General features: G+C 70.1%; 108 protein-coding genes (1 of these 108 cut by a window edge). 42 read left to right on the top strand and 66 right to left on the bottom strand.

The annotated features are described in order from the left end of the window. Window positions 1-30 precede the first annotated feature (30 nt). The 3 genes from FD678_RS02855 (at window position 31) to FD678_RS02845 (ending at window position 10841) form a co-directional block, all read left to right on the top strand. A complete protein-coding gene (locus tag FD678_RS02855; protein ID WP_140719084.1) occupies window positions 31-3594 on the top strand; it encodes a hybrid sensor histidine kinase/response regulator in 3564 nt (1187 codons plus the stop codon). Window positions 3595-3678: 84 nt separating this feature from the next. Further along, window positions 3679-7257 carry an ATP-binding protein gene (locus FD678_RS02850; protein WP_140719083.1) on the top strand — a complete coding sequence of 1193 codons (3579 nt, stop codon included), beginning with the start codon at window positions 3679-3681 and terminating at the stop codon, window positions 7255-7257. An 83-nt stretch (window positions 7258-7340) separates the two neighbouring features. Next, entirely contained in the window at window positions 7341-10841 is a 3501-nt protein-coding gene (locus FD678_RS02845; protein ID WP_218569455.1) for a sensor histidine kinase, read from the top strand. A gap of 13 nt (window positions 10842-10854) precedes the next feature. On the opposite strand, the gene mdtD is transcribed toward FD678_RS02845, so the two are convergent. The 5 genes from mdtD to FD678_RS02820 form a co-directional block, all read right to left on the bottom strand. Next, window positions 10855-12276, bottom strand: a complete 1422-nt coding sequence (gene mdtD / locus FD678_RS02840; protein ID WP_140719082.1) for a multidrug transporter subunit MdtD — start codon at window positions 12274-12276, stop codon at window positions 10855-10857. Between the two features lie 507 nt (window positions 12277-12783). After that, window positions 12784-13848: a uroporphyrinogen decarboxylase gene (gene hemE / locus FD678_RS02835; protein WP_140719081.1), complete on the bottom strand. Its 1065-nt coding sequence runs from the start codon at window positions 13846-13848 to the stop codon at window positions 12784-12786. 9 nt (window positions 13849-13857) lie between these two features. After that, window positions 13858-14112: a WGR domain-containing protein gene (locus tag FD678_RS02830; protein ID WP_140719080.1), complete on the bottom strand. Its 255-nt coding sequence runs from the start codon at window positions 14110-14112 to the stop codon at window positions 13858-13860. A 59-nt stretch (window positions 14113-14171) separates the two neighbouring features. Further along, a complete protein-coding gene (gene aroB, locus FD678_RS02825) occupies window positions 14172-15287 on the bottom strand; it encodes a 3-dehydroquinate synthase (protein WP_140719079.1) in 1116 nt (371 codons plus the stop codon). Further along, window positions 15284-15826 carry a shikimate kinase gene (locus tag FD678_RS02820; protein ID WP_140719078.1) on the bottom strand — a complete coding sequence of 181 codons (543 nt, stop codon included), beginning with the start codon at window positions 15824-15826 and terminating at the stop codon, window positions 15284-15286. Before FD678_RS02820 ends, aroB begins: the two co-directional genes overlap by 4 nt. A gap of 177 nt (window positions 15827-16003) precedes the next feature. Between FD678_RS02820 and pdxH the strand changes: the two genes are divergently transcribed. Further along, window positions 16004-16603 (top strand): pyridoxamine 5'-phosphate oxidase, encoded by a 600-nt coding sequence (gene pdxH, locus FD678_RS02815; protein ID WP_140719077.1) that lies wholly within the window; start codon window positions 16004-16006, stop codon window positions 16601-16603. A 10-nt stretch (window positions 16604-16613) separates the two neighbouring features. On the opposite strand, the gene FD678_RS02810 is transcribed toward pdxH, so the two are convergent. Further along, on the bottom strand, window positions 16614-17987 hold the full coding sequence (locus FD678_RS02810) for an MFS transporter (RefSeq protein WP_140719076.1): 1374 nt from the start codon (window positions 17985-17987) through the stop codon (window positions 16614-16616). A gap of 79 nt (window positions 17988-18066) precedes the next feature. Here FD678_RS02810 and soxR point away from each other — a divergent pair, with 79 nt between their 5' ends. Next, the gene (gene soxR / locus FD678_RS02805; RefSeq protein ID WP_140719075.1) at window positions 18067-18501 is read left to right on the top strand and encodes a redox-sensitive transcriptional activator SoxR; all 435 of its coding nucleotides are present in this window, start codon (window positions 18067-18069) and stop codon (window positions 18499-18501) included. 222 nt (window positions 18502-18723) lie between these two features. On the opposite strand, the gene proC is transcribed toward soxR, so the two are convergent. Then, entirely contained in the window at window positions 18724-19575 is an 852-nt protein-coding gene (gene proC, locus FD678_RS02800) for a pyrroline-5-carboxylate reductase (RefSeq protein WP_140719074.1), read from the bottom strand. A 52-nt stretch (window positions 19576-19627) separates the two neighbouring features. Next, complete coding sequence (locus FD678_RS02795; RefSeq protein WP_140719073.1) at window positions 19628-20314, bottom strand: YggS family pyridoxal phosphate-dependent enzyme; 687 nt, start codon at window positions 20312-20314, stop codon at window positions 19628-19630. 87 nt (window positions 20315-20401) lie between these two features. Between FD678_RS02795 and FD678_RS02790 the strand changes: the two genes are divergently transcribed. From FD678_RS02790 to FD678_RS02780, 3 genes are all read left to right on the top strand, one after another. Continuing rightward, window positions 20402-21439: a type IV pilus twitching motility protein PilT gene (locus FD678_RS02790; protein ID WP_140719072.1), complete on the top strand. Its 1038-nt coding sequence runs from the start codon at window positions 20402-20404 to the stop codon at window positions 21437-21439. Between the two features lie 150 nt (window positions 21440-21589). After that, the gene (locus FD678_RS02785) at window positions 21590-22711 is read left to right on the top strand and encodes a PilT/PilU family type 4a pilus ATPase (RefSeq protein WP_256661863.1); all 1122 of its coding nucleotides are present in this window, start codon (window positions 21590-21592) and stop codon (window positions 22709-22711) included. 135 nt (window positions 22712-22846) lie between these two features. Next, window positions 22847-23563 (top strand): YitT family protein, encoded by a 717-nt coding sequence (locus FD678_RS02780; protein ID WP_218569453.1) that lies wholly within the window; start codon window positions 22847-22849, stop codon window positions 23561-23563. Window positions 23564-23578: 15 nt separating this feature from the next. Here the strand turns inward: FD678_RS02780 and FD678_RS02775 are convergent, their stop codons facing one another. Together FD678_RS02775 and FD678_RS02770 are read right to left on the bottom strand one after the other, a co-directional pair. Beyond that, a complete protein-coding gene (locus tag FD678_RS02775) occupies window positions 23579-24469 on the bottom strand; it encodes a DUF72 domain-containing protein (RefSeq protein ID WP_140719070.1) in 891 nt (296 codons plus the stop codon). Window positions 24470-24548: 79 nt separating this feature from the next. Then, a complete protein-coding gene (locus tag FD678_RS02770) occupies window positions 24549-25097 on the bottom strand; it encodes a DNA-3-methyladenine glycosylase I (protein ID WP_140719069.1) in 549 nt (182 codons plus the stop codon). Window positions 25098-25177: 80 nt separating this feature from the next. On the opposite strand from FD678_RS02770, the gene FD678_RS02765 reads away from it, so the two are divergent. The 5 genes from FD678_RS02765 to FD678_RS02745 all read left to right on the top strand — a co-directional run bounded on the left by FD678_RS02765 (window position 25178) and on the right by FD678_RS02745 (window position 30173). After that, a complete protein-coding gene (locus FD678_RS02765; RefSeq protein WP_140719068.1) occupies window positions 25178-25744 on the top strand; it encodes a YqgE/AlgH family protein in 567 nt (188 codons plus the stop codon). Beyond that, complete coding sequence (ruvX, locus tag FD678_RS02760; protein WP_140719067.1) at window positions 25737-26213, top strand: Holliday junction resolvase RuvX; 477 nt, start codon at window positions 25737-25739, stop codon at window positions 26211-26213. The genes FD678_RS02765 and ruvX overlap by 8 nt, the downstream gene beginning before the upstream one ends. A gap of 25 nt (window positions 26214-26238) precedes the next feature. Then, window positions 26239-27177, top strand: a complete 939-nt coding sequence (locus FD678_RS02755) for an aspartate carbamoyltransferase catalytic subunit (RefSeq protein WP_256661833.1) — start codon at window positions 26239-26241, stop codon at window positions 27175-27177. A 196-nt stretch (window positions 27178-27373) separates the two neighbouring features. Then, the gene (locus FD678_RS02750; RefSeq protein ID WP_140719065.1) at window positions 27374-28066 is read left to right on the top strand and encodes a hypothetical protein; all 693 of its coding nucleotides are present in this window, start codon (window positions 27374-27376) and stop codon (window positions 28064-28066) included. 112 nt (window positions 28067-28178) lie between these two features. Next, a complete protein-coding gene (locus FD678_RS02745; RefSeq protein ID WP_140719064.1) occupies window positions 28179-30173 on the top strand; it encodes a M1 family metallopeptidase in 1995 nt (664 codons plus the stop codon). Between the two features lie 48 nt (window positions 30174-30221). Here FD678_RS02745 and FD678_RS20145 read toward each other — a convergent pair whose 3' ends face one another. Beyond that, entirely contained in the window at window positions 30222-30392 is a 171-nt protein-coding gene (locus FD678_RS20145) for a hypothetical protein (RefSeq protein WP_177497525.1), read from the bottom strand. Window positions 30393-30613: 221 nt separating this feature from the next. On the opposite strand from FD678_RS20145, the gene FD678_RS02740 reads away from it, so the two are divergent. From FD678_RS02740 to FD678_RS02730, 3 genes are all read left to right on the top strand, one after another. Then, window positions 30614-31243, top strand: a complete 630-nt coding sequence (locus FD678_RS02740) for a LysE family translocator (protein ID WP_140719063.1) — start codon at window positions 30614-30616, stop codon at window positions 31241-31243. A 501-nt stretch (window positions 31244-31744) separates the two neighbouring features. Beyond that, complete coding sequence (locus FD678_RS02735; protein ID WP_140719062.1) at window positions 31745-32980, top strand: MFS transporter; 1236 nt, start codon at window positions 31745-31747, stop codon at window positions 32978-32980. Between the two features lie 73 nt (window positions 32981-33053). Continuing rightward, complete coding sequence (locus FD678_RS02730) at window positions 33054-34436, top strand: amino acid permease (RefSeq protein ID WP_140719061.1); 1383 nt, start codon at window positions 33054-33056, stop codon at window positions 34434-34436. Between the two features lie 301 nt (window positions 34437-34737). Here the strand turns inward: FD678_RS02730 and FD678_RS02725 are convergent, their stop codons facing one another. The 15 genes from FD678_RS02725 to FD678_RS02655 form a co-directional block, all read right to left on the bottom strand. Then, complete coding sequence (locus FD678_RS02725) at window positions 34738-35538, bottom strand: prolyl oligopeptidase family serine peptidase (RefSeq protein ID WP_140719060.1); 801 nt, start codon at window positions 35536-35538, stop codon at window positions 34738-34740. Between the two features lie 133 nt (window positions 35539-35671). Continuing rightward, window positions 35672-37024, bottom strand: coding sequence for a magnesium transporter (gene mgtE, locus FD678_RS02720; RefSeq protein WP_140719059.1), 1353 nt, complete (start codon window positions 37022-37024; stop codon window positions 35672-35674). A 496-nt stretch (window positions 37025-37520) separates the two neighbouring features. Continuing rightward, a complete protein-coding gene (gene ptsP / locus FD678_RS02715; RefSeq protein ID WP_140719058.1) occupies window positions 37521-39251 on the bottom strand; it encodes a phosphoenolpyruvate--protein phosphotransferase in 1731 nt (576 codons plus the stop codon). Between the two features lie 64 nt (window positions 39252-39315). Then, complete coding sequence (locus FD678_RS02710) at window positions 39316-39585, bottom strand: HPr family phosphocarrier protein (RefSeq protein ID WP_140719057.1); 270 nt, start codon at window positions 39583-39585, stop codon at window positions 39316-39318. Next, window positions 39578-39970, bottom strand: a complete 393-nt coding sequence (locus FD678_RS02705; RefSeq protein WP_140719056.1) for a PTS sugar transporter subunit IIA — start codon at window positions 39968-39970, stop codon at window positions 39578-39580. Before FD678_RS02705 ends, FD678_RS02710 begins: the two co-directional genes overlap by 8 nt. A 121-nt stretch (window positions 39971-40091) precedes the next feature. Further along, a complete protein-coding gene (gene rapZ, locus FD678_RS02700) occupies window positions 40092-40967 on the bottom strand; it encodes an RNase adapter RapZ (RefSeq protein ID WP_140719055.1) in 876 nt (291 codons plus the stop codon). Further along, window positions 40964-41914, bottom strand: a complete 951-nt coding sequence (gene hprK / locus FD678_RS02695; protein WP_140719054.1) for an HPr(Ser) kinase/phosphatase — start codon at window positions 41912-41914, stop codon at window positions 40964-40966. Before hprK ends, rapZ begins: the two co-directional genes overlap by 4 nt. Before the next feature lie 135 nt (window positions 41915-42049). Beyond that, complete coding sequence (locus FD678_RS02690) at window positions 42050-42499, bottom strand: PTS sugar transporter subunit IIA (RefSeq protein WP_140719053.1); 450 nt, start codon at window positions 42497-42499, stop codon at window positions 42050-42052. 20 nt (window positions 42500-42519) lie between these two features. After that, entirely contained in the window at window positions 42520-42837 is a 318-nt protein-coding gene (gene hpf, locus FD678_RS02685; protein ID WP_140719052.1) for a ribosome hibernation-promoting factor, HPF/YfiA family, read from the bottom strand. Window positions 42838-42890: 53 nt separating this feature from the next. After that, window positions 42891-44312, bottom strand: a complete 1422-nt coding sequence (locus FD678_RS02680) for an RNA polymerase factor sigma-54 (protein ID WP_140719051.1) — start codon at window positions 44310-44312, stop codon at window positions 42891-42893. Between the two features lie 40 nt (window positions 44313-44352). Beyond that, window positions 44353-45072: an LPS export ABC transporter ATP-binding protein gene (lptB, locus tag FD678_RS02675; protein ID WP_140719050.1), complete on the bottom strand. Its 720-nt coding sequence runs from the start codon at window positions 45070-45072 to the stop codon at window positions 44353-44355. Beyond that, window positions 45072-45599, bottom strand: a complete 528-nt coding sequence (lptA, locus tag FD678_RS02670; RefSeq protein ID WP_218569452.1) for a lipopolysaccharide transport periplasmic protein LptA — start codon at window positions 45597-45599, stop codon at window positions 45072-45074. The genes lptB and lptA overlap by 1 nt, the downstream gene beginning before the upstream one ends. Next, window positions 45586-46155 carry an LPS export ABC transporter periplasmic protein LptC gene (gene lptC / locus FD678_RS02665; RefSeq protein ID WP_140719048.1) on the bottom strand — a complete coding sequence of 190 codons (570 nt, stop codon included), beginning with the start codon at window positions 46153-46155 and terminating at the stop codon, window positions 45586-45588. The genes lptA and lptC overlap by 14 nt, the downstream gene beginning before the upstream one ends. Next, a complete protein-coding gene (locus FD678_RS02660; RefSeq protein WP_218569451.1) occupies window positions 46152-46733 on the bottom strand; it encodes a KdsC family phosphatase in 582 nt (193 codons plus the stop codon). The genes lptC and FD678_RS02660 overlap by 4 nt, the downstream gene beginning before the upstream one ends. 16 nt (window positions 46734-46749) lie before the next feature. Next, window positions 46750-47682: a KpsF/GutQ family sugar-phosphate isomerase gene (locus FD678_RS02655; protein WP_256661861.1), complete on the bottom strand. Its 933-nt coding sequence runs from the start codon at window positions 47680-47682 to the stop codon at window positions 46750-46752. Between the two features lie 121 nt (window positions 47683-47803). Between FD678_RS02655 and FD678_RS02650 the strand changes: the two genes are divergently transcribed. From FD678_RS02650 to FD678_RS02640, 3 genes are all read left to right on the top strand, one after another. Beyond that, window positions 47804-48034: a BolA family protein gene (locus tag FD678_RS02650; RefSeq protein ID WP_140719046.1), complete on the top strand. Its 231-nt coding sequence runs from the start codon at window positions 47804-47806 to the stop codon at window positions 48032-48034. 110 nt (window positions 48035-48144) lie between these two features. Continuing rightward, window positions 48145-49419: a UDP-N-acetylglucosamine 1-carboxyvinyltransferase gene (gene murA, locus FD678_RS02645; RefSeq protein WP_140719045.1), complete on the top strand. Its 1275-nt coding sequence runs from the start codon at window positions 48145-48147 to the stop codon at window positions 49417-49419. Continuing rightward, window positions 49416-49733 (top strand): EF-hand domain-containing protein, encoded by a 318-nt coding sequence (locus FD678_RS02640; protein WP_140719044.1) that lies wholly within the window; start codon window positions 49416-49418, stop codon window positions 49731-49733. The genes murA and FD678_RS02640 overlap by 4 nt, the downstream gene beginning before the upstream one ends. A gap of 55 nt (window positions 49734-49788) precedes the next feature. Here FD678_RS02640 and FD678_RS02635 read toward each other — a convergent pair whose 3' ends face one another. From FD678_RS02635 to purM, 5 genes are all read right to left on the bottom strand, one after another. Then, a complete protein-coding gene (locus FD678_RS02635) occupies window positions 49789-50472 on the bottom strand; it encodes a DUF3108 domain-containing protein (protein WP_140719043.1) in 684 nt (227 codons plus the stop codon). Window positions 50473-50476: 4 nt separating this feature from the next. Then, the gene (locus tag FD678_RS02630) at window positions 50477-51259 is read right to left on the bottom strand and encodes a DUF3108 domain-containing protein (RefSeq protein WP_140719934.1); all 783 of its coding nucleotides are present in this window, start codon (window positions 51257-51259) and stop codon (window positions 50477-50479) included. Between the two features lie 66 nt (window positions 51260-51325). After that, window positions 51326-51979 (bottom strand): phosphoribosylglycinamide formyltransferase, encoded by a 654-nt coding sequence (gene purN, locus FD678_RS02625; protein WP_140719042.1) that lies wholly within the window; start codon window positions 51977-51979, stop codon window positions 51326-51328. A 34-nt stretch (window positions 51980-52013) separates the two neighbouring features. Then, window positions 52014-52463 (bottom strand): hypothetical protein, encoded by a 450-nt coding sequence (locus tag FD678_RS02620; protein ID WP_140719041.1) that lies wholly within the window; start codon window positions 52461-52463, stop codon window positions 52014-52016. Between the two features lie 15 nt (window positions 52464-52478). Then, on the bottom strand, window positions 52479-53534 hold the full coding sequence (gene purM / locus FD678_RS02615; protein WP_140719040.1) for a phosphoribosylformylglycinamidine cyclo-ligase: 1056 nt from the start codon (window positions 53532-53534) through the stop codon (window positions 52479-52481). Window positions 53535-53793: 259 nt separating this feature from the next. Here purM and FD678_RS02610 point away from each other — a divergent pair, with 259 nt between their 5' ends. From FD678_RS02610 to hda, 3 genes are read left to right on the top strand one after another with little or no spacing between them, the layout of a single operon-like run. Further along, on the top strand, window positions 53794-54900 hold the full coding sequence (locus FD678_RS02610; protein ID WP_140719932.1) for a DUF2066 domain-containing protein: 1107 nt from the start codon (window positions 53794-53796) through the stop codon (window positions 54898-54900). Beyond that, a complete protein-coding gene (locus FD678_RS02605; RefSeq protein WP_140719039.1) occupies window positions 54897-56063 on the top strand; it encodes an AI-2E family transporter in 1167 nt (388 codons plus the stop codon). Before FD678_RS02610 ends, FD678_RS02605 begins: the two co-directional genes overlap by 4 nt. Next, window positions 56060-56800: a DnaA regulatory inactivator Hda gene (gene hda, locus FD678_RS02600; RefSeq protein WP_140719038.1), complete on the top strand. Its 741-nt coding sequence runs from the start codon at window positions 56060-56062 to the stop codon at window positions 56798-56800. The genes FD678_RS02605 and hda overlap by 4 nt, the downstream gene beginning before the upstream one ends. A 100-nt stretch (window positions 56801-56900) precedes the next feature. Here hda and murU read toward each other — a convergent pair whose 3' ends face one another. From murU to FD678_RS02580, 4 genes are all read right to left on the bottom strand, one after another. Then, complete coding sequence (gene murU, locus FD678_RS02595) at window positions 56901-57626, bottom strand: N-acetylmuramate alpha-1-phosphate uridylyltransferase MurU (RefSeq protein ID WP_140719037.1); 726 nt, start codon at window positions 57624-57626, stop codon at window positions 56901-56903. After that, window positions 57623-58648 (bottom strand): aminoglycoside phosphotransferase family protein, encoded by a 1026-nt coding sequence (locus FD678_RS02590; RefSeq protein ID WP_140719036.1) that lies wholly within the window; start codon window positions 58646-58648, stop codon window positions 57623-57625. The genes murU and FD678_RS02590 overlap by 4 nt, the downstream gene beginning before the upstream one ends. Window positions 58649-58710: 62 nt before the next feature. Beyond that, entirely contained in the window at window positions 58711-58980 is a 270-nt protein-coding gene (locus tag FD678_RS02585; RefSeq protein ID WP_140719035.1) for a GlsB/YeaQ/YmgE family stress response membrane protein, read from the bottom strand. A 408-nt stretch (window positions 58981-59388) separates the two neighbouring features. Then, a complete protein-coding gene (locus FD678_RS02580; protein ID WP_140719034.1) occupies window positions 59389-60882 on the bottom strand; it encodes a M20 family metallopeptidase in 1494 nt (497 codons plus the stop codon). Between the two features lie 202 nt (window positions 60883-61084). Between FD678_RS02580 and FD678_RS02575 the strand changes: the two genes are divergently transcribed. Together FD678_RS02575 and FD678_RS02570 are read left to right on the top strand one after the other, a co-directional pair. Further along, window positions 61085-61417: a ComEA family DNA-binding protein gene (locus FD678_RS02575; protein WP_140719033.1), complete on the top strand. Its 333-nt coding sequence runs from the start codon at window positions 61085-61087 to the stop codon at window positions 61415-61417. A 237-nt stretch (window positions 61418-61654) separates the two neighbouring features. Further along, on the top strand, window positions 61655-62245 hold the full coding sequence (locus FD678_RS02570; protein WP_140719032.1) for a HutD/Ves family protein: 591 nt from the start codon (window positions 61655-61657) through the stop codon (window positions 62243-62245). Between the two features lie 10 nt (window positions 62246-62255). Here FD678_RS02570 and FD678_RS02565 read toward each other — a convergent pair whose 3' ends face one another. The 14 genes from FD678_RS02565 to FD678_RS02500 form a co-directional block, all read right to left on the bottom strand. After that, complete coding sequence (locus FD678_RS02565) at window positions 62256-63854, bottom strand: sulfite reductase subunit alpha (RefSeq protein ID WP_140719031.1); 1599 nt, start codon at window positions 63852-63854, stop codon at window positions 62256-62258. After that, entirely contained in the window at window positions 63851-64825 is a 975-nt protein-coding gene (locus FD678_RS02560) for an FAD:protein FMN transferase (protein ID WP_140719030.1), read from the bottom strand. The genes FD678_RS02565 and FD678_RS02560 overlap by 4 nt, the downstream gene beginning before the upstream one ends. A 64-nt stretch (window positions 64826-64889) precedes the next feature. Further along, window positions 64890-65693, bottom strand: a complete 804-nt coding sequence (locus FD678_RS02555; RefSeq protein ID WP_140719029.1) for a DUF4198 domain-containing protein — start codon at window positions 65691-65693, stop codon at window positions 64890-64892. A 37-nt stretch (window positions 65694-65730) separates the two neighbouring features. Continuing rightward, window positions 65731-66252 (bottom strand): DUF2271 domain-containing protein, encoded by a 522-nt coding sequence (locus tag FD678_RS02550; RefSeq protein ID WP_140719028.1) that lies wholly within the window; start codon window positions 66250-66252, stop codon window positions 65731-65733. 19 nt (window positions 66253-66271) lie between these two features. Then, a complete protein-coding gene (locus tag FD678_RS02545; RefSeq protein WP_140719027.1) occupies window positions 66272-66913 on the bottom strand; it encodes a PepSY-associated TM helix domain-containing protein in 642 nt (213 codons plus the stop codon). A gap of 257 nt (window positions 66914-67170) precedes the next feature. Further along, window positions 67171-67863 carry a Fe2+-dependent dioxygenase gene (locus tag FD678_RS02540; protein ID WP_140719026.1) on the bottom strand — a complete coding sequence of 231 codons (693 nt, stop codon included), beginning with the start codon at window positions 67861-67863 and terminating at the stop codon, window positions 67171-67173. Window positions 67864-68011: 148 nt separating this feature from the next. Then, window positions 68012-70309 carry a catecholate siderophore receptor Fiu gene (locus FD678_RS02535; protein ID WP_140719025.1) on the bottom strand — a complete coding sequence of 766 codons (2298 nt, stop codon included), beginning with the start codon at window positions 70307-70309 and terminating at the stop codon, window positions 68012-68014. Between the two features lie 290 nt (window positions 70310-70599). After that, window positions 70600-70938, bottom strand: a complete 339-nt coding sequence (locus FD678_RS02530) for a non-heme iron oxygenase ferredoxin subunit (protein ID WP_218569450.1) — start codon at window positions 70936-70938, stop codon at window positions 70600-70602. Beyond that, on the bottom strand, window positions 70935-71471 hold the full coding sequence (locus FD678_RS02525) for a GNAT family N-acetyltransferase (protein ID WP_140719024.1): 537 nt from the start codon (window positions 71469-71471) through the stop codon (window positions 70935-70937). Before FD678_RS02525 ends, FD678_RS02530 begins: the two co-directional genes overlap by 4 nt. Before the next feature lie 101 nt (window positions 71472-71572). Beyond that, entirely contained in the window at window positions 71573-72829 is a 1257-nt protein-coding gene (locus FD678_RS02520; protein ID WP_140719023.1) for a cysteine desulfurase, read from the bottom strand. Next, entirely contained in the window at window positions 72826-74130 is a 1305-nt protein-coding gene (gene sufD / locus FD678_RS02515; RefSeq protein WP_140719022.1) for a Fe-S cluster assembly protein SufD, read from the bottom strand. Before sufD ends, FD678_RS02520 begins: the two co-directional genes overlap by 4 nt. Further along, entirely contained in the window at window positions 74130-74891 is a 762-nt protein-coding gene (sufC, locus tag FD678_RS02510) for a Fe-S cluster assembly ATPase SufC (RefSeq protein ID WP_140719021.1), read from the bottom strand. The genes sufD and sufC overlap by 1 nt, the downstream gene beginning before the upstream one ends. Before the next feature lie 127 nt (window positions 74892-75018). Beyond that, window positions 75019-76476, bottom strand: a complete 1458-nt coding sequence (gene sufB, locus FD678_RS02505; RefSeq protein WP_140719020.1) for a Fe-S cluster assembly protein SufB — start codon at window positions 76474-76476, stop codon at window positions 75019-75021. 17 nt (window positions 76477-76493) lie between these two features. Then, on the bottom strand, window positions 76494-76949 hold the full coding sequence (locus tag FD678_RS02500) for an SUF system Fe-S cluster assembly regulator (protein ID WP_140719019.1): 456 nt from the start codon (window positions 76947-76949) through the stop codon (window positions 76494-76496). Between the two features lie 177 nt (window positions 76950-77126). On the opposite strand from FD678_RS02500, the gene FD678_RS02495 reads away from it, so the two are divergent. Both FD678_RS02495 and FD678_RS02490 read left to right on the top strand, forming a co-directional pair. Beyond that, window positions 77127-77591, top strand: coding sequence for an SET domain-containing protein (locus tag FD678_RS02495; RefSeq protein WP_140719018.1), 465 nt, complete (start codon window positions 77127-77129; stop codon window positions 77589-77591). A gap of 131 nt (window positions 77592-77722) precedes the next feature. Beyond that, the gene (locus FD678_RS02490; protein ID WP_140719017.1) at window positions 77723-78265 is read left to right on the top strand and encodes a type 1 glutamine amidotransferase domain-containing protein; all 543 of its coding nucleotides are present in this window, start codon (window positions 77723-77725) and stop codon (window positions 78263-78265) included. 14 nt (window positions 78266-78279) lie between these two features. Here the strand turns inward: FD678_RS02490 and FD678_RS02485 are convergent, their stop codons facing one another. The 5 genes from FD678_RS02485 to fusA all read right to left on the bottom strand — a co-directional run bounded on the left by FD678_RS02485 (window position 78280) and on the right by fusA (window position 82733). Continuing rightward, window positions 78280-78873 carry a DUF1439 domain-containing protein gene (locus tag FD678_RS02485; protein ID WP_140719016.1) on the bottom strand — a complete coding sequence of 198 codons (594 nt, stop codon included), beginning with the start codon at window positions 78871-78873 and terminating at the stop codon, window positions 78280-78282. Between the two features lie 172 nt (window positions 78874-79045). Further along, window positions 79046-79564 carry a hypothetical protein gene (locus FD678_RS02480; protein ID WP_140719015.1) on the bottom strand — a complete coding sequence of 173 codons (519 nt, stop codon included), beginning with the start codon at window positions 79562-79564 and terminating at the stop codon, window positions 79046-79048. A 60-nt stretch (window positions 79565-79624) separates the two neighbouring features. Then, the gene (locus FD678_RS02475) at window positions 79625-79921 is read right to left on the bottom strand and encodes a DUF3861 family protein (RefSeq protein WP_140719014.1); all 297 of its coding nucleotides are present in this window, start codon (window positions 79919-79921) and stop codon (window positions 79625-79627) included. A 202-nt stretch (window positions 79922-80123) separates the two neighbouring features. Next, window positions 80124-80522, bottom strand: coding sequence for an HU family DNA-binding protein (locus tag FD678_RS02470; RefSeq protein ID WP_140719013.1), 399 nt, complete (start codon window positions 80520-80522; stop codon window positions 80124-80126). A gap of 177 nt (window positions 80523-80699) precedes the next feature. Beyond that, window positions 80700-82733 carry an elongation factor G gene (gene fusA / locus FD678_RS02465; protein ID WP_140719012.1) on the bottom strand — a complete coding sequence of 678 codons (2034 nt, stop codon included), beginning with the start codon at window positions 82731-82733 and terminating at the stop codon, window positions 80700-80702. A 190-nt stretch (window positions 82734-82923) separates the two neighbouring features. Between fusA and FD678_RS02460 the strand changes: the two genes are divergently transcribed. Continuing rightward, entirely contained in the window at window positions 82924-83358 is a 435-nt protein-coding gene (locus tag FD678_RS02460; RefSeq protein ID WP_140719011.1) for an OsmC family protein, read from the top strand. A gap of 163 nt (window positions 83359-83521) precedes the next feature. Further along, window positions 83522-84106 (top strand): glycine zipper 2TM domain-containing protein, encoded by a 585-nt coding sequence (locus FD678_RS02455; protein ID WP_140719010.1) that lies wholly within the window; start codon window positions 83522-83524, stop codon window positions 84104-84106. A 25-nt stretch (window positions 84107-84131) separates the two neighbouring features. On the opposite strand, the gene FD678_RS02450 is transcribed toward FD678_RS02455, so the two are convergent. Together FD678_RS02450 and FD678_RS02445 are read right to left on the bottom strand one after the other, a co-directional pair. After that, the gene (locus FD678_RS02450) at window positions 84132-85025 is read right to left on the bottom strand and encodes a PhzF family phenazine biosynthesis protein (protein ID WP_140719009.1); all 894 of its coding nucleotides are present in this window, start codon (window positions 85023-85025) and stop codon (window positions 84132-84134) included. A gap of 34 nt (window positions 85026-85059) precedes the next feature. Continuing rightward, window positions 85060-85917 (bottom strand): PhzF family phenazine biosynthesis protein, encoded by an 858-nt coding sequence (locus tag FD678_RS02445; protein WP_140719008.1) that lies wholly within the window; start codon window positions 85915-85917, stop codon window positions 85060-85062. 81 nt (window positions 85918-85998) lie between these two features. On the opposite strand from FD678_RS02445, the gene FD678_RS02440 reads away from it, so the two are divergent. From FD678_RS02440 to FD678_RS02425, 4 genes are all read left to right on the top strand, one after another. Continuing rightward, window positions 85999-88602, top strand: a complete 2604-nt coding sequence (locus tag FD678_RS02440; RefSeq protein WP_140719007.1) for a bifunctional aspartate kinase/diaminopimelate decarboxylase — start codon at window positions 85999-86001, stop codon at window positions 88600-88602. Window positions 88603-88874: 272 nt separating this feature from the next. Beyond that, window positions 88875-90233 (top strand): UDP-N-acetyl-alpha-D-muramoyl-L-alanyl-L-glutamate epimerase, encoded by a 1359-nt coding sequence (gene murL / locus FD678_RS02435; RefSeq protein WP_140719006.1) that lies wholly within the window; start codon window positions 88875-88877, stop codon window positions 90231-90233. Next, window positions 90214-91617: a UDP-N-acetylmuramoyl-L-alanine--D-glutamate ligase gene (murD, locus tag FD678_RS02430; RefSeq protein ID WP_140719005.1), complete on the top strand. Its 1404-nt coding sequence runs from the start codon at window positions 90214-90216 to the stop codon at window positions 91615-91617. The genes murL and murD overlap by 20 nt, the downstream gene beginning before the upstream one ends. Before the next feature lie 325 nt (window positions 91618-91942). Then, a complete protein-coding gene (locus FD678_RS02425) occupies window positions 91943-92749 on the top strand; it encodes a dienelactone hydrolase family protein (protein ID WP_140719004.1) in 807 nt (268 codons plus the stop codon). Between the two features lie 138 nt (window positions 92750-92887). On the opposite strand, the gene FD678_RS02420 is transcribed toward FD678_RS02425, so the two are convergent. Together FD678_RS02420 and FD678_RS02415 are read right to left on the bottom strand one after the other, a co-directional pair. Beyond that, window positions 92888-93886, bottom strand: a complete 999-nt coding sequence (locus tag FD678_RS02420) for a polyprenyl synthetase family protein (protein WP_140719003.1) — start codon at window positions 93884-93886, stop codon at window positions 92888-92890. A gap of 74 nt (window positions 93887-93960) precedes the next feature. Then, window positions 93961-94530, bottom strand: a complete 570-nt coding sequence (locus tag FD678_RS02415) for an NADPH-dependent FMN reductase (protein WP_140719002.1) — start codon at window positions 94528-94530, stop codon at window positions 93961-93963. Window positions 94531-94741: 211 nt separating this feature from the next. Here FD678_RS02415 and FD678_RS02410 point away from each other — a divergent pair, with 211 nt between their 5' ends. Continuing rightward, window positions 94742-95233 (top strand): single-stranded DNA-binding protein, encoded by a 492-nt coding sequence (locus FD678_RS02410; RefSeq protein ID WP_140719001.1) that lies wholly within the window; start codon window positions 94742-94744, stop codon window positions 95231-95233. A gap of 151 nt (window positions 95234-95384) precedes the next feature. On the opposite strand, the gene FD678_RS20525 is transcribed toward FD678_RS02410, so the two are convergent. Beyond that, window positions 95385-95513: a hypothetical protein gene (locus FD678_RS20525; RefSeq protein ID WP_256661831.1), complete on the bottom strand. Its 129-nt coding sequence runs from the start codon at window positions 95511-95513 to the stop codon at window positions 95385-95387. A 109-nt stretch (window positions 95514-95622) separates the two neighbouring features. Here FD678_RS20525 and FD678_RS02405 point away from each other — a divergent pair, with 109 nt between their 5' ends. Together FD678_RS02405 and FD678_RS02400 are read left to right on the top strand one after the other, a co-directional pair. After that, window positions 95623-96114: a MarR family winged helix-turn-helix transcriptional regulator gene (locus FD678_RS02405; RefSeq protein ID WP_140719000.1), complete on the top strand. Its 492-nt coding sequence runs from the start codon at window positions 95623-95625 to the stop codon at window positions 96112-96114. Then, window positions 96092-97234, top strand: coding sequence for a S41 family peptidase (locus FD678_RS02400; protein ID WP_177497523.1), 1143 nt, complete (start codon window positions 96092-96094; stop codon window positions 97232-97234). Before FD678_RS02405 ends, FD678_RS02400 begins: the two co-directional genes overlap by 23 nt. Window positions 97235-97464: 230 nt before the next feature. On the opposite strand, the gene FD678_RS02395 is transcribed toward FD678_RS02400, so the two are convergent. After that, entirely contained in the window at window positions 97465-98004 is a 540-nt protein-coding gene (locus FD678_RS02395) for a Rap1a/Tai family immunity protein (protein WP_140718998.1), read from the bottom strand. Window positions 98005-98152: 148 nt separating this feature from the next. Continuing rightward, complete coding sequence (locus FD678_RS02390; protein WP_372237518.1) at window positions 98153-98416, bottom strand: metal/formaldehyde-sensitive transcriptional repressor; 264 nt, start codon at window positions 98414-98416, stop codon at window positions 98153-98155. 59 nt (window positions 98417-98475) lie between these two features. Between FD678_RS02390 and dmeF the strand changes: the two genes are divergently transcribed. From dmeF to FD678_RS02370, 4 genes are all read left to right on the top strand, one after another. Beyond that, complete coding sequence (dmeF, locus tag FD678_RS02385; RefSeq protein ID WP_140718996.1) at window positions 98476-99471, top strand: CDF family Co(II)/Ni(II) efflux transporter DmeF; 996 nt, start codon at window positions 98476-98478, stop codon at window positions 99469-99471. A 682-nt stretch (window positions 99472-100153) separates the two neighbouring features. Next, the gene (locus FD678_RS02380; RefSeq protein WP_140718995.1) at window positions 100154-100372 is read left to right on the top strand and encodes a hypothetical protein; all 219 of its coding nucleotides are present in this window, start codon (window positions 100154-100156) and stop codon (window positions 100370-100372) included. A gap of 126 nt (window positions 100373-100498) precedes the next feature. After that, complete coding sequence (locus tag FD678_RS02375; RefSeq protein WP_140719928.1) at window positions 100499-101725, top strand: DUF819 family protein; 1227 nt, start codon at window positions 100499-100501, stop codon at window positions 101723-101725. A 74-nt stretch (window positions 101726-101799) separates the two neighbouring features. After that, entirely contained in the window at window positions 101800-102537 is a 738-nt protein-coding gene (locus tag FD678_RS02370; RefSeq protein ID WP_140718994.1) for a ThuA domain-containing protein, read from the top strand. A 206-nt stretch (window positions 102538-102743) separates the two neighbouring features. On the opposite strand, the gene FD678_RS02365 is transcribed toward FD678_RS02370, so the two are convergent. The 3 genes from FD678_RS02365 to FD678_RS20140 form a co-directional block, all read right to left on the bottom strand. Beyond that, entirely contained in the window at window positions 102744-103169 is a 426-nt protein-coding gene (locus FD678_RS02365) for a hypothetical protein (protein WP_140718993.1), read from the bottom strand. Window positions 103170-103227: 58 nt separating this feature from the next. Continuing rightward, window positions 103228-104769 carry an LGFP repeat-containing protein gene (locus FD678_RS02360; protein WP_177497519.1) on the bottom strand — a complete coding sequence of 514 codons (1542 nt, stop codon included), beginning with the start codon at window positions 104767-104769 and terminating at the stop codon, window positions 103228-103230. 92 nt (window positions 104770-104861) lie between these two features. Continuing rightward, window positions 104862-105347 (bottom strand): hypothetical protein, encoded by a 486-nt coding sequence (locus FD678_RS20140; protein WP_177497517.1) that lies wholly within the window; start codon window positions 105345-105347, stop codon window positions 104862-104864. A 118-nt stretch (window positions 105348-105465) separates the two neighbouring features. On the opposite strand from FD678_RS20140, the gene FD678_RS02355 reads away from it, so the two are divergent. Then, complete coding sequence (locus FD678_RS02355) at window positions 105466-106383, top strand: LysR family transcriptional regulator (protein ID WP_140718991.1); 918 nt, start codon at window positions 105466-105468, stop codon at window positions 106381-106383. A 49-nt stretch (window positions 106384-106432) separates the two neighbouring features. On the opposite strand, the gene FD678_RS02350 is transcribed toward FD678_RS02355, so the two are convergent. Continuing rightward, on the bottom strand, window positions 106433-106657 hold the full coding sequence (locus tag FD678_RS02350) for a YbdD/YjiX family protein (RefSeq protein ID WP_140718990.1): 225 nt from the start codon (window positions 106655-106657) through the stop codon (window positions 106433-106435). Then, on the bottom strand, window positions 106657-108738 hold the full coding sequence (locus FD678_RS02345) for a carbon starvation CstA family protein (RefSeq protein ID WP_140718989.1): 2082 nt from the start codon (window positions 108736-108738) through the stop codon (window positions 106657-106659). Before FD678_RS02345 ends, FD678_RS02350 begins: the two co-directional genes overlap by 1 nt. 225 nt (window positions 108739-108963) lie before the next feature. Between FD678_RS02345 and FD678_RS02340 the strand changes: the two genes are divergently transcribed. Together FD678_RS02340 and FD678_RS02335 are read left to right on the top strand one after the other, a co-directional pair. Beyond that, the gene (locus tag FD678_RS02340; protein WP_140718988.1) at window positions 108964-109824 is read left to right on the top strand and encodes a pirin family protein; all 861 of its coding nucleotides are present in this window, start codon (window positions 108964-108966) and stop codon (window positions 109822-109824) included. Window positions 109825-109868: 44 nt separating this feature from the next. After that, window positions 109869-109966 carry the 5' portion of an OsmC family protein gene (locus tag FD678_RS02335; protein ID WP_140718987.1) on the top strand. Its footprint extends 307 nt past the window's final position, so only the first 98 of its 405 coding nucleotides appear in the window; its start codon is at window positions 109869-109871; its stop codon lies beyond the right edge, outside the window.

The raw sequence follows: 109966 nt of genomic DNA, 5'->3' as shown, positions 1-109966 counted from the left end.
CATCTCGGGTTCGACGGTGAAGGAACGCCCATGCGTGCGCTGAAAATCCTGCTGGCGGTGGCGCTGCTGCTGCACCTGCCCGCGCTGGCGGCGGTGCCGCAGATGCCGCGCTTCCGCCTGATCGACGCGACCTCGGGCCTGCCGTCCAGCTCGATCACCGCGATGGCGCAGGACCGGGCGGGCTACCTGTGGCTGGCGACCGGCGACGGCCTGGCGCGCTACGACGGTACCGGCTTCCAGGTCTGGCGCCACGACCCGGCCGACCCGCGTTCGCTGGCCGGCAATTCGGTGCAGACGCTGTACATCGACGCGCAGGACCAGATCTGGGTGAGCTCGGAAAGCGCGGGCATCAGCGTGCTCGATGCCGCCCGCACCGGTTTCCGCCGGTTCAACCACGCCAACCAACCGCGGATGAGCAACGACGACGTGTTCGTGCTCACCGGCCGGGGCAGCGAGATCTGGTTCGGGAACTACGGCGGCGACGTGCATCGCATCGATGCGGAGGGGCACGTCACCCGCTTCGACCTGGACCGGATGGAGGACCCATTGCCGCGCAGCCACGTGATGGCATTGGCGGTGGATGGCGACGGCCGGCTCTGGGTGGGGACGCCGGAAGGGCTGGCCTGGTTCGACGGGGAGCGCATGCACCGCGAGTACCTGCCGGATCCCGGAGCCGGCGTGTATTCGCTGGCGTGGACCGGCGGCATGCTGTGGGCAGGCAGCTCCAAGGGCATCTACCGGCGCGGCGCGGACGGGCATTGGCGGGCGCCGGCGTGGGCGCCGATGTTCGCCGGCGGCAACCTGCTGTGGTCGGTGGTGGATGCCGGCGACGGCGAGTTCTGGCTGGGCACGGAGAAGGGCTTGTGGCGCACGCGCGGCGAGCAGGCGCCGATACCGGTGTTCGACGGCGAGGCGCCGCTGGTGAGCGGCCGCAACGTGCAGGCGCTGCTGCGCGGCGGCGATGGCGGGCTGTGGGTGCCGATCCACGGCCGCGGCCTGGCCTACCTGCGCGAGGACTGGAAGCGCACCGCGGTCTTCCACCCGCCGCACGACCTGGGCGATGGCATCTATTGCAGCCTGATGCCGGCGGCGCACTCGGGCGGGTTGTGGCAGATCGATCCGCAGGGACGGCTGCAGCGCTTCGACATCCAGACCGGCGAGGCGACGCTGACCGGCTGGCAGCACGACAAGCTGCGCTCGATGCAGGTGACCGCCGCGCACGAGGACCGGCACGGCCGCCTGTGGCTGGGCAATCTCGACAGCGGCCTGGCGCGGCTGGACCTGCGCACCGGCGCGTTCCGGGAGTGGCCGCCGAGCGGTCCCGATCCCAGCCCCCAGTACGGCGCGCCGGACTGGGTGGTGGAGGCCGAGGACGGCAGCATCTGGGTGTCCACGCTCGGCGTACTGCAGCACCGCGACGGCGAGACCGGCAAGCTGCTCGACGAGATCCCCGGCGGGCATGGGCCGACCGAGAGCAACGTCGAGCAGCTCGGGCTGGGGCCCGACGGCGGGATCTGGGTGGCCGGCGGCGGTGGCGTGGCGGCATGGCAGCCGCGGACGCGGCGCTTCGAGCCGGTGCCGGGCCTGGAAGGCGCGCGCGTCTACGGCTTCGCCTTCAACGATCCACGGCATGTCTGGCTGCATCGCATGGCCGGATTGGAGCGCTGGCGCCGCGACGGCGCGCGCTGGGTGCGCGAGACCGCGATCGGCCCGGCCCAGGGACTGCCGGCCCTGGAGTCGATGGGCATGCAGCTGGATGCGGCGGGACGGATCTGGCTGGCGACCCAGCGCGGGCTGTGGCGGGTGGATGCCACGCAGGACCGGCCGCACCTGCGCGGCTTCGGCTTGCGCGACGGGCTCACCAGCCAGGAGTTCATCGATGGCTGCCTGCTGATGGCGCAGGACGGCGTGCTGGTCGGCGGCACCGCCGACGGCTACGTGGTGCTGCTGGACACGACGATGCCGGACCCGGCGCCGTTCACGCCGGAAATGATGCTGGAGGGAGCCAGCGTGCTGCGCGAGGGCCGGCGCGTGGACCTGGCCGGCGACGGTTTCGTCCTGCATGCCGACGACCGGCAACTGCAGGTGGGCATGCGCCTGCTCTCGTTCGGCGACCCCACCGCCAACCGCTATCGTTCCTGGCTGCATGGCCTGGACACCGGTTGGGTGGAACAGGGCACGACCGGCATGCGCGAGTTCTCCGCGCTGCCGGCTGGCGACTACACGCTGGACTTGCAGGGCGTGGATGCGGCGGGCAATGCCTCGAAGGTGCGCACCCTGCGCTTCTCGGTGGCGCCGCCATGGTGGCGCAGCGGGTGGGGCATGGCGACGCTGGCGGCGGTGGTGGCCGTGTCCGCCGTGTTGCTGGCGGCGCTGTACCGGCGGCGGGTGCGGGTGCGCAGCGAGCGCCAGCTGGAACAGCACAAGCGCGAGCTGGCCGAGCATGCTTCCGAGGCCAAGAGCCGGTTCCTGGCGACGCTCGGCCACGAGGTGCGCACGCCGATGACCGGGGTGCTCGGCATGGCGGAACTGCTGCTGGCCACACCGCTGGATGCGCGCCAGCACGGCTACGCGGCTTCGATCCAGTCGGCCGGCAAGCACCTGCTGCGCTTGGTCAACGATGCGCTGGACCTGGCGCGCATCGAGGCCGGCAAGCTGCCGCTGGACGCGCGCAACTTCGACCTGCGGGAAATGCTCGACCAGGTCTGCGCGCTGGTGCGGCCGATGGCCGAGGCCAAGGGCCTGCGCTTCGAGTTCCGCAGCGAGCCGAACCTGCCGCGCGCGCTGCACGGCGACAGCAACCGCGTGCAGCAGATCCTGCTCAACCTGCTGGTCAACGCGATCAAGTTCACCGAGCGCGGCCATGTCTCGCTGCATGCGGCACGGCCGCCGGGCGGCGGCGTCGGCAGCGGCATCTGGTTCGAGATCCGCGATACCGGCCCCGGCATCGGCGTCGAGCAGCGCGAGCGGTTGTTCCGCCGCTTCGAACAGGCCGACGGCGCGCGTACCGCGGCGCGCTACGGGGGCAGCGGCCTGGGCCTGGCGATCTGCCGCGAACTGGCGATCGCGATGGGAGGCCGCATCGATGTCGACAGCGCGCTCGGGCAGGGCACGCGCTTCGAGGTGGAATTGCCGCTGCGCTGGTCGGCGGGCGCGGCCCCGGCCGCGGCAGGGATGGCGCCCCGTTCGCCGGCGCGTTCGTTGCGGCTGTTGCTGGTGGAGGACGACCCGACCGTCGCTGAGGTGATCGGCGGGCTGCTGCGCGCGCGCGGACACGAGGTGATACACGCCGTGCACGGGCTGGCGGCGCTGGCGGAGGTGGCGTCGGGCGCGTTCGACGCCGGTTTCTGCGATCTCGATCTGCCGGGGCTCGATGGCCTGGCGCTGGTTCGGCAGTTGCGCGCGATGGGCCATGCGTTCCCGCTGGTGGCGATCACCGCCCGTTCCGATGCCGATGCCGAGCCCGATGCGTTGGACGCCGGTTTCGACGGTTTCCTGCGCAAGCCGTTGACCGGCGACCTGCTGGAGGAGGCGTTGGCCGGCATACTGGACGGGGCGGGCTCGCCGATGGTGGATCGCTACCGCCATGAGTGAACGGATGCGGCGGCCCGCGAACAGGGACACCAGGAAAACGATCATGCGTGGATGGTTCGACACCACCAGGGGGACGCGCGGCCGATGAAGACCGCCATCGCATGTTGGCTGGCCATGCTGCTTGCGTGGGCGGCCGTCGACGCATCCGCAGCCGGCGTGGAGACCCCGCGCATGCGTCGGCTCGGCGTGGCCGAGGGCTTGCCCTCGCGGATGGTGCTGGCGTTGGCGCAGGATCGCCAGGGCTACATCTGGGTGGCCACCGACGACGGTCTCGCGCGCTACGACGGCCTGCAGTTCCGGACCTGGCGGCACGTGCCGGACGATCCGGCCTCGCTGCCGGCCAACAGCGTGGAGACGCTGCTGGTGGATCCGCTCGATCGCGTCTGGGTCGGCACCAACGGCGGCGGCCTGGGCATGCTGGACGCCGGGCGGGATGCGGTACGGCAGTTTCCGGACGTGGACGCGGCCTGCCGTTCGCAGCCGTGGGCGCTGGCCTATGCCGAACAGGCGCTGTGGGTCGGCACCAGCGAGGCGGGGATATGCCGGCGCGACGAACGGGGCCAGGTCACCGTCTATCGCGCCGACCCCGGCAACCCCGAGGCGCTGCCCAGCGACACCGTCTACAGAATGGCGACCGACGGGCGCGGCCGGCTCTGGATCGGCACCGGCGCCGGATTGGTGCGGATGGAGCGCGGCCGCTTCACCCGCATCGCGGTGCCGCAGCTGGGCGAACGTTCGATCATGAAGGTCAGCATCGAGGCCGACGGGACGGTGTGGGCCGGCAGCGGCAGCGGCCTGTTCCGGATCTCGGCCGACGACCGGGCGGTGCCGGCGCCGTGGCCCAAGGGCGGCGAGCTGCGTGCCGGTGCGGTCGTGCACGATCGCAACGGCGGTTACTGGATCGGCTCCGCCGACGGCCTGTTCCGCGACGGCGACGGCCAGTTGCGGCTGATGGCGGGCGATCGCGGCAGCGGTTTCCTCACGGGCAACAGCGGCGTGCTGGACATCCTGCAGGACCACGAGGGCGGGGTCTGGTTCGGGTTGATCAACCAGGGGCTGGCCTACCTGCCTCCGGGATGGCAGCGCTTCTCCACCTTCCTGGAAGCGGAAGGGCAGTCGCTGGAAAGCCTGTTCATGGTCAACGCGGCGGCGCAGGGCCGCGATTTCCTCGTCGCGACCTCGCAGGGCGTGTATCGCCTGCAGGCCGATGGCGGCATCCGCCGGGTCGTCGGCCTCGACGCGATCGGCAAGGGCACGGTGCGCTCGGTGCTGCCGATGCCGGATGGCCGGTTGTGGCTGGGCCGCCCGGGGCGGCTGACGATCTACGACCCTGCCAGCGGGCGCAGCCAGGACCTGCTCACAGGCTTCGGCGAGGAAGGCTTCAAGCTGGTCGACCTGCTGCGCGCCGCGCCCGACGGCAGCGTGTGGATGTCGGTGTCCGGCGGTGGCGTGCAGCACCGCGCCGCGGATGGCCGGGTACTGGACAGCATCGCCTTCGAGGATGGGCGCGGGCTGCCGGAAGGCCAGGTCGAGCAATTGCGCCACGGGCCGGACGGCCGGCTATGGGTGGCGAGCGCCGAAGCCTTGCGCGCCTGGACGGGCGAGCGCTTCGAGCCGGTGCCGGGCTTGGCCGCGGGCCTGGTCTACGACTTCGTCTTCGTCGCGCCGGATACGCTGTGGGTGGCGCGCGCCGGCGCCATCGAGCGCTACCGATGGGATGGCCGCGCGCTGGAGCGCCAGCAGCGCATCGATGCCGCGCAGGGCATGCCCGCCACCGAGATCGGGGGAATCGTGGCCGGCGCGGACGGCTCGGTATGGGCGACTACGCCGCGCGGCATGGTGCAGTACCTGCCGGGCCAGCCGCGGGTGCGCGTGTTCACCGCCGACGACGGCCTGCCGGATGCCGAGTTCTCGATCCGGCCGCCCGCGGCCAACGCCTACGGGCAAGTGCTGGCATGGACGGCGAGCGGGCTGGTGGAGTTCGAGCCCGCGCGCCGGTTCCCGCCGCTGCCGCCATCGCCGCTGGTGATCGAGTCGATGGACGTGCGCCGCGGCGATGCCGAACATGCCGCGCCGCTGTCCCCGGCCGCGCTGCCGGTGCTGAAAGCCGAGGACCGCGACCTGCGCATCGCCGCGCGATTGTTGTCGTACGTCAATCCCCGGCGCACCCGCTACCGCTACCGGGTGGAAGGCTACGACCAGAACTGGGTGGAACAGGACCACCAAGGCGTGCGCGTGCTGTCGCGATTGCCGGCCGGGCATTACCGGATCGAAGTACAGGCGCGCGGCGTGGAGAACGATTGGACGCCGGCGCAGGCGCTGGACGTGAAGGTGCTGCCGCCGTGGTGGCGCAGCTGGCCGGCGCTGGCCGCCCTGGCCCTGCTGCTGGCCTTGCTGGGCTGGTGGGCGGTGCGCGCGTCGCGGCGGCGCCAGCGTTCGCGCCAGGAGATGGCCTTGTCGAAGCAGCGCCAGGAACTGGCGGAGAAGGCCTCGCTGGCCAAGACCCGCTTCCTGGCCACGCTCGGCCACGAGGTGCGCACACCGATGACTGGCGTGCTCGGCATGAGCGAGCTGTTGCTCGATACCCCGCTGCAACCGCGCCAGCGCGCGCACGTCGAATCGATCCGCCTGGCCGGCCTGCACCTGCTGCGGCTGGTCAACGACGCGCTCGACCTGGCGCGCATCGAGGCCGGCAAGCTGGAGCTGGAGCACAAGCCGTTCGCGTTGCGCCAGGTGCTGGAGGAGCTGGCCGATTTCATGGAGCCGATCGCGCAGTCGCGCGGCCTGGCGTTCGAGCGCGCGCTCGACGTACCGGCGGACCTCGTCGTCGAAGGCGACGCCACCCGGCTGCGCCAGGTGCTGATGAACCTGCTCGGCAACGCGATCAAGTTCACCGAGCGCGGCAGCGTCGGGCTGGCAGCGGCGCAGGACGATGCCCGCGGCACGCTGCGCTTCGCGGTCAGCGATACCGGCCCCGGCATCAACGCCGAGCAGCAGGCGCGGATCTTCCAGCGCTTCGAGCAGGGCGAGGGCGCGCGCACCGCGTCGCGCTACGGCGGCAGCGGCCTGGGCCTGGCGATCTGCCAGGAACTGGCCGTGGCGATGCAGGGCAGCATCCACATCGACAGCCAGCTCGGCCGCGGCACCCGCTTCACCGTCGAACTGCCGCTGCCGTGGCGCCTCGATGCGGCGATGTCGGAGTCCGCGCCCGCCGGCGCGGCCGCGTCGGGCGCGCCGCTGCGCGTGTTGCTGGTGGAGGACGACGCCACCGTCGCCGAGGTCATCGTCGGCCTGCTCGCCTCGCGCGGCCATGCCGTGGTGCATGCCGCGCATGGATTGGCGGCGCTGGCCGAAACCGCGCAGGGGAGTTTCGACGTCGGCCTGCTCGACCTCGACCTGCCCGGGCTGGATGGCTTCGCCCTGGCCGCGCAGTTGCGCGCGCTGGGCCATGAGTTCCCGCTGGTCGCCGTCACCGCGCGTTCCGATGCCGACGCCGAGCAGCAGGCGCAGGCGGCGGGATTCGAGGCGTTCGTGCGCAAGCCGGTGACCGCGGAAATGCTGTTGGCCGCGATCGCCGACGCGCACGCGCAGCAGGCGCGGCAGCGTACCCTGGCGGAACTCGACGGGGCGTTGCAGGCGCAGCAACTGGTGGCGGGGAGCTGACCATGGCGTCGATGGAGCAAGCGGGGCCTGCGCGCCGCCCATGCCGGGCGGCACGCGGATGGCTCGGCGCCTGGCTGGCGTGCGTGCTGCTCCTGTCCGTGCCGGGCTGGGCCAGGACGGTGTTGCCCGCCACGCCGCAGCCGCGCCAGCTCACCGTCGCTGACGGACTGCCGTCCAACTCGATCAACGATTTCGCCGAGGACGCGTACGGCTACCTGTGGCTGGCCACGGACGACGGCCTGGCCCGATACGACGGGCGCAGCTACCGGATCTGGCGCATCGAGGACGGTCTGCGCGACAACCGCATCTGGGCCGTGCACGTCGACGAGCGCAACCGGGTCTGGATCGGCACCGAGAACGCCGGGATGGTGATGCTGGACGCCGCGCGCCAGCGCTTCCATTTCTACGACCATCGCGGCTATCCGCAGATGCTCGGCGGCGCGGTCTGGTGCATCACCTCCACGCCCGACGGCAGCATCTGGTTCGGCACGTCCGCGTCCGGGCTGTACCGATTGCCGCCGGACGGGAAGATGCAGCGCTTCCAGCCGGAGCCGGGCAATCCGCGCAGCCTGCCGGACATGGCGGTCAACTTCCTCGCCAACACCCCGGACGGCACTTTGTGGATCTCCACGTCGAATGCCGTGGCGCGCTGGACCGGGCGCGATTTCGAACGCCTGGCCTTGCCGCCCGGCCGGATCAACAACGGGATCACCACCGAGGCCGACGGCAGCCTGTGGCTGGCCGATTCCTTCGGGCGGATGCTGGTGCGGCGGCCGGACGGCACGCTGGAGGAGCAGCCCTGGGCGCATGCCGGTTCCGGCACCACGGTGCTGAAGATGCTGCTGCGCGATCGCAGCGGCGCCTATTGGCTGGACACGCTCGACGGCCTCGGCCGCGCCGCCGATGGCCAGTTGCGCAACGTGCCGCTGTACAGCGTCTCCGCGCATGGCCTGGTCAAGCCCAACTGGACCAGCGCCTACCAGGACCGCGAAGGCGGCCTGTGGTTCGCCAGCCCCAATACCGGACTGTGGCACCTGCCTCCGAACTGGCAGCAGTTCGCGGTGCTGGCCAACCGCCGCGAGGATCCGTCCACGCCCGCCAATCCTTACGCGCTGGCGGCGGCGAATTCCGCCGACGGCCGGTTCTGGCTGGTCGGTACCCGCGGCGCGCTGGACCGGCTGGATCCTTCCACCGGTGCGGTGGAGCACCACATCGCGCCGATCGACGGCCTGAAGTGGCCCAGCACCGTCACCGAGGACGGCAACGGCCGGGTATGGATCGGCCTGCGCGGCTCGCTGGTGCGCTACGACCCTCGCGATGGCGCGGTGCGGCGCTGGCACGACGACGACCCCGTCGACCCCGCGCCCATCGAAGCGCCGGACCTGATGCGCCAGGTAGGCGACCGCTTGTGGCTGTACTCGGCCAACGGCGGTTTCCAGGTGCGCGACCTGGAGGGGCGCGTACGGCGCCTGTTGCCGCTGGGCAGCCACGGGTTGTCCCAGGGCATGATCGTCAACGACATGCGCACGGGGCCGGACGGCACGCTGTGGCTGGGGAGTTCGCGCGGGTTGCTGGCGTGGAACGAGGCGCGGGACCGCTTCCTGGCCGTGCCCGGTACGCCCGGCACGCCGGTGTATGCGTTCCGCGTCACCGACAGCGGCATCGCCTGGCTGGCCGGGTTGGGGCGATTGCAGCAATACCTGTGGCAGGACGGCCGGCTGCAGCTGCTGGACAGCATCGGGGCGGCGCAGGAGTTCCCGGTCCTGGTGCCGGGCAGCCTGGTGGTGGACCCCGATGGCGTGGCCTGGCTGTCGAGCGCGCGCGGCCTGATCCGGGTCGATCCCGCCAGCCGGGCGATCCGCGTCTACGGCGTGCACGACGGCCTGCCCAACCAGCAGTTCCGGCCGCATACCCTGTTGCAGTCGGTCAAGGGGCAGATCATGGGAGCCACCCCGGACGGGCTCGTGCTGTTCGATCCCTCGCGGGTCCGGCCTTCCACGCGGCAACCGCCGCTGATGATCGAGCGGGTCGGCCTGCGCCGCGGCGAGAGCGGCCTGGACGTGACCCACATGCGGCCCCTGGTGGTCCAGGACGGCGACCGCGACCTGCACATCGTCGCGCGCATGCTGTCCTTCGCCGATTCCGACTCCATCAGCTACCGCTTCCGCCTCAGCGGCTACGACCCGGACTGGGTCGATGTCGGCTCCGGCGGCGAACGCCTGTTCTCGCGCCTGCCGGCCGGCCACTACACGCTGGAAGTGCAGGCGCGCACCGCCGACAGCGTCTGGTCCAAGGTGCAGACGCTGCGTTTCCAGGTGCTGCCGCCGTGGTGGCGCAGCCCCTGGGGCCTGCTGGCCCTGGCGTTGCTCGCGGCGGCGGGCATCGCGCTGGCGATCATGCTGTACCGGCGCCGCCTGCAACGCCTGCACGCCTTGCAACTGGCGATCCACAAGCAGGAACTGGCCGAACAGGCCTCGCTGGCCAAGACCCGCTTCCTGGCCACGCTCGGCCACGAGGTGCGCACCCCGATGACCGGCGTGCTCGGCATGAGCGAACTGTTGCTCAATACCGACCTGGACGAGCGACAGCGCAGCTACATCGACGCGATCCGGCGGGCCGGGGCGCACCTGCTGCGGCTGGTCAACGATGCCCTGGACCTGGCCAGGATCGAATCCGGGCGCCTGGAACTGGACCTGCAGCCCTTCCTGGTGCGGCAACTGGTCGACGAAGTGCAGGGGCTGATGGAACCGCTGGCGCGCGACCGCGGACTGGGCTTCAACGTCGAGGTCGGCCTGAGCGGCGACATCGTCGCCAACGGCGATGCCACCCGCGTAAGGCAGATCCTGCTGAACCTGCTGGGCAATGCGATCAAGTTCACCGAGCGCGGGCTGGTGGTGCTCAAGCTCACCACGCTCGGCTCCCACAAGGGCCTGCGCTTCGAGGTCGCCGACACCGGGCCGGGCATCAATGCCGAGCAGCGCGAGCGGTTGTTCCAGCGCTTCGAGCAGGGCGAGAGCGCGCGCGCGAACTCGCGCTACGGCGGCAGCGGCCTGGGGCTGGCGATCTGCCAGGAGCTCGCCGTGGCGATGGGCGGGCACATCGAAGTGGTCAGCCGCCTCGGGGCAGGCACCCGCTTCATCGTCGACCTGCCGCTGCGCTGGGTACCCGCGCCGGTCGCGCGGGACGAAGCGGTGGCGCGCCCGATCGCGCCCATCGCGCCGTTGCGGATCCTGCTGGTGGAGGACGACGACACCGTCGCCGAGGTCATCGCCGGCCTGCTGCGCGCCCAGGGGCACGCCATCGTGCACGCGCCGCATGGGCTCGCCGCGTTGACCGAGACCACCGAGCACCACTTCGACGTGGCGTTGCTCGATCTCGACCTGCCGGGCCTGGACGGCTTCGCGCTGGCGCGCCAGCTGCGCCTGTTCGGCCATGCGATGCCGCTGGTCGCGGTGACCGCCCGTTCCGACGAGCGGGCCGAGCCGGCCGCGCGGGAGGCCGGCTTCGATGCCTTCCTGCGCAAGCCGGTCACGGGCGAGATGCTGGCCGAGGCGTTGGCCGGGGTGATGCGCGCGGCGGGGTGAGGCGCGGCGGAGCTTACTCCGCCACTTCTTCCACCGTGTGCGGATGCGGCCGGGTATCGGCCAGCTGCCAGAAGATCAGCGTCGAGGTCAGCGTGATCGCGCCGACGCAGACGAACGTGGCGTGCAGCGCGGCGGTGGCGTCGGCATGCGTGCCCAGGTGGTGGCTGAAGGCCGCCAGCAGGCTGCCTGCCGCGGCGGCGCCGAAGCCCGTCGCCAGCATCATCACCATCGATAGCAGGCTGTTGCCGGGGCTGGCCAGCTGGCGGTCGAGGTCGCGTAACGTGACGGTGTTCATCACGGTGAACTGCAGCGAGTTGACCGCGCCGAACAGCGCCAGTTGCAGCAGGCGCCAGGCGAGGTGCTGGCCCGGCACCACCAGCACGAAGCTGGCCATCATCACGCCGACGAGCACCGTGTTGACCATCAGCACGCGGCGGTAGCCGAACCGGCTGACCAGCCTGACCGCCGCACGCTTGGAGGCCATGCCGGCCAAGGCCACCGGCACCATCATCAGGCCGGCGTTCATCGGGCTCATGCCGAGGCCGACCTGCAGCAGCAACGGGATCAGGAACGGCATCGAGCCGCTGCCGACCCGCGAGAACAGGTTGCCGAGGATGCCGATGCGGTAGCTGGTGACCTTGAACAGCGCCAGCGGGAACAGCGGCGCGGACGAGGTGGCGGCGTGCAGCCAATAGCCGGCCAACGCCGCGAGCCCGCCGATCGCCAGCAGCATCACGAAGGCATGGCGCAGGCCCAGTTCGGAGATGCCGTCCAGCGCCAGCGAGAGCGCGACCATGCCGAACGCCAGCATCAGGTAGCCGGGCAGGTCGAAGCGCTGGCGCTGCTCGCCGTAGTGGTCCGGCATCACCTTCAGCGCGGCGGCGAAACCGATCGCGCCGATCGGCAGGTTGATCAGGAACACCCAGTGCCAGGAGGCGATCTCCACCAGCCATCCGCCCAGCGTGGGGCCGACCAGCGGGCCGATCAGGGCCGGGATCGCGATGAAGCTCATCGCGCGCAGGAAGTCCTCGCGCGGGACCGAGCGCAGCACCGCCAGGCGGCCGACCGGCAGCAGCATCGCGCCGCCGATGCCCTGCAGCACGCGCGAGGCGACCAGTTGCGCCAGCGACTGCGAGAGCGCGCAGAACAGCGAGCCGAGCGTGAACACGATGATGGCGGCGAGGAACGTGCGGCGGGTGCCGAAGCGGTCCGCGATCCAGCCCGAGGCGGGGATGAACATCGCCACCGCCAGCGCGTAGGAGAACACCACCGACTGCATCTGCAGCGGGCTTTCGTGCAGGCTGCGCGCCATCGCCGGGAGGGCGGTGTTGACGATGGTGCCGTCCAGCATCTGCATGAAGATCGCCAGCGATACCAGCCACAACAACGGTTTGATCGCGTTGTAGTCGGGCTGGAGCGGGACTGGCTGGCTCATGGGGCGGATCGCGGCCTGGGAAGAGACGGATTATCCGGCAGGGGATGTGCAGGCGATGCGTGCGCAGGGGCACGGCAGGCGCGAGCCCGGCGACATCCATCACTGTTGTGGGAGGGACTCCCGTCCCGACGAGCTTTGCCGGCGTTGCCTGATGGCACGGAGGTTCCTTCTCCCGTTACCGGAGAAGGTGTCCGAGGGGCGGCGACGAGGGTGCTTTTTGGCCTGGAAGCAAGAGCTTTCGTCCTCCCGGACGAGCCACTTCGATCCATCATGCGGCAGCTGCGAAGCGCATCTTCGCTCGGGCACGCGCACCGCAGGAGCGACGCCGCACGGCGTCCGCGTGGAGTTCCCGCGAGCCTTCCTCCCGTCGCCCCCGCGAAGACGGGGACCCAGCGGCTTTCAGGCCGCCCGCGACGGACCGTACCGGACCAGGCCAACCGCGATCAAAGATCCGCAACGAGCGGCCATCGCCCTTCGTGCTCGTGCCGGTTCCGGCCAATCGAAGTATCAGCGCCTGCTCAGTTCGTGCACCGCTTCGACCAGCGCCGCGGCGTGCTCCGGGTCCATGTCCGGCGACATGCCGTGGCCGAGGTTGAACACGTGGCCCTCGCGTGAGCCGCCGTTGCCGGCCGCGTAGCTGTCCAGCACCCGGCCGGCCTCGCGGCGGATCGCCTCGGGCGCGCCGTACAGCACGGCGGGATCGAGGTTGCCCTGCAGCGCGACCTTGCCGCCGGTGCGGCGGGCGGCCTCGCCGATGTCGATCGTCCAGTCCACGCCGATCGCATCGGCGCCGGTGGCGGCCAGCTCCTCGACGTAGCCGCCGGTGCCCTTGCCGAACAGGATCAGCGGCGTGCGCGCCTCGCCTTCGCCGCGCTCGAGCCCGCGCGCGATGCGGGCCAGGTAGGGCAGCGAGAACTCGCGGTACATCGCCGGGCTCAGCACGCCGCCCCAGGTGTCGAACACCTGCAGGACCTGCGCGCCGGCCGCGCGCTGCGCGCCCAGGTAGGCGATCACGGCGTCGGTGACCACGCCCAACAGCCCGTGCAGCAGCTCCGGCGCGTCGAGCGCCATCGCCTTGATCCTCGCGTAGTCCTTGCTGCCGCCGCCTTCGACCATGTAGCACGCCAGCGTCCACGGGCTCCCGGCGAAGCCGATCAACGGCACGCTGCCGTCCAGCTCGCGGCGGATCAGCCGCACCGCGTCCATCACGTAGCGCAGTTCGGTCTCCATGTCCGGCACCGCCAGCCGGGCGACGGCCTCGGCATCGCGGACCGGGTGGCGGAAGCGCGGGCCTTCGCCTTCGACGAAATACAGTTCCAGCCCCATCGCGTCGGGCACGGTGAGGATGTCGGAGAACAGGATCGCCGCGTCCAGCGGAAAGCGCCGCAGCGGTTGCAGCGTGATCTCGCAGGCGACCTCGGGATTCTTGGCCATGCCGAGGAAGCTGCCGGCCTTGGCCCGGGTGGCGCGGTACTCGGGCAGGTAGCGTCCCGCCTGGCGCATCAGCCAGACCGGGGTGCAGTCCACGGGTTGCCTGCGCAGGGCGCGCAGCAGGCGGTCGTTCTTCAGCATGGAAGGTCCTCAGCGCGGCGCATCGGCGCCACGGGTGAACATGACTTGGAAACCGCGCTTGAGCTGCGCGTCGCGTGCCTTCTCGAAGGCGCGGTGGGCCTCGTCCTGCAGCAGGAACTGCTCGCGCCGCAATTGCGCGCGGCCGCCGATCTGGCCGCTCTCGCGCAGCAGCTCCCAGCCGCCGAACAGGTCCGGTTGCAGGGTCAGCTGGACGTAGCGGGGCGAGTCCTCGCCGACCGGGAGTTGTTGCAGGAATACGCGCATGGCGCGAATTGTAGCCGCTGCGGGTGACGTCCAGCTGACCCCGCGGGCGGCGGCGGGCCTCAGCCGGCGCGCAGCACGTCCAGCACCGCCGCTTCGTCCACGTCCGGCACCACCTCGGCCTTGCCGATGCCGCGCCAGAGCACCAGCCGCAGCCGGCCGGCGAGGTTCTTCTTGTCCAGCCGCATCCGGGCGAGCAGGCGATCCGGCTCCAGCCCGGCCGGGATCGCGGTGGGCAGGCCGTAGCGTTCCAGCAGCGTGCGCAGCGCTTCGGTATCGGCCTCCGGCGCCATGCCCAGCGCCGCCGACAGGCGCGCGGCGAGTACCATGCCGACCGCGACCGCCTCGCCGTGCACCAGGTTGTCGCTGCCGGGGCTGGCGTAGCCTTGCTCGGTCTCGATCGCATGGCCGAAGGTGTGGCCGAGGTTGAGCAGGGCGCGTTCGCCCTTCTCCAGCGGATCGCGCTCGACGATCTCGGCCTTGTGTTCGCAGCTGCGCGCGATCGCCTGCGCCAGCGCGGCGTGGTCGCCGGCCAGCAGCGCCTCGCGTTCGGCATGCAGCCATTGGAAGAACAGCGGGTCGCGGATGCCGCCGTACTTGATCACCTCGGCCAGCCCCGCGCGCAGTTCGCGGGCGGGCAGGGTGTGCAGCGTCGCGGTGTCGGCGATCACCGCGCGCGGCGGATGGAACGCGCCGACCAGGTTCTTGCCCTGCGGGATGTCCACCGCGGTCTTGCCGCCGACCGAGGAGTCGACCATCGCCAGCAGCGTGGTCGGCAGTTGCACGCAGTCGATGCCGCGCATCCAGCAGGCCGCGGCGAAGCCGGCCAGGTCGCCGACCACGCCGCCGCCGAGCGCGAACACGCAGGCGTCGCGGGTCGCGCCCAGCTCGGCCAGCGCGGCGATCGCCGAGCCGAAGGTGGCGAGCGTCTTGGAGGCCTCGCCGGCCGCGATCACCAGTTCGCCGACCAGCAGGTCCGGGCGGGCCTGCAGCAAGGCCTCGCGCACGCGCCAGGCGTACAGCGGCGCGACCGAGGAATCGCTCAGCACCAGCACGTGGCGGCCGCGTACGTGCGCGGCCAGGCGGGCGCCGTCGTCCAGCAGGCCCGGGCCGATGGCAATGGTGTAGGGATGCGCGCCGCCGACGTCGACGGTGCGTGGGGAGGGGGCGTCGATCATGCAGCGGTACTCGAAATCTGCCATTGCGCGGCCAGCCGCAGCACCAGCTGCGCGGTGGCCTCGCCGGCGGAAAGCCGGTCGGTGTCCAGGACGAGGTCGGCGACCTCGCGGTAGAGCGGTGCGCGCACCTGCGCCAGGTCGCGCAGCACCTGTTCGCGGTCGTCGCGTTGCAGCAGCGGCCGGCTGCGGTCCCGCGCCAGCCGTTCCAGCTGCGTCTCCACGCCGACGCTGAGGTAGACCACGAAGCCGCGCTCGCGGATCCGCCGGCGGTTGTCGGCGTCCAGCACCGCGCCGCCGCCGGTGGACACCAGCTGGCCGTCGCCGGCCAGGATTCGTGCCAGCACGGTGCGCTCGTGTTCGCGGAAACCCGCCTCGCCGGAGTGATCGAAGATCGCCGGGATGCTGGCGCCGGCGTGCTCGACGATGGCCTGGTCGACGTCGACGAACTGCAGGCCGAAGCGCTCGGCCAGCCGCCGGCCGATGCAGCTCTTGCCTGCACCCATCGGGCCGACCATCACGAGATTCGGAGCGGGATTCATCGCGGCATGCTAGCACCCGCGGGCGCCGGCTTCGCCTTTGCTGACGGATGAAACCGTCGCCGGCCGCGCGCGGCGGCGCACGGTTCGCGCAGCGCCTGCCGGCGTCCCGATCCCCGTCGTGTGCGTGCCCGGGGCCTTGCGGCCACAATAGGCGGAAACCGCAAGCCCGCCGTGACCATGACCGATCTACTTGCCGAAGCCGTTTCCACCTTCGCCCAGCTCTACGAGGAAGCCCAGCGCGCCGGCGAACTCGAACCCAACGCGATGACCGTCGCCACGGCCAGCCTCGAGGGGAGGCCGAGCGCGCGCACGGTGCTGCTCAAGGGGTTCGACGAACGCGGCTTCGTGTTCTACACGCACCTGGACAGCCCCAAGGGCCGCGAGATCCAGCTCAACCCGCAGGTCGCGCTGCTGTTCCTGTGGCGCGGCCTGCGCGAGGCCGGCGTGCAGGTGCGGATCGAGGGCGAGGCGCAGCTGGTGTCCGCGGCCGAGGCCGACGCCTACTTCGCCTCGCGTCCGCGCATGAGCCAGATCGGCGCGTGGGCCTCGATGCAGTCGCAGACGCTGGCCTCGCGCGAGGAGTTCGAGGAGCGCCTGGCCAAGGTGGAGGCCAGCTTCGAAGGGCGCGAGGTGCCGCGCCCGGAGGGATGGAGCGGCTTCCGGATCATGCCCGGCCGCTTCGAGTTCTGGTACGGCGCCCGGTTCCGGCTGCACGAGCGCTGGCGCTACGACCGCGATGTCGGCGGGCGCTGGTCCAAGCGCATGCTGTACCCCTGATACGGGCCGGTCAGCGCGCCCGCGTGCGGCCTGCCAACGCGCCGGCCAGCAGCGCCAGCGCGAGGGCCAGCCCGAAGGCCAGCAGGTAACCGAGCCGTGGGCGCTGGTCCAGCATCATCGCGAACAGCGAGCCGCCCACCGCCAGCATGGTCGCGACCGCGACTGCTTCGCACAGTTGCAATGCGGAGCTGTTGCGGCCTTCCGTGCCCGGCGGCGACAGTTGCAGCACCAGGACCGACAGGCTCGGGTAGACCAGGCCCATGCCCACGCCCGCCAAGCCCCAGCCGGCCACGGCGACCGCGACGGGCACCGCCGGATGGATCGCCAGCGCGGTCAGGCCGATGCCGGCCGCCAGCGTGGCGGCGCCCAGCGCGATCAAGCGCTGGCGCGGACGGCTGCCGGCGTAATGGCCCTGGTACCAGGAACCGCAGAACCAGCTGAAGGCGCCGACGCTCAGGGCGATGCCCGCCAGCGCCGGCGAGAGACCGCGCTCGCGCGACAGCAGCAGCGGTACGAACGCCTCGCAGCCGAAGAACGCCGCCGGTGCCAGCCCGCGCAGCAGGACCACGCTGGGCAGGCCGCGCACCGCGCGCAACGTGCCGGCCGGCAACAGCCGGTACACGCAGGCGAGCAGTACCAGCGCGGCGACCGCCATCGCCGCCAGCGCGCCGCCGCCGCGCGACTGCCCGCCGACGTACATCGCCAGCACGCCGATCGCGGCGCCCGTCGCCCACGGCCACAGCGGCGGCGACCCGGCGTCCCGGTGCGGCGCCGGCGGCAACTTCGCCAACGGGCGATACAGCAACGCCGCGGCCGGGATCGCGATCGCGGGCACGCCCAGGAAGATCCAGCGCCAGCCCGCATGCTGCACGATCAGCCCGGCCAGCGCGGGGCCGACCAGCGAGGGCAGCACCCAGCCGGCGGAGAACGCGGAGAACACCCGCGGCTGCAGTTCCGGCGGATACAGGCGCCCGACCAGCACGTACAGCGCGACCGACATCGCGCCGGCCCCCAGCCCCTGCAACACCCGGCCCGCGATCAGCCATGGCATCGAAGGCGCCAGGCCGGCCAGCAGCAAGCCGCACAGGAACGTGGCCAGGCCGCTCCACAACGGCCGCGCCGGGCCATGGCGGTCGCCGCTGCGGCCGGCCAGGGTCATGCCGACCACGCTGGCCGCGAGCATGCCGCCGAACGCCATCGCATACAGGCGCAGTCCGTCCAGTTCGCGCGCCACGGTCGGCATCGCGGTCGCCACCGCCAGCGCTTCGAAGGCGCCGAGCGAAACCAGCGCGACCATGCCCGACGTCGCGGCCCGGTACGGCGCGGCCATGACCGAATCCGCGGCCGGGCCGGGACATGCCTGGGGGAGGGGAGTGGAACTCATGCGGCAACGTCTCCTGAACGCTTGCACCCGGGGGACGGGGCGCGCAGCATCCAACCTCAACCAAGGTCGAGGTCAAGCGATGGCAGAGATGAGCGTGGGCGAAGTGGCGCACCGCAGCGGCGTGGCGGTGTCCGCGCTGCACTTCTACGAACGCAAGGGGTTGATCCACAGCCTGCGCACCAGCGGCAACCAGCGCCGCTACGCCCGCGACGTGCTGCGCCGGCTGGCGGTGATACGCGTCGCGCAGCGCGTCGGCATCCCGCTGGAAGCGGTCGCCAAGGCCTTCGCGGTGCTGCCGCGGCAGCGTCCGCCGACCCGCGCGGACTGGGCGCGGATGTCGGCGCTGTGGCGCAACGAACTGGACGAGCGCATCGCCAGGCTGCAGCAGTTGCGCGACCAGCTGACCGACTGCATCGGCTGCGGTTGCCTGTCGCTGCAGCGTTGCCGGCTGGCCAACCCGGGCGATGCGCTGGGCGAGCAGGGCGACGGGCCGCGGCGCTGGGGCGGCGGCTGAAGCGCGGGGCCGCGTGGATCGGCGCTCGCGGCTGCGGGAGGAATTTTCTTTGTGGGAGGGACTTCAGTCCCGACGGGGCTTTTGTGCAGGTCCCTCTGGCACCCGCACCTCCATGTGCGTGGATTCAACGCGGGCCTCCGTCGGGACTGAAGTCCCTCCCACAAGGAGCCAAGCGGGATGGTGGGAGGTCCGGGAAGTCGGAGGCCGTGGGGAATCAGCGGTTCAGTCGTTCGCCGCCGACAACTCGCGGCCGCGCGTCGTGGCCGCGGCGATGGCCTTGGCGGTCAGCGCTTCGAAGCCGCCCGCCTGGAAGGTCTCGATCGCCGCCTGGGTGGTGCCGTTGGGCGAGGTGACGCGCCGGCGCAGTTCCGCCGGCGCCTCGCCGGCCTCGGTCAGCATGCGCGCGGCGCCGAGCACGGTCTGCAGCACCAGGGTGCGCGCGGCCTCGGCGGGCAGGCCTTGCTGGAGCGCCGCCGCTTCCATCGCCTCGGCGAGCAGGAACACATAGGCCGGGCCGCTGCCGGACACGGCGGTGACGGCGTCCATGCGGGCCTCGTCCTCGATCCACACCGTCGCCCCCGCACTGGCCAGCAGGCGCTCGGCCCGTTCGCGCTGCGCCGCGCTGACGCGGGCATTGGCGTGCAGCCCGGTGACGCCGGCACCGAGCAGCGCGGGCGTGTTGGGCATCGCCCGGACCACCGCCTGGCCGCCTCCGAGCCAGCGGTCGAGCTGGGTGCCGGTGATGCCGGCGGCGATCGATACCACCAGCGGTTGGTTCCGCGCCGCGTCCGCCAGGCCGGCGCATACGCTGCGCATCACCTGCGGCTTGACCGCCATGACCCAGGTGTTCGCGCCGGCGATGGCCGCGTCCGCCGAGGCGAACGTACGCACGCCGAACTCGCGCGCCAAGGCGTCGCGCAGCGCTTCCATGGGCTCGGCGACCTGGATGCGCCCGCCCGGCACGCCTTGCCGTACCAGGCCGGCGATCAGGCTGCGCGCCATGTTGCCGCCGCCGATGAAGGCGATGGCGGGGCCGGGACTCGGGACGGGGGGCTGGGGACTGGAATGGGTCATGGCGATCTGCGCTGGCGAAGAGGGACGAAAGTGGCAGGGCGGGTTAGGCGGGTCAGGCGGGTCTTGCCGGGGCGCGGCTTCCGAACAGCGCCGTGCCGACCCGCACCATCGTCGCACCTTCGGCGATGGCCTCGGCGAAATCGCCGCTCATGCCCATCGACAAGGTGTCGGCCTGCGGGTGCCGGGCCGCGGTCGCATCGAACAGGGCACGCATGCGACGGAAGGCGTCGCGGCGGCGCTCGACCTGCGGATACGGCGCCGGGATCGCCATCAGCCCGCGCAGCGCCAGGCGCGGCTCGGCGGCGATCGCCGCGGCCAGCGCGGGCACCTGCTCGGGCGTGCAGCCGTGCTTGCTGGTCTCGTCGTCGATGTTCACCTGGATCAGCACGTTCAGCGGCGCGCGTTCGGCGGGACGGTATTTCGCCAGTGCGGCGACCAGTTTCGGCCGGTCCACGGTCTGCACCCAGTCGAACAGGCGGGCGGCCTGTTCGGCCTTGTTGGACTGCAGGTGCCCGATCAGGTGCCATTCCAGCCCCAGCGCTTGCAGCTGCGCGATCTTGGCCGCCGCTTCCTGCACGTAGTTCTCGCCGAACGCGCGCTGGCCCTGCGCCGCGAGCGCGGCCACCGCCGCGGCCGGTTGGGTCTTGGACACCGCCAGCAGCGCGGCGGCCGGCCGGCCTGCGGCACGGGCCGCGGCGTCCATGTCCGAAAGGATCTGTCGTAGCGATGAAACCGGCACTTCGGCGCCTTCCAGCGATAAGCGGGAACGCTATACTGCCGGCCGGGGAAAAATCCTTCCAGTCGCAGCCCAGGGGAAAAGCAGCGTATGGATATCGCTGAACTATTGGCGTTTTCCGTCAAGAACAAGGCATCGGACCTGCACCTGTCCGCAGGCTTGCCGCCGATGATCCGCGTCGACGGAGATGTGCGCCGCATCAACATTCCCGCGCTCGACCACAAGCAGGTCCATGCGCTGGTGTACGACATCATGTCGGACAAGCAGCGCCGCGACTACGAGGAGTTCCTCGAGGTCGACTTCTCGTTCGAGATCCCGTCGCTGGCGCGTTTCCGCGTCAACGCCTTCAACCAGAACCGCGGCGCCGGCGCGGTGTTCCGCACCATTCCCTCCGAGGTGCTGACCCTGGAGGACCTGGGCTGCCCGCCGATCTTCCGCCAGCTGATCGAGCAGCCGCAGGGCCTGATCCTGGTGACCGGGCCGACCGGCTCGGGCAAGTCGACCACGCTGGCGGCGATGATCGACTACATCAACAAGAACGAGTACGGCCACATCCTCACCGTCGAGGACCCGATCGAATTCGTCCACACCTCGCAGAAGTGCCTGATCAACCAGCGCGAGGTGCACCGCGACACCCACGGCTTCAACGAGGCGCTGCGCTCGGCGCTGCGCGAGGACCCGGACATCATCCTGGTCGGCGAGTTGCGCGACCTGGAGACCATCCGCCTCGCGCTGACCGCCGCGGAGACCGGCCACCTGGTGTTCGGTACCTTGCACACCAGTTCGGCGGCCAAGACCATCGACCGCATCATCGACGTGTTCCCGGCCGGCGAGAAGCCGATGGTGCGCTCGATGCTGTCCGAATCGCTGCGCGCGGTGATCTCGCAGGCGCTGCTGAAGAAGGTCGGCGGCGGCCGCACCGCGGCGTGGGAGATCATGGTCGGCACCCCGGCCATCCGCAACCTGATCCGCGAGGACAAGGTCGCGCAGATGTACTCGGCGATCCAGACCGGCCAGCAGTACGGCATGCAGACCCTCGACCAGCACCTGCAGGACCTGGTCAAGCGCAGCCTGATCACCCGCAACCAGGCCCGCGAGTACGCCAAGGACAAGCGGTTGTTCGAGTAGGGCAGTGATTGGTGATCCGTGATTCGTGATTAGTCAAAAGCCGGGGTTCTGAGTGGTGATTGGTGGGCGAAAACGGGGATTCCCCCTTTTCCGAATCACGAATCACGAATCACGAATCACGGCTCCTCCCAGGAGCCACCCATGAGCACCATCGACTTCACCTCGTTCCTCAAGCTGATGGCGCACCAGAAGGCGTCGGACCTGTTCATCACCGCGGGCATGCCGCCGTCGATCAAGGTGCACGGCAAGATCAGCCCGATCACGCAGACGCCGCTGACCGCGCAGCAGAGCCGCGACCTGGTGCTGAACGTGATGACGCCCTCGCAGCGCGAGGAGTTCGAGAAGACCCACGAGTGCAACTTCGCCATCGGCGTGGCCGGCGTCGGCCGCTTCCGCGTGTCGTGCTTCTACCAGCGCAACCAGGTCGGCATGGTGCTGCGCCGGATCGAGACGCGCATCCCCAGCGTGGACGAGCTGAACCTGCCGCCGGTGATCAAGACGCTGGCGATGACCAAGCGCGGCATCATCATCTTCGTGGGCGCCACCGGTACCGGCAAATCGACCTCGCTGGCGGCGATGATCGGCTACCGCAACCAGAACTCGACCGGCCACATCATCACCATCGAGGATCCGATCGAGTTCGTGCACAAGCACGAAGGCTGCATCATCACCCAGCGCGAGGTCGGCATCGACACCGACAGCTGGGAGAACGCGCTCAAGAACACCCTGCGCCAGGCCCCGGACGTGATCATGATCGGCGAGGTGCGCACCCGCGAGGGCATGGACCATGCCATCGCCTTCGCCGAGACCGGCCACCTGGTGCTGTGCACGCTGCACGCCAACAACGCCAACCAGGCGATGGACCGCATCATCAACTTCTTCCCGGAAGACCGCCGCCAGCAGCTGCTGATGGACCTCTCGCTCAACCTCAAGGGCGTGGTCGCGCAGCAACTGGTGCCGACCCCGGACGGCAAGGGCCGGCGCGTCGCCCTGGAGATCCTGCTCGGCACGCCGCTGGTGCAGGACTACATCCGCGACGGCGAGATCCACAAGCTCAAGGAAGTGATGAAGGAATCCACCAACCTGGGCATGAAGACCTTCGACCAGAGCCTGTTCGAGCTGTACCAGGCCGGCGAGATCAGCTACGAGGACGCGCTGCGCTACGCCGACTCGCAGAACGAGGTGCGCCTGCGTATCAAGCTCTCCCAGGGCGGCGACGCCAAGACCCTGGCGCAGGGGCTGGACGGGGTGGAGATCGCCGAAGTGCGCTGAGCCTTGCGCGGCCGGGCCCCCGCAAGGCCGCAGGGCGGCCTTGCGTCCGGGCGTTCATGGAGCGGAACCGGTTTCGGATGTAACCGATGCCCGGGATGATGTCTAATATCGTCCCCCACCGCAGTACCCCCTCCCGTGAGCCTCCCCGATTCCGACCTGCGTCCGGAGCAGGAACCGTTGCCCGAAGACGGCGCCGTCGTCACCGCCGGCCCGCTGACCCCGCCGCCCGATTCGGCCGGTACGCCGGCCGACGACCGCGCGTTCCATCACTCGGTCGCCGAGGACGTGCAGGGCATGCTGCTGGCGACGCTGGTGGCCTCGCTCGGGCTGGCGGTGTTCGCCAAGGGCGGGATCATGATCGGCGGCATGGCCGGGGTGGCGTTCCTGCTGCACTACGCGCTGGACTGGAACTTCGGCCTGGTGTTCGTGCTGGTGAACCTGCCGTTCTACTGGCTGTCGGTGCGGCGCATGGGCTGGGAGTTCACGCTCAAGACCTTCGCGGCGGTGGGGGCATGCGGTCTGCTGACCGATCTGCTGCCGCGCTGGGCCGGCTATTCGCACATGGCGCCACTGTACTCGGCGCTGGTCGGCGGGTCGCTGGTCGGGCTGGGCATCCTGTTCTTCATCCGCCATCGCGCCAGCCTGGGCGGCGTGGGCATCCTGGCGGTGTACCTGCAGCGCGAGCGCGGCTGGAGCGCGGGCAAGGTGCAGATGGCCTTCGACGCGGTGCTGATCTGCGCGGCGTTCTTCGTGCTGACGCCGCAGAAGGTGCTGTATTCGGCGGTGGGTGCGTTGATGCTGAGCCTGGTGTTGATGTTCAACCATCGGCCGCACCGCTACATGGGCGTGTGATGCGCCAGGCCGCCGTCATGGGCGGGCCGGGCAGGTGCTGCTGAACCCGAGCGCCAGCATCAGGCTGCGCGCGTCGAACGGGGCGTGCACCTTGGCATCGTTGTCGAGATAGCAGTAGACGTCGCGGCCGGCGCGCTTGCGGGCGGGAGCGCCGGCCCGCTGCGCGTCGTCCGGTTCGCCGCCGGTGGCCCAGGCGGCGATGCGCCGCGCCCAATGCTCGATCGCCTGCTCGCCGTAGCCGCTGGTGTACAGCTCGGTGTCGCCGTGCAGGCGCACGTAGACGAAGTCGCTGGTCACGTCCTCCAGGCAGGGGAACTTGCGTGCGGTGTCGGCCACCACCAGTGCCACGCCATGCTTGCGCAGCAATGCCATGCAGGCGGGATCGGCGAAGCTGGGGTGGCGGACTTCCAGCGCATGGCGCAGGCGCCGGTTGCGGTCGATCGCCAGGGCGCTGCGGCCGTGCATCAGGGTGCGGTCGCGGCGGCGGGCCAGCGACAGGGCCGCCTCGGTGTCGCGCGGCAGCGAGGCCAGGAATCCATCGAGCAGGTCCGCGTTGAAGCGCAGCGAGGGCGGCAGCTGCCACAGCAGCGGCCCGAGCTTGGCGCCGAGGCGGAGCACGCCGGAAGCGAAGAAGTTGGCCATCGCCTGGTCGCAGTCGCGCAGGCGCTTCATGTGGGTGATCAGGCGCGGGGCCTTGACCGCGAACACGAACGCCTCCGGCGTGGCTTCGTGCCAGGCCCGGTAGCTCTTCGGGGTCTGCAGGGAATAGAACGAGCCATTGAGCTCGATGCTGGGGAAGCAGCGCGAGGCGTATTCCAGCTCGCGACGCTGGGGCAGGTCGGGAGGGTAGAACACGCCACGCCAACGGGCATAGCGCCAACCGGAGATGCCGATGCGGATGCTCATGCGGGCAGCGTCGCGGCCGCGCCGTAAGCCATGCGTCAGCGCGACGTGCACGCAGCGTGCAGTCCGGCGGCGGCGCCGTTCAACCTTCTCCGCGCACGCGCATCCAGGGCGGATCGAGGCGCGCGATGCGCGCATGCGCCGGGCAGTCGGCGCGGTGCGCGCCGGGCAGGTAGCCCAGGCTCATCAGGAACTCGCCGGTGATCTCGCCGCCGGTGAAGCGGAAGGTCTTCTTGAACAGCTTCACCCACTCCGGCTTGGACAGCGGGTGGTGCGCGTCCAGCCAGGTGGCGAAGCCGCCGTGCGTCGCGCGCAGGCGCCGGACCACGCCGGCGTTGTGGATCGCCGCCAGCACCTTGAGCCGGTTGCGGATGATCCCCGGGTCGGCGAGCAGGCGGGCGACGTCGTCCTCGCCGAAGCCGGCCACCGCGTCCACGTCGAAGCCGGCGTAGGCCGCGCGGAAGCCCTGGCGCTTGCGCAGGATCGTCTCCCAGCTCAGCCCGGCCTGGTTGATCTCCAGCACCAGCCGCTCGAACAGCTCGCTCTCCGCGCGCTGGGGAAAGCCGTATTCGTGGTCGTGGTAATGGCCGTGGACCGGGTGCCCGGGCGCTATCGTGCAGTAGCCGCTCATCCGGGCATTGTAGGGGGCGCCGGCGCCCGGATGGGCCCGGCGATGGCCCGCATCCGGCGGCAGGCCCGTAGAATAGGCCCATGTCCGAGGCCCCCACCCACCTGACCCACCAACTGCTGATCGCGCTGCCGACGCTGTCCGATCCGCATTTCGCGCGCAGCGTGGCATTGATCTGCCAGCACGACGACAACGGCGCGATGGGGGTCGTGGTCAACCGGCCCTCCGAGTACACCCTCGGCGAGGTGCTCGCCCAGATGGGCATCGGCACCGCCGACGAGGTGTTGCGCGAGCGGGCGGTGCTGGCGGGCGGCCCGGTGCATCCGGAACGGGGGTTCGTGATCCACGACGACGCCCGCGACTGGGATTCGAGCATCGAGGTGGGCGAGGGGCTGTACCTGACCACCTCGCGCGACATCCTCGAGGCCATGGCCGAGGGCCGTGGCCCGCGCAACGCCATCGTCGCGCTCGGCTGCGCCGGCTGGGGCGCGGGGCAGCTGGAATTCGAGATCGCCGAGAACAGTTGGCTGACCGCGCCGTCCGATCCGCAGCTGCTGTTCGACCTGCCGCTGGAAGACCGCTGGCGCGCCGCGGCCGGCCGCATCGGCGTGGACCTGTTCCGGATGACGGACTACAGCGGGCATGCCTAGCGCGGGCTCGCCGTCCCCGATCCGCCCCGACGCCACGGTGTTCGGTTTCGACGTCGGCGCCAAGCGCATCGGCGTGGCGATCGGCAGCGCGCTCGGCGCCGGCGCGCGCGCGCTGGCGGTGATCGAGGTGCGCGGCGACACGGTCGACTGGGCCGCGCTCGACCGGTTGCACAAGGACTGGCGCCCGTCCGGCCTGGTGGTCGGCGACCCGCTCACCCTCGAAGGCGAGGACCAGCCGGCGCGCCGGCGCGCGCACGCCTTCGGCCGCCAGTTGCGCGCGCGCTACGGGCTGCCGGTGGTGCTGGTCGACGAACGTTCCAGTTCGGTCGAGGCGGCGCGCCGCTTCGCCCACGAACGCGCCGAGGGCCGCAAGCGCCGCCGCGACGCCGAGGCGCTGGACGCGATGGCCGCCGCGGTCATCGTGGAGCGCTGGCTGTCCGCGCCCGACCAAGCCCTTCCCCTTCCCTGATCCCCGCCTCAACGCAATGACCACCATGCAACTCGATTCGGACGGACGCCTGCGCCACCTGCTGACCCTGGAAGGGCTGCCCCGCGCCACCTTGCTGCAGCTGCTCGACCGCGCCGGCCAGATCCGCGACGCCGCGGTCGGCCGGGTCGGCAAGCGCAACGTGCTCGCCGGCAGCGCGGTCTGCACGCTGTTCTTCGAGCCGTCCACCCGCACCCGCAGCTCGTTCCAGCTGGCCGCGCAGCGGCTGGGCGCGGACGTGCTGAACTTCGACGCCTCGACCTCGTCCGCCCGCAAGGGCGAGACCGACCGCGACACGATGAAGAACCTGGAAGCGATGGGCGTGCGCGGGTTCGTGGTGCGCCACCCCGGGGACGGCGCGGTGGAGCGCCTGGCCGAGGCGGCGGGCGAGGGCACCGCCCTGGTCAATGCCGGCGACGGCCGCAGTGCGCATCCCACCCAGGGCCTGCTCGACATGCTCACCCTGCGCCAGGCCAAGGGCGCGGATTTCTCCAGGCTGAAGCTGGTGATCGTCGGCGACGTGAAGCATTCGCGCGTGGCGCGTTCGGACCTGCATGCGCTGCGCACGCTCGGCGCCGGCGAGATCCGCGTGTGCGGGCCGAAGTCGCTGCTGCCGGACGACGGCACGCTGCACGGGTGCGTGGTCGGCGACGATTTCGACGCGATGCTGGAGGGCGCCGACGCGCTGCTGATGCTGCGCCTGCAGCGCGAGCGCATGGAAGAGGGCCTGGTGCCGTCGCTGGAGCAGTACCACGCCGAGTACGGCCTGACCGCCGAGCGCCTCAAGCGCGCCGCGCCCGACGCGGTGGTGCTGCATCCGGGGCCGATCAACCGCGGCGTGGAGATCACCGACGAGGTGGCCGACGGCCCGCAATCGTGCGTGCTGCGCCAGGTCGCCAACGGCGTGGCGGTGCGCATGGCGGTGCTGGAGACGTTGCTGGGCTGAGGCCGGCAACGCCGATGGCCTTCTGCCCGGGCGCGGGAGAAGGCCCAGGCCGCGGCGCCTGGCCGCGACCGCTGCCCGCATGGGCGCTGCGAGGCGCGCCTCGGCGCGTACGAGCGTGCCCGCCCTCGCAGGAGGGCTGTTGCCAGGGGCCATCGATTCGCCGAACCTGCGCGGGTTCCCGCCGCGTGGGTTCCCTATGCGCAGTCTCGATTTCAGCTCGTGGAGCGCAATCCTCAGCACCTTGTTCGGCCTGGTGCTGGTGTCGCTGGTGGCCGTGGGGATCCGCATGCTGGTCATGCAGACCGTGCAGCGCCGGCGCGAGCGCGAGAACCGGCAGATCAACGAGCGGCTCAAGACGCTGATCGCCGCCTACAAGACGCTGGGAGGCTCCTTCACGGGGGAACTGGAAGTCGATCCCTCCCACCTGCGCGACCTGCGCCGTCGCAGCGGGACGGCACAGGCGAACGAAGCGGCGGCGCCGGCCGCGACGGTGTCGGAGCGGCGCCGGCGCATCCGCGACGCGGTCGAGGCGGCGCTGTCCGACGTGATCCTGCTCGGCACGGAGGAGCAGGTGGCGCTGGCGGCGCAGGCCGCGCGCGACATGGTGGCCGGGCGCCCGGTACGCACGCGCGAGCTGGTGGTCTCGCTGCGGCAGTTCATCCGGCAGGCGCTGGACCTGGAGCCGATCCCGCCGTCGCTGGAAATCCCCGAGCAGGGGCCGCTGCGCACCGCCGGAAGCGGCGGCAGGGGCGGGGGCGGCGAGGCGGGTGGCAAGGGCGGAGCGGGAGGCGGTGGAGCAGGAGGCGCCGCCGGCGGTGCCGGACTCGGCATGGGTGCCGGGCTGGGCCTGGGCCGGCTCGGCGACGACGTCCGTCCGGACGAACGCTGAGGCGCGTTGCCGGGCCGCGCGACAGCGCGGGCGACCTGGTACCAATGGCAGGGCCGGCACCGGCGCGCGCTGGCTAAGATCGGGATCCTCCCCATTGCGCACGGTGGTGCCCATGATCCGACTGCTGTCCGGCGGCCTGGCCGCGGCGATCCTGTCGTCCTTTCCCGCGCCGGCGCCCGCCGCGGATGCGCCGGCGGCCGGCACCGGGGGCTTCGATCCGCGCGCGCTGTTCGCGCCGTTGCAATTGCCGGATGCGCCGAACGCCTACCGCAGCGGCAGCGGCGTGCCGGGACCGATGTTCTGGCAGAACCGCGCCGACTACGACCTGCACGCGACGATCGACCCGGGCACGCGCACGCTGAGCGGCCAGGAGACGATCACCTACACCAACAACGGCCCGGACACGCTCGACGTGCTGTGGCTGCAGCTCGACCAGAACATCTACCGCGCCGATGCGCGCGCCCGCGACGTACGCGCGCCCCGGCCCGACCGGCCGCAGCCGGCGGGCAACACGACCGAGGGCTACCGCATCGCGCGCGTGGAGGTCGACGTCGCCGGCAAGCGCCAGCCGGTGGCGTTCCTGGTCGAGGACACCCGGATGCGGGTCGAACTGCCGCAGCCGCTGGCCGGCCACGGGAAGTCGCTGAAGCTGCACATCGACTACGCCTATACCGTGCCCGGGACCTGGGGCGGCCGCACCGCGGTGACGCCGACCAGGAACGGCGAGATCTTCGAGATCGCGCAGTGGTACCCGCGCATGGCGGTCTACGACGACTTGCGCGGCTGGGACACGCAGCCGTACCTGGGCTCGGAGTTCTACCTGGAGTACGGCAGCTTCGACTACGCCGTCGCCGTGCCGTGGGATTGGCTCGTGGTCGGTTCCGGCGAACTGGTCAACCCGCAGCAGGTGCTGACGAAGACCCAGCAGCAGCGCCTGGCCCAGGCGCGCGCCAGCGAGTCGACGGTGATGATCCGCACGCCGGAGGAAGTCGTCGATCCGGCCAGCCGTCCCACCCGCGGCGGCACCCAGACCTGGCGGTTCCACATGGACCACACCCGCGACGTGGCCTTCGCCGCCTCGCCCGCGTTCGTCTGGGACGCCGCGCGCATCGACCTGCCCGGCGGAGGATCGTCGCTGGCGATGTCGGCGTACCCGGTCGAGGGCGCCGCCAACTGGAAGCGCTCCACCGAATACGTGAAGGGCGCGATCGAGCACTTCTCGCAGTGGTACCCCTACCCGTGGCCGGCCGCGGTCAACCTGGGCGGGCATGGCGCCGGCATGGAGTACCCCGGCATCGTGTTCGACGGCTACGACGACACCGGCAAGGGCCTGTTCTGGATCACCGCCCACGAACTGGGGCACGGCTGGTTCCCGATGATCGTGGGATCCAACGAGCGCCGGCACGCGTTCATGGACGAGGGCTTCAACACCTTCATCGACGTCTACGCCTCCGATGCGTTCAACCGGGGCGAGTACGCGCCCAAGCGGGATTCGGAGTACGCGCCGAAGGGCGGCAACCCGGCCGAGGAGATCCTGCCGTTGCTGGCCGACGCCGGTGCGCCGACGCTGATGGACCTGGCCGACGCCACCAGCGAGAAGTACCGGCATCCGCTGACCTACTTCAAGGGCGCGCTGGGGCTGGTGCTGCTGCGCGAGCAGATCCTCGGGCCGGAACGCTTCGACCCGGCGTTCCGCAAGTACATCGCGACCTGGGCCTACAAGCACCCGACGCCGTCGGATTTCTTCCGCTTCATGCAGAGCGAGGCGGGCGAAGACCTGTCGTGGTGGTGGCGCGGCTGGTACTTCAACAACTGGCAGCTGGACATGGGCGTGGCCAAGGCCGAGTACGTCGAGCACGATCCCGCCAAGGGCGTGCTGGTCACGCTGGCGAGCCGCCAGAAGCTGGTGATGCCGGCGACGCTGCGCATCGACCTGGCCGACGGCTCCCACCTCGACCGGCGCGTGCCGGTGGAAGCCTGGCTGCAACAGGCCGCGCCGACGGTGCGGGTGCCGACTACCCAGAAGATCGTGCATGTCACGCTCGATCCGGACGCCAAGCTGCCGGACGCCGACCGCGGCAACAACCGGCTCGACATCGTCGGCTGATCCCGGACGCGTCGTGCACCGCGCGCGACGCGTCCTGGCCGGGCGGGATCAGGCGGATTTGCGCAGCGGCGTGTTCCCGAGCTTCTCGATCCGGCCGCCCGAGCGCTGGAACGCATCGAGCTGGCTCTGGATTTCCTCGTGGGCCGCTCGCTTGTCCTCGCGCGGCTTGGAATAGATCTGGGTGGGCGGAACGGCCTTGGTGCTGCGCAGTGTCGTCATCGATACCTCGTGCGGTTGCGGAAGCAGAGTGACATCGGCGGTATTGCAGGACCGTGAAAGTCCATGCCGGGCGGCGAGCCGGCGCCGGGCCTGCCGCTCCGCCACTTTCCTCCCAGGCGCGCCCGGTTGGCAATAGCCCGCGCCGCCGCGGTCGCAGGACGTTGCAGGCGGGCGCGGCAGGCGCAGAATGTCCTGTGTCGCCCCGACCCTGGACTTTCCCGATGAACCTGCACACCTGGTGGTTGTTCTTCGCGACGGTGTTCGTGCTGTCCGGCACGCCGGGGCCGAACATGCTGCACGTGATGACGCGCAGCGTGAGCTTCGGCGTGCGCCGGAGCGTGCTGGCGATGAGCGGCTGCCTGGCGGCGGTGCTGCTGGTGCTGATCGCCTCGGCGACCGGGCTCGGCGCGATATTGCAGGCTTCGCCGCAGGTCTTCGAGGTGCTGCGCTATCTCGGCGCGGCGTACCTGGTCTGGCTGGGCATCAAGGCCTGGCGCAGCGAGGAGGCGCCACTGGACGTGGGGCAGCCGGACGCCCGCGCATCGGCCTCGAACCTGCAACTGTTCCGCGGCGGCCTGCTGATCGGGCTGAGCAATCCCAAGCTGCTGCTGTTCGCCGCCGCGTTCTTCCCGCAGTTCGTCGACCAGGCGCGACCGCAATGGCCGCAGTTCGCCCTGCTGGTGGCGACCTTCGCCGCCTGCGAGCTGTTCTGGTACGCGGTCTACGGCCTGGGCGGCGGCTCGTTGCGGCGCCATCTGGCCAGGCCGGCGCTGCGGCGCTGGTTCGACCGCCTGGCCGCATCGATCTTCGTCGGCTTCGGCGTGCTGCTCTTGCGCTTCCGCCCGCAATGACCTGACGCGTCGCGTCCACCTGTGACGGGGTCCGGTAAATCGACACGTGCGCATGTCGGAATGCAACGTTTCATCGCTATGCTCTCCGCGCCTTCGCGACCAATGGGGATTGGACGCGAGGGCATGACAGGGAACGGCACGCACGGCGGAGCCGCCGCTTGCATCGATCGCCCCCGCTCGGCAGGGAAGGGCCCGTGCCCTCTGTCTTGAAGCGGAGCCGGCCACATTGGGGGTGGCCGCGGGCGACTGCGGCAGGCGGGGAAGCCAGGTCGGGCGCATGGGCGCCCGCGTCGTGCCGGCGCCAATCGGCCCAACGGGGCGGCAGCGTTGCGAATCGTGCCGGACGTGGTGATCCGGCGGGCGCAGCGCTGCCGCCCTGGCGGGAATCCGCGCGCACCTCCCGCTCCGCGGGGGCGTAGCCGGAGGCGGCGGGCGAGCGAGTGGTGCAGTGCAGCATTTGCGCGGATAATGGCGCTTTCCCGCTCTCCCAAGGACGACGCCATGGCCGCCCCCCACGCCATTCCCGTCGCCGCCCCGTCGGCCCCCGCGCTGTCGCGGCGCGACTACTTCCTGATCCTGTTCGCCCTGTCGATGGGCGGTTTCGCCATCGGCACCAGCGAGTTCGCCTCGATGGGCCTGATGCCCGACATGGTGCGCGGCCTGTCGATCAGCGAGCAGCAGGTCGGCCACCTGATCAGCGCCTACGCACTGGGCGTGGTGGTCGGCGCGCCATTGCTGGCGATCATCGGCGCGCGCCTGCGGCGGCGCCCGTTGCTGCTGGCGCTGATGGGCTTCTACGCGCTGGGCAACCTGGCCAGCGCGGTGGCGCCGAACTACCACGCGATGCTGCTGTTCCGCTTCGTGGCCGGCTTGCCGCACGGCGCGTACTTCGGCGTGGCGGCCCTGGTGGCGGCCTCGATCAGCCGGCCCGAGCAGCGCGGCGTGGCGGTCGGGCGGGTGATGCTCGGCTTGACCCTGGCCATGCTTGCCGGCAATCCGCTGGCGACCTGGCTGGGGCAATTGCTGGACTGGCGCTATGCGTTCGGCCTGGTCGCGCTGATCGCGGTGCTGACGGTGGTGCTGGTGGCGCGGTTCCTGCCGGTGGATCCCAACGAGGCGCCGCAGCAGCCCTTGCGCGAACTGAAGGCGTTCAACCGGGCCCCGGTATGGCTGGCGATGCTGCTGGGCTCGATCGGGTTCGCCGGCATGTTCAGCGTCTTCAGCTACCTCGCCCCGACCATGACCCAGGTGACCGGCGTGTCCGAGCGCTGGATCCCGTTCGGCATGGCGGCGTTCGGCCTGGGCGGCGTGATCGGCGGGCAGGTGGGCGGCTGGATGTTCGACCGGTTCCAGTTCCGCGCCATCGCGATCGTCCTGGCCTGGTCGGTCCTGGTGCTGCTTGCGTTCCCGCTGTTGGCGCACTCGCCGTGGACGGTCTTCCTCGGCGCCCTGCTGGTCGGGTCGATGGTGGCCGTGGGGCCGGCCCTGCAGACCCACCTGATGGACGTGGCGGGCGAGGCGCAGACGCTGGCGGCGGCTTCCAACCACTCCGCCTTCAACATCGCCAACGCGCTCGGCCCGTGGCTGGGCGGCATGGCCATCGGCGCGGGCTTCGGCTGGACCTCGACCGGCTACGTCGGCGCGGCCACCGCGCTGGCCGGCCTGGCGGTGTGGTGGATCGCCGCGCGCCAGGGCGCGGAACGGCCCGTCGGCGCAGCCGCGCACGACTGCGCCTGAGTGCCCGCGCGGACGAGGCAGCGGCCGGCGCGAACGGGTATCTTGTGGCGTTTCCGCCCGGACCCCGTCCACGATGCCGAACCCGCCCGTCACCGAAGCCGCCTCGCCGTCGCAATCGCTGGACCACGCGCTCAAGCCTCGCCAACTGATCATGATGGGCCTGGGCAGCGCGATCGGCGCCGGCCTGTTCCTCGGGTCCGGCGTCGGCGTGCATGCGGCCGGCCCGGCGGTGCTGGTCTCCTACCTGGTCGCCGGCGCGCTGGTGATCATCGTGATGAACGCGCTCGGCGAAATGGCGGCTGCCAAGCCGGTCAGCGGCGCCTTCTCGGTCTATGCCGCCGATGCGCTGGGCGCGACCGCCGGCGCGACGGTGGGCTGGCTGTGGTGGGTGCAGCTGGTGATCGTGATCGCGGCCGAGGCGGTCGGCGCCGCCGGCCTGCTGGCGACGATCTGGCCGGGCCTGCCGGTGTCGGCGGCGGCATTGACCTTCATGGCGGCGTTCACCGCGATCAACCTGCTGGGCGTGCGCAACTTCGGCGAGTTCGAGTTCTGGTTCGCGATCCTCAAGATCGCGGCGATCCTCGGCTTCATCCTGATCGGCATCGCGCTGCTCCTCGGGTGGCTGCCCGACGTGCCGTCGCCCGGGCTGTCCAACTTCACCGACAACGGCGGCTTCGCGCCGAAGGGGCTGGCCGGGATCGGCGCGGCGTTGCTGGTGGTGGTGTTCGCCTTCGGCGGCACCGAGATCGTGGCGGTGGCCGCGGCCGAGACCGACGATCCATCGCGCAGCCTGGCGCGCGCGATCCGCACCGTGGCCTGGCGCATCCTGGTGTTCTACATCGGCTCGCTGAGCGTGATCATCGCGGTGGTGCCGTGGACGAGCGCCGAGCTGGCCTCGCCGTTCGCGGCGGTGCTGCAGGCCGCCAGGATCCCGGGGGCGGCCACGGCGATCACGCTGATCGCGGTGATCGCGCTGCTCTCGGCGCTCAACGCCAACCTCTACGGCGCCTCGCGCATGATCTTCTCGCTGGCGCGCCGGCAGGAGGCTCCCGACGTGCTGGGCCAAGCCAACCGGCGCGGCGTGCCGGTGCCGGCGGTGCTGGCGAGCGTGCTGTTCGGCTTCGTCGCCGCGGTGCTGGAGCTGGTGTATCCCAACAAGGTGCTGAACGTGCTGCTCAACATCGTCGGCGCCACCTGCCTGCTGGTATGGACGATCTCGCTGCTGTCGCAACTGGTGCTGCGCGCGCGCGCCGATCGCGCCGGCACGCCGTTGCCGTTCCGGATGCGCGGCTATCCGGTGCTGACGCTGGTCGGGCTGGCGGTGCTGGCGTTGATCTTCGTGCTGCTGGTCAGCACGCCGGACACGCGCATGCAGTTCGTCTCGATGGCGGCGTTGGCCGCGGCGATCGCGGTGGTCAGCGAGGTGGCCCGGCGGTTGCGGGGCAGGGCGGGCTGAGGTGGCGATGCTTAATCGCAGAGGCAGGCGGGCAGTATCCCTTGCGCGGGGAACTGCAGTCCCGGCAGGCATTCCCGATCCAGTTTGAATGATGGTGGTTCCCTTCTCCCGCAAGCGGGAGAAGGTGCCCGAAGGGCGGATGAGGGTGTCCTTGCTTTTGCTTCGAGCGCAAAGGCCCCGGCATTGGCGCAGGGCGAAGTTCCGCCCGCCGGGGCGAAGCGGTGCTCGCCTTCTTCCGGCGGGCCCTGGCACGTCGCCCTTCAAGGCCCGGCGCTACTGGTGGATACGGATGCGCCCGGATTTACGGCAGGTGCTGGCTGAACATCCAGTCCCACATCGCCGGGCTCGCATAGGTGGCGTCCCAGACGTTGTGGTTGCCGTTGGGATACTCGGTGTAGCGGATGCGTGCGCCGGCCTCGTGCGCGGCTTCGTAGATCAGGCGGTCGTCGTCGGGCTTGACCACGTCGTCGCGCGCGCCATGGAACATCCAGGTCGGCACGTGCTTGAGGCGCGCCACCAGGGCGCCGTAGGGATCGCGCTCGTCGGAGACCGCGCTGACGAAGATCGGCTCGTCGTCGTCGTCCGGCGAGGTCAGCGCGCCGCAGATCGGCACCAGCGCGGCGAAGCGGTGCGGATGCCGCAGCGCGATCTCCCAGGTGCCGTAGCCGCCCATCGACATGCCGGTGAGATAGGTGCGCTTGGGATCGGCAGCGAACTCCTGGCTGGCCGCGTCCAGCGTCGCCATCGCCATGCGCGCGTTGTGGTGGGTCCAGGCCTCGTCGTCGGGCGCCTGCGGGAACACCACCAGCGCCGGGAAGCTGTCCGCATGCCGGCGCAGGTACGGGCCCAGGCCGGAGGTGGTCTGGTCGTGGCCGTCGTCGCCGCGTTCGCCCGAGCCATGCAGGAACAGCACGACCGGCCACGGCCGCGGCATCGAGGCCGCGGGCACGAACACCTCGTAGCGGAAGACGCGGCCCTCCACCTCCAGTTGCCGGTGGACGAAATGGCCGTGCGCGGGATCCGGATCGTCATCGGGCATGGAGGTGCAACCGGCGAGTGAACACAGCAGGACGGCGAGCAACAGGACCAGGCGAGGCGGCATGCGGGCACTCCGGGGGGAGAATGCGACCGCGCCGAGTATGGAGGGGATGGCGGGCCCGCCGATACGCGGCCAGGCGAGGGCGTTCAGCCCCGCGCCATCCGGGGCCGCGGGAAGCCTTCCCGGGAGCGGCGCGCTAGCGCAGCAGGATCAGCGTGGCCAGGCCGAGGAAGCTCAGGAAGCCCATCACGTCGGTCAGCGTGGTCAGGATCACGCCGCCGGCCAGCGCCGGGTCGAAGCCCAGCCGCTTGAGCGTGACCGGCACCAGCACGCCGCCCAGCGCCGCGGTGCACAGGTTGATCGTCAGCGCCGAGCCGATCACCACCGACAGCATCGGTTGCCGGAACCAGGCCAGCACGATCAGGCCCAGGCCGACGCCCAGGCAGACGCCGTTGATCAGGGCGACGGTCAGTTCCTTCTTGAGCAGCGTCATCACGTTGGACGCGCCGATCTGGCCCAGCGCCAGGCCGCGCACCATCAGCGCCAGCACCTGGGTGCCGGCGTTGCCGCCCATGCCGGCCACGATCGGCATCAAGGCCGCCAGCGCCACCAACTGGGCGATGGTGCCCTCGAACCGGCTGACCACGCTGGAGGCGATGAACGCCGTGCCCAGGTTGATCCCCAGCCACAGCAGGCGGCGGCGGAACGCGCGCCGGGCCGGGCTGAACATGTCCTCGTCCTCGTCCAGGCCGGCCGCGCTCATCGCCTGGTGCTCGGCCTGCTCGCGGATGATGTCGACCACGTCGTCGATGGTGATGCGGCCGAGCAGGATGTTGTTGTCGTCCACCACCGGGGCGGAGATCCAGTCGTGGTCGGAGAACTGGCGGGCCACTTCCTGCGCGCCTTCGCCGACGTCGATCGCGGGCTGCTCGTCGTCGATCAGCCGGTTGACCGGCGTGCCGTCCTCGTGGGTGACCAGCGAGGCCAGGGAGATCCGGCCCAGGTACTGGTGGCGGCGGCTGACCACGTACAGGTGGTCGGTGTGCTCCGGCAGCTCGCCGCGCAGGCGCAGGTAGCGCAGCACCACGTCGACGTTGACGTCGGCGCGCACGGTGACCACGTCCGGGTTCATCAGGCGGCCGGCGGTGTCTTCCGGATAGGACAGGACCTGCTCGAGCCGCTCGCGGTTCTCGCGGTCCATCGACTTGAGGACTTCGTCGATGACGGTGTCCGGCAGGTCCTCGACCAGGTTGGCGAGGTCGTCGATGTCCAGGTCCTCGACCGCCGCGACGATCTCGTCCGGGTCCATCTCGGCGATCAGGCTCTCGCGCACTTCCTCGCCGACGTGCAGCAGCACCTCGCCGTCGTCCTCGGCGTCGACCAGTCCCCAGACCACCTCGCGCTTGCCCGGGGGCAGCGATTCGAGCAGGTTGCCGATTTCCGCCGGCGAGAGGGTATTGACCAGCCGCCGCACCGGCCCCAGGCGTCCGCTGTCGAGCGCATCGGACAGCAGGCGCAGCTGGCGCGCGGTCTCAGAGCCTGTCTTCATGCGCTATGTGGTCCGCGCTGGGGCCGTGCGCCCGGGATGCAAGTAAGAGGGGGGAAATGTATGTCGATACCCGCCCGATCGATGAGGCGGCGGCGCGGGCGCACGGCCCCAGCCCTTCGGGTTGCGCCGCGATGGCGCATGAAGACAGGCTCTTGGCGGACGGCTTCGGCCATGCGCAGCTCCCCTGGGGTGGCGGGCGGTACCGCTCCGGGAGGATGCGGCAGTGCAGGTGGTCAACGCGTCATTATCGCTTGAGGTAGCCGGCGCCGCCCAGACGGGGAGGCGCAAAAAAACCGGGCTTTCTCCGCGGCCGCGTCACCGTGCGGTCATGCCGGCGTGGCAGGCGTGGTACGGAAGTCGCTGGGTCCCCGCCTGCGCGGGGACGACGACGGAAAGTTTCCCGGGACGCCGATCGCTCCTGGAGATCGCACGGCGTTTCCAGTGTCGTCCCCGCGCAGGCGGGGACCCAGCGACTTCCAGCGGGAACGCCGGCGGTTCACGCCTGCCCGACGGCGCCCGCGCTCTCCAGCCACTTCTCGATGTCCTTGCGATCGCGGGCGCGCAGCAGCTTCGGCGCGAGCGCGAGCAGCTTGCCGAGGTGGCGGCCGCGGATCGCCCGGCGCACTTCCAGCAGCGTGGCGGGATGCAGGCTGAACTCGCGCAGCCCCAGCGCCAGCAGCATCGGCACCAGGTGCGGGTCGCCCGCGATCTCGCCGCACACCGCCACGGGGGTGTCGTGCGCCTGCGCGGTGGCGATCACCTGCGCCAGCAGCCGCACCAGGGCTGGATGCAGCGGCGAGTACAGCTCGCCGAGTCCCTCGTGGTTGCGATCGACCGCCATCAGGTACTGCACCAGGTCGTTGGTGCCGATCGACAGGAAGTCGACCTTGTCGATGAAGGTCTCCAGGGCCAGCGCCGCGGACGGCACTTCGATCATCGCGCCCAGCGGCACGTGCTCGGCGATCTCGTGGCCTTCCTCGCGCAGCTGCGCGGCCAGGCGCTTGATCTTGCGGCGCAGCTGCACGATCTCCTCGCGCGCGCTGACCATCGGGATCAGCATCCGCACCGGGCCATAGCCGGATGCGCGCAGGATCGCGCGCAGCTGGGTCCTGGCCACGGCCGGGCGCGCCAGCATCAGGCGCACGCCGCGCAGGCCGAGCGCCGGGTTCTCCTCGTCGCCGAGCACAAGCCCGGTGCGGTCGGCCTTGTCGGCGCCCAGGTCGAGGGTGCGGATCGTCACCGGCCGGCCGCTCATGCCGAGCACGGCGTCGCGGTAGCGCTCGAACTGCTCCTGCTCGTCCGGCAGCTCGTCGCGCTGCAGGAACAGGAACTCGGTGCGGTACAGCCCCAGGCCGCCGGCGCCCAGCGCGTGCGCGCGCGCGACGTCCTCGGCGGATTCGGCGTTGGCCAGCAGGGTGATGTCGACCTCGTCGCGGGTGCGGGTCGGCTTGGAGCGCAGCCGGCCCAGCTCGCGCTGCTCCTTGGCCAGCTCGCGCAGGCGCTCGCGATAGTCGCGCAGGTCGGCCGGCGTGGGATCGACGATGACCTGGCCGCTGCCGCCGTCGACGATCAGCACGTCGCCGTCGTTGACCTTCTGCAGCGCGTCGGCGGCGCCGACCACCAGCGGCAGGTGCAGGCTGCGGGCCAGGATCGCGCTGTGCGAAAGCGCGCTGCCGGCGCTGGTGACGATGCCGACCACGCCCTGCGATTGCAGCTGCGCCAGCTCGGAGGGCGCGACGTTGTCGCTGACCAGGATCTCGCCGGCCACGCCTTTCACGTCCGGCCGGCGCTTCTGCAGGAACGCATGGATGCGGCCGATGACGTGGTCCAGGTCGTCCATGCGGCTCTTGAGGTAGGCGTCCTCCATGCCCTCGAACACCGTCGCGAGCCGGTCGCGCTGCAGGCGCAGCGCATAGTCGGCGCTATAGCGGCCGGTACGGATCAGTTCGTCCAGCCCGAACAGCAGCTCCGGGTCGTCCAGCAGCAATGCGTGCAGGTCGAGGAATTCGCCGACCTCGCGCACCAGCGCGCCGTGCAGGCGCTCGCGCAGCTGGTGCATCTCGTCGCGGGCCAGGTCGACCGCGCGATGCAGCCGTTCCAGCTCGCTCTCCACGCGGTTGGCGGGGATGCGTTGCTCGGTGACTTCCAGCGCATGCGGCAGGCGCACGCGCGCGCGCCCCAGCGCGGTGCCGCGCGAGGCGCCGTGGCCGCGCAGGCGCTGGCTCATGTCCGTTCCCCTGGAGCGGACGGGTGGCAGGGATCGGCCGGGGCGGGACCGCTGCCGTCCACGCTCAGCTGTCCTCGTCGAAGCGGCGTTCGAACAGGGCGACCAGCGCGTCCATGGCCTGCGCCTCGTCGTCGCCGTCCACGCGCACCGTCACCGGCGTGCCCTGGCCGGCGGCCAGCAGCATCACGCCCATGATGCTCTTGGCGTTGACCTCGCGTCCCTTGGCCGCCAGCGTGGCGCTGCAGCGGTACGACGACAGGGTCTGCACCAGCTTGGCGGTGGCCCTGGCGTGCAGCCCGAGGCGGTTGGATACGATGAGTTCGCGTTCAAGCATCGTCGATGATCGCTCCGTTGCGGGTGCCTGCCGCCGCGGTGGCGGGCAGGTCCTGCAGTTCTTGTTCGGGGTAGTTCATGACCCGCAACAGCATCGGCAGGCTCAGCGCGGACACGCGCCGGACCGGCGTGCCCAGCTGCGCCACGCGCCGGGCGAGATTGCTGGGGCTGGCGCCGTACAGGTCGGTCATGACCAGCACGCCTTCGCCCGTGTCGACCCGCCGCAACGCCGCCGACGCCTGCGGCAGCAGGGCATCGAGGTCGGCGTCGAACGGGACTTCGAAGGCTTCGGTCTTCAACGGCAGTTGCCGCAGCAACCCCGTGGCGACGCTCAACAGCGCGCTGCCGATGCCGGGGTGGGTGATGAGGAGGATGCCACAGGCCATGGCGGAACGTTAACAGGTCGGCGTGACCGGACGATAGCGTCTTGCCGGGATTGCCGGCGGGATGCACCGGCCCACGCCGGCCGCTCTTGAGATCGGTTCCGGCGCCCCGATGGGGGCAGGGTCAGTCGAGCTCGCGATGGAAGGTGGCCACCTCGGGCCAGCCCTGCTCGCGGGCATGGCGGGCCAGGCGCTCGGCCAGGTACACCGAGCGGTGCTTGCCGCCGGTGCAGCCGAAGGCGATGGTCACGTAGCTGCGGGTGTCGTTGCGCAGGCGCGGCAGCCAGGTGTCGAGCAGGCCGGTGATCTGCTCGACGTAGCGCACCACTTCCGGCTGCCGTTCCAGGTAGTCGCGCACGCCGGCGTCGCGGCCGGTGAGCGGGCGCAGGTCCGGCTCCCAGTGCGGGTTCGGCAGTACGCGGGCATCGAACACGAAATCGGCCTCGGCCGGCACGCCGCGCTTGTAGGCGAACGATTCGAACAGCAGCGAAAGGCGGTTGTCGTCGTGGCTGAGCGCGAACTCGGTGATCACGCGCCGGCGCAACTGGTGCACGTTGAGCGTTGAAGTGTCGACGATCGCGTCGGCCTGCTCGCGCAGAGGCGCGGTCAGCACGCGCTCGCGCGCGATCGCCTCCGGCAGCGACAGGCCCAGGTGGCTGAGCGGGTGCCGGCGGCGGGTATCGGCGTAGCGCTTGAGCAGCGCCTCGTCGCTGGCCTCGAAGAACAGCAGGCGCGCGCCGATGCCGTACTGCTGCGCGCGCTCGCGCCATTGCGCCAGCTGCGAGAGATCGCTGCGGCTGCGCACGTCGATGCCGACCGCGAGGCGCTGCTCGCCGACGGGCTGGTCGGCCAGGCGGCTGCGCACGAAGTCCGGCAGCAGCTCCACCGGCAGGTTGTCCGAGCAGTAGTAGTCCAGGTCCTCGAAGGTCTTCAGCGCCACCGACTTGCCCGAGCCGGACAGGCCGCTGACGATGACCAGGGTATGGCCGGCCTGGCTCATGGGTGGCGCCGCTCCAGCAGGTTGCTGTGGCGGGCGATGAACATCGCGGCCGGATCGATGCCCTTGGTGCGCAGGATGTGCAGGCGCGTGGCGGCCTCGGTCAATACCGCCAGGTTGCGGCCGGGCATCACCGGCAGGGTGATCAGCGGCACGTCCAGGTCCAGCACGTGGCGGGTGCCGGAATCGCCGGTCAGGCGCTCGTAGCCGTGCGGGGTGGGTTCGGTCATCGGCTTGGTCAGGTGCACGATCAGGCGCAGGTACTTGTTCTTCTTCACCGCGGTGTCGCCGAACATGTCGCGCACGTTCAGCACGCCCAGGCCGCGCACCTCCAGCAGGTCCTGCAACAGTTCCGGGCAGGTGCCGTCGAGCACGTCCGGGGCGATCTGGGTGAATTCTGGCGCATCGTCGGCGACAAGCCGATGACCGCGGCTGAGCAGTTCCAGCGCCAGCTCGCTCTTGCCGGAGCCGGCCTCGCCGGTGATCAGCACGCCGATCGAGTAGATCTCCATGAACACGCCGTGCAGCGTGACCCGCGGCGCGAGCGTGCGCGCCAGGTGGTAGGAGAGGTGGTTGAGCAGCTCGTGGCCGCGCTTGGGCGAGACCCACAGCGGGATGTTGGCCTCGTCGGCGGCCGCGCGCAGGTCCTCCGGGCAGGCCTGGTTCTTGCTGATCACCAGCGCCAGCGGCTGGTATTGGACGATCTTCTCGATCGTCTCCCAGCGTTGGCGCGAGTCGAGCGAATCCAGCCAGGTCAGCTCCTCCGTGCCGAGGATCTGCACCTTGTTGGGGTAGATCGCGTTGAGGTAGCCGGCCAGCGAGGGCCGGCGCGAGTTGGTGCCGCCGGCCTCGATCTCGCGATGCTCGCCCTTGTGCCCGGCGATCCAGCGCAAGCCCAGTTTCTCGCGCTGCTGGTCGAACAGCTCGCGCGCGGAAATGCTGGTGTTCATGCGGCACCGGCCCGGAGGGGCGCGCGCGGGCGCGCGCGATGCTGCATCGTCACTCGGTCTCTCATCGACATGGGTTCTCTCTCGTTCTTGCTTGCCTGGCCCGCGCCGAGGCGCGGCGGGACCGCCCCGGCGGCGTCAACAGACCCCGGGAGTATGCGTGGAAAGCAGGTGCAGCAGCGCCGTTTCGTCCGGCGCCCGGCGCAGCGCGTCGCGGAAGGCCGGGTCCGAGAAATGCTCGGCCAGCTCGGACAGCAGCATCAGGTGTTCGTGGGTGTAGTGGCCGGGGACGGCCATGGCGAACAGCAGGTCGACCGGCTCGGCGGCGCCGAAATCGATCGGGCGCTGCAGGCGGATCAGGGCGCCGCGCGGTTCGCTCAGCCCGGGGCAGCGCCCGTGCGGGATGGCGATGCCGTGGCCGATGGCGGTGCTGCAGAGCGCCTCGCGCTCGCGCAGGCTGGCCAGCAGTTCGTCGCTACCGGCCTGGCGGCAGGCCAGCAGGCCGGCCGCCAGGCCCAATACGCTTTCGCGGTCGGCGGCCGGCGACACCACGGTGCGCACGGCCGCCATCAGCTGGGTCAGGAGCATGCTTGGATCAGGCGGGACAGTCAGGCCTGATTGTCGCGCACCTCGCGGGCATGGTGGTCCTGTTTCTTTTCCTTGTGCTTGAGGATCAGGCGATCGAGCTTGTCGGCAAGCAGGTCGATGGCGGCGTACATGGTCGGCGCGCTGGCGTCGGCATGCAGGGTGCGCCCCGGGAGGTTGACGGTGGCGATCACGTGGTGGTCGGGCTTCTTCAGCGCCAGTTGGGTGCGGACTTCGCAGTGCTGGTCGAAATGACGCTGCAGGCGCTGCAGCTTGGTCTCCACGTATTCGCGCAGGGCGGGAGTGACTTCGACTTGCTGGCCATACGTCTCGATACGCATCGGATACCTCCATTGGTTCGGTGGGCCAATGAACTTCCCGCCCCGACGAGGAGTCAGGCGATGCGTACGCGCTCGTGGGAGGCGGAAATGTTCATGGCCTCACGATACTTCGCCACGGTGCGGCGCGCCACTGGCACGCCGGAGGTCTTGAGCAGCTCAGCCAGCTTGGCGTCAGACAGGGGCTTGCGCGGGTTCTCCGCCTCGATCAGGCGCCGGATCATCGCCTGAATGGCCGTGCTGGAGGCCTCCCCGCCGCTGTCGGTATCGATGCCGGACGCAAAGAAGGCGCGCAGCGGGATCGTCCCGCGCGGGGTGCGCACGTACTTGCGGGCGATGGCGCGGGAGACGGTCGATTCGTGCAGCCCCAGTTCGCCGGCGATTTCGCGCAGGGTCAGCGGCCGCAGCGCCTGTTCACCGAATTCCAGGAACCCGGCCTGCTCCTTGAGCAGGCAGCGCACCACCTTGAGCAGGGTCTCCCCGCGCGCTTCCAGGCCCTTGAGCAGCCAGCGCGCCTCCTGCAGCTGGGTGCGCAGGTAGCCGGCGTCGGCCTCGCCGCAGCGGCGGATCAGCTGCTCGTAGCCGCGGTGGATGGTGATCTTCGGCTGCGAGCGGCCGGCCAGCGCGGCGCGCCAGACGCCGCGCTGGCGCCAGATCACGCAGTCCGGCGTCACGTACGTGTCCGGCGCCAGCTCGCCGACCTGCTTGCCGGGGCGCGGATCGAGCGAGCGCACCAGTTGCACGGCCTGTTCGACCTCGTCGGGCGGGCGCTTCAGCTCATGGGCCAGGCCGGCGACGCCGGCGCGCGGCAACCGGTCGAGCGGCCCGGCCACGATCTGCAGCGCCAGCTCGCGCCCGGGCGTGCCGGCCGGGAGGACCTCCAGTTGCAGCGCCAGGCATTCGCCGAGCGAGCGCGCCGCCACGCCGAGCGGGTCGAAGCGCTGGATCTGGTGCAGGACGGCGAGGATCTCGTCCTCGTCGGTGTGGAATTCGCCGGCGAGCGTCTCGGCGATCGCGGCGATCGGCTCGCGCAGGTAGCCGTCGTCGTCCAGCGCGTCGATCAGCGCGGCGCCGATGCGGCGGTCGCGGGCCGACAGGTGCGACAGGTGCAGTTGCCAGAGCAGGTGGTCGGCCAGCGTTTCCGGGTCGGCGACCCGTTCGGCCGGGTTGGCCTGGTCGTCGTCGTCATGGGAGCCGGGGGCGGCGGTCCAGGCGGTTTCGTCGGGGCTCCAGTCGCCGTCCTGGTCCTCGTCCCGGGAAGGGGGGGCGGCATCGGCGTCGCGGCCGTCCTCCGCGGCGTTCCCGTCCAGCGAGAGCTGGGCGTCCTCCACCCATTCCAGCAGCGGGTTGGTCTCCACCGCCTCGGCGATCTCCAGTTCCAGCTCGGCGGCGGACATCTGCAGCAGACGGATGGCCTGACGCAGCTGCGGCGTCATGACCAGCTGTTGCCCCATCGATGTCTGCAGCCTTGCCTTCATGTCGGTCCCGTGGGGGGAAGCGCCGGGCCGCGGCCGCAGGTCAGAGCCGGAAGGTCTCTCCCAGGTAGACGCGGCGCACGTCCGGATTGGCGAGGATGTCGTCCGGGGCCCCCTGCGCGAGGACGACGCCCTCGGCGAGGATATACGCGCGGTCGCAGATTCCCAAGGTTTCGCGCACGTTGTGGTCGGTGATCAGCACGCCGATGCCGCGCTCCTTGAGGTGGGTGACGATGCGCTGGATCTCGCCGACGGAGATCGGGTCGACGCCGGCGAAGGGCTCGTCCAGCAGCATCAGGCGCGGCTTGGCGGCCAGGGCCCGGGCGATCTCGACGCGCCGGCGCTCGCCGCCGGACAGGCTGGCGCCGAGCTGCTCGGCGACGTGGCTGACCTGCAGTTCGTCCAGCAGCGAGGCCAGTTCCTTCTCGCGGCCGGCGGCGTCCAGGTCCTCGCGCAGCTCCAGCACCAGGCGGATGTTGTCGGCCACGCTGAGCTTGCGGAACACCGACGGTTCCTGGGGCAGGTAGCCGACGCCGAGCTTGGCGCGGCGGTACATGGGCTCGGCGGTGATGTCCTGGCCGTCCAGTTCGATGCGCCCGGAGTCGGCCTCGACCAGCCCGACGATCATGTAGAAGCAGGTGGTCTTGCCGGCGCCGTTGGGACCGAGCAGGCCGACCACCTCGCCGGCCTCCAGCGACAGGCCGAACTCGCGCACCACCTCGCGCTGCTTGTAGCGCTTGCGCAGGCCGCTGGCGACCAGCATCACTTCTTCTCCTGCGTGGGCGCCGCCGGCGTGGCGGTCTTGTTCTTGGGCTGGATCACGGTGCGCACGCGCGAGCCGTCGCCGCCGCTCTGCATGTCGCCGGTCTTGGTGTTGTAGACCATGCGCTGGCCGGCGTTGGTGCCCTTGGCCGATTCGACGCGGTAGTTGCCCGTGAGGATCACGACGTCCTGGTTGACCTGGTACTCGATGTTGTCGGCGCGGCCGTTCATCCAGGTGCCGTCGTCCAGCTGCTGCTTCAGCGTGGCCTGCCTGCCGGTGAGCACCACCTTGTCGACCTGGCCGTCCTTCTGGAAGACGTCGGCGGTATCGGCGTGGATTTCCAGGGTGCCCTGGAGGATCACCACGTCGCCGCTGTAGCGCACCTTGGCGTTGTCGCCGAGCATGCTGCCGCTCTGGGTGGCGGCGTCGATGGTCATCGGTTCGTTGCGGTCGCTGGTCTTGGCGACGGCGAGCATGGGCAGCGCCAGGGCGAGCAGCGCCAGCGCCACTGACTTACTTGGCAGCATTCGGTTCATATCGGGTCTTGACCTGTGAAAGGAGCTGGTACTGCCGGGTCTTGAGGTCGGCCTCGAAGCCGACGCCACGCTGGATGATACCCGGCCGGGTCATGGTGACCGGCTCGGCGGTCTTGGCGAGGTTCCGCTTCGGGAACACGTCCAGGCTCTCGGTGCGCAGCGTGGTCGGCGGGACGTTGCCGGTGGTCGGGCTGTCGCCCATGACGTCCTCGCGCAGGCGCAGCTCGTCGCCGCTGGGGCTGAGCCAGCCGGTCTTGGCGCGCAGGGTCCATTCCTGGTCGTTGTTGTCCGGGATCAGGAACAGCGGCGTGGTGATGTGCGAGATCTCGTCGGCGCGGTCCCGGTGCATCTCCGGGGCGCGCAGGACCAGCGCCACCTTGCCGGTATCCTTGTCGAGCGCGGTCATCTCGAAGTCGCGCAGCACGTAGTCCGCGCCGTTGTCGTCCGCGTCGCCGGCCGGTGCGCGGTCGCGCTGGCGCCAGGCCGACCAGCCGCTGAGGATCGCCGCCGCCAGCAACACCCAGCCGAGCACGCCGCGCCAGCTCATGCGGAGAACCTCGCGATCACCGCGTCCACCTTGTCCTGGGCCGCCAGCAGCACGTCGCAGACCTCGCGCGCGGCGCCTTCGCCGCCGCGCGCCTGGGTATGCCAGCGCACCCGCTCGGCGATCCAGGGGTGCGCGTTGGCCGGGGCGACCGGCAGGCCCACCGCCAGCAGCGCGGGCAGGTCGGGCAGGTCGTCGCCCATGAACAGCGTGTCGCCGATCGCCACGCCGTGGGCCTCGCACAGGGCTTCCACCGCCAGGCGCTTGTTCTTCACGCCGATCTGCACGTGCAGGCCGAGGTCCTGGCCGCGCTTCTCCGCCGACAGGCTGGAGCGCGCCGTGATCAGCGCGACGTGGATGCCGGCCGCCTCCAGCTGCTTGAGGCCCTGGCCGTCGAGCACGTTGAAGGCCTTGCTCTCGTTGCCGGCATGGTCGTAGTACAGGCGCCCGTCGGTCAGGGTGCCGTCCACGTCGAAGCACGCCAGGCGGATCCGCGCGGCGCGGGCGGCGAGCTCTTGGGGCAGGCGGTGCAGCGGCGAGTAGGGCATCGGGATGGGGACTTGGCTATCCGTGTCGTTCATGGGGGCGCAGGGGCGGTTACACCACCTTGGCGCGCAACAGGTCGTGAATGTTCAGCGCGCCGACGGCGCGGCGGCGCTCGTCGACCACGATCAGGCCGTTGATCTTGTGCGCCTCCATCAGCCGCGCCGCCTCGGCCGCCAGCTGGTCGGCGCCGATCGTGCGGGGATTGCGCGTCATTACCTCGGCGATGCGGGTATTGCGCACGTCGATGTCGCTGTCGAGGGCGCGGCGCAGGTCGCCGTCGGTGAACAGGCCGAGCAGGGTGCCGTCGGCATCGACGATGGCGGTCATGCCCAGGCGCTTGCGGCTCATTTCCATCAGCGCCTCGCTGACGGTGGCGTCCTCGCGCACGCTCGGCAGGTCTTCGCCGCCGTGCATGATGTCGGTGATGTGCAGCAGCAGGCGGCGCCCCAGGCTGCCGGCCGGGTGCGAGCGGGCGAAGTCGTCGGCGGTGAAGCCGCGCGCGTCCAGCAGCGCCACCGCCAGGGCGTCGCCCATCGCCAGCGAGGCGGTGGTGCTGGAGGTGGGGGCGAGGTCGAGCGGGCAGGCCTCGACCGGGATGCTCACGTCCAGGTGGACGTCGGCCGCCTGCGCCAGGGTCGAGCCCGGCCGGCCGGTCATCGCGACGATCGGGTTGCCCTGCCGCTTGAGCACCGGCAGCAGCATGCGGATCTCGTCGGACTCGCCGGAATAGGACAGCGCCAGGACCACGTCGGCCTCGGTGATCATGCCCAGGTCGCCGTGACCGGCCTCGCCGGGGTGCACGAAGAAGGCCGGGGTGCCGGTCGAGGCCAGGGTCGCGGCGATCTTGCGGGCGACATGCCCGGACTTGCCCATGCCGGTGGCGACCACGCGCCCGCGGCTGCCGAGGATCAGGCGGCAGGCGGCCGCGAAGTCCTCGCCGATGCGCTCGCCCACCGTCGCCAGCGCGCCGCGCTCGATCTCCATCACGCGCCGGCCGCTGGCGACCAGGTCGGCGTCGCGGACGGCATCGAGGGACAGGGGCGACACGGCCATGCGGGACCCGGACGGAGAGTAGAATGGCCGATCATTTTATTAGGAAAGCCCGTTGGACGCCGAAACCATCCGTAAACTCATCGAGACCGGCCTGCCGCAGTCCCGCGCCGAGGTGCACGGCGAGGACGGCGTGCATTTCGAAGCGACCGTGGTCTGCGAGGCCTTCCGCGGCAAGCTGCCGCTGGCGCGGCACCGCATGGTGTACGCCACGCTCGGCGACCTGATGGGCGGCGCGATCCACGCGTTGCAGCTGAAGACCGTCACGCCCGACGAAGCCGCCTGATCCGCTCCCCCAAGAATCCCCGCAGGAGCGGCGCCGGCCCGGCAGGGCCCCACGAGGCAGGCCGCCGCCACTCCTGCGAAAAGCCACATTCCCGGACATTTCGCACATACATGGCCAAGATCGTAGTGACCGGCGGCACGCCGCTGCACGGTGAAGTCAACATTTCCGGCGCCAAGAACGCGGTGCTGCCCATCCTCTGCGCGACCTTGCTGGCGGACGCGCCGGTGGAGGTCACCAACGTGCCGCACCTGCACGACGTGATCACCACGGTCAAGCTGCTGAGCGAGCTGGGCGCCGAGGTCGGGCTCGACGAGGGCACGCTCGCCAAGGGCAGTTCGATCGTCGTCGACCCGCGCACCGTCAACCAGCACGTGGCGCCCTACGAACTGGTCAAGACCATGCGCGCCTCGGTGCTGGTGCTGGGGCCGCTGCTGGCGCGGCACGGCGCGGCGGAGGTGTCGCTGCCGGGCGGCTGCGCGATCGGCTCGCGGCCGGTCGACCAGCACATCAAGGGGCTGCAGGCGCTGGGCGCCGAGATCGTGGTCGAGAACGGCTACATCAAGGCCACCAGCAACGGCCGGCTCAAGGGCGGCCGCTACGTGTTCGACGTGGTCAGCGTCACCGGCACCGAGAACGTGCTGATGGCCGCGACCCTGGCCGAGGGCACCACGGTGCTGGAGAACGCGGCGATGGAGCCGGAGGTGGTGGACCTGGCGCAATGCCTGGTCACGCTCGGCGCGAAGATCGAAGGCGCCGGCACTTCCCGGATCGTGATCGAGGGCGTGGAGCGGTTGAGCGGCGGACGCCACGCGGTGCTGCCCGATCGCATCGAGACCGGCACCTTCCTGGTCGCCGCGGCGATGACCGGCGGCCGCGTCACGGTGCGCCGCGCCCGGCCGCATACGCTCGACGCGGTGCTGGACAAGCTCAAGGAGGCCGGCGCTGAGCTGGACTGCACCGAGGACACCATCACCCTCGACATGAAGGGCCGGCGGCCGCGCGCGGTGAGCCTGACCACCGCGCCGTACCCGGCGTTCCCGACCGACATGCAGGCGCAGTTCATGGCGCTCAACTGCGTGGCCGAGGGCGTCGGCGTGATCAACGAGACGATCTTCGAGAACCGCTTCATGCACGTCAACGAACTCATGCGCCTGGGCGCGAACATCCAGATCGAGGGGCATACCGCGATCGTGCAGGGCGCCGAGCAGCTGAGCGGCGCGCCGGTGATGGCCACCGACCTGCGCGCCTCGGCGTCGCTGATCCTGGCCGGCCTGGTCGCCCAGGGCGAGACCACCATCGACCGCATCTACCACCTGGACCGTGGTTACGAGAACATCGAGGAGAAGCTGGGGGCGCTCGGAGCGACCATCCGGCGCATCGCATGATCCTGCGCGGCAAGTTCACCGCGCGCCGCAAGGCGCTGGCGGGCGTGATGCTGGTGGTCCTGGCCTGGCTCGGATACGCCTGGTACGCCGGCATGGCGATCACGCAGGGCGTCGAGCTGCGCGACATGGACTGGAACGGCGACGGCACCGCCAGCCGCAGCGAGATCGCGCAGGCGTTCTACGCGGTGGCGGTGAAGAAGACGGTGGACGGCAACCGCCACTGCAGCACGTTCTACTGGCGCGGCAGCGGCCAGCAGATCCGCGTGGACTGCCGCACCGTGTTCAAGCAGGAATCGGCGGGCGACGCCAAGTAACCGGTTTGGCGGGCACCGCGGGAGCGATCGGCGTCGCTCCGGCGGTGTCTTCGCCTCAGCGCACCGACTGGATGGTCAGGTCGAGCGAATCCTGGCCCTTGTCCCGCTGCAGCAGCCGCGCCGGTACCGGCAGGCTGGGCACGATCCAGGCGATCAGCTCCTTGTCGCCATCGGTGCGCGAGACCTTGGTGGCCTGCTGCGACTTGCCGTTGACGGTGATGTTTTCCTTGCCCACGACCTTGTAGGTCATCGGCTTGACGCGGCCCTCGTCGACCATGCGGTAGCTGAGCGACTTGCCGGCCGCCAGGTCGCGCGCGATCGCCAGGTTGATCAGCAGCGCGTCCATGTCGCCCGGCTGCAGCGCCACCGGGCCGCGGCGGTCCGGCTTGATGTCGCCGCTCCAGGTGGCCTGGCGGCTGTTCCAGTCGTAGCTGGCCTGCACGTTGCGCTTCTTCACCAGCAGCGAGGACGAGTCGTTGCTGCTCAGCGGGCGCAGCTGGCCGTTCTGCTCGTCGAACACGGTGCTCTGGCTGAGGTTGGCGAGCTGGTTCTGGATCGTCAGCGTGTAGCGCCACTGGTTGTTGCCGGCCGCGGCCAGGGTCATCGTGCCGTTGGCCTGCATGCCCATGTAGTTGGCCTTGTAGTCGGCCTGGAAAGGCTGGATCGCCAGCGCCGGCAGGCTCGCCAGCGCGAGGCCGGCGGCGGCGATCAGGGAAAGGGAACGCTTGAGGCTGTTCATCGGCTCAGACTCCTTGGTATTCGATCAGGCGCAGGTCGATCTGGTCCTCGCCCTTGTCGCGTTGCAGGATGCGCACCGGCGTGGGTACGCCGTTGGCGATCCAGAGGATGGTTTCGTTGTCGCCGCTGTTGATGCGCTGGACGCGCAGCGCGTCGTAGCTGAGGTCGCCGACCTGGACGCTCTCGGTCGCCTCCGCGGCGCGATAGTCGTACTGCCTTACCCGGCCCAGGTCGACGTAACGGTAGCTCATGGCCTGGCCGGGGCGCGCATCGCGCATCAGCGACAGGTTCAGCAGCAGGGCGCTCTGGTCGCCGGGCTTGAGCGCGATCGGCTGGCGGCGTTCCTTCTTCAGGTCGCCTTCCCATTGCACCGTGCCGTTCTTCCAGTCGTAGACGCCGGTGACCTGCTTGCCGAAGAACAGCGCCTTCCTGACCGTGCTCTGGGTCAGCGGCACGTAGACGCTGCCGTCGTTGCGGAACACCGTGCTCTGCTCGAGGTTCAGCCCCAGCACGCTGGCGAAGCCCTTGCGCCCGCGCACCGCCATGTCCACGCGCCACTGGTCGCCGCCCGTGTGGGTGACCTGCATGGTGGCGTCGCCGGCTTCCTTGCCCTTGTAGAAGGCCTGGTAGGTGGCGACGAAGGGCTCCAGCGCCGGCGGCGTCCATTCCTGCGCGGGCAGGGCGGGGACCTCGGTGGCGGCCGGGGGGGCAGGCGGCTCCTGCGCGTTGCCCGTCGCCATCGGCAACAGCAGGGAAGCGAGCAGCAGCGTGGAGCGGAAGGCGGGCATGGAGGGATACGCGGGAAGGTCAGGCATCAGCATGCCTGAAGAAGGGTCACGGGGATGTGTCCGTATTCAGCGCGAGAGATGGCCCGCCGAATCTAGGCGCAACGGCGTAAACAGGTCCTGACCGTCCAGGCGCAGGGTTCCCTCGCGTTCATTCAGGCGGCCGCCGGCCAGCAGGGCCAGGCTGGCGACCAGCAAGGGGTGCTCGCGTTCCAGCACCCGGGCGGCCAGGGTGGCCACGTCGTCGCCCGGCAGCACCGGCACCACCGCCTGCGCGATCACCGGGCCGGCATCCAGTTCCGGCACCACCACGTGCACGCTGGCGCCATGCTCGGCGTCGCCGGCCTCCAGGGCGCGCAGGTGGGTGTGCAGGCCGCGGTGCCGCGGCAGCAGGGAGGGATGGATGTTGATCATGCGGCCGGCGAAGCGGCACACCAGCGCCTCGCCGAGGATGCGCATGTAGCCGGCACAGACGATCCAGTCCGGGCGGCTGGCCGCGATCGCGTCGCCGAGCGCCGCGTCGAAGGCCTCCCGGCCGGGGAAGTCCTTGGGGCGGGCCGACCAGCGCAGCGGCTCGGGTACCTTGCCCAGCGCCGCGGCGTCCGGGCGGTCGGAGAACACGCCGACGACCTCCGCTTCCAGCCGGCCGGCCTCGATGGCGTCGAGGATGGCCTGCAGGTTGCTGCCACGGCCGGAAGCCAGTACCGCGATGCGCATGCTCATGCCGCCGATTCCCTTGCCCTGGTGCCGCGGCGACTCAGGGCGCGGGCGCGTCGAACAGGGCCTTCACCTGCGGGCGCAGCAGCACCACCAGGGTGAACACGCCGAGCACCGTGCCGAGCGGCATGAGGGCGCAGGAGAGCCCGGCCACGACCAGGCACAGCAGGTGCCGCCGCCGTCGCGCGATGCAGCGCCCGGCATAGGCCATCGATGCCGCCAGCCCCATCCCGCCGAGGATGAACAGGGCCGCGAAGCCCACGAAGAACCAGCCGAACAGCCGTGGGTCCATGGGCGGGGCGTCCGCGCCCTGGGGCTCCATGGGCATCCGCCCGGTGACGATCGCCAGGCCCATGAACAGGTGGATCAGCGGGAACAGCGAGAACAGGGCGGTGAGGCCGGCGAGCACGTAATGGAAGATCGAGAGCAGCCGGAGCTGCTGCACGTCCTCGGGCGTGGCCGGCAACTGCGGTGGCGTGGCGGCTTCCATGCGGGTCCTGCACGCTCAGCCGATGCGCACGCGTTCGCCGGCGCCCGCGGCCACCACCTGGCCGATCCGCCAGTGCGCCAGGCCCTGACCGTCCAGCGCCTGTTCCAGCGCGGCCGCCTGCGCCGGCTCGGCCACCAGCACGAAACCGATGCCGCAATTGAAGGTGCGCCACATCTCGGCGTCTTCCACCGCGCCCTCGCGCTGCAACCATTGGAACACCGGCGGCAGCGGCCAGCTGCACGCATCGATGTCCAGGCCGAGGTCTTCGGGGATCACGCGGATGATGTTCTCGGTCAATCCGCCGCCGGTGACATGGGCCATGGCGTGGATGGCTTCGCCGTGGGACGCCAGCAACGCCAGCACCGGCTTCACGTACAGCGCGGTGGGCGCCATCAGCGCGTCGATCAGCTTCACGCCGCCCACGTCCAGGTCGGCCGGGGAGCCGGCGCGCTCGTAGATGCGGCGGACCAGCGAGTAGCCGTTCGAATGCGGGCCGGAGGAGGCGATGCCGATCAGCACGTCGCCCTCGCGGACCTTGCCGCCGTCCAGCAGCCGCGATTTCTCCACCGCCGCCACGCAGAAGCCGGCCAGGTCGTACTCGCCCGGCGGATACATGTCGGGCATCTCGGCGGTCTCGCCGCCGATCAGCGCGCAGCCGGACAGTTCGCAGCCGCGCGCGATGCCGCCGACCACCGCGGCCGCGGTGTCCACGTCCAGCTTGCCGGTGGCGAAGTAGTCCAGGAAGAACAGCGGCTCGGCGCCCTGGACCAGCACGTCGTTGACGCACATCGCGACCAGGTCGATGCCGATCGTGTCGTGGCGGTTCAGCTGCTGGGCCAGCTTCAGCTTGGTGCCTACGCCATCGGTGCCGGACACCAGCACCGGCTCCTTGTACTTGCCGGACAGGTCGAACAGCGCGCCGAAGCCGCCCAGCCCGCCCATCACCTCCGGCCGGAAGCTGCGCTTGACCAGCGGCTTGATGCGTTCCACCAAGGCGTTGCCGGCATCGATGTCGACGCCTGCGTCGCGGTAGGTCAAGGGCGTGGGGGCGGAAGGGGATGGGCTGGTCACGGGCGGCGGCTCGGCGGAAAGGGCGCGATTTTAGCAGCCACGTTGGCGCCAGGCCCGCATTCGGGCAACAATTCCCCCGGAATACGTCGAGCTAGAGCGTGTTATGCCCTTCTTCATGAGATGCGTCGGTCGGCTCCGCGCCGTTGACGGCCCGTCCCCCGGGACCCTGCCGGGAATGCTGCGGTCCCGCGTCGCGCGCCTGGCCTCGAAGCGCCCCGGCGAGCGTCGCGTCCATCCGAAGGGCCGCGGCACGCTCCGCATGTCCATGCGCGCCGGCGCGCTAGCGCTTCTCGCCGCGGCGCTGGCGATGCCGGCGGCGCCGGTCCTGGCCCAGGCCGACCTGCGTACCGAGGGCGACGTGGCCAAGGCGCAGGGCGCCTACGAGGCGGAAGTGCCGGTCAACAGCCAGGCCGAGTCCGACCGGGCCGGCGGGCTGGCGCGCGCGCTGGGCGCGGTGCTGGCCAAGCTGTCCGGCGACCGCAACGTCATGGCCCGGCCGGGCGTGCCGCAGGCGTTGCGCAACGCCGGCAACTACCTCGACAGCTACGACTACCGGCAGGACCAGGGCACCTCCCCGACCGGCGCGCCGACCTTCAAGACCATGCTGGTGGCGCGCTTCCGGCAGGACGACGTGGACGGCCTGGTGGCCGCGCTCGGCCTGCCGGTCTGGCCGCAGCCGCGGCCCAAGCCGGTGCTGTGGCTGGCGATCGACGACGGTTCCGGGCCGCGCCTGGTCGGGCTGCAGCAGTCCAATGCCGCGCGCAGCGTGCTCGACCGGGCGGTGGAGCGCGGCTTCCGGCTCGGCCTGCCGGGCGGCGGCGCGGCCGAGCAGGCCCTGGTCGGCGCGATCTGGCGCCAGGACACCGCGGCGGTGGCGCGCGCCTCGGCCCGCTACAGCCCGCCGATGCAGCTGATCGGCAAGTTGTACCGGTCCGGCGGCGGCTGGGCCGCGGATTGGGTGTTCGTGGACGACGGCAAGGTGCTTTCGACCTGGTCCACCAGCGATGGCGATGCGCGCCGGGCGATGGCCGGCGGTGCCGACGGCGCCGCCGATGCGCTGGTCAAGCGCTACGCCAAGCGCGTGGAGACCGGCACGCCCGGCGTCTACCGCGCGGTGTTCACCGGCATCCGCAGCGCCGACGACTACCTGCGCCTGTCGGCCGCCCTGCAGGGCGTGTCGGTAGTGCGCGGCATCCGCCCGGTCCGCGCTTCCGGCGACCGGCTCGAGGCGGACCTCGAACTGTTGACCGGCATTTCCGGCCTCAACCGCATGCTCGGCGACGACAGCCCGGTGGTGCCGGTGTCGGTGCCGACCGAAGGCCCGGTCATCCTGGACGGCGAGCGCGCCGAGTACCGCCTGAAATGAACCTGTCGCCCGAAGCCGAAATCGCCCTGTTCCTGCGCCGCCTGAAGTGGACGGCGCTGGCGGTGGGCGTGTGCTGGGTGATCTGGCTGCTGGCCCCGGTGCTGACCCCGTTCGCGCTGGCGCTGCTGCTGGGATGGCTCGGCGATCCCCTGGTCGACCGCATCGAGCGCACCGGGCTGTCGCGCAACACCTCGGTCGTGCTGGTGTTCGCCTCGATGCTGCTGCTGGTCGCGCTCGCGCTGATGATCCTGGTGCCGATGATCGAGCGCCAGATCGTCACTCTGATCAACGCGCTGCCGCAGATGCGCGATTGGGTGATCGGCACCGCGGTGCCGTGGATCGAGCAGAAGACCGGGCTGGAGCTGATGACCTGGCTCGACCCGGAGCGCCTGATCGACTGGATCCGCTCGCACTGGCAGCAGGCCGGCGGCGTCGCCAAGACCTTCTTCGGCTACCTGTCGCGCTCGGGCTTCGCGATGGTCGCCTGGGTGCTCAACATCGTGCTGCTGCCGATCCTGACGTTCTACTTCCTGCGCGACTGGGACAAGCTGGTCGAGCGCGTCGCGGCGATCATCCCGCGCAACTACATCGGCACCGTCGGCCGCCTCGCGCAGGAGTCCAACGAGGTGCTCGGCGCCTTCATCCGCGGCCAGTTCCTGGTCATGGTCGCGCTGGGCGTGATCTACGCGGCCGGGCTGTCGATCAGCGGCCTCAACCTGGGCCTGCTGATCGGCCTGATCGCGGGCCTGATCAGCTTCATCCCCTACCTGGGCGCGACCACCGGCGTGGTGCTGGCGGTGCTGGCCGCGCTGGTGCAGGCGCACGGCTTCGACCTGCGGCTGATGGTCGGGCTGGCGGCGACCTTCACGGTCGGGCAGCTGCTGGAGAGCTACGTGCTGACCCCGCGCATCGTCGGCGACAAGATCGGCCTGCACCCGGTCGCGGTGATCTTCGCGGTGATGGCCGGCGGCCAGCTGTTCGGCTTCCTCGGCATGCTGCTGGCGCTGCCGGTGGCGGCGGTGGCCAACGTGCTGCTGCGCTACGCCCATGAGCGCTACAAGCAGAGCGACCTGTACGCCGGCGAGCGGCCGACGATCCTGCTCGACAGCTACGTCGACAAGAACGCGGTCGTCGAAGTGCCCAAGGACGGCGATCCGACGTGAGCGTGCCGCAGTTGCCGCTGGCCCTGCGCTATCCGCCGGACCAGCGTTTCGAGAGCTTCGTCGCCGCGCCCGAGGGGCTGGTCGAGCACCTGCAGGCGATGGCCGCCGGCACGGTGCGCGACTGGCTGTACCTTGCCGGCTCCGCGGGCAGCGGCAAGACCCACCTGGCGCTGTCGCTGTGTGCCGCTGCCGAGCAGGCCGGGCGCGCGGCCGCCTACCTGCCGTTGCTGGCGGCGGCAGGGCGCCTGCGCGAGGCGCTGGAGGCGCTGGAAGGCCGCGACGTGATCGCGCTCGACGGCCTGGAACATGTCGCCGGCACGCGCCAGGGCGAGCGGGCGCACGGCATCGCCGGCAACCGCGACGACGAGGTGGCGCTGTTCGATTTCCACAACCGCGCGCGTGCCGCGGGAGTGACGCTGCTGTATACCGCGCAGGCCATGCCCGATGCCTTGGCGCTGGCCCTGCCGGACTTGCGCTCGCGGCTGTCGCAATGCACGCGGATCACCTTGCCGGCGCTGGACGACAGCGGCCGCGCGGCGGTGTTGCGCGACCGTGCGCAACGCCGGGGGCTGGTGCTGGAAGAAGCGGCGATCGACTGGCTGCTGGTGCATGGCGAGCGCGAACCGGCGGCGCTGGTGCGGCTGCTGGACCGGCTCGACCGCGAATCGCTGGCGGCCAAGCGGCGCGTCACCGTGCCGTTCCTGCGCCGGGTCCTGGGCGAGGCCAGGAACCCGTAGCGGTCGCAAGATGGATGCAAGCCTTTCCCTTCCCCGGGAGAAGCTGCCCCGCAAGGACGGATGGGGGTACGGGCGAAGCCCCCGCGCCGGGAAATGACGGCTATGGCACTGGAGAGCGCCGTGCGTTCAGTTGCCGATCCAACTGCGCCAGCCGCTCCGGCGTGCCCACGTCGGTCCACTGCCCGCGGTGGCGCTCGCCGGTCACGCGGCCTGCCTGCATCGCCGCGCGCAGCAACGGCGCCAGCTTGAAGCGCGGCGGCGTCGCGTCGGCGCCCGGCGCCGCGCCGATCGCGTCGCGCCAGCGATCGAGCAGGCCCGGGCGGTACACGCCGATCCCGGCGAACGTCAGCGCGGGATGGCCCGCCTCGCGATCGCATACCCGGCCGTCGTCCAGCAGGCGGAAATCGCCGGCCGGATGGTGGTCGGGATTGTCGACCAGCACCAGGTGCGCGTCGCCGTGCGGGGCCCGAGGCAGCCGCGCCAGGTCGAAATCGCTCCAGACATCGCCGTTGATCGCGATGAACGGCGCGTCGCCCAGCAGCGGCAACGCATGCAGCATGCCGCCGCCGGTCTCCAGCGGCACCGGTCCTTCGAACGAGTAATGCAGGCGCAAGCCGAAGCGGCTGCCGTCGCCGAGCATCTCCGGGAACCGTTCCGCCAGCCACGAGGTATTGACCACGACCTCGCGCACGCCGAGCGCGGCGAGCCGGTGCAGGTGCCAGGCGATCAGCGGTTCGCCGCCGGCCGCCAGCAGCGGCTTCGGGGTGCGGTCGGTGAGCGGCCGCATGCGTTCGCCGAGGCCGGCGGCGAAGATCAGCGCCTTCATGCGCCGGCCTGCGCTTCGCGCGCGGCCAGCGCGGGACGGATGCGGCTGTCGAGCAGGTGCCGCAGCGGCTGCAACGGCGGATGGCGCGGCAACACTTCGTCCAGGTAGCCGATGAAGCGCGGCACGTTGCGCAGGTACCAGTCCTTGCCGTCGCGGTAGTTCAGGCGCGAGAAGATGCCCAGGTTCTTCAGGTGGCGCTGTACGCCCATCCAGTCAGCGTCGCGCAGGAAACGCTCGCGGCTGGCGGGCACCGGGATGCCGGCTTCGAGCGCGCGCGCGTGATACCGCGCCAGCCAAGCGTCGACGCGCGCCAGCGGCCAGCTCACCGAGGTGTCCTTGAACAGGCTGACCGGGTCGTAGGCGACCGGGCCGAGCACGCAATCCTGGAAGTCCAGCACCGCCGGCCCGTCCGCGACCGGCATCAGGTTGCGCGGCATGAAATCGCGATGCGCCAGCACGCGCGGCTGGGCGAGCGCATTGTCCATCAGGCGGCGCTGCACGAGCTGGAGCTGTTCGGCCTCGCCGCAATCCAGCGCGATGCCCAGGTGGCGGCCCAGGAACCATTCCTCGAACAAGCCTGCGTCGCGCTGCAGCAGGGCCTCGCCGAACTCGCCGATGCCCTCCGGTGGCGCGATCTTCTGCAGCTTGAGCAATTGCCCGACCGCCGCGTCGAACAGGTCGTCGGCGTTCGATGCATCCAGTACCTGCGCCAGCGTCGGCCCGCCCAGGTCCTCCAGCAGCAGGAATCCCTGCTCGACGTCCTCGGCCAGTACCTGCGGCACGCGCACGCCGGCGCCGCCGAGCAGCCGCTGCATGCGCAGCCATGGGCGCACGTCCTCCAGGCCGGGCGGCGAGTCCATCACGATCCGCGACGGGCCTTTCCCCTCGCTGCGCCAATAGCTGCGGAAGCCGGCATCGATCGAGGCGCGTTGCAGGCTGGCCTGCGCATCGCCGAGGGCCTGGCGCGCCCAATGCAGGCGCTGCCGTTCGCGTGGGGAATCGCTGTCGGTAACTGGGGTCATCGCGTGCGAAGAACGGGGCGACACCGGGGCGCCGCCGCGGGAAAGCGGGGAGGAGGAAGGGGTCAGGACTTGCCGCTGAACAGCCGCAGCAGCGCCAGGATGGCCACGGCCCCGAGCAGTGCGGCGAGGAAGCCGGCCGGCTCGCCGGCGGCGTACCAGCCCATGTAGCGGCCGAACCAGCCCGCGAGCACCGCGCCGCCGATGCCGAGCACGATCGTCAGCAGGCAGCCCATGCGGTTGTTGCCCGGCATGAAGAAGCGGGCGAGCAGGCCGACCACGAAGCCGACCAGGATGATGTAGAGCCAGCTGTCGCTGCCGAACAATCCGCTCATGGGACACTCCGGTGGGGAACCGCGCGCAGACTAGCAGGCCGGGGCGTGCGTTGGGGCGGGACCCGCGAAGCCCGCCCCCGCATCGAACGCCGTCGTGGGGGGAGCTTCAGCCCTGCAGGGCTTCACCGGGCAAGACCGGGACCCGGTGTGGAAACTCGGAAGAGCGACACGCCTGCTTCGGGTCGGGTGTCGTTGTGGGAGGGCCTTCAGCCCCGGCGGGCTTGACCGGCCATCTGCCGGGACTGAAGTCCCTCCCACAAAAAAAGCGAGAAACTGCAAGAACGCATCGGATCGTTTGACAGCCGACCCCAGGCGAAGGCGCCTTTCCCGAATCCCGAATCCCGAATCCCGAATCCCGAATCCCAGGTCCCAGGTCCCAGGTCCCAGGTCCCAGGTCCTAGGCCCGGATCAGCAACAACCGTGCCCGCCGTGGCGGCTGCCGCTGTCGGCCGCCACCGGCGAGCCGCTGGTTTCGCCGCGCAGGCTGGCCGCGTGGTGCTCGGCGATCACCTTGGCCACGCAGGCGGTGACGCGCTTGCCCATCGGGATGTGCAGGAACTCGTTGGGGCCGTGCGCGTTGGAGTGCGGGCCGAGCACGCCGGTGATCATGAACTGCGCGCCCGGGAACTTCTCGCCGAGCATGCCCATGAACGGGATCGAGCCGCCTTCGCCCATGTACATGGCCGGCTTGCCGAAGAAGGTCTGGCTGGCCTCGTCGATGGCCTTTTCCAGCCACGGCGCCATCGCCGGCGCGTTCCAGCCGCTGGATGCCTTTTCCAGCTCCAGCGTGACCTGCGCGCCGTTGGGCGGATCGCGCAGCAGCGCTTCCTTCAGCCGCTCGCCGCAGCGCTTGCCATCGGCGGTCGGCGGCAGGCGCAGCGACAGCTTCACGGCGGTATGCGGGCGCAGCACGTTGCCGGCCGATTCCAGCGGCGGCATGCCGCCGATGCCGGTGACCGACAGCGCCGGGCGCCAGGTGCGGTTGAGCACCAGCTCGGTCAGGTCCTCGTTCATCGGCTCGAGGCCCTTCACCAGCGGGAACTTGTCGAAGATCGCGGTATCGACCACCTCGGCGGCGCGCTTGGCCTGCGCCAGGCGCTCCTGCGGCACCTCGACGTGCAGGTCCTCGAGCAGGATGCGGCCGGTCTTCTCGTCCTCGATCCGCGACAGCAGCTGGCGCAGCAGGCGGAAGCTGGACGGCACCACGCCGGAGGCATCGCCGGAGTGCACGCCTTCCTCCAGCACCTTCACGGTCAGGTTGCCGCCGGTCAGGCCGCGCAGGGAGGTGGTGCACCACAGCTGCTCGTAGTTGGCGCAGCCCGAGTCCAGGCACACCACCAGCGACGGCTTGCCGATGCGGTCGGCCAGGTGGTCGACGTACGCCGGCAGGTCGTAGGAGCCGGATTCCTCGCAGGCCTCGATCAGGATCACGCAGCGCGCATGCGGCAGGCCCTGTTCCTGCAGCGCCATGATCGAGGTCAGCGAACCGAAGATCGCGTAGCCGTCGTCGGCGCCGCCGCGGCCGTACAGCTTGTCGCCGCGCAGCACCGGCTTCCATGGACCCAGCTCCTCGTCCCAGCCGGTCATCTCCGGCTGCTTGTCGAGGTGGCCGTAGAGCAGCACGGTGTCCTCGCCGGTCTCCGGGCCGCTGGCCGGGATTTCAAGGAAGATCAACGGGGTGCGGCCTTCCAGGCGGACCACCTCGACCTGCAGGCCGGCGATCTTCTGCGCCCGGGCCCAGTTCTCCATCAGGGCGACCGCCTGGTCCATGTAGCCGTTTGCGACCCAATTGGCGTCGAACATCGGCGACTTGTTGGGGATGCGGATGTAATCGACCAACTGCGGAACGATGTCCTTGTCCCATTTCTCGCTGACGTACTGGTCGATCTTGCGGCTGTCCATCGGGTGCTCCGGGAATACGTGACTAAGAGCGCCCATTCTACGCCTGCCGCCGTTTGTAGGAATTTTCCTACAGCACTGCGCGCGGTTTACCGGCTGTGCGTGCGGGGGGCCGACGATACGCTTGTCTCATGTGGCGCGGGACACTGTTTCAGCCGGCAGGAATGCCGGCCAGGACCCTTCCCAAGCCACAAGGAGCGTTGCCATGAAGTCTTTAGCCGTAGTCCTGCAGTCCTTGTTCCTGGCGTTGCTGCTGTCCTCCGCGGCCCATGCGGTCGAAAGGATCAACATCAACACGGCGAGTGCCGCCGACCTGGACAGGGTGCTGGTGAACGTCGGGCCCGCCAAGGCGCAGGCCATCGTCGAACACCGCCGGGCCAACGGTCCCTTCAAAAGCGCCGAGGAGCTGGCGCTGGTCAAGGGAATCGGACTCAAGACGGTCGAAAGGAACAGAGACCTGATCGAAGTGGGGGCAGGGAATACCCCCGCTGCGAAGGCTGCCAAGGCGGCGGCTGCACAGCCGGTGCAAAGACGCTGAGGGGAATGGAAATCCGCAATACGGTCCGACGCAGGATGCGTGGCCGCTACCTATCTGGACAGGAAGTCTAGGGGAAGGCTGGAAGCCGACATGGATGTGTATCGCCCGGTGTTGCACATTGACGTGCAGCCGGGCGATTTTCGTTGTGGGGCTGGAACCCGGGATTGGGGATCTGCCGATGCCGCCTTCGAGGCGTCCGGTCTCGCGCGGCCCGGCAGGCGCAGGCACAATGCCGGGATGTCACTCCTGCATGCACCGTCCCGGGTGATCGCCGCGGCCGATTACCGGCGCGAACGCTGGCGCAACGGCCTGGGCTGGACCCGCGAAATCCTGCGCCTGCCCGGCGACGGCGACTGGTCGTTGCGGCTGTCCATCGCCGAGATCGAGCGCGATGCGGCGTTCTCCGCGTTTCCCGGGGTCGAGCGCGAGCTGGTGCTGTTGCAGGGCAACGGCGTGCGGCTGCGTTTCGAGGACGGCCGGGTGGAGACGTTGTTGCCGCCCTACCAACGCGCGCGGTTTCCCGGCGAAGCGCTCGTCGCCGGCGAATTGATCGACGGCGTCACGCACGATTTCAACGTGATGTGGCGGCGCGATGCGCTGCAAGTGGACGTGCTGCACCGCCCGTTGGCCGGGCGGATGGTGTTCTTCACCGAGCTCGGGGTCGCCTGGGCGATCCACCTGCTGGCGGGACAGGCGCGCTTCGATGCGGGCAGCGGCCTGGGCGGGATGGCGGCCGGCGATACCGCCTGGCTGGGCGCCGGAACACGCGAGGGGCACGGGGTCGACGGCGCCGGCGAATTGCTGGCGGTCCGGATCCGTCCGGCCTGAGGGGCCTGGCTCAATACACGTCGCGCCGGTAGCGGCCTTGAAGCGAGAGTTGCTCGCGCGCCTCCGGGCCGAGGACCTCGTCCAGTACCCGTTCCACCTCCGGCGCCATGCCGCGCAGGCTGCCGCAGACGTGGATCGCGGCGCCGTCGGCGACCCACTCGCGCAGGGTTGCGGCGGCTTCGCGCAGGCGATGCTGCACGTAGCGGACCGGGCCGGCGCCGTCGCGGGAGAACGCCGTGTCGAGGCGTTCCAGCCAGCCATCGCGCTGCCAGGCGCGCAGGTCCTCGCCGAAATGCAGGTCGAAGGCCGCGTTGCGTTCCCCGAACAGCAGCCAGTTGCGCCGCGCCCCGGCGGCGATGCGTTCGGCCAGGTGCGCGCGCAAGCCGGCGATCCCGGTGCCGTTGCCGACCAGGATCATCGGCACCTGCGGCCCGGGGCCGTGGAAATTCGGATTGCTGCGGATGCGCAGGGCGATTTCGTCGCCAAGGCGGGCATGGCGGCACAGCCAGCCGCTGCCGAGGCCGGGTTGGCCCCGGGCGTCGGTCTGCAGGCGCAACAGCAGCTCCAGGCGGCCTTCCGGGGGGATCGAGGCGATCGAATACTCGCGGTGCGGCAGCGGCTGCAGCCCGCGCACCAGCGTCGCCGGATCGGCGGGGCCGGCCAGGTCCGGCAGGCGCGATTCGCTCAGCCAGTCGCGCAAGGGCCGGCCGTCCACCCGTTGCGTGCCGTCCAGTGCGTGCGTCCGCAGCCAGGCATCCACGCGGGTGGCCGCCTGGCGCGGACCGATCTCGGCGATGTCGCCGGCCTGCCAGTGCGGCAGCGGCCCCCGGGCCGGCGCGAGCGCGATGCGATAGACCTCGCCGCCGGCACTGCCGGCGTTGAGCAGGTTCCGTTGCAGCAGGCGCCATGGCGCATAGCGTGGCTTCTCCCAGTCCGGCAAGGTCGACGGCCGGTCGCCGAGCTGCGCCAGCAGCGATTGCCATTGGCGCAGCGCTTCCGGCGCGGCGCGGTCCACGTCGATCCGCTCGAACAGCGCATGCGCGCCCTGGTGCCGCAACCATCGCTCGAGCCGGCGGCCGAACGCGCAGTAGTCGGCGTAGTCGCGGTCGCCGAGCGCCAGCACGGCGTAGCGCAACGAAGGCAACTGCAGGGAGCGCTGCATCACGTCGCGCAGGAACGGTTGCGCGTGGTCGGGCGCGTCGCCTTCGCCGGTGGTGCTGGCGATGAACAGGATGCGGGCGCCGGAAGCGAGCCGGGAAGCGTCGAGCCGTTCCAGCGGCAGGGCGACGGCCGGCTGGCCCACGTTCGCGAGCGTTTCCACGCTGCGCTCCGCCAGTTCGCGCGCGAACCCGGTCTGGCTCGCCCAGGCGACCAGCAGTCCGGCGCCGTCGGCCGGCCCGGTCGCGAGGCTGCGCGAGCGCGATGCGACCCAGGCGCTGCCGGCGGCGTAGGCGAGCACGGCGATGCCGGCCAGCCACCAGCGCCCGGGCAGCGGCGGGGCGCTCCACCAGTCGCCTTCGTGCAGGCGCAGCAGGCCCAGGGCGATCGACGTCAGCAATGCGCCGACCGCCAGGTTGCCGGCGACGGCACGCCGCGATGCGCCGTTCATGCGTGGGTTTCCAGCAGCCGCTCGAAGGCCTGGCTCATGCGTTCTTCCACGCCGGCGTGGGTGCGGGCAAGAAAGCGCACCGCCAGCCCGCGTGCATCGGCCAGGGCGATGCCAGGGCCCGGGCCGAGCACGGTGAAGGCGGTCGCCCAGGCATCGGCTTGCGTCGCGTCGCCGGCGATCACGGTCACGGCCGCGGCGGCCCGTTCGACGGGCCGGCCCAGGCGCGGATCGAAGGTGTGCGAATAACGCCGACCGTCCGCATCGAAGCGGTGCCAGCGATCGCCCGAGGTGGCTATCGCGAGGTCGTCCAGCGCCAGCACGCGCGGCGGCAGGCCGGAGGCGTCGTCCTCCTCCGGCGCCGATTCCACCAGCACGCGCCACGGCTGGCCATCGGGCTTGCGACCGTAGCCATGCAGTTCGCCCCCCACTTCCACCAGCGCGCTGGCGATGGCCTGTTCCTTCAGGTGCCGATGCACCGCATCCACGCCGTAGCCCTTGGCGATGCCGGACAGGTCGAGTTCGAGCCCGCCGGGCTGCAGCAGCTCGTGCCCATCGTCGCGCCATTGCAGCCGCGTCCAGCCCACGCGCGCGCGCATGGCGTCGATCGCGTCCTGCGCAGGCACGCGCCGGGCCCCGGCATGCGCGCCGAATCCCCACAGCGAGACCAGCGGCCCGACGCTGGGATCGAATGCGCCGCCGCTGGCGCGGGCGACGTCGAGCGCCACCTGCATCACCGCGCGGAAGCCGCCGGGCAACCGGTGCCAGCTGCCGGCCGGCGCGCGGTTGTAGCGGCTGATGCCCGACTCCGGCTCCCAGGTGCTCATCTGCGCCACCACGGTGTCCAGCACGCGCTGGATCCCGGCGTGGATCGGGTGCAGGTCGCGGTGGCGCGGCACGACCAGCTTCACGCTCCAGGTCGTGCCCATGGTCTGGCCGCCGAGTATGGCGATGTCGAGGGAGGCGTGGGACATCCGGGGACTCGTGCGGGCGCCGTCGTTCCCGCCTTCGCGGCAACGACGAGCGTCCGGCGGTGGATCACTGCGGCAGCACTTCCAGCGTGGCGACGTAGCTCAACCGGCGCTGCCTGGCCTGGGGTACCGTGGTCTTGCCGTCTTCAGTGGCGGTCTCCAGCCAGTACATGCCGGCTTCCGGCCAGGTCACCGAGAACGCGCCCTGGGCATCGGTCTTCACCTTGATCTCGTCCTGCGCATTGCGATAGCGCGTCCCGCCGCGGACGATCTCGACATCGAGGCCCGCGGCCGGCTTGCCGTCGATCTGCAGCTTGAACTGCGCCGGTTCGCCGGCGAACAGGTCGTTGGGATGGGTGACCGGGACCAACTCGATGCCCTTGCCGCCGGGCTCGAGCGCGGTCTCGTTCGGCGCGCCGTTGGTCACGAACGTCTCCACGCGGCCGAGCGACTGCGACACCTGCAGGTCCTGCGCGTTCTTCGGCACCTCGGTGGCGAAGCGCGCTGCGTCGCCGCGCCAGCGCTTGGGCTTGCCGTCTTCCTTCCAACTGGCGAACAGGCCGTCGTTGACCACCGCCAGGCGATAGGTGCCGGCCTGCTTGAGCTGCAGGTCGAACACGCTGCGGTAGCGGCCGGTGGCGGCGTTCTCCGGCTGCAGGCGGCTGCCGTCCGGCGCGGTGATCGCCAGGTTGTCCAGCCGCAGCGGCACGTGGTTGAAGTAGAACAGGTCGTTGGAGACGGCGCCGTCCACGGTGATCCAGGGCTGTTCGCCGGCGATCACGGTCTGCGACGGCAGCAGCCAGGCCTTGTGGGCGAGCGCGGAGAACGGCAGCGCGGCGAGCGCGGCGGTCAGGACGAGGGAACGCTTCATCGGAACTCCTGTGGCGATCGTCGATCGAGGGAAGGGATCACGGCTTGGCGGCCAGGGTCACGCTGCCCAGCTCGCTGCTGCCCTGGGCCTTGCCGCTCTGCGGGCTCCTGGCCGGCCAGCTGAAGGGGATCTTCAACAGCTCGCGGCCACCGACTTCGCGCGCGGCCTCGACCACCAGCGTGTATTCGCCCACGGCCAGGCCCTTCAGCTGCGGCTGCTGGTCGGTGAAGGAGAGCGCGTGCTTGCCGGCGGGCCGGGTCGGGCCGGTCACCCCGTCGACCGGCACCTGCAGCGTGCGCCCGCTCTTGCGCCACCACTGGCGCAGGTCGGGCAGCCACTTGGTGCCGTGGCCCTCGGCGGTGTCCCTGGATTGGTACCAGACGGCGAGGTTGGCGGCGACCTTCTGGTCGGCCCCTTCGATCCAGATCGCCACGTAGGGGCGGTGGTACTCGGCGACGTTGAGCTTGGGGATCTCGACGTTGACGTCGAGCGTGGCCGCGTAGGCCGGCACGGCCAGCAGGCCGCTCAAGGCGATGGTGAGGGTGGCGGTGACGCGCATGGAAGTCTCCGGGCGTGGATTAGTGGATCAGGAGCAGGGCGATCAGCAGCGGGACGAGCAGGCCCAGCCCGACCAGCGGCCAAGTCATGCGGCGCTGGCGGGCGTGCATCTGCAGCAGGAACAGGCCGGTGACGCAGAACACCAGGCACGCGACCGCGAACAGGTCGATGAACCAGCTCCAGGCGGGGCCGGCATTGCGTCCCTTGTGCAGGTCGTTGAAGTATGAGATCCAGCCGCGGTCGGTGGCTTCGTACTCAACCGCGCCGCTGGCGCGATCGATGCTGAGCCAGGCGTCCGCGCCGGGGGCCGGCATCGAGAGGTAGATCTCGTCGCCGGACCATTCCGCCTGGCGCCGGCCGAGCGATACGGACAGCTCGCGGTCCAGCCAGGCCACCACCTCGCGCGGCAGCGGCGCGTAGCCGTCCTCGGGACCGTCCAGCGCACGCAGCAGCGGCGCCGGCAGCGTGGCCTGGCGGTTCGTCACCGTCGGCTTCGCCTCGATGCGCGCGGCATGGTTCAAGGTCAGGCCCGTCGCGGCGAACACGAGCATCCCGACCAGGCAGATCGCGGAGCTGATCCAGTGCCACTGGTGCAGCGTCCGCAGCCAGAAACCGCGACGTTGGCGCGCCGTGGCGTGATCGGTGGCGGACGGAGTAGGCAACGGACGCTGTCGGGAGGGGCCGAGGAGGAAGTTATTCTACAGAAATGAGAATTGATCTCAATTATGGAATTCGAGTCTGCGCTCGTGCCAGGCCTGGAACGCGCCCGGCGGCGAGCCGTGCTCGTGTGGGAGTGGCTTTAGCCGCGATGGGCTTTTCCCGGGCAAGCCCGATCGCGGCTAAAGCCACTGCCACAAACAGCGACAGGGAAACCCGAGCTCTTCGACGCACGACGGGCACGCAGATTGATGGCGTCCGGTCAGGTCTCCGACCACTCGCGCAGCAGGTTGTGGTAGACGTTGGTGAGCTTGAGCAGCGCGCCGCGGTCCGCGCCCGATGCGGTCAGCGCCTGGATCGCGGTGTCCAGTTCGAACAGGCGTTGCCGCCTGGCGCTGTCGCGCACCAGGCTCTGCACCCAGAAGAACGAGGCCAGCCGCGCGCCGCGGGTCACCGGGGTGACGCGGTGCAGGCTGCTGGAGGGGTAGAGGATGAGGTCGCCCGCGGGCAGTTTGACCTCGTGCTCCCCGTAGGTGTCGCTGATGACCAGTTCGCCGCCGTCGTATTCCTCCGGCCCGCACAGGAACAACGTGCAGGAGAGATCGGTACGCAGCGTCATGGCCGGCTGCGTCGCGCTGGCCGCCAGCGTCATCACCGCGCCATCGACGTGGAAGCCGTATTCGCCGCCGCCCTCGTACCGGTTGAAGCGCGGTGGGATCGTGCGCAGCGGCAAGGCCGCCGCGAAATAGAGCGGGCTGCGGGCGAGCGCCCTCAGCACCGCCTGTCCCAGTTCGTGCTTGAGCGGCGACGCGTCGGGCAGTTGCAGGTTGCGCTTGACCTGGGCGCCCTGCGCGCCGACGGTCTCGCGACCGTCGGTCCAGTCGGCGCCGTCGAGCGCCTGGCGGAAGCGCGCCACTTCGTCGGCGGTCAGGATGCCGGGGATGTGCAGCAACATGGCGTGCTCCGGGAAAAGGTCTCCGTTCTTATCATGACGCGAACGGTGCCACCGCGGTGCGGGAGGGCTCCAGCCGCCGGGACTGAAGCCCCTTCCGCAAGCACCTTCCGCAGCGGAGGATGGCCGGGGAAGGTGCCGCCTGCGCGGATCAGAACTTCAGGTTGGCCGTGAGCAGCGCCGAGCGCGGCGCGCCGGGCGTGTAGCGGAATCCGCTCTTGTTGATGCCGGCCACGTAGTCCTTGTCGAACACGTTGTTGACGTTCAGGCGCAGCTCGAAGTGGTCGTTGACCGGGTAGGTCACCACCGCGTCCCAGACCGCGTACGACTTGACGAAGGCCGGCGTGCCGATCGCGCCGTCGGTGCCGCGCTTCATCTCGCCGGAGTAGCGCACGCCGCCGCCGATGGTCAGCTTGAACGGCAGCGTGTAGGTGGTCCAGGCGGTGAAGGCGCTGTCCGGCGTGTAGGCCAGGTCCAGGCTGCCGTCCTGCGACACCTTGGCGCCTTCCTTGACCTGCGCGTCCATCCGGGTATAGCCGGTGGAAAGCGCCCAGTTCTCGGTGAGCTTGCCCACGGCGGAGAGTTCCACGCCCTTCACCCGCTTCTCGCCGGTCTGGTAGTACAGCCCGTCGCTGCCCTGGCTGATCTCGTTGGTGACGTCGGTCTGGAACAGCGCCAGGGTCACGAAGAGGTTGTCGTCCAGGAAGTTCCACTTGGTGCCGACCTCGGCGGTCTTGGCCTTCTGCGGGTCGAAGCGGGGGTTGTTGGCGTTGTTGGCCGACGCGCTCAGTTCCAGCGAGCTGCCGCCCGGCGGCTGCTGGGAAATGGCGTAGTTGGCGTACAGGCTGATGTTCTCCGCGGCCTTGTAGACCGCGCCGAGCTTCCAGTTGAACAGCGTGTCGGAAACGTCGGCATCCACGCCCACCTGGGTGGCGCACGGCACCGCGTTGGTGGTGGCGGAGGTGCAGGTCAGGCTCTTGAAGTCGGTCTTGTAGCGGTCCAGGCGCACGCCGGCGGTGACCAGGAAGCTGTCGCCGAACTTCAGCGTGTCGAAGGCGTAGGCAGAGAACGTGGTGGTCGTGCCCTTGCTGTGCGCGCCGTTGCGCGCGCTGGCCAGCGGCGTGGTGTTCCAGTCGGGGGCGTACAGGTTGACCGGGTTGGCGGCGAGCCAGGCGGCGCGGTCGACGATGTTGCGCCCCCAGCTCTGCAGTTCCTCGCGGGTGGCCTCCACGCCGGTGCTGAGGTTGTGCCTGATCGCGCCGGTGGCGAAGTCCACGCGCAGGTTCAACTGGTCGGTGAGGATCGTGTACCGCTGGTCCTTGAAGGTGGGCAGGCTGCGCGCCACCGTCCAGGTCGACGGGTCCGCGGGGTCGGGCGTGCGCAGGTTGGCCGCGTTCGGCATGAACGCGAACAGCAGGTAGTCCTGCTCGTTGCGGCCCCAGCGCGCGGTGTTGGTCAGCTTGACCGCGTCGGAGAAGTCGTGCTCGAAGCGGAACGTGGCCATCTTCGAGGTGACGTCGTCGTGGTCGTAGCGGGTGCCGTAGAAGTTCTCGCTGTCCACGCGCGCCGCATTCGTCAACCACGGACGGGTCGCGTCGGGCGAGGAATAGCCGGGCAGGCCGATGGTCGGTACGCCGCCGTCCGGCACGTTGTCCTGCTTCACGTACAGCAGGTCGATGAAGTAGCGGGTGCTGGTATCCAGGCCGAACGCGAGCGACGGCGCGATGCCCCAACGCTTGTTCTGGACGTGGTCGCGGCCGATCGCGTCGCTATCCTGGCCCATCACGTTCACGCGCAAGGCGCTGGTGGCGCCGAGCGCCTGGTTCCAATCGCCGGTGACGCGACGCTGGTTGTCGGTGCCGCCGGTGAGGGACGCGCTCAGCGCATCGGCCAGGAACGGTTGCTTGGTGACCAGGTTGATCGCGCCGGTCGGCGCGCTGCGGCCGTTGTCGGTGCCGGCGGGGCCTTTCTCGACCTCGATCTGCTCGATGTTGAAGACGTCGCGCGAGATCGAGCCGAGATCGCGGATGCCATCGACGAAGATGCTGCTCGAACTGTCGAAGCCGCGCATGTAGATCGCGTCGCCAGTGGTGGTGTTGCCGTTCTCGCCGACGTAGAACGTACCGACGCCGGGACTGTTGCGCAGCGCCTCGGTGAGGGTGGTGGCGCCCTGCTCGTTGAACAGGTCCTTGCTGATCACGTTGAGGGTCTGGGGCGTATCGATCAGCGCCTGGGTGAACTTCGGCGAGGCCGGCGCCTCGACCAGGTAGCGCTTGGCCCGGTCGCCCTGGACGTCGACCTTGTCCAGCGTGGTGGGCGGGGCCGCGGCGGCATCGGCGGCGAAGGCGGGGGAGGCGAGGCCCAGGCTGCCGAGCAGGGCTGCGGCGGTGAGGCTCTGGGCGGATGCCTGAGAGAGGGAGTGCTTGCGGCTCTTGATCTTGGAGGTCATCGTGACGGAGGTGCAGGGCTGGATGCTCGCCGGCGGCGCGCGTTCTCCGGTCCCGTGGGTCGGGGAGCGCGCGTTCGAGCCGGGGTGGTTGGCCAGACGGGCTGGCTGCCTCTGGCCGCGTTTCATGCGGTCATCGCGGCATATTTCCTCGCAAATGCGAATTGTTTGCAATATGTTTCGCATCCCGACGAATCGTGCCGGCGCACGGGAAACGCGGAAAACCCCGCCGAGGGCGGGGTTCTTCTGGCCAAAATCGCCTATCTTTCAGCGACTTGCACGGATTCCGTCGACTAGCGGTCGTCCCGCGTCCAGACGCCGCCGTGCTCGAGCTTCACCGGGAACTTGGCCACGGGCGTATAGGCGGGCGCGCACAGCGCGCGGCCGTCGCGGACGTCGAAGCGGGCGCCGTGCAGCAGGCACTCGATGGTGCCGGCCGAGGCGTCGTACTCGCCGGCCGAGAGCTCGTAGTCCTCGTGGCTGCAGCGGTCCTCCAGCGCATAGAAGTCGCCGTCGAGGTTGAAGACCAGGATCGGCGCATCGGTCACCTCGTCCCAGACCGTCTTCATCTCGCCCGGCAACAGCTCGCCGGTGGCGCAGACGAAGGTCCAGTTCTCCTTGGCGTCGCTCACGCTCCTGCCCCCAGCGGCTTCTCCAGCACCTCGAAGCGCAGGTCGTCGCGGAGCGGCACGCCGAAGCGCTCGTCGCCGTAAGGGAAGGGCTTGGTCACGCCGGTACGGCGATAGCCGCGGCGCTCGTAGAAGGCGATCAGTTCGGAGCGGATGTCGATCACGGTCATCCGCATCACGGACCGGCCCCATTGGTCGGCGACGATGCGCTCGGCTTCCTCCATCAGCCGCTTGCCTATCCCGCCGCCCTGCAGCGTGGGACTGACCGAGAACATGCCGAAGTAGCCGGCGCCGTCCTCGTCGGCGATATGCGCGCAGGCGACCAGCTGGCCGTCCTGTTCGACCAGCAGCACCAGGCTGCGGTCGCGCAGGATGTCGGCGCGCAGGACCTCCGGGTCGATGCGCTGGCCGTCGAGGAAATCGGCTTCGGTGGTCCAGCCCGTGCGGCTGGCGTCGCCCCGGTAGGCGGAGGTCACCAGGGCGACGATCGCGTCGACGTCGGCCACGGTGGCGGTGCGGAAGGTCAGTGTCTGCATCCGCGCATCTTAACGGCAGCCCCCGCTTTGTAGGAGCGGGGAGCCTGCGGCGGCATGGAGCCTCGCGGCCCGCGTCGCCCCTGCGGGCCGCGGGGGATGGCTCAGCCCAGCAGCCCGCGGACCTTGGACAAGGCCGCCATGAAGCGCTCGATTTCCTCGTGGGTGTTGTAGAACGCCAGCGAGGCCCGGCAAGTCGCCGCGACGCCGTAGAACTGCAGCAGCGGATGCGCGCAGTGCTGGCCGGAACGGACCGCCACGCCTTCCAGGTCGAGCAGGGTCGCCAGGTCGTGCGCATGCGCGCCTTCGACCAGGAACGACACCACCGCGGTCTTCTCCGGCGCGGTGCCGAAGATGCGCAATCCTTCGACCTTGCGCAGTTCCTCGGTGAAATGCGCCAGCAGCTCGGCCTCGCGGGCCTCGATGTGCTCCCGCCCGATGTTCTCCAGGTAGTCCACCGCCGCGCCCAGGCCGACGAAGCCGGCGATGTTGGGCGTGCCGGCCTCGAACTTGTGCGGCGGGTCGTTGAACACGGTGCCTTCGAAGCTGACTTCCTTGATCATCTCGCCGCCGCCGAGGAACGGCGGCATCGCCAGCAGGTGTTCGCGGCGCGCCCACAGCACGCCGGTGCCGGTCGGCCCGCACATCTTGTGGCCGGTGATGGCGTAGAAGTCGCAGCCGATCGCCTGCACGTCGATCGGCCGGTGCGGCGCGGCCTGCGAGCCGTCGACCACGGTGACGATGCCGCGCTTGCGCGCTTCGCGGCAGATCTCGCGCACCGGGTTGACCGTGCCCAGCACGTTGGAGACGTGGGTCACCGCCAGCAGCTTCACCTCCGGCGTCATCGCCCGGCGCAGCGCGTCCAGGTCGAGCGCGCCGTCGGGGGTGATCTCGGCGACGCGGAGGGTGGCGCCGGTGCGTTCGGCGACCAGTTGCCACGGCACGATGTTGGCGTGGTGCTCCATCCGCGAGACCAGGATCACGTCGCCGGCCTTCAGGCGCGGCAGCGCCCACGAATAGGCGACCAGGTTGATCGCGAAGGTGGTGCCGCTGCACAGCACCAGTTCGTCGGGGCGCGCGTTGAGGAAGCGCGCGAGCTTGCCGCGCGCGCCCTCGTAGGCCTCGGTGGCCTCGGTGCCGAGCGTATGCACGGCGCGGCTGACGTTGGCGTTCTGGCGGCGGTAGAACTCGTCCGTCGCCGCGATCACCTGCATCGGCTTCTGGCCGGTGTTGGCGTTGTCGAAGTACACCAGCGGCTTGCCGTGGACCTGCCGCATCAACAGCGGGAAGTCGGCGCGCACGCGCTCCCAGTCGGGCCGGTCGTGGCCGCTGGCGGCGGCCTGGGGCGTGGCGGCGTTCATGCGACCCCCGCCGAGCTGAGCGCCTGGTCCAGGCGGGTGGCCAGGATCCCGGCGATCGGGCCCTCCAGCGCCGCCAGCGGCTCGTGGCAGAACGCCGCGCTCAGCAACTGCTGGGCGCGTTCCCTGGGAATGCCGCGCGAGCGCAGGTAGAACAGCGCCTGCGGGTCGAGCTGGCCGACCGTGGCGCCGTGCGCGGCCTGGACCTCGTCGGCGTCGATCACCAGCACCGGCTGGGTATCGATCTCGGCGTTGGCCGACAGCAGCAGGTTCTTGTTCGACAGGCGCGCGTCGGTGCCGTCGGCGCCTTCGCGGATGTGGATGCCGCCGTGGAAGACCACGCGGCTGCGGTCGGCGCCCACGCCGCGCCACAGCAACCCGGCCGTGGTGTCGCGGGCGATGTGCTCGATGCCCAGGCGGGTGTCGATGTGGCGCTTGCCGTTGCCGAGCAGCACGCCGTTGGCGACCAGGCGCGCGCGGTCGCCTTCCAGGCGGACGTTGAGTTCGTGGCGGGTGAGGCCGGCGCCGAGTTCCAGGTCGACGCGGCGGTAATCGGCATCGCGCGCCAGTACCGCGTCGGTGCGCAGCAGCGACGTCAGCCCTGCCGCCTCGGACTGGATGCGGGCATGGTCGAGGCGGGCGCCCTGTGCCAGGTGCACGTGCGCGAGCACGTTGCCCAGGTGCGCCGCTTCGCCGTCGTGCAGGTGGTGCTCGACCAGCGCCAGCGAAGCGCCGCGGCGCAGCTCGATCAGGTGGCGCAGGTGCCAGGCGTGGTCGGTCGCATGCGCGTCCGGCGCGGTGCCGACGAACACCAGGTGCAGCGGCGCCGCGACCGCCACGCCCTCGTCCACGCGCAACAGCACGCCTTCGTCGGCGAGGGCGGCATTCAGGCGCGCGAACACTTCATCGCTGCGCTCGAAGCGACGGCCGAGGAAGCGCAAAGCCTCGCCGCCCTCTGCCAGGGCGCTCGACAGCGGGCGCAGTTCCACGCCGTCCGGCAGGCCGCCCAGGTCCGACAGCGCCGGGGCGTGGCGGCCGTTGACGAACACCAAGCGCGGCGCGGGGATGTCCGCGAGCAGCGCGGCATCGACCGCGGCGGGTGCGGCCGGCGCCGGCGCGAAGCTGCGCCGCTCCAGCGCACGCAGCGAGGTGTACTTCCAGGCCTCGCTGCGCGGGCCGGGCAGGCCATCGCGCAGCGCTTCCTCGAGCGCCTGGCGACGCGAAGCGTCGCCGTTCGAGTCCCCGCGCACGGAGGTGCGGGCTTTCGCGAAGGACTCGCGCATCGACTCCAGCAGCGCGCTCATCAGACCGCCTCCGGCGCCACGCGGTCCTTCAGCCAGGCGTAGCCGTGCTTCTCCAGCTCCAGCGCCAGTTCCGGCCCGCCGGTCTGCACGATGCGGCCCTCGGCCAGCACGTGCACCACGTCCGGCTTGATGTAGTCGAGCAGGCGCTGGTAATGGGTGATCACCAGGAACGAGCGGTCGGCGGCGCGCAGCGCGTTGACGCCGTCGGCCACGGTCTTGAGCGCGTCGATGTCCAGGCCCGAGTCGGTCTCGTCGAGGATCGCCAGCTTCGGTTCCAGCACCGCCAGCTGGAAGATCTCGTTGCGCTTCTTCTCGCCGCCGGAGAAACCTTCGTTGACGCCGCGATGCAGCAGCTCGTCCTTCAGGTGCAGCACGGCCAGCTTCTGCCGGACCAGCTTGAGGAACTGCATCGAGTCCAGTTCGTCTTCGCCGCGCGCCTTGCGCTGCGCGTTGAGCGCGGCGCGCAGGAAGTAGGTGTTGTTCACGCCCGGGATCTCGACCGGGTACTGGAAGGCCAGGAACAGGCCGGCGGCGGCGCGCTCCTCCGGTTCCATTTCCAGCAGCGCCTTGTCGTCGAACTCGACGCTGCCTTCGGTGACCTCGTAGCCGTCGCGACCGGCCAGCACGTTGCCGAGCGTGGACTTGCCCGCGCCGTTGGGTCCCATGATGGCGTGCACTTCGCCGGGCTTCACTTCGAGCGAGAGGCCCTTGAGGATTTCCTTGCCGGCGACGTTGGCGTGGAGGTTCTGGATCTTGAGCATGGGATTCGGGATTCGTGATTCGTGATTCGTGATTGGTTAAAGGCAAGGCGCAAAGCGGATTCGGTCTGGAGTGGTGACTCGCTTTTGCGAATCACCAATCACCAATCACGAATCACGGCGGTCGGCGTCAGCCGACCGAGCCTTCCAAAGATACTTCCAGCAGCTTCTTGGCCTCGACCGCGAACTCCATCGGCAGCTCGCGGAAGACCTGCTTGCAGAAGCCGTCGACGATCATCGACACCGCGTCCTCCTCGCTGATGCCGCGCGCGCGGCAGTAGAACAGCTGGTCGTCGCTGATCTTGGAGGTGGTGGCCTCGTGCTCGACGGTCGCGCCCGGGTTCTTCACCTCGATGTAGGGGAAGGTATGGGCGCCGCACTGCTTGCCGATCAGCAGCGAGTCGCACTGGGTGTAGTTGCGCGCGCCTTCGGCGTTGCGGTCGACCTTGACCAGCCCGCGGTAGGTGTTCTGGCCGCGGCCGGCGCTGATGCCCTTGCTGACGATCTTGCTCTTGGTGCGCTTGCCGACGTGGATCATCTTGGTGCCGGTGTCGGCCTGCTGGCGGTGGTGGGTGAGCGCCACCGAGTGGAACTCGCCGACCGAGTCGTCGCCGAGCAGCACGCACGAGGGATATTTCCAGGTGATCGCCGAGCCGGTCTCGACCTGGGTCCAGGTCACCTTGCTGCGCGCGCCGCGGCATTCGGCGCGCTTGGTCACGAAGTTGTAGATGCCGCCGCGGCCTTCCTCGTCGCCCGGGTACCAGTTCTGCACCGTGCTGTACTTGATCTCGGCGTCTTCCAGCGCGACCAGCTCGACCACCGCGGCGTGCAGCTGGTTCTCGTCGCGCATCGGCGCGGTGCAGCCTTCCAGGTAGGAGACGTAGGCCTTGTCCTCGCACACGATCAGGGTGCGCTCGAACTGGCCGGTATGGCCGGCGTTGATGCGGAAGTAGGTGCTCAGCTCCATCGGGCAGCGCACGCCCGCCGGGATGAACACGAAGCTGCCGTCGGAGAACACCGCCGAATTCAGCGCGGCGAAGTAGTTGTCGCCGACCGGCACCACGCTGCCGAGGTACTTCCTCACCAGCTCGGGATGTTCCTTGATGGCTTCGGACATCGAGCAGAAGACGATGCCCTTCTCGGCCAGTTCCTTGCGGAAGGTGGTGCCGACCGACACCGAGTCGAACACCGCGTCCACCGCCACGCCGGCCAGCTTGGCGCGCTCGTGCAGCGGCACGCCGAGCTTGTCGTAGGTGTCGAGCAGCTCCTGGGGCACCTCGTCCAGGGACTTGTACTTCGGTCCCTTGGGCGCGGAGTAATAGCTGAGCGCCTGGAAATCGATCGGCGCGATGTTGAGTTTGGCCCAGTGCGGCATCGGCATCTTGAGCCAGTGGCGATAGGCTTCCAGGCGCCACTCGGTCATCCATTCCGGCTCGTCCTTCTTGGCGGACAGGGCGCGGATGATGTCCTCGTTCAGCCCGGGCGGGAGCGAATCGGACTCGATGTCGGTGACGAAGCCGGCGTCGTAGCGTCGGCCCAGCCGTTCGAGGATCTCGGCGTTCTGGGGAGGTGCAACTTCGGTGGCCATGATGGGCTGCCTACGGGTCAGGTGGTCGCGACGGTGACGGCGATGCGGCGCCGGTCGTCGCCGGTGGGGGAAAGGGGGTGGAGCATCTGGGCCAGGGTCACGCCGCGCAGGGCGTCGGCGACCACGTCGTTGATCAGGCGCCAGTTCGAGCGGACGCCGCACTGGTGGGCGATGCCGCACTGGCCGTGGTCCTGGCTGCATTCGGTGATCGCCAGCGGGCCTTCCATCGCCTCGACGATCTCGATCAGGGTGATCTCGCCGGCCGCGCGCGCGAGCCGGTAGCCGCCGCGCACGCCGCGCAGGCCTTCGACCAGGCCGGCCTGGGCAAGCGGCTTGAGCAACTTGCTGACCGTGGGCGGCTCCAGGCCGGCGTGTTCGGCCAGTTCGTTCGCACTGAGCACCTCGCCGGGACGCGCGGCGAGCACGGTCAGGACGACGGTGGCGTAATCGGTGAGCTTGGTGACGCGCAACATCGGCGGGGTAAAGCGGGCAATTCGAAACTGGACCGAAATTGTACTCTTTAATCCCGGGCGGGCCAAGTCGCAGGTTCAGCCCCGGCTCGGGAACCGGTCGAGGCCGCCGCGGCGGCACGGATTTGTCGTGCGCTGGCGTGCAGGCCACAATGGGCGGCCCCCTCAACGGAAGCCTTCATGTCGCGCAAGATCGCCGCCCGCAAGTCCCGCATCCATGGAAACGGCGTGTTTGCCGTCAAGGCGCTCAAGAAGGGCGAGCGCATTATCGAGTACAAGGGCCGCCGGCGCACCCACGAGGAGGTCGACAACGACGACAGCGGCGACGTGGAGAGCGGCCACACCTTCCTGTTCACGCTGAGCGACGAGTACGTGATCGACGCCAACTACGAGGGCAACGACGCGCGCTGGATCAACCACAGCTGCGACCCGAACTGCGAGGCGGTGATAGAGGAGGACGAGGACGACTCGCGCAACAGCCGGGTGTTCATCGAGGCGATCCGCGATATCGAGCCGGGCGAGGAGCTGACCTACAACTACGGCATCACCCTGGCCGAGCGCCATACGCCGCGCCTGAAGAAGATCTGGGCCTGCCGCTGCGGCGCGAGGAATTGCACCGGCACGATGCTGCAGCCCAAGCGCTGAGCCTGGAAGGCGATGGTTCGGGCGGCTCGGCCGCCCTTCGCGTTCCTGACGTTTTCCCCACATCGGTTCACGGGCGGGCAACGCGTTCCTGCCTAGCGTCGTTGCGGGTATCCAACATCAGGAGGACGACGATGGCACACCGGCTTTCGGGCAAACGCATCGCGGTGCTGGCGACCCATGGCTTCGAGCAGTCGGAACTGCAGGAGCCCAAGCGCCTGCTGGAACAATGGGGAGCCGAAGTGGAAGTGATTTCCCCTGCCCAGGAATCCAGCATCCGCGGCTGGAAGAAGAAGGACTGGGGCGACGACGTCGCCGTGGACACGCCGTTGGCGGACGCCGATCCGGCCGATTACGACGCGATCGTGCTGCCGGGAGGCGTGATCAATCCGGATGCGCTGCGAACCGACCGCAACGCGATCACGTTCATCAGGGCCTTCGCCGACGCCGGCAAGCCGGTCGCGGCGATCTGCCATGGCCCTTGGCTGCTGGCGGAAAGCCAACTGGTGCAAGGGCGCGAGGTGACTTCATGGCCGTCGGTGAAGACCGACCTGGTCAATGCCGGCGGCCGCTGGAAGGATGCGGAAGTGGTGGTGGACGGCAACCTGATCACCAGCCGCAAGCCGGACGACGTCCCGGCGTTCGCGGACGCGGTCGCCACGGCCCTGGCCGCCTGAGCGGCAGGGCCGCGTCACTGCTGCTGCAGGGCGCCGGCCGGCAGCAGCTGAGACACGTCCTGGTTGAATTCGACCACGAGCCGGCCGTCCCGCACGGAAGCCGATTCCACCTGCAGCGTGCCCATCAGGCTGGCGATGGACGGCTCGATCCGGTAGATCGGCTGCTTGCGCGCGTAGTCGACCAGCCAGGCGTTGAGCAGTTCGCGGGTACCGGCGTCGAGGCGGGCGCCGGCATGCACCGGCTGGAAGTCCTCGATCGCGGGCTGGTCCAGGAAGAATCCCTGGCGCGCGTTGTCGTAGCGCAGCCCGCTGCTCAGCGAGACGTGCCCGACCGGCGAGGGCGCGCCGCCGGCAGTGGCGACGGCCAGGTCGAAGCCCAGGTTCAGGCGGTTGCCGGGCGGCAGCCGCAGCTGGGGATCGCTGACCGTCAACGCGAGCAGGCCGCCCAGGGCGTCGTGCGTCTGCGGGAAATGGCCCGACAGGTACTGCTGCACGTCGCCGGCCTGCACGCTGACCTGCCGGCCCTCGATCTGCGGAGCGGCGAACGCGCTGCCCGCGCAAAGGACGAGGCCGCAGGCGATGCCGAACAAGGACGGGCGGAATTTCATGGCGCGCGATTTCCCTGGAATGTGACGCCACGATAGCGGCGGACGGTGAACGGGCGGTTAGCGGCGCGGGCGTTGCGCCTGCGTGCGCGGCAAGGGGAATCGATATCCGGACGAGCCAACGGCGCGGGTGGGGACCACCGGCGAATCCGGCGGGCGCGGGTGTTCTTCCTCGCTAGTCGAGGACCGGCTGTATCGATGCGGAGGTGATTTCCCAGCCCTGGCCGTCGACGCGCATGCGCATGCGATACCAGCCGCCGAAGCGCCGGCGCCCTTCCGCGGTGGCCGCGGTGATGCGGATCGGCACTTCCAGCGCCCGTGGAGGATCCTCGCGATCGAGGGGCTGGGCCGCGCCGGTCTCCATGCGCAGGCTCTGCAGTCCCTGCAGCGTGCGCAGCACCGCGTCGTCGGGGCGCGGCGCGGGCTTGCCGCCGGACCAGAATGCGTCGGCGTCCGGTTTCGAGTTGAGCAGGACGGTCAGGTAGGCGCGGAGCGTCGAGGACGCCTCGGTGGCCGCGCGCGAGAAGCGCTGCCGCGAAGCGGTGTCTTGTCCCAGGGAGGAGGGCGCGTCGGTCGGTGTCGCCGGCGTGTCCGCATCGCGTGCGGCGGCGGGGATGGCCGGGGGCGCTTCCGCCGCGGCTTCCGGATCGCGATGGCAACTGCAGCCGGCGACCAGCACGGGCAGGGCGGACATCAGGAGCCATCGGCGCATCGCACACCTCCGCGGGACAGGCCGCGGAGTGTAGCGCCAGGCTCAATGGCGGCGTTCGTTCCCGATGCGGTCGAGCAACGCCTGCAGGTCGGGCTGGAGCTCGGCGAGCGCGCCTTGCCCGTCGGTATGCGACTGCGCCAGTTCCCCCAGCAGCAGGGTGCCGACCGCCAGGGCCGCGCAATCGTCGCCGCTGAAGCGACGCTGGGCCTGCAGCGCTTCGAGCCGCCGCATCCAGTTCTCGCTCGAGCGTCGTTCGAACTCGATCGTGCAACGGCCGGTGCACGGCCGGCCATCGCTCTCGATGGGCGTGACGGTGATGCGGTAGCGTTGCGTGGACATGGCGGGGGAGGGTGGTGGGCTCGGGAGCCAAGATAGGCCCGCGCCTGCCGGACCGCGAGGGCGGTGACCATGACGGAGTGTTCCAGCGTGCCGAATGGATCAGCGCGTTCCGCCGGTCGGGCCGGATGCGGATGCCGGGCCGCCAAAAACAAACGGGACGGCAAGGCCGTCCCGTTCGGGCGATGCTCGGAAGCAGCCGTTATCAGGCGGCGGCGTCCTTGAGCTTCTTCAGCGGACGCACCTTCACCTTCACCGAGGCGGGCTTGGCGGCGAACCACTGCTCTTCCTTGGTGAACGGGTTGATGCCCTTGCGCTTCGGCTTGGCCGGCACGTTGACGGCGGTGATCTTCAGCAGGCCCGGCAGGGTGAACGAACCGGCGCCCTTCTTGCTGATCGAAGCGTGCACCGCGCCTTCCAGCGCGGCCAGCACGGCGCGTACGTCCTTGGCGGCGACGGCGGTGGCTTCGGCGATGTGCGCGACCAGACCCGACTTGCTCAGGGCTTCCTTGATCGGCTTCGGAGCGGCCGGCTTGGCGGCTGCCTTGGTGGCGACTTTCTTCACTGCCTTCTTCGGGGCAGCCTTCTTAGCGGTCTTTGCCATGATTTCCTGTTCCGTGAACGGTTGGTTGTTGGGTCTCGCCGACCCCGTCGGCAAGCGAAATGTAGGACAAGTGCAGCGCCTCGCCAATAGGGGAATGCACAGAAAACCTCATGAAAAAGCCGCTCGCCCGGCCTCGGACCCGGGCATGAGCGTCCGGGAAGGCGGCAAACGCGGGCCTCAGTCCTCCTCGGGGACGGGCTGGTGGCTGGCGACGAGCCGTTGCTGCACGGCCGCAGGAACCGGCTCGTAGTGGCTGAAATCCAGGGAAAAACGCCCTTGCCCGGCGGTGAGCGACTTCAGCTCGGCCGCGTATCCGTCCAGCTCCGAGAGCGGCACCTGGGCGTGCACGACGATCTCGCCATGCTGGCTGTCGGTCCCTTGGATCCGCGCGCGCTTGGCGGCCAGGCTGCCGGTGATGTCGCCGGCCTGGGCCTCCGGTGCGCTGATTTCCATCTCCACGATCGGTTCGAGCACCTGCGGGGCGGCACGCGACACCGCGTCCAGGAACGCCTTCCTGCCGGCCGCGACGAAGGCGACCTCCTTGCTGTCCACCGGATGGTGCTTGCCGTCGTACACGGTCACCCGCAGGTCCTGCAGCGGGAAGCCGGCCAGGACGCCATTGGCCACCGCCTGGCGCACGCCCTTCTCGACCGCGGGCATGAACTGGCCCGGGATGGTGCCGCCCTTGACCTCGTCGACGAACTCGATCCCGGCGCCGCGCGGCAAGGGGGCCACTTTCAGGAACACTTCGCCGAACTGGCCGGCCCCGCCGGTCTGCTTCTTGTGGCGATGGTGGCCTTCGGAGGGCGCGGAGATCGTCTCGCGATAGGCGATGCGCGGCGTGCGCGTGACGACGTCCACGCCGTAACGCAGGGCCAGGCGTTCCAGCATGATCCGCAGGTGCAGGTCGGACAGGCCGCGGACCAGGGTCTCGTGCGTTTCGGATTGCTGTTCGACCACGAAGGCCGGGTCTTCCTGGGCCAGGCGCTCCAGCGCGAGCGCGAGCTTCTGTTCCTGGCCGCGGCTGGCCGGCGAGATCGCCAGCGAGAACATCGCCTGCGGGAAGCGGATCGGCGCCAGGTGCAGGTGGTCCTGCTCGTGCCGGTCGTGCAGGACCGCGTCGAAGTGGATTTCCTCCACCTTCGCGAGCGCGGCGATGTCGCCTGCCACGACCTTGTCCACCGGCAGGTGGTCCTTGCCCTGCAGCCGGAACAGGTGCGAGGCGCGCACCGGCTTGCGGGCGTCGTCGACCAGCAGCGGCATGTCGCGGACCAGGGTGCCCTGGTACAGGCGGAACACGCCGATCTTGCCGACGAACGGATCGTTGACGATGCGGAAGACGTCGGCCACCACCGGCGCGTCCGGATCGGCGGCGACCGCCACCGGCACGCCTCCGGCGCTGAACGCGGGCGGATTGCCCTCGTGCGGGGCGGGCAGCAGGTCGCGCGCGATGCCGATCAATTCGGCGACGCCGGTGCCGCTGCGCGCGGAGACGAAACAGACCGGCACCAGGTGGCCTTCGCGCAGGCACTGCTCGAACGCTTCGTGCAGTTCGTCAGGCCGCAGGCCGGCCTCGCCGTCCTCCAGGTAGTGCTCCATCACGCTCTCGCGGATCTCCACGACCTGGTCGAGGATGCGCTGGTGCCACTCGGCGATCCCGCCCAGGTCGCTGCCGCCGTCGTGCCCGGAGAAGCAGTCGACCACGCGCCTGCCGCGCTCGGCGGGCAGGTTCACCGGCAGCACCTCGCTGCCGAACTCGCCGCGCAACCCGTCCAGCAGTGCGGCGCAGTCGGCGCCGTCCTGGTCGATCTTGTTGACCACGATCATCCGGCACAGGCCCCGCTCGCGCGCCCGTTCCATCAGTCGGCGCGTGCCGTGCTGGATGCCGCGCGCGGCGTCGACGACGATCAGCGCGGTCTCCACCACCGCCAGCGCCGGCAGGCTGGCGCCGCGGAAATCCGGGTAGCCGGGGGTGTCGACGAGGTTCAGGTGCAGCCCTTCGCGGTCGATGCTGGCGATCGCGCTGTCGATCGAGTGGCTGCGCTGCCGTTCCAGCGGGTCGTGATCGGACACGGTGGTGCCGCGCTCGACGCTGCCTGCCGCCTGGAGGGCGCCGCCGGCATGCAGCAGGGCTTCGAACAGGGTGGTCTTGCCGGCGCCGGGGTGGCCTGCGAGGGCCACGTTGCGGATGTCTCGGGTGGCGTAGGACATGAGGCCTTTCCTCCGGGAAGGAATGCGGCGTCATGGCTGTCCGGTGCGAGCGGGCAGTCGCTCGATGGGCGGTCATGGCGGTTCCCGGGCACTGTAGCGCCGCCGGGGACGAGTGGCGCGTTGCGACGCACAAGGGCGTAACGGTTGGCCGGTTATGGTGGCGGGCCATCCACACCACGGGAGCATTGCCATGGGTATTTCGCGTCACGCCACCGCGCACTGGGAAGGCGATCTGAAGAGCGGCAAGGGCCTGCTCAACACGCCGCAGAGCGGCCTGCTGGACAACACGCGCTACGGTTTCAACAGCCGCTTCGGCGACGAGAAGGGCACCAATCCGGAAGAGCTGATCGCGGCCGCGCACGCCGGTTGCTTCACGATGGCGCTGTCGGCGCAGCTCAGCGAGGCGGGCTTTCCGCCGAAGTCGCTGGACACGCGCGCCGAGGTGGACCTGTCGCTGGAAGGCGGTCCGCAGCTTTCGCAGATCCGCCTCAAGCTGAAGGCGGTGGTGCCGGGCATCGACCAGGTCAAGTTCGACGAGCTGGCCGACAAGGCGAAGAAGAACTGCCCGGTGTCCAAGGCGCTGAGCGCGGTGCCGATCAGCCTGGAAACCGAGTTCTCGAACTAGGGCGCGCGGAGGGCCCCGGGGCGGCCGTGCGCGGCCGTCACGGGCAGGCTGTTGGCCGGCTGAACGGAAAGGCCGGCAGGGGGCGGATTCAGGGCCGTTTCACCGGCCCACGCAGAGCATCGCGCTCGTGATCCTTCTCCATTCCTCCGACGGACGAGCGCAAATGAAGACCTTGATGCTGGGTGTGTTGACCACGGGACTGCTGGTCGCGGGCAGCGCCTCCGCCCAGCGTTACGACGGCCGCTACGACGGGGGCGTCTACGACTACGCCCGGGTGGTGCGGGTCGACCCGATCATCGTGTCCGACTACGCCGAGCGCAGCGAGCCGCGCTGCTACGAGCGCCCGGCCGATGGCTACGTCGATCGCGGCGGCGGTTATTACGACGGCTATGGCGGCGGCTACGCGAGCCCGGGCAATCCGTCCGGGCGCTCGCTGGCCACGGTGGTCGGCGGCGTCGCCGGCGCGGTGCTGGGCAGCCGGGTCGGCGGCGGCAGCGGCCGCCTGGTCGGTACCGCGATCGGCACGATGGTGGGCGGCGTGGCCGGGCGCTCGATCTACGACGCCAATCATCCCGGCTACGCGCAAGGCAGCGTCCGGGTCTGCGATCCGGTGACCTACCGCGACGAGCGCGAGCGCGTGGACGGCTACGACGTGACCTACGAGTACGCCGGCCGGACCTACCACACGCGCAGCGACTACAACCCGGGCGATCGCATCCGGGTGCGGGTGGACGTGGTGCCGCAGTGATGCGGCGCCGGGCCGCGCCTTTGCCTCAAGGCCAGTCGATCTCGCCGCGGACGACGGTCTGCACCTCGCCGCCGGACCAGACGTCGCCGGCCTCGTCGATGCTCAGTTCCAGCCGCGCATCGAAACCGACTTCGCGGCCCTGGCTGACGGCATAGCGGCGATCGCCGCGAGGCAGGGCGCCCTGGCTGTCCAGCCAGGCCGCCAGGACCGCGTTGGCCGCCCCCGAGGCGGCGTCCTCGAAGCGCCGGCCGTTGCCGACGAAGGCGCGCACCGCGAGATCGACGTCCCCGCCGCGCGTACGGGCATAGGCGAACACGCCCATGCTGTCGGTGGATTCGGCCAGCGCGGCGATAGCGTCCCAGTCCGGCGACTGCATGCGCAACGCGGTCTCGTCGGACAGTTCGACCACCCACCAGCGGCGCCCGCCGTCCATCAACGCCGGCGGCAGCGAACCGAGCGACCAGCCGGCCAGGGCGTCGGCCAGGCGCGGATCGCCGGCGCGGGCGATCTCGGCGACGCGCGCGCGCGGCGTGCGGATCGAGAGGCGGCGGCGTCCATCGCGTTGCTCCACGCGCAACGGCAGTTTGCCGGCGATGCCGTCCTGCACGAGGATCGTTCCCAGGGCGCCGCCGTCGTGCGGTCGCGCCAGCCCGGCCTCGAGCACGGCATGGGCGGTGCCGACGCTCGGATGGCCGGCGAACGGCACTTCCTTCTGCGGGGCGAACATGCGGAGTCGATAACTGGTACCGGGATCCACCGGCGGCAGCACGAAGGTGGTTTCCGGCAACTTGGTCCAGCGGGCGATGGCCTGCATCGCCGCATCGTCCAGGCCTTCGGCGTCGAGCACCACGGCCAACGGATTGCCGCCGCCGGCGCGGGTGGAAAACACGTCCACTTGCAGGAATCGGCGTGTGGTCATCGGGCTGCGCGCTGCGTGGGAAAGGGCGCGCAGCTTACCAATCGAGGCGGCCGTCGATCACCGGCTGCACGTGGCCGCCGATCCAGACCTCGCCAGCGGCATCGACCTCGATCCCGACCCGGCCGTCGCGGCCGAGTTCGCGGCCCTGGCTGGCGACGTAGCGGCCGCCATGGCCCGGTAGCCGCCCTTGCTGCGCGAGATGGGCGGCGATCAGCGCGTTGGCGCTGCCGGTCACCGGGTCCTCGCGGATGCCCACGCCCGGCGCGAAGGCGCGCACGGCGAGCTGGTAGTCGGCGGCATCCGTGGCGAAGGCGAACGCCGCGAGCTTGCCCTTGCCGGGCAGGGCGGCGATCGCGTCGATCTCCGGTTCGAGGGTGCGCAGGGCGGTTTCGTCGGCCAGTTCCAGCAGCCACCAGTCCGGCCCGTTGTTCCATAGCTGCGGCGCGCGGCCCGCGGTGGCCGCGGCGAGCCGGGGCGGCAGCGACGGCGGCGCGAGCCCGCGTTGTTGCGCGCGCGGGCTGCGCACCCACGCGCGGCGCCCCGCCGCAGTGTCCTCGATCCGCACCGGCAGCAGGCCGGCCGCGCATTGCTGGACCAGCGTGCCCCCGCGCGGCCTGGCCAGGCCGAGTTCGACCGCGGCCCAGGCCGCGCCGACGCTGGGATGGCCGGCGAACGGCAGTTCGCCCTTGGGGGTGAAGATGCGGATGCGGTAGTCCGCGCCGGGCGCGTCCGGCGGCAGGAAGAAGATCGTCTCCGACAGGTTCAGCCACGCCGCCAGCTGCTGCATCCGCGCCTCGGCCAGGACGGTTGCATCGGTGACCACGCCGAGCGGGTTGCCCCGGCCGGGCGCGGAGGCGAATACGTCGAGTTGCAGGTAGCGGCAGGCGGCCATCGGCGTCGGGTTGGCAGTAGAATCGGGGGTTACGCCCGGAGGTCCGGGCGCTTTCCCCCACATCCTAAAACGTCCAACTCAATGTCAGCTTCCTCTGCTTCCGCCGATCGCTGGATCGTCCTCAAGTTTGGCGGCACCTCGGTGTCGCGTCGTCATCGCTGGGACACGATCGGGAAGCTGGCGAAAAAACGCGCGGAGGACACCGGTTCGCGCGTGCTGGTGGTGGTCTCGGCGCTGTCGGGCGTCACCAACGAGCTGACCGCGATCGCCGACGGGGCCGCCGACAGCGCGCAGCGCGTGGCCGCGCTGGAGCAGCGCCATCGCGAGTTCCTGGCGGAGCTCGAACTGGACGCCGATGCGGTGCTGGGCGAGCGCCTGGCTGCGTTGCGCGGCCTGCTGGACGATCCGCGCGCGGCCGGCCGCACCCTGGACTGGCAGGCCGAGGTGCTCGGCCAGGGCGAGCTGCTGTCCTCGACGCTGGGCGCGGCCTACCTGCGCGCGAGCGGCCTGGACATGGGCTGGATGGACGCGCGCGACTGGCTCGACGCGCTGCCGCCGCAGCCCAACCAGAGCGAGTGGTCCAAGCGCCTGTCGGTGTCCTGCCAGTGGCAGGCCAATGCCAGCTGGCGCGCCCGCTTCGACCAGCAGCCGACGCGCCTGCTGATCACCCAGGGCTTCATCTCGCGCCACCAGGACGGCGGCACCGCGATCCTGGGCCGCGGCGGCTCGGATACCTCGGCGGCGTACTTCGGCGCGCTGCTCGGCGCCTCGCGCGTGGAGATCTGGACCGACGTGCCGGGCATGTTCAGCGCCAATCCGAAGGAAGTGCCGGACGCGCGCCTGCTGACCCGGCTGGACTACTACGAGGCGCAGGAAATCGCCACCACCGGCGCCAAGGTGCTGCACCCGCGCTCGATCAAGCCGTGCCGCGACTCAGGCGTGCCGATGGCGATCCTCGATACCGAGCGCCCGGAGATGCCGGGCACCAGCATCGACGGCGAGGCCGAGCCGGTGCCGGGCGTGAAGGCGATCAGCCGCCGCAACGGCATCGTGCTGGTGTCGATGGAAGGCATCGGCATGTGGCAGCAGGTCGGCTTCCTGGCCGACGTGTTCGCGCTGTTCAAGAAGCACGGCCTGTCGGTGGACCTGATCGGTTCGGCCGAGACCAACGTGACCGTCTCGCTCGACCCGAGCGAGAACCTGGTCAGCACCGACGTGCTGTCGGCGCTGTCGGCCGACCTGTCGAAGATCTGCAAGGTCAAGATCATCGTGCCGTGCGCGGCGATCACCCTGGTCGGGCGCGGCATGCGCTCGCTGCTGCACAAGCTCTCGGACGTGTGGGCCACGTTCGGCAAGGAGCGCGTGCACATGATCAGCCAGTCGTCCAACGACCTGAACCTGACCTTCGTGATCGACGAGGCCGATGCCGACGGGCTGCTGCCGGTCCTGCACGCCGAGCTGATCGACAGCGGGGCGATGCCGGTCTACGAAGGCCAGGTGTTCGGCCCGCGCTGGCGCGAGATCATCGGCGCGGTGCGCCCGCGCCCGACGCCGTGGTGGAAGGGCCGGCGCGAGCGCCTGCTGGCGCTGGCCGCCGAGGGCACGCCGCGCTACGCCTACCACCTGCCGACGGTGCGCACGCGCGCGCGCCAGCTGGCCGCGATCGGCGCGGTCGACCGTCGCTACTACGCGATCAAGGCCAACTCGCACCCGGCGATCCTGAAGGCGCTGGCGGAGGAGGGCTTCGGCCTGGAGTGCGTCTCGCTCGGCGAGTTGCGGCGCGTGTTCCAGGCGTTGCCGGAGCTGGCGCCCGAGCGCGTGCTGTTCACCCCGAGCTTCGCGCCGATCGCCGAGTACCGGGCCGCGTTCGAACTGGGCGTGACCGTCACCGTCGACAACGTCGAGGCGCTCAAGCGCTGGCCGGAGGTGTTCCGCGGCCGCAGCCTGTGGCTGCGCATCGACCTGGGCCACGGCGACGGTCACCACGAGAAGGTGACCACCGGCGGCAAGTCGTCCAAGTTCGGCATCGCGGCCGCCCGCGTCGACGAGTTCGTCGATGCCGCGCGCGCGCTGGATGCCAGCATCGTCGGCCTGCACGCGCACTTGGGCAGCGGCGTGGAGACCAAGGCGCACTGGCGGCAGATGTACGACGAACTGGCCGGCTTCGCGCGCCGCATCGGCAGCGTGCAGGTGCTGGACATCGGCGGCGGCCTGCCGATCCCGTACAGCGAGGACGACGAACCGTTCGACCTGGACGACTGGGCGGCCGGGCTGGCCGAGGTCAAGGCGGTGCATCCGGCGTTCGCGCTGGCGATCGAGCCGGGCCGCTTCCTGGTCGCCGAGGCCGGCGTGCTGCTGGCGCAGGCCACGCAGGTGATCGAGAAGGACGGCGTGCACCGGGTCGGCCTGGATGCCGGCATGAACACGTTGATCCGTCCTGCGCTGTACGACGCCTGGCACGACATCGTGAACCTGTCGCGGCTGGAGGAAGCGCGCGGGGCCGATTTCGACGTGGTCGGGCCGATCTGCGAGTCCAGCGACGTGTTCGGCCACCGGGTCAAGCTGCCGGCGGCGACCGCGCCGGGCGACGCGATGCTGATCGCCGACGCAGGCGCCTACGGCTACACCATGGCCAGCACCTACAACCTGCGCGACCTGCCGCGCGAGGACGTGCTCGATGATTGATCGACACGCCCCGACCCTGTGCCTGCTACGACCGGTGCGGCGAAAACCGTCGGATCTGGAGCGCGCTATGGACCTTGGGGTGAGATGCGCGGGCCGGCTGCGTGCCGCTGGCGACCCATCCTCCGGGAAGCGGCCCGGGGCGCGCCGATACTGCGTTGCGCGCTTTGCCCGGGCGACCGGCCTGGGCCGCGACGCAGGCCTTGCCTCGACGCGCCCAACGCCGCTTCGCACGCATTCCAAAGGCCGTAACACGTTCTAACCCCGGAATATCCATGACCGCTGCTTTCGACAAACACCAGATCACGACCTTCCGCTTCGTCCGCTGCGGTTTCGACGCGGCCACCGGTGTGGCCTCGCTGGTGTACGCCTTCGACCAGGGGCCGGAACTGGTCGAGACCATCACCGTGCCGGGCGCGCCGTTCGCGCTGGAAGGCGCGCGCGCCGAGGCGGTGCGGCAGGCGCTGCGGCTGCTGCACCTGTTCGCCGGCGTGAGCTATTACAAGGCCGCGGTACCGGCGAAGGTGTCGATCGACGACTATGCGATCGATGCGGAGACGGCCGCGCTGGTGGAGAACCTGTACCTGCACGGCCTGGGCGAGTTCGCCTACCGCAACGGCCTGGACCTGCACGGCCGCTTCAAGCTGCCGGTCGAAGCGCCGGCGGCGGCGCCGGCCCCGGCGGCGGGCCTGCGCGAGCACGCGCTGGTCGCCATCGGCGGCGGCAAGGATTCGCTGGTCAGCATCGAGGCGCTGCGTACCGCCGGCGTCGCCCAGACCGTCACCTGGATCGGCGGTTCGCAACTGATCCGCGCCTGCGCCGAGCGCACCGGGCTGCCGACGCTCAACATCGGCCGCACGCTGGCGCCGGAGCTGTTCGAGCTCAACCGCCAGGGCGCCTGGAACGGCCATATCCCGGTGACCGCGATCAACTCGATGATCATGGTGTTCGCCGCGCTGCTGCTGGGCGTGGACCAGGTGGTGTTCTCCAACGAGCGCTCGGCCAGCTACGGCAGCCTGATCCCCGGCACCGGCGAGGTCAACCACCAGTGGTCGAAGGGCTGGGCGTTCGAGCAGGCGTTCGGCGAGCACGTCGAGCGCCACGTCGCCGCCGACCTGCACTACTACTCGCTGCTGCGGCCGCTTTCCGAGCTGGCGGTGGCGCGGCAGTTCGCCAAGAACGACCACTACGACGCGCATTTCTCCAGCTGCAACCGCAACTTCCACATCATGGGCGAACGCCCGGTGCACCGCTGGTGCGGGGTCTGCCCGAAGTGCCATTTCGTGTTCCTGGCGCTGGCGCCGTTCATGCCCAAGACGCGATTGGTGCGGATCTTCGGCCGCAACCTGCTCGACGATGCGACCCAGGCCGCCGGCTACGACGCATTGCTGGAGTTCCACGACCACAAGCCGTTCGAGTGCGTGGGCGAGGGCCGCGAGTCGCGCGCCGCGATGGCGACGCTGGCCGCGCGCGCGGAGTGGCAGGAGGACGCGCTGGTGAAGCGCTTCGTCCGCGAGATCCGGCCGCAGCTGCAGGCCGCGGAGCTGGAGATCGAACCGCTGCTGGCGATCGAGGACGAACATCGCATCCCCGCCGTGCTGTGGGAGCGCGTGCGTGCGAATTTCGCAGCTTGAGGGGCGCCGCGTCGCGCTGTGGGGCTGGGGCCGCGAAGGGCGCGCGGCGTATCGCGCGTTCCGGGGCGCGCACGCCGCCGCGCCGCTGACCCTGTTCTGTGGCGAGGCCGAGGTCGCCGAGGCGCGGGCGCTCGGCGATCCGCTGCTGGACATCGAGACCGAGGCCAGCGCCGGGCGCCTGGCGGCCTTCGAAGTGGTGATCAAGTCGCCGGGCATCAGTCCGTACAAGCCCGAGGCGCAGGCCGCCGCCGCGCAGGGCACGCAGTTCGTCGGCGGTACCGCGCTGTGGTTCGCCGAGCGCGCCCAGCCGGGCGGCCAGGTGCCGGGGGCGGTATGCGTCACCGGGACCAAGGGCAAGAGCACCACGACCGCGCTGCTGGCGCACCTGCTGCGCGCAGGCGGCCATCGCACCGCGCTGGCCGGCAACATCGGCCTGCCCTTGCTGGAGTTGCTGGCGCCGGAACCGCCGCCGCGGTACTGGGCGATCGAGCTGTCGAGCTACCAGACCCTCGATGTCGCGCGCAGCGGCGCGCGCCCGGAACTGGCCTTGGTGCTGAACCTGTTCCCCGAGCACCTGGACTGGCATGGCAGCGAGGAGCGCTACGTCGCCGACAAGCTGGCGCTGGTCACCGCGGCGCATCCGCGCATCGCCCTGCTCAATGCCGCCGATCCGCGCCTGGCGCGGCTGGAACTGCCGCACAGCGAGGTGCGCTGGTTCAACCGGCCCGATGGCTGGCACATGCGCGAGGACGTGGTGTATCGCGGCGAAGAAGCGGTATTCGACACCGCCAGCGTGCCGTTGCCGGGCCGGCACAACCGCGGCAACCTGTGCGCGGTGCTCGCGGCCATCGAGGCGCTCGGCCTGGATGCCGCCGCGCTGGCGCCGGCCGCCTTGACCTTCCGCCCGCTGCCGAACCGGCTGCAGACCGTCGGCGCGAGCGACGGCATCACCTGGGTCAACGACTCGATCAGCACCACGCCGCACGCCACGCTGGCGGCGCTCGCCTGTTTCACGGCGCGCCGCGTCGCGGTGCTGGTCGGCGGCCACGACCGCGGCCTGGACTGGCGCGACTTCGCCGAACACATGCGCCAGGCGCCGCCGCTGGAGATCGTGACGATGGGCGCCAACGGCCCGCGCATCCACGACCTGTTGGCGCCGATCGCGCCTGGCCGCTTCGGGCTGCATGCCGCCGCCGATCTGCCGCAGGCGGTGGCGTTGGCGCGCCAGGCGCTGGGCGGGCAGGGCGGCGTGGTACTGCTGTCGCCGGGCGCACCGAGCTTCGGCGCCTACCGCGATTACGTCGCACGCGGCCGTCATTTCGCCGAACTGGCCGGATTCGATCCGGACCAGATCAGCGCGATTCCCGGATTGGGTGTGGCCTGACCCGGGAATGGCCGCGCCGGGACGCCTCGTCCCGGCGGCAGGGAGTGGCGAAAATTTCGCCTTGCGCTGCCGGGGCCATGCGGCACAAGGCCTGCCGGCGCTTATCCACAATGTTTTCCGCGGCTCGTCCACACCGGTTGTGGAAAACGGCTCCGAGGGCTGGCGAAAATTTCGCCATGTCGCCGCGCCCCCCCCGCGCCGCAAGGCCCGTGCGAGGTTGTCCACAGGCTTCTCCCGGCCTGATCCACACCGGCTGTGCACAAGCCCGCGGATCGACGCGCCGGGCTGGACTACACTCGCCGCAGTTCCCGGCGGAGGCGGACCGATGAGCAAGCGCAAGACGTGGTGGCAGGCGATGGGCGTGGTGGCGATGGCGGCGCTGTCGCAATCGGCCATGGCGGCGATGCAGGCGCGACCGGTGGAATGGACGGTCGGCAAGGACACGTTCTCCGGCGTGCTCGTCTACGACGATGCCGAGCACGACGAGCGGCCGGGCCTGGTGATGGTGCCGAACTGGATGGGCGTGACCGATACGGCGGTGGAGACGGCCAAGAAGCTGGCCGGCGACGACTACGTGGTCCTGGTCGCCGACGTCTACGGCAAGGGCCGCCGTCCCGCCGACGCGGGCGAGGCCGGCAAGCTGGCCGGCGGACTCAAGCAGGATACGGCGACGCTGCGCACCCGCGCGCTCAAGGCGGTGGAGGCATTGAAGGCGCAGGCCGGCAAGGCGCCGCTGGATGCCTCGCGGATCGGCGCGGTCGGTTTCTGCTTCGGCGGCAGTACCGTGCTGGAACTGGTGCGCGCGGGGACGCCGCTGGCCGGGGCGGTCAGCCTGCATGGCGGCCTGTCCACGCCGACGCCCGCGGCGGCCGGCGTCGCCAAGACCCCCGTGCTGGTGCTCAACGGTGCGGCCGACAAGAGCGTCGGCGCGCAGGACATCGCGGCGTTCGAGCAGGAGATGGACCGGGCCGGCGCCGATTGGCAGTTCGTCGACTTCAGCGGCGCGGTGCACTGCTTCGCCGAAGCCGAGGCCGGCAACGATCCGGCCAGCAACTGCCGCTACGACGCGCGCGCGGCCAAGCGCGCCTATCGCATGCTCCACGACTTCTTCGAGGAACGCTTCGGCGATTGACGGAAGGTTCCGCTCCTGGCGGGCGGTGCACTTGTGGGAGCGACTTCAGTCCCGACGCGCGGCATCGACCAAGCGTCGGGCTGAAGTCCCACTAAAGAGACCTGTCGCGATTGCCCCGCTTCTATCCGCAACGGCGGATCAATGCGTGCGCGACACCGCGTAGCGGGCCAGGCCGCGCAGGGCGGCGACGGCCTCGTTCTCCGGCAAGCCGTCGAGGGCGCGCTCGGCGGCCTGCGCGTAGTCGAACGCGCGCTGGCGGCTGTAGTCGAGCCCGCCGGTGGCCCGGATCGCCGCCAGCACCTCGGGCATCGCCGAAGCCTCGCCCTGCTCGACGATCTCGCGCAGGCGCTGCCGCGTGGCCTCGTCCGAATGCGCCATCGCATGGATCAGCGGCAAGGTGGCCTTGCCTTCGGCCAGGTCGTCGCCGAGGTTCTTGCCCAGCGCTTCGGCGTCGGCGGCGTAATCGAGCACGTCGTCGGCGATCTGGAAGGCGTATCCGAGCTGCATGCCGTAGTCGTACAGCTTGTCCTGCACCGCCTCGCCGGCGCCGGAGGCCAGCGCGCCCAGGCGCGTGCCGGCGGCGAACAGCACCGCGGTCTTGCGCTCGATCACCCGCAGGTATGCGGCTTCGTCGGTATCCGGGTTGTGCACGTGCAGCAGTTGCAGTACCTCGCCCTCGGCGATGCGGTTGGTGGTGTCGGCGAGCAGGCGCATCACCGCCATGCTGTCCAGTTCCACCATCAGCTGGAAGCTGCGCGAGTACAGGAAGTCGCCGACCAGCACGCTCGGCGCATTGCCCCAGAGCGCATTGGCGGTGCTGCGGCCGCGCCGCAGGTCGGATTCGTCGACCACGTCGTCGTGCAGCAGCGTCGAGGTATGGATGAACTCGATGATCGCCGCGAGCTGGTGGTGGTCGGCGCCGGCGCGGCCGACCGCGTGGCCGGCCAGCATCACCAGCATCGGCCGCAGGCGCTTGCCGCCGGCGGAGATGATGTGGTCGGCGATCTGGTTGATCAGCACCACGTCCGAAGCCAGCCGGCGGCGGATCAGCGCATCGACCGCGGCCATGTCGGGAGCGGCGAGGGCCTGGATCCGGGGCAGGTCCAGGGCGGGACGGAGGTCTTCGGCGATGCTCATGCGGTGCAATGGGATGGCGTGCCCGGAATTATAAGTGCCGGGGTCCGCCAGCGGGCCTGCCGGCGTGCGATGGATCATTCCGCCGCGTTCCCGCCGGCATCGCAGAACGCACAGAAACCGGCCACGAACGATGCCAGCCGCTGCTGCATCGCCGGATCCTTCAGCGCGCCCCGCTCGTCGAACGCGCGGTCGGCGTGCGACAGCATCAGGCGCCCGCCGAACCACGGCCGCGTGCCCAGGGTGCGCAGCACCTGCAGCCAGGCGGTCTGGCTCAGCAGGGTGCCGAACGGCCCGGGCGAAGCGCCGACGAGCGCGACCGGCGTGCCGCCGAACACGCGCGCGATGTCCTGCGACGGCCGCGACATCCAGTCGATGGCGTTCTTGAACACGCCCGGGATGCCGTTGTTGTACTCCGGGGTGACCAGCAGCAGGCCGTCGGCCTGCGCGACCGCGTCCTTGAGCCGGGCCACGGCCTCGGGGATGCCCGAGGCGGCCTCCACGTCGCCGTCGTACAGCGGCACCTCGCGGATCGAATGGATGTCGATGCGGCTGCCCGCCGGAACGACGGCCGCCGCCTGCCGCAGCAGGGCGGCATTGAAGGAGTCGCGGCGCAGGCTGCCGGCCAGACCGACGATGCGGGCCATGGGAGTCTTCCAGCGGAGGGGAGGCCACAAGCCTAGCAGGTAGGGCGAACGCCCCGTGGAGCTTGTCCTACTCGGCGGCGGGGACTGCGCCTACCTGCGGACGGGAGGGACACGCCGGGAAGGGCGGTCCGGCGGGATGGTACTATCGTGCCCCATCCAGCCTCACCCCGCCGCCGGCGCCCGTGCCGGCCGGCACAGACGGAAGAATTCAATGGCCCGCGGCATCAACAAAGTCATCCTGGTCGGCAACCTCGGCAACGATCCGGACACCAAGTACACCCAGAGCGGCATGGCCGTGACCCGCATCAGCCTGGCGACCACGAGCGTCCGCAAGGACCGCGACGGCAACAACCAGGAACGCACCGAGTGGCACCGCGTGGTGTTCTTCGGCAAGCTCGGCGAGATCGCCGGCGAATACCTGCGCAAGGGCAGCCAGGTGTACGTGGAAGGCGAACTCCGTTACGACAAGTACACCGGCCAGGACGGCGTGGAGAAGTACAGCACCGACATCGTCGCCAACGAGATGCAGATGCTCGGTGGCCGTGGCGAGGGCGGTGGTGGCGGTGGCGGGTACGGCGGGGATCGCCCGCAGCGCCAGGCGCCGCAGCGTCAGGAATACGCGCCGCGCCGCCAGCAGGCCGCGCCGCAGCCGTCCGCCGCGCCGCCGATGGACGATTTCGCCGACGACGACATCCCGTTCTGACGAACGGCTTTCTCAGAGAGCAGAGAAAGAAGTCGCAAGAGCCCCGTATATCGGGGCTTTTGCTTTTTCAATCGGCGCCCGCACAGCGAGAGCGGCTTGCCTGGTCATTTCCTCCTGCGAAGTGGCGAGGATATGGCTGGTGCCGAAATGCTCAGTGCATGTGCTCGCAGCAGAAGAGGCGCTGCGTGGCGCGGCCCTCGTTGTGTGGTTTCGCCTGCGCCTTGTTCCAAATTTCATCCGTGCGCGCGATTGCGGCGGCAAGCCGATTCGATGCCGCCATCGTTCACTTCGAGCAAGAAGCAGGGCAGTTGAAGCCCGCCTGCCTCGTTGCCTGTTCGTCTGCCGCACGTGCACTTGCCTATATATAACAGAGCTGTTATATATCGGTCATGAAGCCTGTAGACCGCCTCGGCACCTTGCTGCGCAATCTCATCGACCGGCTCGATAGCGACGTCGAGCAGCGCTACATCGACGACGGCCTGGACTACCGTCCGCGGTTCACGCCGGTGGTCCGGGCGCTGGACGCGCTGGGTCCTGCCTCCATCACCGTTCTCGCCCGGCACCAGGGCATGCGCCATTCGGCCATGAGCCAGACCGTGGCGCAGATGGTGCGACTTGGCTTGGTCCGGCAGGTGGCGGGCAAGGACGGTCGCGAACGCATCGTCGCGCCGACCCGCAAGTTGTCGACGCTGCTACCGCGTATCCGGCGTCACTGGCAGGCAACCAATGCCGCCGCCGCCGAACTGGACGCTTCCTTGCCGCATCCGCTGGCCGCCACCTTGCAGGCGGCACTCAATGCACTGGACCAGCGCTCGTTCGCCGACCGTGCTCGCCATCACTTCGACGCAGGAGATTCCGATGAGAACACGCCGAATTCGTGACCTTGTCCTGCCCTTGTTGTGCCTGTTGATGCCGCCGGCGATGGCACAACCGCGTGCTCCGCAGGACCCCGGCACTCTCGATCCGGCGCCTCGTGCGATCGCCGTGCGCGCTGCCGACCTGCTGGAACGCGGCTACCTCGATCCCGCTTCGGGCCAGGCTTATGCGGAGCGCCTGCGCCATCAGGCAACCGTGGGCGCCTATGACGCGCTCGGCGGCCAGGCACTTGCAGACCAGCTCACGGCCGATCTGCAGCGTGTCAAGCAGGATCGTCATCTCAAGGTCAGCGTCGGCGGCCCGCCGGCCGCTGGCCCCGGCCCAGTGATGATCGCCGGACCAAAGGGCGCAGGCCCGGCTCCTGGCGGTGCGCCTTCAGCGATAGGGGGGCCGATGCGCCGTCGCGCGCCGGCCATCGAGCACGCCGGCTGGATTGCGCCAGGCATTGCCTACATCCGCTACAATGAATTCCCGTACGACGAAGAAATCACGCGCCAGACGCGGGAATTCTTGGCTGCCCACGCCCAGGCCAGGACAGTCATCTTCGACCTGCGTACCCACCGTGGCGGCGGTCCGGCCCAGATGGACGTGATATTTCCGGAGCTCTTCAGCCAGGCGCAACCCTTGGTAGGGATGGAAAGCCGCCAGGCCGGCAGTCCCGCGCTTTCCGGCCCGGGCTTGCGTCCTTCGCATGGGGGAAAGGGAAACATCAAGGAATATTGGGTCGAGCCCGCCGCGGACGCTCCGCTGGCCAAGGCGCGCGTCTACGTGTTGACCTCCAATGCCACCGGTTCGGCGGGCGAAATGTTCGCCGCAGCATTGAAGTGGTCCGGGCGGGGCACGCTGGTAGGTGCGTCGACCGCGGGTGCCAATCATTTCGGTGGCATGGAACCCCTGGGTGGCGGACTGATGCTGTTTCTGCCCGATGGCAGGACCTTTAACCTGAAAGATGGCAAGGACTGGGAAGGCGACGGCATCGCGCCCGATATCGAGGTGACGCCGGAGCACGCTTTATCCGCGACGTTGCAGCGCGAAGGTGTGTCCCAAGCCGATGCGGACGCGTTAGAAACGCGGTACCTCCCTCATCTGCCGATGACACGGCCTCCGATGCAGGGCGTGCGCTAGTAGTACGCGAGGATCGCCGGTGGGCTGCACTCGGCCTTGCCCGGCGAAGGTGCTGTGACCTGCGAGCGTGTTGAACCGGTTGCGGTCAAACCCGCGCCGCATTCGGGATCAGCGATTGTCATCGGCGCCCGTTGATCCCATGCGTCGGCGACTCTCCAGGCCGCAGATGCCAAGTGATTCGCCGTATCTTCTCTGCAACTCGCCCTGTCGGCAGGCTGACGCGGAGCTCGTCACTTGCAGGGATGCGCGGCGCTCAAGGCCTGCACGACGACGACCGAAGCCGGATCGTTCAGGCGAGCGGCAGGCAATTTGGCAAGGTAGTCGTAGGTCAAGGAGGCCAGTTCGCTGATCGCTAGCCGGGGTGGCGGGCACCACGCCTTGCCCGTGGTGATGTCGGCAACGCCATAGACGTAGGCCATGGCCCTGCCGGTCGAGAGTTCGCGCTGTCTTGCCGGGTCAGGGGTCGGGGCCGCCAGTGCGCCTTCGTCGATGCCGGCCAGGAGTTCCTTGGCTCGCAAGCTCCGATAGGGCTGGCCCGACGCTCCCGCTGGGGCCGGCTGCGGTTGCGCCGATAGCGTGGTGGCGAAGAGCGAGGTAGCCAGCAGTGCGGCGGAAAACAGGCGAGGCAGGCGCATGGCGAGGGCTTCCGTTCGGAGAGTGGAGCGGGGCGGTCGGTGGATCGGCGCGCAGGCTTTGCCGAAACGCCGATCGAGCGGATCCCGGCGAGACGCCAGCCAGATGTCGCCGTCGCCGCCGAAAGGCCGGTGCATCCCGCGCGTCCCGGCATGGTACTTGCCGCCTGGCGAGAAGACGTGACGGGCCCGGCTCGCCGGGCCCGTCCCTCTTCGGCCGCCCGCCGGCCGGCACGGGCCACCGGGACGCGACGTAGAGCGGGGCAGGCGCAGGGCCGGCGGGGCGTTACTTCGCGTAACCCTGCAACAGCTTGAGCAGGACCCCGGCTTCCTGCTGCCGCGCGTCCTGGTCCTGTTCGGCGACCACGTGTTCCTCCAGGTGCCCCCGCAGCACCTCCATCATCAGGCTGTGCATCGCGCCCTTGGCCGCGGCGATCTGTACGAGGACGTCGCCGCAGTCGGCCTCGCCTTCCAGGGCCTTCTCGAGGGCCGCCACTTGCCCGGCGATGCGCCGGACGCGGCTCAGCAGGGCTTTCCGGTTTCGGGTCACGTGCGCCATGGCCGCGGATTATATACCCTATGGGGGTATATTCCCACGCAGGTTTTCCCATGTCCCTGGATGCCCTCGCCGAACAGCGGCGCCATACCCACGCGTTCGATTCCGGCAACGCCCTGGCCGAGCGGGGAGCCAGGCGCGCGATGTGGCTGACCATCGCGATGATGGTGGTGGAGATCGCCGGCGGCTGGTGGTTCAACTCGATGGCGGTATTGGCCGACGGCTGGCACATGAGCTCGCATGCGCTGGCGCTGGGCCTTTCCGCGTTCGCCTACGCCTGCGCCCGGCGCTACGCCCACGACCGCCGCTTTGCGTTCGGAACCTGGAAGATCGAGATCCTGGGCGGATACACCAGCGCGGTGCTGTTGCTGGTGGTGGCCGCGCTGATGGCGTTCCAGTCGATCGAGCGGCTCATGCTGCCCAGCCGCATCCACTATCCGGAGGCGATCGCCATCGCGGTGGTGGGGCTGGCGGTGAACCTGGTCTGCGCCTGGTGGCTGCGCGACCACCACGACCATGGCCATGAGCATGCCCATGAGCACGATCACCACCACGACCATCACCACGATCATCGCGGGCACGGCCACGACTTGAACCAGCGTTCGGCCTACCTGCACGTGATCGCCGATGCGGCCACGTCGGTGCTGGCCATCGTCGCACTGCTCGGCGGCATGGTGTTCGGCGCGGCCTGGCTGGACCCGGTGATGGGATTGGTCGGAGCCGCGCTGGTGACCGTCTGGGCGTGGGGACTGCTGCGCAAGAGCGGGCGCATCCTGCTGGATGCGCAGATGGACGCGCCGGTGGTCGAGGAAATCCGCGAGGTGATCGAACAGGGCGACGTGCCCGCGCGCATCTGCGACCTGCACGTCTGGCAGGTCGGCAAGGGCAAGTACGCCTGCGTCGTCGGAATCGTCACCGACTCGGACCGCGACGCGGACGCGTTCCGCCGCGCACTGGCCATCCACGAGGAACTCGTGCACGTGACCGTCGAGATCCATCGGGTGCACCACGATGCCGCTGCCGGGGGCAGCCGGCAGGCGCCCGGTTGAACGGGAGCGGGTTCCCGGCGGAGCCCGGCGACGCGGGCCGCCGGGGCGGGATCAGGCGAACCGGGCGATGAAACCGGCCATCACGGCGGCGTAGACCAGCACCAGGCCGGTCTTGACCGGCAATTCGTACTTGCGCAGCAACTGTTGCATGTGCCTTCCCCCAAGGCATGGTCGCTGGGGAAGAGCATATCGCGGGATGTGACTTCCGTCACGTAGGAATTGTCCTACCCGGATATGGGGACGGGACTGACGGCGCGACGGGGGGGCGGAGGAGGATGCTGGCGGCGCCGGACGCGGGGCCGATGGCTACTCAACCCGCGGCCCCTTGAGTAAGGGCGCGCCGGTTCGAGTGCTGGAACACCCCCTGCACATTCCCCGAGTGCCGGAACACGGTGTTTGGCGCCCTGCCGGCTCGCCGTGACCAGTGGCTCGATGGTTGGTGCTTTCCCGTTCGGGGCCCCCCATGGGGGCGCGTTATGGATTCCGAGACGAGTGCGGAGCGGCCTTGGGCGCGTCGAGCAAAGGCATGCGCTGCGGCCGGGAGCTGGCCGCCAGGGCAATGCGTGCAGCGCAGCATCGGCCGCAAGATCGGCCGCCAGCCACATGGAACCGCGGCTGGCGATCGGCGCCTCTCGTCCCGGCGTCCATGGTCGTTCCCGATACCGTCGCAGCCGAGGAAGTCATGGAATCGAAGGATCGCTATGTCGTCAGCATCGAGCCGGAGAAGGGCGCCTGGCTGGTGTGCCGGCCCCACTGGTCGCCGCTGCGCTACCTGCGCGAGCAGGGCGCGCTGGAGAACGCCGAACTGATGGCGAAGCTGCACCGGCTCACTACCGGCCAGCCCGCGGACGTGGTCCTGCGAGCGCCCGACGGCGAACGGGTGGTGCGCCGCTACGAATGAGCCCGTCGCCGGCGCCCGCGCCGGGTGGGCGGGTGCGTCCCGGCTTGGCCCCGGGAGCCAGGCTCGGCTAGATTCGGCGTTTCCCCGTTCCCGGCCAGGTCGTCAGTGAACCCAGATTCCCATGCATTGATCGACAACGACATCGTCGTCTTCGGCCTGATCGCGGCCACGCTCGGAGCGGTGTTCTGGACCGCCTCGCGCGAGCAGGGCTTCTGGAAACGCTTCTACGCATTCGTGCCGGCGTTGCTGCTGTGCTACCTGCTGCCGGGCATCTACAACACCATCGGCCTGATCGACGGGCAGACCACCCGGCTCTACAACCCGGTGGCACGCGACGTGCTGCTGCCGGCGGCGCTGGTGCTGCTGACGCTCGCGGTCGACATCAAGGGCATCCTGCGGTTGGGACCCAAGCTGGTGGCGATGTACCTGGGCGCCTCGCTGAGCATCATGCTCGGGGCCGTGGTGGCGTTCCAGTTGATGAAATGGCTGCACCCGTCCACGGTGGCCGGCGATACCTGGGCGGGCATGGCGGCGCTGGCCGGCAGCTGGATCGGCGGCGGCGCCAATATGCTGGCGATGCGCGAGGTGTTCAACGTGGACGCGACCACGTTCGGGCAGTTCGCGGTAGTCGATGTCGGCGTGGGCTACGTCTGGATGGCGACGTTGATCTTCCTGGCCGGGCGGGCGCAGCGTATCGATGCTCGCAGCGGCGCCGATACCCGCGCGATCGACGAGCTGAAGGCGCGCATCGCGAAGTTCCAGGCCGAGCACGAGCGCATCCCGAGCCTCACCGACCTGATGATGATCGTCGGCGTGGCATTCGGCGCGGTGGGACTGTCGCACGCGATCGCCGCACCGCTCGCCGGGTGGTTCGGGCGCAACGTGGCGTGGGCGGCGCAGTTCAGCCTGGACTCGACGTTCGTCTGGGTCGTGGTATTGGCCACCAGCTGCGGCCTGGTGCTGAGCTTCACGCGGGCTCGCACGCTGGAAGGCGCCGGCGCGTCGAGGATCGGCTCGCTGCTGCTGTACTTCCTGATCGCCTGCATCGGCATGCAGATGGACCTGCTGTCGCTGCTGGACCGGCCATGGCTGTTCCTGCTCGGGCTGATCTGGATCGCGGTGCACATCGTGCTGTTGTGGGGCCTGGGCCGGCTGCTGCACGTGCCGTTCTTCTATTTCGCGATCGGGTCGCAGTCGAACATCGGCGGTCCCGCCTCGGCCCCGGTGGTGGCGGCCGCATTCCATCCCGCGTTGGCACCGGTCGGGGTGCTGCTCGGTACGATGGGCTACGCGACCGGCACCTATCTGGCGTACCTGGTGGGCGTCATGCTGCGTTCCATGGCAGGGGCATGAGGGCCGGTCGAGCCGGCGGCGCGCATGTTGCTGCGCGCAAAGGCCCGGCGGCGCGGCCATGCCAGAATCCGCCCATGCTCCGCCTTGCCATCGCCCTGCTGCTTGCCGTCCTGCTGCCGTGTTCGTCCGCGGCCGCAGCGCCCGTTCCCGAGACCGCCATGCGCGTGCTGATCTTCAGCAAGACCGCCACGTTCCGCCACGACTCCATTCCCACCGCCATCGCGACGGTACGGCGGCTGGCGGAGGAGCAGGGCATGCAGGCCGATGCCAGCGAGGATCCGGCGGCGTTCACCGATGCGGCCTTGGCGCGCTATCGCGTGGTGGTATTCGCCAACACCACCGGCGAGGTGCTGGATGCGGCGCAGCAGGCCGCGTTCGAGCGCTTCATCCGCGCCGGCGGCGGTTTCGTCGGCATCCACTCCGCGGCGGACACCGGCTACGAATGGCCCTGGTACGGGAAACTGGTGGCCGCCTACTTCGGCGGGCATCCGCCCGGATTGCAGGGCAGCCGGGTACAGCCCGAGCGCGATGGCCGGCCGGACGGCGAAGCCTGGCCGGTCCGCGACGAGCTGTACAACTACCGCAGCAATCCGCGCGGGCAGGTGCAGGTGCTCGCCACGATCGACGAGAAGCTGTACGAAGGCGGGACCATGGGCGCCGACCATCCCATTGCCTGGTGCCATGCCTTCGACGGTGGCCGTGCGTGGTACACGGGACTGGGGCACGATGCAGCGATCTATGCCGATCCGCATTTCCTGGCGCAGTTGCGTGGCGGATTGCGGTACGCGGCGGGCATCGCGCCGGGCTGTTGAGCGCTTGAAGGAACTTGCCGAGGGAAGGTTCATCCCTCGGGGGCGTTGCGGTTGTCGTTTGAATAGGAGCAGTTTCCTTCCTTTTCCCGGCGAAGACGTGCGGCTTGCGAACCATCGATCCGCGCAGGCCCGGCATTCCCGAAGCGGCATCGCTGCACCGGGCCGAACCCGGGGCGGGCCTTGCTTCGGCCGGAAGGCCGTTATGCCTACAGCAACAGGCAATACTGCACCGGAATGCCTTGGTACTCGCCGCGGATGAAGATTTCACGGGTCAGCCGTGTGGTGGTGAGGACATCGGCGAGCAGCCCTGCCACCGAAAGCCCCATCTTGAAGACGGCGGGGGCACCGTGGGCCAGGGCGCGTTCGATCAGGTACTCCAGCGATTCCACGGTGAGGTCTTCGAACAGGTCGCTTGCCTCGCCGTTGGCTGGCGGGGCACTGTTGACCACTATGTAGTAGCCGCCGTTCTGGGCGGAGATGCGTACCGGTGCTTCGGGGTGGATCCATATCTCGGTGCCGTGCTCGGTGTACGCGCCGCCGATGCCGCCCGAAGGCACCGGGATCTGCACGCCATCGGGTGCCTGCACCATGCGCAGGCCGCATTCCGCGACGGCTTCGCTTTCGCCAGACATCGTTGCCTCCTGTCGCCCGTCCAACGGGCAGGGTTGAAGAGCCGGAAACGCCGCCGGGTCAGCGTGGCAGCATCATCGGGCGCAGTGCTGCACGCGCCATCGATGCGCGCGACGGCGCCTGCATGGCGTCCTTGAGGTTCAGGCGCAGGTCGCCAGCCAGGGTGACCAGGCTCAGGTGCGGCAACTTGTCGGAGACCACGCCGCTCTGCGCATCCCACCAGAGCAGGCCATGCTCGAACAGGCTGATGCGGTCGAGGCCGTCGGCCGACGACCCGGTCAATGCAGCCTCGTCGGTCTTGGGATAGCCCAGCGGGCCTTCGCAATGGCCACGCGCCAGGTAGGTCTGCATGATTCCGCCGTAGACCACGTGCGCGCCCAGGTCCGGATGCCAGAACAAGCCGCCGGTGACCTTGTTGTCGTTGTTGTAGAACAGCTTGTAGCGACCCCCACGCGGGCCGCGGTCGTACTTCGACAACGGCGAGCGCAGGCCGCCGGCCGGTACCCAGGCTGCAGCGCGCGAATCGTGCGCCAGGACGTCCTCCCATTTCACCTGCAGCGGATCGCCGGCATTGGCCAGGCGCTTGGGAAGCGTCGCGGTGATCGGCTCCAGGCCACCCAGTGAGCATTGCCCGATGTCCTGCGCGCAGTCGCGTGCGCGCTTGGCGAGCTTGGGCAACTGTTCGTCGATGGCCACGTAGGCGGCTTTCAATGCGGGCAGGTCGGGATTCTCGAACTGCTCGGGGAACTTCAGCACGAACTCGATGTCGCCGCGCAGCTTGATGCCCTCGACGATGCGCCGCGCGCTGTTGTCGATCGTATCGCGGCGTACTGCCTGCTCGGCGAAGGTCGGTCCCTGCGGGAGCGGCAGATAGCGGAAATCCTTTATCGAGGCCTGGAAGTCCACCGGATTGCGCTGCACTTCCGCGTTGAAGTTGCGGTACAGCTGCTTGAGCTCCTCGAGGGTGCTCGGGTTCTGCAGGCCCGAACCGCCCGACATGATGGCGCGGATCTCCATGCTGGAGCGACTCTTGGATTCCTCGATCGCCGATTCGAAGGCCATGCTGATGTTGCCGCCGGCGAGGAAGCCGCCGATCGACACATCCAGCGAGGCCTTCAATTCGGTACGGCTGCGTTCGTCGTAGGTATTGAAGATGAACAGGCCATAGAAGTCGCCGCCGCTGTAGATCTCGTCGATGAAGGTTTCGCCATAGGTGCTGCGGAAGGTCTCCGGATCGTTCCGGTACATCTGCTTGGCCTGGTCGCTCAGGCGGGGATTGACCATGTAGCGCGGCGGATTGCGCACGCTCGTGCTCAGCAGGACGTAGAGCGCATACTGGTTGACCGAGCTGTCCTGCACCATGGAGAAACGCGCGTCCGCGCTGGCCAATCCATAGCGCACGCCGGCGCTTATCGACAGGTTCATCGATTTCATCAGGCTTTCCTGGGATTCGATGATCTTGACCTGGGCGTTCACCTTCTGGCCGCCAAGACCGTAGGTTTCCTTGTCGTAGACGATGGGCAGGCCGCGTACCTCCTCGGTGTGGGTGTCCACGCCCGCGCCGAAACGCATGCCGTCGCTGAGATTGATGATCCTGGACATCGTGCTGCTCCATTGAGAGGCAAAAGGGATGGCTTGCCGCGGTGGCCCGCGGCGATCTGTTGCGGTGTCGCCAGAGCGGCGGTGGCGCCTGTTCAGTCCACGCGGTAGGTGACGAAGTAGCAGGAGCCTTCGACGCTGGACCAGGCCTTCCTGACCTTCTCCCCGGCGCCTTGCTCGCCCGCGTAGAGCGTGATCGAGCCGAGCAGGTCGTCGCCGCTGCCGCTGTCGTAGTCCCAGAGCGAGAGGTTGAGCGAGTGCTCGAACGGCAGCTCCAGGTTCACGTCGTTGGATTGGCCGGCCCGCATCTCCACGTCGGCACCGGGGGCGGGCCAGATGGCGTTGTCGCGGCCGCCGGCGGTACTGGTGGTGATGTACAACTGGTCGGGGTCGGCCCGGGCCTGGTCGATGGCCTGCAAGACGCCGGGCATGGCGCGGATCACGTCCTGCGCCGACCGGCCCAGGTACTGGTCGAGCGAGATCACGTCCGGCACCAGCGCGAAGACGGCGGTGTTGACCGCGCCATCGACGCCCGTGGCCTGCTGGAAACAAAAGACGGTGGTGATTGTGGCAACTGGCATGACGCATCCTCCTTGAACGTTGCGAGTGGCGATCCTGTCACTGCCGGGACCGGCCGTGCGGCCCGAGTTGGGCGCTTTTTGGCGACAATGTGTTTCCACCCGGAAACCGGTGCGGACCATGAGCCTGTCCCTGGACCTTGTGCGTGCATTCGTTGCGGTGGCCGAGACCGGCGGATTTACCGCGGCGGCCAAGCGGTTGGGAGTGTCCAAGGGACAGGTGAGCAAGGAGATCGCGCGCCTGGAGAGTGAACTCGGCGCGCCGCTGTTCTTGCGTACCACGCGGCAGGTGTCGTTGACCGAGGACGGTGCGCGCCTGCAGATGCGCGTGCTGCCGCTGCTGGACGCGCTGGAACTGGCGCTGCGCGACGCGCATCGCTGCGAGCCGGGCGGTCACCTGCGCATCACCGTGCCGGCGGATTATTTCGACGCCGTGCTATGTCCGTGGTTGGTGGAGTTCGCCCGGCGGCATCCGCGGGTGGACATCGAATTGATCACCGACAACCAGGTGCGCAACGTGGTGGCCGATGGGATCGACGTTGCGGTGCGGCTGGGTTGGCTGCGCGATTCTTCGCTGCGTGCCACTCGCATCGGGGAGTTCGAGCTGGTACCGGTCGCGGCGCCGCGCTACCTGCGCCAGCACGGTACGCCACGGCATCCGCGCGAACTGGCGGGGCATGGATGGATCGGGCTGAGCGTGCTGGCCGATCCCGGTCGCTTCACGTTCACTCATCCGGCCGAGGGAAGCCACACGATCCACCTGCGGCCGATGTGCAGCGCCAATACCGTCGATGCGGTGCTGGCGTTCGCGCGCGCAGGGTTGGGCATCACCATCGCGGCGGACTTCGCGGTGCGATCGTCGATCCAGCAGGGGACCTTGCAGCAATTGCTGCCCGAATGGTCGGCGCCCCGCGGAGGCATCTACCTGGTGTGGCCGCGCGCGGCTCAGGAGCCTGCCAAGGTTCGTGCGCTGGTGTCCTTCCTCAAGACCGGCCTGGGCCGGGTACCCAGCGCGAGGCAAGGGAGCCTGCGGGAATGAAAACAGGCGGCCCGGAGGCCGCCTGCCGGTGTCGTCGCCCGGGGAAGGTTCAACAGCAGCGGAAGCCGCTCTTGCCGCCGTAGCGGGCTTCCTGGCGCTCGCGGAAGAAGGTCGGGTAGTCCATGACCGGACGGTCCGGGTGCTTCTCCAGCATGTGCCGTACGTAGTTGTCGTAGTCGGGTATGCCGCAGCACAGCCGCGCGGTCTGCACCAGGCGCCGCCAGAAGCGGCGGTGCGCCTGGTACTGCCCGACCGGGACCAGGTCCGTACTCATCACAGGTCCGCCATCTGGGCCGGGGTGAGCGCGACGTACGGCGTTTCCTTGTCGGTGCGCTGCGCATTGCGCCGGGCGGCCACGATCGTCTTGATCGAGTAGATCAGCGTCGCGAACACCACGAACAGGAACAGCACGGTCAAGCCGGTATTGACGTAGGCGTTGGTGACGATCTGCTGCATCTGCGCCACGCTCTTGGCCGGGGCCGTGACCGTGCCGCTGGCGATGGCGGCCTGGAACTTGTGCGCCTGCGCGAGGAAGCCCTGTGCCGGGTTGCTGTCGAAGATCTTGATCAGCCCGGCATAGCTGGTGCAGATCAGCAGCCACACCGCCGGTACCGCGGTGACCCAGGCGTAGCGGTCGCGCTTCATCTTGAACAGCACCACCGTGCCCAGCATCAGCGCGATGCCGGCCAGCATCTGGTTGGAGATGCCGAACAGCGGCCACAGCGTCTGGATGCCGCCGAACGGATCGACCACGCCGGTGTAGAGCAGGTAGCCCCACAGCGCCACGCAGCCGGCGGTGGCGATGATGTTGGCGGTCCACGACTCGGTGCGGCGCATCGCCGGGACGAAGTTGCCGATCAGGTCCTGCAGCATGAAGCGGCCGGCGCGGGTGCCGGCATCCACCGCGGTCAGGATGAAAAGCGCCTCGAACAGGATCGCGAAGTGGTACCAGAACGCCATCATCGCGTCGCTGCCGCTGGGGATGGCCTCGTGCAGGATCTGCGCGATGCCCACCGCCAGCGTCGGCGCGCCGCCGGCGCGGTGCAGGATGGTCGGTTCGCCGATCGCCGCGGCCGTGGCTTCCAGCTGCTCGGGACTGATGGTGAAGCCCCAGGTGTTGGTGATGTAGTGCGCGGCCGAGACCGCATCGGCGCCGATCACCGCCGCCGGGCTGTTCATCGCGAAGTAGATGCCCGGCTCGATGATCGCGGCGGCCACCAGCGCCATCACCGCGACGAACGACTCCATCAGCATGCCGCCATAGCCGATGTAGCGCATGTGGCCTTCGTTGGCGAGCAGCTTCGGCGTCGTGCCCGAGGAGATCAGCGCGTGGAAGCCGGAGACCGCGCCGCAGGCGATGGTGATGAACAGGAACGGGAAGATGCCGCCCTTCCAGACCGGGCCGTCGCCGCTGGCGGCGAACTGGGTGAGCGCCGGCATCTTCAGGTCGGGCATCACGATCAGGATGCCGATCGCCAGCGCGATGATGGTGCCGATCTTGAGAAAGGTGGACAGGTAGTCGCGCGGCGCCAGCAGCAGCCACACCGGCAGCACCGAGGCGACGAAGCCGTAGCCGATCAGCATCCAGGTGATCTGGGTGCCGGTGAAGGTGAAGGCCGGGCCCCAGGTCGGGTCGGCCGCGACCTTGCCGCCGAACCAGATCGCCGCCAGCAGCAGGATCAGGCCGACCACGGAGATCTCGCCGATCTTGCCGGGCCGGATGTAGCGCATGTAGATGCCCATCAGGATCGCGATCGGCATCGTCGCGATCACGGTGAACATGCCCCAGGGGCTTTCCGCCAGCGCCTTCACCACCACCATCGCCAGCACCGCCAGGATGATGATCATGATCAGGAAGGCGCCGAACAGCGCGATGGTGCCGGGCACCTGGCCCATTTCCTCGCGCACCAGGTCGCCGAGCGAGCGGCCGTTGCGGCGGCTGGACAGGAACAGGACCATGAAGTCCTGCACCGCGCCGGCGAAGACCACGCCGACCACCAGCCACAGCAGGCCCGGCAGGTAGCCCATCTGCGCGGCCAGCACCGGGCCGACCAGCGGGCCGGCGCCGGCGATCGCGGCGAAGTGGTGGCCGAACAGGACGTGCTTGTTGGTCGGCACGTAGTCCAGGCCGTCGTTGTTGAGTACCGCGGGCGTGGCCCGGGTCGTGTCGAGCTGCATCACCTTGTTGGCGACGAACAGCGCGTAGAAGCGATAGGCGATGAGATAGATCGAGACGGCGGCGACCACGATCCACAGCGCGTTGATGTGCTCGCCGCGCCGCAATGCCACCGTCCCTAGACAGAACGCGCCCACGACCGCGAGCGCGGCCCAGGCCAGCTTCGAGAAACCTTTCATGCACGTCCCTCCGGAAAGACCGGTTAAGGTTCCCCCCCTGCCGCGGGCCGGTCAATCCCGCCGGCGTGGCGGCCGCTACCACTTTGGTCGTAGGCGGCGGCGCCGGCCGCGGGCGGGAGCCTGCCTGCGCCAGCCCGGCGCTTCTGGAACAATGGGTTGCGTCGTTCGCCATTGGCGCCCGCGGCCCGGGCGCCCATATCCGCGGTTTCCAACAGGAGCGCTTCCATGAGCGACACTTCCCGCATCCCCTCCGCGAGGATCCTGCGGACCCTGCATGGCCAGCCGACCTCCGATGGCGCCGGCGTCAAGCTGACGCGCGTCATCGGCACGCCCGAGCTGCCGGACCTGGATCCGTTCCTGATGCTGGACGAGTTCGGCACCGACAGGGCCGAGGACTACATCGCCGGCTTTCCCGAGCACCCGCATCGCGGCTTCGAGACCGTGACCTACATGCTGGACGGGCGCATGCGCCACCGCGACAACCACGGCAACGAAGGCCTGCTGACGCCGGGCAGCGTGCAGTGGATGACCGCCGGGCGCGGCCTGGTGCATTCGGAAATGCCCGAGCAGGAGTCCGGGCGGATGCGCGGCTTCCAGTTGTGGGTGAACCTGCCCGCCAAGGACAAGATGACCGAGCCGAAGTACCAGGAGTTCGCCCCGGACCGCATCCCGGTGGCGACGCCGGCGGACGGCGTCGCGGTAAAGGTGATCGCCGGCCGGGTCGGGGAGGTCGCCGGCCCGATCGTGCAGCCGGCGACCGATCCGCTGTACCTGGATATCGAGCTGGCGCCCGGCGCGAGTTGGGACTACCTGCTGCCGGCCGGGCATAACGCGTTCGCCTATGCCTTCGAAGGAGGGCTGGCGGTGGGCGAGGGCGACGACGCGCGGCCGTTGGAGACGCGGCAGCTGGCCGTGCTCGGCGGCGGCGAACGCCTGCAGCTGCGCGCCGGCCAGCAGGGCGCGCGCCTGATCCTGGTCGCCGGCCGGCCGCTGCGCGAGCCGGTGATGCGCTACGGGCCGTTCGTGATGAACACCCGGCAGGAATTGATGCAGGCCTTCGTGGACTTCCAGGAAGGACGCTTCTGAGACCCGCGGCCGGCACCAGCCGGTCGCCTTGCAGCGGAGAACGCATGAGCGAGACCACGATCGTCACCGCGCGCAGCGAGGCTGCGCCGTACCACGTCGTCATCGACGACGGCCGCCATTCGTGGAGCGCCGACACGGTGCC

Source organism: Pseudomonas sp. Hp2 (assembly GCF_006386585.1).
Classification (GTDB): domain Bacteria; phylum Pseudomonadota; class Gammaproteobacteria; order Xanthomonadales; family Xanthomonadaceae; genus Pseudomonas_S; species Pseudomonas_S boreopolis.
Note: the sequence above shows the minus strand (reverse complement) of the source record. Positions and strands in the feature narration are given on the sequence as shown.

Excerpts from the sequence above, each read along its gene's own strand:
- FD678_RS02415 (WP_140719002.1), bottom strand. The coding sequence starts at position 94,530 with ATGGCCCGCATCGTCGGTCTGGCCGGCAGCCTGCGCCGCGACTCCTTC.
- soxR (WP_140719075.1), top strand. The coding sequence starts at position 18,067 with ATGGCAGAGATGAGCGTGGGCGAAGTGGCGCACCGCAGCGGCGTGGCG.
- ptsP (WP_140719058.1), bottom strand. The coding sequence starts at position 39,251 with ATGAGCCAGCGCCTGCGCGGCCACGGCGCCTCGCGCGGCACCGCGCTG.
- FD678_RS20140 (WP_177497517.1), bottom strand. The coding sequence starts at position 105,347 with ATGCCAGTTGCCACAATCACCACCGTCTTTTGTTTCCAGCAGGCCACG.
- FD678_RS02340 (WP_140718988.1), top strand. The coding sequence starts at position 108,964 with ATGAGCGACACTTCCCGCATCCCCTCCGCGAGGATCCTGCGGACCCTG.
- FD678_RS02730 (WP_140719061.1), top strand. The coding sequence starts at position 33,054 with ATGCCGAACCCGCCCGTCACCGAAGCCGCCTCGCCGTCGCAATCGCTG.
- FD678_RS02350 (WP_140718990.1), bottom strand. The coding sequence starts at position 106,657 with ATGAGTACGGACCTGGTCCCGGTCGGGCAGTACCAGGCGCACCGCCGC.
- FD678_RS02460 (WP_140719011.1), top strand. The coding sequence starts at position 82,924 with ATGGGTATTTCGCGTCACGCCACCGCGCACTGGGAAGGCGATCTGAAG.
- FD678_RS02570 (WP_140719032.1), top strand. The coding sequence starts at position 61,655 with ATGTCACTCCTGCATGCACCGTCCCGGGTGATCGCCGCGGCCGATTAC.
- FD678_RS02735 (WP_140719062.1), top strand. The coding sequence starts at position 31,745 with ATGGCCGCCCCCCACGCCATTCCCGTCGCCGCCCCGTCGGCCCCCGCG.
- FD678_RS02365 (WP_140718993.1), bottom strand. The coding sequence starts at position 103,169 with ATGTCTGGCGAAAGCGAAGCCGTCGCGGAATGCGGCCTGCGCATGGTG.
- FD678_RS02550 (WP_140719028.1), bottom strand. The coding sequence starts at position 66,252 with ATGCGCGTCACCGCCACCCTCACCATCGCCTTGAGCGGCCTGCTGGCC.
- FD678_RS02360 (WP_177497519.1), bottom strand. The coding sequence starts at position 104,769 with ATGTCCAGGATCATCAATCTCAGCGACGGCATGCGTTTCGGCGCGGGC.
- FD678_RS02490 (WP_140719017.1), top strand. The coding sequence starts at position 77,723 with ATGGCACACCGGCTTTCGGGCAAACGCATCGCGGTGCTGGCGACCCAT.
- FD678_RS02750 (WP_140719065.1), top strand. The coding sequence starts at position 27,374 with ATGCGCAGTCTCGATTTCAGCTCGTGGAGCGCAATCCTCAGCACCTTG.
- FD678_RS02520 (WP_140719023.1), bottom strand. The coding sequence starts at position 72,829 with ATGAACGCCGCCACGCCCCAGGCCGCCGCCAGCGGCCACGACCGGCCC.
- fusA (WP_140719012.1), bottom strand. The coding sequence starts at position 82,733 with ATGTCCTACGCCACCCGAGACATCCGCAACGTGGCCCTCGCAGGCCAC.
- FD678_RS02475 (WP_140719014.1), bottom strand. The coding sequence starts at position 79,921 with ATGTCCACGCAACGCTACCGCATCACCGTCACGCCCATCGAGAGCGAT.
- FD678_RS02405 (WP_140719000.1), top strand. The coding sequence starts at position 95,623 with ATGAAGCCTGTAGACCGCCTCGGCACCTTGCTGCGCAATCTCATCGAC.
- FD678_RS02525 (WP_140719024.1), bottom strand. The coding sequence starts at position 71,471 with ATGCAGACACTGACCTTCCGCACCGCCACCGTGGCCGACGTCGACGCG.
- FD678_RS02345 (WP_140718989.1), bottom strand. The coding sequence starts at position 108,738 with ATGAAAGGTTTCTCGAAGCTGGCCTGGGCCGCGCTCGCGGTCGTGGGC.
- rapZ (WP_140719055.1), bottom strand. The coding sequence starts at position 40,967 with ATGAGCCAGGCCGGCCATACCCTGGTCATCGTCAGCGGCCTGTCCGGC.
- sufB (WP_140719020.1), bottom strand. The coding sequence starts at position 76,476 with ATGGCCACCGAAGTTGCACCTCCCCAGAACGCCGAGATCCTCGAACGG.
- FD678_RS02470 (WP_140719013.1), bottom strand. The coding sequence starts at position 80,522 with ATGGCAAAGACCGCTAAGAAGGCTGCCCCGAAGAAGGCAGTGAAGAAA.
- lptC (WP_140719048.1), bottom strand. The coding sequence starts at position 46,155 with ATGAGCTGGCGCGGCGTGCTCGGCTGGGTGTTGCTGGCGGCGGCGATC.
- proC (WP_140719074.1), bottom strand. The coding sequence starts at position 19,575 with ATGACCCATTCCAGTCCCCAGCCCCCCGTCCCGAGTCCCGGCCCCGCC.
- mgtE (WP_140719059.1), bottom strand. The coding sequence starts at position 37,024 with ATGAAGACAGGCTCTGAGACCGCGCGCCAGCTGCGCCTGCTGTCCGAT.
- FD678_RS02420 (WP_140719003.1), bottom strand. The coding sequence starts at position 93,886 with ATGAGCATCGCCGAAGACCTCCGTCCCGCCCTGGACCTGCCCCGGATC.
- FD678_RS02610 (WP_140719932.1), top strand. The coding sequence starts at position 53,794 with ATGTCCATGCGCGCCGGCGCGCTAGCGCTTCTCGCCGCGGCGCTGGCG.
- FD678_RS02380 (WP_140718995.1), top strand. The coding sequence starts at position 100,154 with ATGGAATCGAAGGATCGCTATGTCGTCAGCATCGAGCCGGAGAAGGGC.
- ruvX (WP_140719067.1), top strand. The coding sequence starts at position 25,737 with ATGCCTAGCGCGGGCTCGCCGTCCCCGATCCGCCCCGACGCCACGGTG.
- FD678_RS02640 (WP_140719044.1), top strand. The coding sequence starts at position 49,416 with ATGATCCTGCGCGGCAAGTTCACCGCGCGCCGCAAGGCGCTGGCGGGC.
- lptA (WP_218569452.1), bottom strand. The coding sequence starts at position 45,599 with ATGCTGCCAAGTAAGTCAGTGGCGCTGGCGCTGCTCGCCCTGGCGCTG.
- FD678_RS02810 (WP_140719076.1), bottom strand. The coding sequence starts at position 17,987 with ATGAGTTCCACTCCCCTCCCCCAGGCATGTCCCGGCCCGGCCGCGGAT.
- FD678_RS02660 (WP_218569451.1), bottom strand. The coding sequence starts at position 46,733 with ATGAACGACACGGATAGCCAAGTCCCCATCCCGATGCCCTACTCGCCG.
- FD678_RS02605 (WP_140719039.1), top strand. The coding sequence starts at position 54,897 with ATGAACCTGTCGCCCGAAGCCGAAATCGCCCTGTTCCTGCGCCGCCTG.
- FD678_RS02590 (WP_140719036.1), bottom strand. The coding sequence starts at position 58,648 with ATGACCCCAGTTACCGACAGCGATTCCCCACGCGAACGGCAGCGCCTG.
- FD678_RS02400 (WP_177497523.1), top strand. The coding sequence starts at position 96,092 with ATGAGAACACGCCGAATTCGTGACCTTGTCCTGCCCTTGTTGTGCCTG.
- FD678_RS02485 (WP_140719016.1), bottom strand. The coding sequence starts at position 78,873 with ATGAAATTCCGCCCGTCCTTGTTCGGCATCGCCTGCGGCCTCGTCCTT.
- FD678_RS02500 (WP_140719019.1), bottom strand. The coding sequence starts at position 76,949 with ATGTTGCGCGTCACCAAGCTCACCGATTACGCCACCGTCGTCCTGACC.
- FD678_RS02620 (WP_140719041.1), bottom strand. The coding sequence starts at position 52,463 with ATGGAAGCCGCCACGCCACCGCAGTTGCCGGCCACGCCCGAGGACGTG.
- FD678_RS02395 (WP_140718998.1), bottom strand. The coding sequence starts at position 98,004 with ATGCACCGGCCTTTCGGCGGCGACGGCGACATCTGGCTGGCGTCTCGC.
- FD678_RS02540 (WP_140719026.1), bottom strand. The coding sequence starts at position 67,863 with ATGTTGCTGCACATCCCCGGCATCCTGACCGCCGACGAAGTGGCGCGC.
- FD678_RS02585 (WP_140719035.1), bottom strand. The coding sequence starts at position 58,980 with ATGAGCGGATTGTTCGGCAGCGACAGCTGGCTCTACATCATCCTGGTC.
- murA (WP_140719045.1), top strand. The coding sequence starts at position 48,145 with ATGGCCAAGATCGTAGTGACCGGCGGCACGCCGCTGCACGGTGAAGTC.
- FD678_RS02740 (WP_140719063.1), top strand. The coding sequence starts at position 30,614 with ATGAACCTGCACACCTGGTGGTTGTTCTTCGCGACGGTGTTCGTGCTG.
- FD678_RS02450 (WP_140719009.1), bottom strand. The coding sequence starts at position 85,025 with ATGACCACACGCCGATTCCTGCAAGTGGACGTGTTTTCCACCCGCGCC.
- hprK (WP_140719054.1), bottom strand. The coding sequence starts at position 41,914 with ATGAACACCAGCATTTCCGCGCGCGAGCTGTTCGACCAGCAGCGCGAG.
- pdxH (WP_140719077.1), top strand. The coding sequence starts at position 16,004 with ATGACCGATCTACTTGCCGAAGCCGTTTCCACCTTCGCCCAGCTCTAC.
- sufC (WP_140719021.1), bottom strand. The coding sequence starts at position 74,891 with ATGCTCAAGATCCAGAACCTCCACGCCAACGTCGCCGGCAAGGAAATC.
- FD678_RS02690 (WP_140719053.1), bottom strand. The coding sequence starts at position 42,499 with ATGCTCCTGACCCAGCTGATGGCGGCCGTGCGCACCGTGGTGTCGCCG.
- FD678_RS02680 (WP_140719051.1), bottom strand. The coding sequence starts at position 44,312 with ATGAAGGCAAGGCTGCAGACATCGATGGGGCAACAGCTGGTCATGACG.
- FD678_RS02655 (WP_256661861.1), bottom strand. The coding sequence starts at position 47,682 with ATGGAGATCGAGCGCGGCGCGCTGGCGACGGTGGGCGAGCGCATCGGC.
- mdtD (WP_140719082.1), bottom strand. The coding sequence starts at position 12,276 with ATGAGCCAGCCAGTCCCGCTCCAGCCCGACTACAACGCGATCAAACCG.
- FD678_RS02410 (WP_140719001.1), top strand. The coding sequence starts at position 94,742 with ATGGCCCGCGGCATCAACAAAGTCATCCTGGTCGGCAACCTCGGCAAC.
- hpf (WP_140719052.1), bottom strand. The coding sequence starts at position 42,837 with ATGCGTATCGAGACGTATGGCCAGCAAGTCGAAGTCACTCCCGCCCTG.
- FD678_RS02560 (WP_140719030.1), bottom strand. The coding sequence starts at position 64,825 with ATGTCCCACGCCTCCCTCGACATCGCCATACTCGGCGGCCAGACCATG.
- FD678_RS02830 (WP_140719080.1), bottom strand. The coding sequence starts at position 14,112 with ATGCGCGTATTCCTGCAACAACTCCCGGTCGGCGAGGACTCGCCCCGC.
- FD678_RS20525 (WP_256661831.1), bottom strand. The coding sequence starts at position 95,513 with ATGGCGGCATCGAATCGGCTTGCCGCCGCAATCGCGCGCACGGATGAA.
- FD678_RS02790 (WP_140719072.1), top strand. The coding sequence starts at position 20,402 with ATGGATATCGCTGAACTATTGGCGTTTTCCGTCAAGAACAAGGCATCG.
- FD678_RS02765 (WP_140719068.1), top strand. The coding sequence starts at position 25,178 with ATGTCCGAGGCCCCCACCCACCTGACCCACCAACTGCTGATCGCGCTG.
- purN (WP_140719042.1), bottom strand. The coding sequence starts at position 51,979 with ATGAGCATGCGCATCGCGGTACTGGCTTCCGGCCGTGGCAGCAACCTG.
- FD678_RS02630 (WP_140719934.1), bottom strand. The coding sequence starts at position 51,259 with ATGCCCGCCTTCCGCTCCACGCTGCTGCTCGCTTCCCTGCTGTTGCCG.
- FD678_RS20145 (WP_177497525.1), bottom strand. The coding sequence starts at position 30,392 with ATGACGACACTGCGCAGCACCAAGGCCGTTCCGCCCACCCAGATCTAT.
- murL (WP_140719006.1), top strand. The coding sequence starts at position 88,875 with ATGACCGCTGCTTTCGACAAACACCAGATCACGACCTTCCGCTTCGTC.
- FD678_RS02580 (WP_140719034.1), bottom strand. The coding sequence starts at position 60,882 with ATGGACAGCCGCAAGATCGACCAGTACGTCAGCGAGAAATGGGACAAG.
- dmeF (WP_140718996.1), top strand. The coding sequence starts at position 98,476 with ATGTCCCTGGATGCCCTCGCCGAACAGCGGCGCCATACCCACGCGTTC.
- FD678_RS02705 (WP_140719056.1), bottom strand. The coding sequence starts at position 39,970 with ATGGCCTGTGGCATCCTCCTCATCACCCACCCCGGCATCGGCAGCGCG.
- lptB (WP_140719050.1), bottom strand. The coding sequence starts at position 45,072 with ATGCTGGTCGCCAGCGGCCTGCGCAAGCGCTACAAGCAGCGCGAGGTG.
- FD678_RS02425 (WP_140719004.1), top strand. The coding sequence starts at position 91,943 with ATGAGCAAGCGCAAGACGTGGTGGCAGGCGATGGGCGTGGTGGCGATG.
- sufD (WP_140719022.1), bottom strand. The coding sequence starts at position 74,130 with ATGAGCGCGCTGCTGGAGTCGATGCGCGAGTCCTTCGCGAAAGCCCGC.
- FD678_RS02745 (WP_140719064.1), top strand. The coding sequence starts at position 28,179 with ATGATCCGACTGCTGTCCGGCGGCCTGGCCGCGGCGATCCTGTCGTCC.
- FD678_RS02355 (WP_140718991.1), top strand. The coding sequence starts at position 105,466 with ATGAGCCTGTCCCTGGACCTTGTGCGTGCATTCGTTGCGGTGGCCGAG.
- FD678_RS02850 (WP_140719083.1), top strand. The coding sequence starts at position 3,679 with ATGAAGACCGCCATCGCATGTTGGCTGGCCATGCTGCTTGCGTGGGCG.
- FD678_RS02535 (WP_140719025.1), bottom strand. The coding sequence starts at position 70,309 with ATGACCTCCAAGATCAAGAGCCGCAAGCACTCCCTCTCTCAGGCATCC.
- FD678_RS02480 (WP_140719015.1), bottom strand. The coding sequence starts at position 79,564 with ATGTCCGCCCTGCCCGTGCTGGTCGCCGGCTGCAGTTGCCATCGCGAT.
- FD678_RS02820 (WP_140719078.1), bottom strand. The coding sequence starts at position 15,826 with ATGAATCCCGCTCCGAATCTCGTGATGGTCGGCCCGATGGGTGCAGGC.
- FD678_RS02455 (WP_140719010.1), top strand. The coding sequence starts at position 83,522 with ATGAAGACCTTGATGCTGGGTGTGTTGACCACGGGACTGCTGGTCGCG.
- FD678_RS02495 (WP_140719018.1), top strand. The coding sequence starts at position 77,127 with ATGTCGCGCAAGATCGCCGCCCGCAAGTCCCGCATCCATGGAAACGGC.
- FD678_RS02440 (WP_140719007.1), top strand. The coding sequence starts at position 85,999 with ATGTCAGCTTCCTCTGCTTCCGCCGATCGCTGGATCGTCCTCAAGTTT.
- aroB (WP_140719079.1), bottom strand. The coding sequence starts at position 15,287 with ATGATCGACGCCCCCTCCCCACGCACCGTCGACGTCGGCGGCGCGCAT.
- FD678_RS02770 (WP_140719069.1), bottom strand. The coding sequence starts at position 25,097 with ATGAGCGGCTACTGCACGATAGCGCCCGGGCACCCGGTCCACGGCCAT.
- murU (WP_140719037.1), bottom strand. The coding sequence starts at position 57,626 with ATGAAGGCGCTGATCTTCGCCGCCGGCCTCGGCGAACGCATGCGGCCG.
- FD678_RS02565 (WP_140719031.1), bottom strand. The coding sequence starts at position 63,854 with ATGAACGGCGCATCGCGGCGTGCCGTCGCCGGCAACCTGGCGGTCGGC.
- FD678_RS02445 (WP_140719008.1), bottom strand. The coding sequence starts at position 85,917 with ATGGCCGCCTGCCGCTACCTGCAACTCGACGTATTCGCCTCCGCGCCC.
- FD678_RS02775 (WP_140719070.1), bottom strand. The coding sequence starts at position 24,469 with ATGAGCATCCGCATCGGCATCTCCGGTTGGCGCTATGCCCGTTGGCGT.
- hemE (WP_140719081.1), bottom strand. The coding sequence starts at position 13,848 with ATGCTGAAGAACGACCGCCTGCTGCGCGCCCTGCGCAGGCAACCCGTG.
- FD678_RS02755 (WP_256661833.1), top strand. The coding sequence starts at position 26,239 with ATGCAACTCGATTCGGACGGACGCCTGCGCCACCTGCTGACCCTGGAA.
- FD678_RS02725 (WP_140719060.1), bottom strand. The coding sequence starts at position 35,538 with ATGCCGCCTCGCCTGGTCCTGTTGCTCGCCGTCCTGCTGTGTTCACTC.
- FD678_RS02370 (WP_140718994.1), top strand. The coding sequence starts at position 101,800 with ATGCTCCGCCTTGCCATCGCCCTGCTGCTTGCCGTCCTGCTGCCGTGT.
- FD678_RS02635 (WP_140719043.1), bottom strand. The coding sequence starts at position 50,472 with ATGAACAGCCTCAAGCGTTCCCTTTCCCTGATCGCCGCCGCCGGCCTC.
- FD678_RS02855 (WP_140719084.1), top strand. The coding sequence starts at position 31 with ATGCGTGCGCTGAAAATCCTGCTGGCGGTGGCGCTGCTGCTGCACCTG.
- FD678_RS02555 (WP_140719029.1), bottom strand. The coding sequence starts at position 65,693 with ATGAAGCGTTCCCTCGTCCTGACCGCCGCGCTCGCCGCGCTGCCGTTC.
- FD678_RS02710 (WP_140719057.1), bottom strand. The coding sequence starts at position 39,585 with ATGCTTGAACGCGAACTCATCGTATCCAACCGCCTCGGGCTGCACGCC.
- FD678_RS02575 (WP_140719033.1), top strand. The coding sequence starts at position 61,085 with ATGAAGTCTTTAGCCGTAGTCCTGCAGTCCTTGTTCCTGGCGTTGCTG.